Here is a 113,382-nt window from a genome sequence, read left to right on the forward strand (position 1 = left end):
TGGAACTTCGACGATGATGGCGGGTTCGGAGGGAACGAAAGAAACGTTCCGGAGGACGTATGGTCCGAACGCCTCGATCAACGCCACGCAGCTTCCATGGTGTAACGGAGCACGGCCCGTTCCCTTGGCTGTTGGCCGTTTTTGTGCTGGGGATGCTGTTTGCGGTCGGCTACAGCATCGACAACGACAAGAGTTTGTCGGAACGAAACGGCGTCGTGACGCAGACGGATGCCGATAATGACGTGATTCCGAGTTTGCCGCCGACGCAAGATTAGAAGAAGGCGGTCACTTCGGCAGGCTGACGTCGCTGCGTGATACTCGCCGTGCGGGCGCGAAGATAAATGCGGACTGATTTTTCGAGCAGGCGATTGACGTCGGTATATGTGTTTCCGACCGAGAGAATGCAGACAGCCAGTCGCTCTTTTTCTGAAGACGGCAAGCCAGCGAGATTGAGCTCTTTGGCGGCGCGTTCGAGGACGATCGTCATGCGATCGAGTGCGTCTGGCAGGTACGCGCGAGAAGAGTCCATCGGTTCACTCCCGAACTTTCTTCCCCCACACGCAACACCGTAGCACATGCTCACGTCAGATCGAAGACACTGAAGCCATCAGCTCTATACGCATGCTGGAAAGCATATGCCGATTGGTCGGTGTTCATCGCAAGAAAGCGTGCATTTCCGCGTTTGAGCGGAAGCGCGTTTCAGAGATTATCACATTGTCGCGAGCGATATGGGCGCGGCATTCGTTCAATTTGAAGCGAATGCGCGCGCAATGAGCTGATTGCTTTTGTCAGTCAACGCAAAGTGCGTGCGTTGTGTGCGCTCACTACGGCTGACGATATTCAAAAGTCCAAGCTCGGGACTCGATAGTGCCGTGACTTCGCGTAGCGTGAGCGCATGCTCGACGCCGAGCTTCAGTGAAAAGGCGCGACTATCGTTGGCGATGCCGAAATGAATTGCAGCCAGCATCGCCGCGCCGATCGGTGAAAGATCGGGCGCGACGAAGCGGATTGCGGAGACGGCTTCGAGAAAATCGTCTTCGGTGAGTTCGCTTTCAGGCGCGGAACTCATGCGGCCTGAGCTTGCTCGGACAGCCGGAAGGTCACGAGAACCGATTTTGACGTCGGTGTATCGCTGAGTTCACCCGCCGTTGAAATCGGTACGAGCACGTTCAATTCGGGATAGTAACCGGCGACGGAGCCGCGCGGCAGCTGGTAGGGCACGACGCGGAAGCTTTCGGCGATGCGTTCGACGCCGTCGTCGTGCAGGCCGATGATATCGACGCGATCACCGGCATTGGCGCCAATCTCGGCGAGGTCGTCCGGGTTGACGAACACGACGCGGCGCTCACCGTAGATGCCGCGATAGCGGTCGTCGAGGCCGTAGACCGTGGTGTTATACTGGTCGTGAGAGCGGAACGTCTGAAGCACGAACGTCCCGTGCTCGCCGAGCGCGCGCTGATGCTCGGTCTTTACGGGAAGCTCGCAGTCCGAGAACGTCGCCTTGCCCGAGTGCGTATTCCAGATGCGTTCGGCTGGGCCGTTCGGCAGGCGGAAGCCGCGTGGCTTGCGAACGCGCGTGTTGAAGTCGTGGAAGCCAGGAATGGTTCGCGCGATCAGATCGCGGATGCGATCGTAATGGTGGGCGAGGCCTTTCCAGTCGACGATCTCGGAGCCGACGGTCGCTTCGGCGATACCCGCAATGATGGCGATTTCAGACTTCAGCTCTGGCGAAGCCGGTTTGTTGATGCCGCCCGAGCCATGCACCATGCTCATCGAATCTTCGACCGTCACGATCTGCGCGACGCCATCGGAGTTGCGGTCGATCTCGGTGCGGCCGAGGCAAGGGAGCACATAGCTCACTTCGCCCGGCAGCAGATGGCCATGATTGAGCTTGGTTGCGATGTTGACCGTCAGCTTCTGGTTCATCAGCGCTTTGGCGATCAACGGGCTGTCGGGCGTCGCGCGGGCGAAGTTGCCGCCGAGGCCGATAAACGCTTGCGCCGTGCCGTCGAGCATGGCGCCGATGGCGGCCAGAACATTATGGCCGGATTTGCGGGGCATAGGCACGCGGAATTCTTTTTCCATCGCGTCAAGGAAAGCCTTCGACGGCTTTTCGTTGATGCCGACCGTGCGGTCGCCCTGCACATTAGAGTGGCCGCGCACAGGGCATAGACCGGTGCCGGGGCGACCGACGTTGCCGCGGAGGAACAGGAAATTCGCAATCTCGCGGATCGTCTGCACCGAGTGGCGGTGCTGGGTGACACCCATTGCCCATGTGCAGATCGTGCGGTTGGATTCGATATAGATTTTCGCCAGGCCTTCGAGCTGCTCGCGCGACATGCCGGACTGATCTTCGATATGTTCCCACGTCGTCGCGTCGACGGCGGCGCGATAGGCTTCGAAGCTGGTTGTGTGCTGCTTCAGAAATGCGCGATCGAGAAGCGAGGCGTGCCCGGCGGCAATTGCGGCGTCATCGGCTGCCAACACGGCTTTGGCGATACCGCGGATGGCGGCCATGTCGCCGCCGAGACGGACCTGATAATATTCATTGGCGATCGCAGTGCTGCCGCCGGTGATCATTTCGAGCTTGTCTTGTGGGTCGGCGAAGCGCTCAAGTCCTTTTTCGCGGACCGGATTGAAGACCGCGATCTTGGCGCCGCGTAGCGCGGCACGACGGAGATCACCCAGCATGCGCGGGTGATTGGTGCCGGGGTTTTGCCCAATGACGAAGATGGCGTCAGCCTTCTCGAAGTCTTCGAGCAGAACGGAGCCCTTACCGATGCCGACGGCTTGCTCAAGCGCTACGCCACTCGCCTCATGGCACATGTTGGAGCAATCGGGGAAATTGTTCGTGCCGTAGAGGCGGACGAAGAGCTGATAGATATAGGCGGCTTCGTTAGATGCGCGACCGGAGGTGTAGAATTCAGCGCGGTCGGGACTGTCGAGGCTCCGCAGGACCTGACCAATTTCCGAGAAAGCCTCGTCCCAGGTGACTTGAACGTAGCGGTCGGTTGCGCGGTCGTAACGCATCGGGTTGGTCAGGCGGCCGGCGCGTTCGACTTCGTAGTCGGTCCAGGTGCGAAGCTCGGTGACGGTGTGGCTTTTGAAGAAGTCGGGATGGACGCGCTTGTCCGTCGATTCCCAGGCGACGGCCTTGACGCCGTTCTCGCAGAACTCAAACGATGAGCCGTGCTCGGGATCGCCCCATGCGCAACCCGGGCAATCGAAACCGTCGGGCTGGTTGGCCTTTAGCATCGTGACGGCGCCGGACAGCGGCGCGCCGCTTGCGAGAAGTTTTTTCCCGCAGCTTTTCAGTGCGCCCCAGCCGCCAGCGGCTTTCGACTTCTTGCCAATGAATTCGGGTTTGCCCATCGCACCTTTTCCATCAATCGCCGCCCCGGCAATTCTTTTGCATCTGCGAAATGGGCTTTTTCTGCAACGCTTGGTGGCGGAATAACCGTTATGCGTAAACGGTATATCCAAAGCGTTTTCAGCATTTTAGCGATCACAGATTGGGCAGGAGTGTGCCTCAAAAAGGCGCTCTGTCGCAGCAAAATCACGGCGCAAGACGCCTCCCGGCGATCTGCGCCAGGTCAAAAATGGATTGCACCGCACAGCTTTGGGCTGTGCGGCTGCTACAACACCAAATCGCTGGCTGGAGACTTTGCTTAGGGGAAGGCCTGATAGATCCAGGTTTCGCTCAGCGCTTCGCCGTCCTTCGCAAGATAGGCGCGCAAATCGGCGGGCTGGCCGTTCAGGTCGCTGAGGTCGAACATCATGCGCCAGCGGTTGGTGCCGACAACCGGGAAGGCCTCGATGCCGCTCAACGTACCGTGGCTCGTCGTCACTACGGTTTTGGTGCCGCCATAGCGGGTCTCATCGTCAAGCGTCTTGCCTTCGACATCGATCATGAATTTCTTGGCATTTCGCTTGATATGGCGCAGGTCAAGGTCGCGGCCGCCGAGACCGCCGATACCGATCCGCGTTGCGACGATACGCGCGACATCACCGACCGGCGGGGAATCGATGCCCCAGAACAAGCGATAGCGCGAGTTGATGACCGAGCCGGCAACCACGGGCTCCGCCGGCGTCCAGAAGGCGACCATGTTGTCTTCGGTTTCGTTGGTCGTCGGCAGCTGGACAAGGTTGACGGAGCCTTTGCCCCAGCCCGACAGGGGTTCAACCCACATGCTCGGCCGCCGATCGTAGAACAAGCTGTCGTCCTGGTAGTTTTCGAAATTGCGGTCGCGCTGGATCAATCCGAAGCCCTTCGGATTTTCGTCGACGAAGCTGTTCGTCACGATGCGCGGCGGATTGGAGAGTGGGCGCCAAATGCGTTCGCCGCGGCCGGTCCACATCGACAGTCCATCGCAGTCGTGGACTTCAGGCCGCCAGTCGCCGCGTGTAAAACCGGAATTTTCGCCATACCAGAACATGCCGGTGAGCGGTGCGATGCCGAGCATGTCAACAGGGGCGCGGAAATAGAGCTCGCACTCGATGTCCTGCAGCGCGCCGCCTTGGCCGCCTTCGATCCGTCGACTGTCCATGCGATAGGCACCCGTCACGCTCTGGCTTTCGAGCAGCGCATAGATCGTCATGCCGCTGCCGTTCTGTTCGAGCCAGAAGCTCGTGAAGCGGGGGAATTCCTCCGGTTTGCCGGTGTTGATGGCAAGTCCGCGCGCCGAGCCGCCGTATTGATCGTTGGGATCGGAGGAACGGAAGTAGGACGCGCCGAGATAGGCGAGCCAATCGCTGACGCCGCCGCGGCTCATCAGGCGGAACCCCGCGAAACCAGCGTTCTTCAGTTTGCGCAGCGGATGATCGGCCGGCATGTCGAAATAGTCGGGACTATAGACAACTTCCCGCGCCGAGCCGTTTTCGAGCACGTAGATGCGAACGGGCTCGGCGTAGAAGCGGCCCTGCGGAAACAATCGCACGGTCTGGGCGCCCGGGACGCCATGCCAAAGCTCCATGTCAGGTTTGAACACGGCCTGAGCGAACGTATCGAACGTCATGTCGCGCAAGGGATCGGACTTGTCGGGCTGCGGCGGCGGAACGTACGGCGATTTCGAAAGCGTCTTCGCCTGCTGCTTCAGGGCATCGAAGGAAAACGGCTGCGGCGCGCCAAGGTTGGCTGCACCGACAGGCGTGTCGCTTCTGGCCGAGGTCGTCCATCCCGCAACCGTGGTCGTGAGAGCGCCGGCTAAAACGTGTCGACGGTCGAGCGTGAAAGGCATGTTGTTCAGAGACCAGATGAGGGGTGGATGATTGGATGTTGCGAGGGCTTATATCGGCGGCCCGACGGTTATTTCAACTTTGTCGCAGGGCCAAGCCCTTCGTCGGTGGAAGGCAACTTTGGGCGGCAGTTAGGTTTCAATCGTTGCCTTTCAAATGCACGCTATGGTCAGAGACACGGAGTTAGTTTGGCAATATTGCGACTATGCGGATCCAAGCCACGAATTTGGCGGTTCGTCGACTGACAAAATGGCAATTAAGGTACGGGATCGGGGAAGATACTGACGGTGGTGAACGCTGCCCACCTCCTAGCTTTGTGCTCAAGGGCGGCCATGCGCTTACCTGCGCACCGGAGCTGGCTCCGACAGGATGTTTTTGCACCGCCGAACGGCAGCGCGACGGGACCAACTGTTAATTTCCAGCTTGCCGCCATTTCAGGACGGATCGGATCAGTACGCGGCCCAAGTAAACGATTTTTACCAGATGCTGTCATATTGAAGAACTTATTATCCAATCGCTCACTATTCGGACGGTATTTTTGTTTCGCGCTCCAGTTTTAGTTTCTTAAGCTCTTTCGCTGCATTTTCTATTGGACGATATTCGAGCAGTTTTTCTCAATGCGCGTTCGCGCATTCAACGAGTGATAGCCGGCGGGCAATGACCGGGCAGGTAAGAGTTCCGACCAAATGCATGTTGGAGAGCAGCTGCATGCTCTTCAGCAGGAAATTCTTGTCGGAATTGCGCTGGGCGATTCGCTTGAGAATGTCCTGACAACTTTCTGTCTCGGCGTTGAGGCGCTGGCGCCGGGCGTCATCTGCTCGATATCAGGCGTGGACGACGAGCGGCTGACGTTTATCGCCGGCCCTTCCGTTCCCGATTCCTATGCGAGACAGATTGCCGGCATTCATATCGGACCGACGGTCGGGTCTTGCGGAACCGCCATTTATTTGCGCCGCGCCGTTGAAGTTCGCGATATCGAGACGGATCCGCTGTGGACGCCCTATAAGTCGCTTGCTTTGCCTTTCGGACTGCTTGGATGCTGGTCGTGTCCGATCGAGGCGGTCGATGGGCGCGTGCTCGGCGCCTTTGCATTCTATTTTCGCGAGAAGCGCGGCGTCAGCCTTTTCGAGCGTCAGATCGCGGGCGAGTGCGTTAAATTCTGCGCGATGGCCATCGAGAATTCCGAGGCGCGGACGCGGCTCAATAATCTGGCGTTCTTCGATCCACTGACCGGACTTGGAAATCGCGTCACGCTCAAGAACAGGCTTGGCATTATTCTGCAGCGGGCGAGCGAGATGCGGCGCGCCGTTGCCGTGTATCATATCGATATTTCGGAATTCCGCGCAATCAACGATCTTCACGGCCGTGTCGTCGGCGATATGGCGCTCGTTAAGGTCGCCCAGCTTTTGCGTTCGGTAGCTCTCGATTGCGATCTCATCGTTCGGATGGGTGGCGACGAATTCATTGTCGTGAAAACTGAGACGTCCGACGATTTCGATTCCGAGCAATTCGCCGAAGCCATCGTTTCGGGGCTGCGCGGGCGCTACCGGATCGAGCGCGGCGAAGAATTCATGATCGATGTGCGCGTTGGCCTCGCGAATTTTCCGCAGGACGGCGGAGAGCTGGACGAACTGCTCGAACACGCCGAGATGGCACTGTTGCGCGCAAAGCGGAGCGGTGGCCGCTTCGCAATGTTCGAGCCGCAGATGGAGCACGAGCGGCGGCAGCGTCGTTCGCTCGAACGCGATGTCGGCCTCGCCGTCGAGAGACAGGAGCTCTCGCTTGTCTTTCAGCCTCAGGTCGATGCGAAAACCGGATCAGTCACAGCTTTCGAGGTTCTCCTGCGCTGGGTGCATCCGGATGCGGGTCTGATCTCGCCGGATCATTTCATTCCCGTTGCGGAGGCCAACGGAGCTATTCACGGGATGGGCGAGTTCGTCTTGCGGGAAGCCTGCCGGGAAGCTGCGCAATGGCGTGAAAAATTTCGGGTCGCGGTGAACGTATCTGCGGCGCAAATCATGCGCAGCGATTTCGTGCAACTCGTGACCGATGTGCTGTCCGAGACGGGGCTTGAACCCCATCGTCTCGAAATCGAGGTGACGGAAAGCCTCTTCATTCAGGATCTCGCCGCCGCTTCATCGATCTTGCGCCGCTTGAAGCGGTTGGGCGTCAGCGTTGCGATGGACGATTTCGGCACCGGGTATTCGTCGCTCAGCACGCTGAGGGCATTTCCGTTCGACCGCATCAAGGTCGATCGCAGCTTCGTCAGCGACATGGTCAACAACTCAGACGCGGCCGCGATCGTCAATTCGGTCATCGGGCTTGGGCGCGCGATGGGGCTGTGCGTGGTGGCCGAAGGCGTTGAATCGCAGGAACAGCTGGCGATGCTGCGCCTTATCGGTTGTGACGAAATTCAGGGCTACCTCTTCGGCAAGCCGCTCCCGGCTGAAAACTATGCCGATATTACGGGGCCGCAAGTCGTGTTCAACGACATTCACGACAAGCATTCGGCCGTTCTATAGACGTCGCGAATTTTACCCCGCGGATCAAAAAGGATGCGTGAGCATTTGGTGCGCCGAGTTCGGAATGCACTTCGTCCACATACGAATATTCCGTATTGAACATTTTTTATGGCGCACTGTTTGAATTTCCCTAGTATCCTCCCGGTTCGACAAGGAGGGGGCGATGATGGTCGGCGACGTTATGGACGGCGTGACGGCGGATCTTCTGGCCTTTCACGGATCTTCAACCACGACCGCGCACTACATCAAAATTCATGCTCCGCGGAATGCACATTGCGTTCGAGATATCGAGCGGGCGGTTCCAAAGGGCGCTTCAATTTGCGATATCGGCGCCGCGCCATATACGGCTACAGAAACGTTGGCTCGGCTCGGCTATCACGTCACCGCGTACGACACCGCTTTGCCGGCCGAAAGCCTCGCGCGGTGGCTGTCATTTGAAGTGATCAAAGGCGATACCAGTACTGCCCATATTCAACTTCCCTCCGGTACGTTCGATGCCGTCGTGATGAGTGAAGTGTTCGAGCATTTGCATGTGAATCCAATCATCACGATGCGGGAAGTTCAGAGGATTTTGAAGCCCGGCGGTTTGCTTTACCTGACGACACCCAACGGGCTCGGCCTTCGCAAGATTTGCAAAGTCGTTCGAGAGGGGAAGTTCACGGATTTTTACGAGAATTGGTCTCGCCTCGAAGCGAGTGGCGAAATGGGCCACGTGACCGAATACACGCCTTTTGAAATCCGGCACTTTATGGAGCAGTGCGGCTTTCGATCCGTAAATGTTCGGACCGAAAATGTCTATTCGAAGTCAAATAAATTCGAACACTACTTCTGGAAGCTCGTCACCACGCCGTTTCCGCTGAAGCGAGAAACGATCGTGTGTACAGCTTCCAAGCCCTAGCGCGCTGGGATACTTCGGGGCTCGGAGATATTGCGTTCGTTCGTGTGGTTCGAGATCATGTTAGCCAGGGATCGTTTCCCGCTTGGAGGCGTTCCAGAACGGCATCGGTATCCGCACCTAGCTTGGGACTGGCGGTGGTGGCGGCACAGGGGATGCCGTCGATCACGATGGGGCTGCGAACGGTCGGCACGGGCGCCGCGCCGGGCCGGGCAAGGTCCTGGCGTAATCCGCGGGCAACGACTTGGGGATCGGCAAAAACCTGATCGAGCCGGTTGACGGGGCCGGCCGGAACGCCGGCCGTTTCCAGTGCCGCGAGCAGGTCGCTTGCTGTGCGCTTCGCAATTTCAACGGCGAGAAGCGGTATCAGCTCAGCGCGGTTGGCGACGCGGCGGGCATTGGTCTTGAAGCGCTCGTCGGCTGCGAGGCCTTTGAGTCCGAGCAGATCGCAGACGCGCGCGAACTGGCCGTCGTTGCCGGCGGCGATGATGATCGGCCCATCGGCCGTTTCGAACACCTGATAAGGCACGATGTTGGGGTGCGCATTGCCGAGGCGGCGCGGCGGCGTTCCGGACGCTAGATAGTTCATGGCCTGGTTGGCCAGCACCGAGACCTGCGTATCGAGCAGTGCCATGTCGACATGTGCGCCTTCGCCTGTCGCATTGCGGCGGTTAAGGGCCGCCAGGATGCCGATGGTGCCGTAGATGCCGGTGAAGATGTCTGCGAACGCCACGCCGATCTTCTGCGGCTCACCGTCGGGCGCGCCGGTCAGATCCATGATGCCGCCCATGCCCTGGACGATGAAGTCGTAACCCGCGCGCGGCGCATAAGGCCCGGTCTGGCCGAAGCCGGTGATCGAGCAATAGATGACGCCGGGGTTGATGGCTTTGATCGCCGGATAATCGAGACCGTATTTGGCAAGGCCGCCGACCTTGAAGTTCTCGATGATGACGTCGGCCTGTTTGGCGAGCGCGACCGCCGTTTCACGGCCTGCGGGGCTGTCGTAGTCGAGCGCGATCGATCGCTTGCCGCGGTTCGTCGCGTGGAAGTAGGCCGCCGATCCGGCGCCATCGTCATCGGCGATGAAGGGCGGCCCCCAGGCCCTGGTATCGTCGCCGCCGTCTGGCCGTTCGACCTTGATGACGGAGGCGCCGAGGTCGGCGAGCGTCTGACCGGCCCAGGGTCCTGCGAGCACGCGGGCGAGTTCCAGCACGCGTAGGCCCGCAAGCGGTTTCGGACTTTCAGACGTCATCATGCGAAGGCCTGCAGTCCGGTGATGGCGCGGCCGAGGATCAGGGCGTGAATATCGTGCGTGCCTTCATACGTGTTGACTGTTTCGAGGTTCAGCATGTGACGCATGACCTGGAACTCTTCCGAGATGCCGTTGCCGCCGTGCATGTCGCGCGCTATGCGGGCGATGTCGAGGGCTTTGCCGCAGTTGTTGCGCTTGATGAGCGAGATCATTTCAGGCGCGAACTTGCCATTGTCGAGCAAGCGGCCGACGCGCAGCGCCGCCTGCAGGCCGAGCGTGATTTCGGTCTCCATGTCGGCGAGCTTCTTTTGCACGAGTTGCGTCGCGGCGAGCGGGCGATTGAATTGTTTGCGATCGAGTGTGTATTGCCGGGCCGCGTGGAAGCAGAACTCGGCGGCGCCGAGCACGCCCCAGGCGATGCCGTAGCGGGCACGGTTCAAGCAACCAAACGGGCCGGCCAAGCCTTCCGCGTTCGGCAGCAGCGCCTCGTCGGAGACTTCGACACCGTCCATGACGATCTCGCCGGTGATGGATGTGCGCAGGGACAGCTTGCCGGCTATCTTCGGCGCGGACAGGCCTTTCATGCCTTTTTCGAGGACGAAGCCTTTGATCTTGTCGCCGTGCGCCTGAGATTTTGCCCAGACGACGAAGACGTCAGCGATCGGCGCGTTGGTGATCCACATCTTCGCGCCTGAGAGGCGGTAACCGCCATCGATCTTCTCCGCGCGCGTGCGCATGCCGCCGGGATCGGAACCGGCGTCGGGTTCGGTCAGGCCGAAGCAGCCGATCAACTCGCCGCTTGCGAGCTTCGGCAGATATTTTACGCGCTGCGCCTCGCTGCCGTAGGCATAGATCGGGTGCATGACCAGAGACGACTGCACGCTCATCATCGAGCGGTAGCCGGAATCGACGCGCTCGACCTCGCGCGCAATCAGTCCGTAGGAGACGTAGTTCGAATCCGAGCCGCCGTAGTCTGCGGGAAGCGTGGGGCCGAGCAGACCGAGCGCACCCATCTCACGGAAAATGCCGGGATCGGTTTTTTCCTCGGCATAGGCTTCGATGACGTGCGGCTGCAGCTTGTCTTGGGCGAAAGCTCGCGCCGTGTCGCGGATCAGCTTCTCGTCTTCCGACAACTGATCTTCCAAAAGAAGAGGGTCTTCCCAATCGAATTTCAAACCGACCGACACGTGATGCTCCTGATCAGCAGTGCTAATTCGGCGCCACCATAGGTGCCGCGCTGGAGATAGGGAACAGGGACTGTGAATTGGTTCCATTTGGTCTTGATGCGGATCAAGAGGACCGTGGTGTCCATTGCCGTCGACGCTTCGCAATGCCATATGGGCGGTACATCGCGCCATCCTTCAAGGTTCCATTCCATGTCCAAGCGCCCTCTCGTCGGTGTCATTTGCTGCCAGCGCAACCCAGCGGATCCTTTTCAGGGCGTCGCTGAGCGATATCTCAGGGTCGCCCCGTTCATGGAGGCAGATCTCGTTCTCGTGCCGTCGCTGCCGGACATCATGGATGCGGCTTCGATCCTCAGCCGGCTGGACGGCATCATGCTGACGGGAAGCCCGTCGAACGTCGCGCCGAAGCTCTATGGCAGCGCTGATGCGGGTGAAGGGCCGTTCGATCCCGGCCGCGATGCGATGTCGTTTCGGCTGATCGCGGAATCGGCTGAGCAGAACCGGCCGGTGCTCGGCATCTGCCGCGGCTTTCAGGAAGTCGCGGTTGCCTATGGCGCGACGCTCAGGCCGGACCTCGGTGCCGCCGGACGCGAGCAGGTTCACCATGCGGCGCCTGACGTGGCGTTTGCGGATATGTTCGCGTTTGAGCATCCAGTTGATCTGGCGCCCGAGGGCGTGCTGGAACGCGTGATGGGCGCGCCGTCGATCACCGTCAATTCGGTGCACTTTCAGGGCATCCGCGATCTCGGCAGCAAGCTCGCCGTCGAGGCGACAAGTCCTGACGGCGTCGTCGAGAGTATCCGGCCGAAGTCGGGCGAGCGCATCCTGGCGGTGCAATGGCATCCGGAATGGCGTGTCGCGGACAATGCCAACTCGCGCGAGCTTTTCGCGTGGTTCGGATTGCTGCTCAGAGGCGCGACGATGCAGGAAGCCGCCGAGCGCGTCGCCGAGATGGCGCGGCAGGCGGGCTGACGGTCCTCAATGAACTGAGGTGAGGGTCGCCTGCAGAGCGCCCTGGATGCCGGTCATCAGAATTTGCACGCCGATGCAGAGCAGCAGAAACGCTGAGAGCCGCGTCAAGATGCGAGCACGGCCGGGGCCAAGCAGTGAGACAAGGCGGTCGGCGTAGGCGTAGCAGGCGCCCACTGTCAGCGCGACGGCGATAGCTGCCCCGCAGGTGCCCGCGAAAAACGGTAGAAGCTCGGCGGCTTCGCGTGGCCGGTTGGCGCTCAACGCAATCGCAACCGAGATCGTGCCGGGTCCCGTGGTGAACGGCATGGTCAACGGAAAGAACGCAACGTCGCTGCCCCATGCGGCGGCCCTGTTGGTGCCGGACGCATGGTCCTGCTTACGGTCTTCGGTCTCTTGCGGATTGTAGAGCATGCGCCAGCCGGAGACGGCGACGACGGTGCCACCCGCGACACGCAAAGCATCAATGCCAACGCCGAAAAAGCTCATCAGCGTCGCGCCGACGAGCAGCGAGACGAGCATGACGATGGCAGCATAGGTCGCGACACGCCACGCCAATGAGACACGTTCGGGATGCGGGCGACCGAGCGTGATCTGGCTGTAGATCAGCGCGCCGCCGAGCGGATTGACGATCGAGAACAAGGCGGGAAAGGCAACGAGAAAACTCGTGATGATGCCGCTGAGGTAAGCCATGGATTTCGCTTAAGGGACCCCCGGGTAGATCGAAGGACGATCTTCTAGCCCTGAAAGCGTTGGCGCGATAGTGCGGCCGAACGGACTACCACTTGAGTGATTGTTCTGTTCCGCCGAAAACTTCCTTCAGCCGCCGGTCCGTGCCGGGCGACAGCCGTTCCGGCAGATCGTCGAGGGCGCAGAAACGCTGTTCGGCGATTTCGGCGTTGGCTTCGGGCATGACGGCGCGCTGCCAATGACGAATAAGAAAAAGAATGATGTGATCGCCGGGGTAATCATCGAAGTGGGAATAGATGCCGATCAGACGCGGCGGTGCGGTGATGGTAATGCCGGTTTCCTCCAGCACCTCTCGTGCGAGCGCGGTTTCGACGTCTTCGCCATGCTCGATGCCGCCGCCAGGAAAGTGCCATCCGGGACGATAGCCGTGGCGAATGAGAAGCACGCGCGAAGCGTCGTCGACGATCAGGCCTTGAGCGCCGAGCGTGACGATATCGGCGCGTCGCGTAAGAAAAGATTTCAGGCGGCTCAGCATAGGGGAGTGCTCCAGCCGTAGAGCCAATCGAAGCCGGCCATGACACGCTCGGGCGAACGCAATTTCATGACCGCGTTGCGCGCAAGTGCTGTGGGCCCGTGCATATGATAGATGCGGCCGTTGCGGATGGAAGCCTCGACAACTTTGCTGATGCGCGGGTGACGGGCTTGTTCGTAGTTCTGAAGCGCGTGTTCGAGTTCACTATTTGAAGCCGCGATGCACGACGCCAGCGCGATCGCGTCTTCGAGCGCCATGACGGCGCCTTGTGCGAGAAACGGCAGCATCGGATGCGCGGCATCGCCGAGCAGTGCTGCGCGGCCCGACGTCCAATGTGTGAGGGGCGGCAGACGATAGAGCGACCATTGCCGCCAGGTCTGCGTGCTGTTCGCCAGCGACCGAAGCGACGGCGCGAAGGATTTCATTTTGTCTTTGACGGCGTCGGTGGCGGCAGGTGCGTCCCAGTCTTCGCTCAACGCCGGATCGTCGGCGATGACGACGATGGCGATGTCGCGTCCGCCGGTGACGGGGTAGTGCACTGCGTGTGCGCCCGGCGATAGCCATATATGTACGGCGTTGCGCGCAAGTTCGGGCGGCATGTTTTCTGCTGTCGTGATGCTGCGAAAGGCGGTTTTGCCGACGGGAGTCGGAACGGCCGATTCGCCTGCGATGCTGCGGCGGAGCGTGGACCACAGCCCGTCTGCCGCGACGAGAAGCGAAGCGCTCAACACTTCGCCTGATGCATCGACCGCGGCGATACCATTCGGTTCGTCACGGCAAGCGGTAATTTCAGTCGCGCGCGAGAGCGTGATGCGCGGCTCGCTTTCGGCGCGCGTTCGCAGTGCGGAATGCAAATCGCGGCGATGCGCGGTCCAGTATGGTGCACCATGGCGCTTGGCAAGCCACGAACCGAGGGGCAAACGCGTCAGCTCGCGGCCAGACGCGCCATCATGGACGATGAGCGTGTCGGGGCTCGCGACCTTGTTTTCCAGAAATTCCGCGACGCCGAGCTGCTGCAGAATGCGCGTCCCATTGGGGCCGATCTGGATGCCAGCGCCTTCTTCGGGAAATTCAGCGCGGCGCTCACAAACGCGAACGTCGATGCCGCGCTGGGCGAGCGCGAGGGCGGTCGCGAGGCCGCCGATGCCGCCACCTGCGATCAGGGCGCTCAGGCGTTGGGAGCCGGTCACGCGAATTCCGAAACGTGTCTAGAGTTCAAGCTGCATCTGCGACGAGGCTATCTTTGGGATCGCTCTCGGTCGCTTTAAGGCGCGGATCGTAGATGTACAGCGTCGAGCAGTAGGGGCACAGGATCTGATTGTCCTGTCCCATGTCGAGGTAGACGTGCGGATGATCAAAGGGCGGCCGGGCACCCATGCAGTTGAACTCTTTCACGCCGACAAAGATTCGCTCGGCGCCAACGTCGTTGGCGAAGTGCGGGATTACGGCTCCGGCCATGCTTCATCCTTCCGCGATGGGAGATGTTTGGCCGCACCATATCCTCGTGGCGGCGGGGATGGTAGGGGACATAAAAAAACTTTCGGGCAATTGAGTGCGGCAGCATGGACCATTTCGACAGCGACGGGGTCGACATCGCATTTCTCGACACCGGAGGCGGCGGCGACAAACCCCCGGTTCTGCTCATCCATGGCTTTGCGTCGAACGTTGAGACCAACTGGGTCAACACCGGCTGGGTGACATTTCTGACGCGCGCCGGATATCGCGTCATCGCGCTTGATAACCGCGGTCATGGGGGAAGCCAGAAGCTTTACGAGCTTGTCGATTATGGTGCGCCGCTGATGGCAGAAGATGCGCGGCGGTTGCTGGACCATATCGGCGTGAGGACAGCGAACGTCATCGGATATTCGATGGGCGCGCGGATTTCTGCGTTTCTGGCGTTGACGCATGCCGATCGGGTGGCGCGCGTCGTGTTCGGCGGACTTGGCATCAACATGGTGCGTGGAATGGCCGGGACCGGTCCCATCGCGCGGGCGCTCGAAGCGCCAAGCATCGCGGACGTGACCAACCCGACAGCGCGAACCTTCCGCGCTTTTGCCGAGCAGACGAAGAGCGATCTGCGGGCTCTGGCGGCATGCATACGGTCGTCGCGCGCGCCGATCACGGCGGAGATGATCGGGGAAATCTCGGTTCCGGTACTGGTTGCCGTGGGAGATGAGGACGTCATTGGCGGATCGGCGGAGGAGCTTGCCAAGCTCATTCCCGGTGCGAGGGCCTATACAATTCCGGGCAAGGATCACAATCGGGCCGTCGGCGACAGATCGTTCAAGGCCGAGGCGCTGGCATTTTTCGAGGGAAACGGTGGCCCTGGGGACCGATGAACCGGACCGGCACGGGGGATTGATCGCTTAGGCCGATTCGAAGGTCCTCAGGGCACACGCTCCTACCGAAGCGGGTGGCTTCGGCAAGCGCTTATCTGTCCCGATGGTGCGTCTTCGGACCGGTACGCGGTACTAGTCCGATCGAAGACGCGGGGACGGCACTCATTCCGGTCTCGCACGCGATACGAGTTCGAGCCCGGTAGCGCCTCCGGGAGCGCTTGCGAAATAGCCTTGCTCAATGACGCGGCGATTTCAGGCGTGTGTCGGCGTGGCTTTAATTGTGGATAACTTTGGCGCTGCAACTTTGTGCGACTTGACCGCCACATGACGGTGCCGCCTCCGGACCGCCGCAGTCGGTCTTTTCATCGTCAAGCCGGCGGCCAAAATCCGTCTGAAAAGCCAGCGATATAACTGTTTTCCGGGTGGATCTCACACTTCCTTAACCGGCCGTTAACGTTAACGCCGCTTACTCGCCGTCATGGTTCCGCGTCGTATCCGAGTTCTTGTGCCCACGGCCGTCCTGATGCTTTCGGGGCTCGGTCTGCTTTGGGGCTGCGGAACGACGGGACCGAGCTTTCAAGTCCGAGATGATCCGTGGCGCACGCCGGAAGAGCGTGCCTGTCTGGCGTCCGGCGTCGTGCGGCAGACGGCGTTCGTGCGGGCGCGCTCGGCGCTGGGTGGCCCTAGCGTTTGCGGCGCTGTCGAACCATTCGAGATGTCGGCTGCAGACAATGGCCGGGTCGCGTTCAATCCGCCGGCGGCATTGCGCTGTCCGATGATCCCGCAACTCGACCGCTGGGTGAAGGAAGTCGTCGAACCGGCGGCGCGTTATCAATTCCGGCAGGAGCTTGTCAGCATCAAAGTGCTCGCCTCTTATTCCTGCCGGCCGATGAACAATGTCGAAGGGGCGATGATCTCGGAGCACGCCTACGCGAACGCCGTCGATATCGGCGGTTTCACGCTCGCCGACGGCACGACGATCAGCGTCCAGCGCGGCTGGAATGGGTCGCGGGCCGAGCAAGACTTTTTGCGGGTCGTGCATGACGGATCGTGCGCTTATTTCACGACAGTGCTCGGTCCGAACTACAACAGCCTGCACAGCAATCATTTTCATCTCGACCTGGCGCACCACGGCCGCGACGGGTTGATGCATATCTGCAAGTAGGGCCCGCGTGCAGAGCGCGCGCAAATCCGCTAGAAGCGCCCCATGACTTGGGATCACGATCCGCCACCGCGTGGCCACCGGCGCGGCTACCACCACGGCAACTTGCGCGAAGCCTTGATGAAGGCGGCGCTTGATTTGATCGCGGCAAAGGGGCCGTCCGGATTCACGTTTGCCGAAGCGGCGCGGGCGGCTGGTGTAAGCCCCGCGGCACCCTATCGGCATTATCGCGACCGCGACGCGCTGATGGCAGATGTCGCGCGGCATGCGTTCGAGCAGTTCGAAGCCAAGCTCCGGCAAGCCTGGGCGGGCGGTGCGCCTGATCCGTTCAAGGCATTCGAGCGTGTTGGCAAGGCATATCTCGATTTCGCGCGGCAGGAACCGGCGCAATATTCGGCGATGTTCGAATCAGGTCTTTCGTTCGCCGCTTTTCCTGATCTGCATGTCGCAGGTGAGCGGGCGTTTGATGTGCTGAAGGACGGATGTGCGGCGCTGGTCGCGACGATGCCGGAGGCCAAGCGGCCGCCGGTGATGATGATGGCGCTTCACATTTGGGCCGAGGCGCACGGGATTGCCTCGCTCTTTGCCCGTGGCGACGAGGCGCGCCGGCCCATCCCGATGACGCCCGAAGACCTGCTCGACGCTGCCGTCCTGATCTATCTCGACGGACTGGGCGTTAGAAAAGCAAACAGCGGTTGATAGCCCGCTTAAAGCTGCGCGGTTTCCCCCTTGGGATCATTGCCGCTCCCGCGATGATCCGCATACTCGGTAACGGCTGAATCGCCATCGTTTGATCCTCGTTTCTCAGACGTGTCTGATTTTTTGAATGCGATTTTTGAAAACGTCTTCAGGAGTTCGCAATGCCCGGCAAATGCCCGAAATGTCAAAACGTCGTTGGCAACGTTCGCGCCGAGCAGATCGGCATCACCAACATGGCGGGCAACACCTTCAGCGGGGCGAGCTACGTTTGCCCGCATTGCCAGACGATCCTGGGGGTCGTGGTCGATCCCTATGCGTTCAAGAACGAGATCGCCATCGAAGTGATGAAGCGGATGCGCGGCGGGCGGTGAGCCTGTCGCGAACCTTTTTTACTCGATAGCTGCGGCTAGCCCTTGAACTCACCCCTTGCCGTCCCACGTATGTGAATGTAAAATACATTTACATCCTGAATGAGGAGAGGGTGGCAATGACGCAAGTGGTGCAGACGCTCGATGACTTCGGCAGGCCCGCGTGGCTTGCCGCGATGGTTCTGGGGTTCATCGTCTTCTGGCCGGTTGGGGCTGTCATCCTGACCTATATGCTTTGGAGTGGACGCATGAACTGCGGATGGCACGGTGGTCGGGGTCGCGAACGCTGGGAAAATCGGATGGCGGAACGTTTCGAGCGGGCGCGATGCCGAATGGAAGAGAAATTCGGCGCCTTCGGCCATGGACCTAGAGGCGATGGCCATAGAGGCGGCGGTTATTCCAGCGGTAACAAGGCCTTCGATGATTATCGCGAAGCAACGCTGAAACGGCTCGAAGACGAAGAGCGCGAATTCCGGGAATTTCTGGAGCGTTTACGGCAGGCCAAGGACAAGTCCGAGTTCGACCAGTTCATGGCTGAAAGGCGCGATCGTCCGGAACCTGGACAGGAACCCGGTACCAGTCCCACGACTTGATTTCCAAGACATAAGGCAGGGCGGCTGTCGTGGCCGCCCTGCTTCATCTTTTCCGGCTTTTCATTCGGTGTGCCCAACTACGCGGAGCGGACTCGATGTTTTATCTTCACCATCTGATCTTCTTGCCGTTTTTCGTTCTGTTTCACGTTGTCGGCTTTCTCTTCCTGGCGTTTGCAGCGGTGATTTTGATGAAAGTGTTCCGCCAGCGGCGGTGCGGCAGCGCCTCTCGCAAAATGGAGAGGCCGGAGGCAACACGGCCGGCGCGTTTCGGAAATGAGGCGTTCGATGATTATCGGCGCGCGACTTTGCGGAAGCTCGAAGCTGAGGCGGAGGAATTCCGCAAGTATCTCGATGGGTTGCGGCGGGCGGCCGACGCCGCGGCGTTCGAGGCGTTTCTTAAATCGCGGCGTGCAGAAAACGGGCCAGCGGCCTGACGACCGGGGCGTGGCGACGCGCCCCGTCTGCATAGCAGAAATTCCCCATTTTCCGCCCATGTTGCTGATATTTTAGGGGAGTTACCGTACCGGCTCGGCTATGCTGAACGCTATGGCCGTCACGGCGGACGGGCTTGTTCGAGGCGAAAAATCACGGACGATCATGGCCTGGCAATTTTTGAAAAACGCTGTTGTTGCGTATGGTGGCGGCTTGCGCTCGGCGCTCGAGCACCTCAAGGAGGCGTTCGGCTTCGAGGGTACGCAGACGCCTGGACAGTCACGCGTCGCATTCACGATCGCGGTCGTGGCGCTGGCGGCCAAGATGAGCAAGGCGGACGGCGTTTCGCTGCCAATTGAGGCGGAAGCGTTCAAGCGCCAGTTCCAGGTGCCGGAAAGCGAGTGCGCGCACGTACGCAAGCTCTATGAGCTCGCGAGCCGGGACGTGGCCGGATACGAGACGTATGCGTCGCAGATCGCGCACATTCTCGAAGGCCAGCCCGAGATCAAGGTCTCGGTGCTTGAAAGCCTCTTCCATATCGCGAGCGCGGACGGCGTTTTGCACCCCGACGAAGACAAGTACCTTGAGCGGGTCGCTGAGATCTTCGGCTTGAGCAAGGGCGAGTTCCGCTGCGTGCGCCGCGGCTTCGTCTTCGATGCCGATAGCCCGTACGAGGTGCTGCACGTTTCGCCGCTGGCTTCGGATGCCGAGCTCAAGGCGCGGTATCGCGAGCTGGTCAAAGGCCACCACCCCGATGCGCTCGTTTCGAAGGGTGTACCGCCGGAGTTTCTTGCCGGGGCCGAACGGCGGCTGGCAGCGATCACGGCAGCTTACGAAGCCATTCTCGAAGAGCGTGGTCAGCGGGCGGTGCGCGAGCTGGAACCCACTCCGTGACCTTCGAGTCGGATACGCCGCTGACGCATGCGGTTTGTGCGGCCCACAATCGGGAGCCGCGACGCGGCGGCGTAAAGCCGTCGCTGCTCGTTCTGCATTACACCGGCATGGCGTCGGCTGCGAAAGCGATCGACTGGCTATCGCGGCCGGAAAGCGGCGTGTCCTGCCATTACGTCGTGGACGAGCATGGTGTCGTGACACAGCTCGTGCCGGAAGAATTCCGGGCGTGGCACGCGGGCGTCTCCAATTGGAGAGGCGAAACAGACATCAATTCGCACTCGATCGGGATCGAGATCCACAATCCCGGACATCAGAACGGCTATCCCGATTTTCCCGCAGCGCAGATGCGGTCCGTCATTGCACTGTCGAAGGATATTGTTCGCAGAAATCATATCCGGCCTGAAAACATTCTGGCGCATTCGGATGTGGCGCCAGGGCGGAAGATCGATCCGGGCGAGAAGTTCAATTGGCTTTTGATGGCGCGGGAAGGTCTGGGGCTGTGGGTGCGGCCGTTGCCCGTTCGGGCCGACGATCCGGGGCTGGAGCTTGGCGCCGAAGGTCCGCGTGTTCTCAATGCACAGAGAAATCTTGCCGCCTACGGATATGGCATCGACACCAGTGGCGTACTGGACGCCGATACGGAAAAGGTTCTCAAGGCTTTTCAACTGCATTTCAGGCCTCGCCGCGTGGACGGGCGGCTCGATCGTTCGACCGAAGGCACGCTCGAACGCCTTGTTGCGGCATCGTCGAAGCCGGCTGCTGCTTGACGCAACGTCAGCGGTGATGTTGATGCCGAGGGTGTGCTGACGGATTGCAGCGCATCTCGCCGGCCGGGGGCTCGGCGAAACTCGGCACAAACAACCGAAGCAGGGCAGACAGGTGTTTAAGCCGCGGCGGCCGGAAATTCTGGCGCTTATCGTTGCCGTCTACGTCGCGCTGGTTCTGAACCGGCCGTTCTGGAACAAATTTCTGATCCTCGTTGCGCCGCATCGGTTCAGCGATTGGGCGTTCGTTGGCGCAGTTGGTGTCGCGACTATTGTCATCGCGTATCTTGTGCTGCTTGCCGTTTCGCTGAAGCCATTGCTGCGTGTGCTCGTTCTCGTTCTGCTGCCGGTCACTGCGGCGGCCGCGTATTTTATGGGCGAGTATGGCATCCTCATTGATGCGCACATGGTGCGAAATATCTTTGAGACGGACAGGGGAGAGTCGGGCGATCTCGTCACGTGGAAGCTCATCGGGTACGTCGTATTTCTCGGGGTTGTGCCCGGCGTTCTATTCTGGCTCGTGCCGTGGATGGAGCGGTCGTGGCGCGATGAAACGCTGGCGAAACTCAAATACGCGACGGTGGCTTCTGTCATCTGCGTCGCGGTGGTGCTGCCGTTCCTAGGCAACATTCTTTCGCTCGGCCGCGAGCATCGCGAACTGAAGATGACGCTGACGCCGCTGAACTACATCTCAGCGGTTACGACGTATTGGCGGCGGGAAGGGCGTAAGCAGGTCAAGGTGGCCGCACCTTACGGTGATGATGCGTATCAGGCGGCAGCGTCGAATCCGGCGCGCAAGTCGCTGTTCGTAATCGTCGTCGGTGAAACTGCGCGTGCAGATCATTTTGCGCTAAACGGTTACGCGCGACCGACCAATCCGGAACTTTCCAAGGTGCCGGACCTCATCAATTATCCGCATGCTTATTCGTGCGGGACCGATACCGCCCAGTCGGTGCCGTGCATGTTTTCAGGCTACGGCCACGACGGCTTCACCAATGCAAAGGCAGAGACGCGCCAGAACCTTCTGGATGTCTTGAAGCGAGCGGGCGTGAATGTCCTGTGGCGTGAAAATCAAGCCGGCTGTAAGGGCGTCTGCGCACGCATCGAAACCGAAACTCTGACCGGACACAAAGTTCCGACGTTCTTTCCGAGCACCGAAAACTACGACGATATTCTCGTCGATGGTCTCAAGGAACGCATCGAGAAGATGCAGCACAACGAGGTCATCGTGCTGCACATGATGGGCAGTCACGGTCCTGCGTACTGGCGGCGCTATCCGCCGCAATACGAGACATTCACGCCGGCTTGCAAAGACGCGCAGTTCAGCCGGTGCGAGCTGCAGACGATCGTCAATGCTTACGACAATACGCTCGTCTATACCGATCACGTCTTGGCGCGGCTTATCGGGGTGCTTGCAGATGCGCAAAGCCGCGGCGTCGATGCCGGAATGCTTTATGTGTCCGATCACGGAGAGAGCCTCGGCGAGCACGGCATGTACCTTCACGGCATGCCCTATGCGTTGGCGCCGGAAGCGCAAATCCATGTGCCGATGGTGGTGTGGCTTTCCCCGACGCTGCGTGAAGCACGCGGCATCGATCAGTCTTGCATGATGGCGCACGCGAGCGCGCGCGTAAGTCACGACAATCTTTTTCATTCGGCGCTGGGGATCATGAACGTAAAGACGCGCGTTTACGATCCGGCGCTCGATCTATTCGCGGGCTGCCGCAACCGCACACGTAAGGCTTATGGGCAGCTCACGCCATAATGAGATAACGTAGCGCGACAGGTTGCGACGCGACGATTTCACCACCCAGGCGCGACGAAAATGATATCCCCGGGTTATTCGGACTCATGCATGATTGGCGTGTAAAGGCGCTTGGAAGGTTTGAGCATGGTTCGAATTCTGGCCGCGTTGTCTTTTCTGGCTGTGATCTGCGGCCCGATGGTAGCGTGGGCTGAACAGCCGCTCGGCCCGGTTCCGGAACACCCGGACATGAGCGCGCGAGCCGTCACGACGCTGCTCTTCCAGGCGAAGCCGGGGATCCGCCCCGATCTCTCCGGCAAGTTTCTCGTTTATCTCGATCTGTCGGAACTTAATTTCAAAGCGGCCAACCTGGCGCATTCGGATTTTTACGGCACGGACTTCACCGGTGCTAATCTGAAGGGTGCCGATCTCTCGCATACGCGCCTTGACCGCTCCGTGCTGATGCGAGCCGATCTTTCCGGCGCTAACCTCACGGGCGCAACGATTTTGAGGCCGACGATCTACGCGGATCTGTCGTCGAACACACAGGATGCGCCGCGCTTCACCGGCGCCAATCTCACGGACGTTCATGTTCAGGCGGAACTGTCGGGTGCCGACTTCCGCGGTGCGAACCTGTTTCATGCCAACTTCTATCCGCTCGAAGGTCGGCCCGGGGAGGGAACGCTTGCCACGACGTATCGCAACGTTCTCAAGTATTGCGATTTCTCAGGGGCCCGGCTCGAAGACGCCAACATGACGCGAGCCGTGCTGTGGTTTGCCCGGTTCAACGGGGCCAATCTGAAAGGCACGGACTTCACTGACGCGGACCTGTCGCGAGCGGATTTCTCAGGTGCGGACATCACCGGTGCCGACTTTACGCGCGCCGATCTCGACGGCGCCAATTTTGTTGGGGCGATCGGCATTGCTCAGGCCAAAGGTCTCGATCAGGCCGTCAATCTTGATCGCGCCGTCAGATAAGCGATGTTCAGTTGTCGCGACGTCAGGCTGGCGTCGGCTAGACATCGGACCATCTTTAAACAAATCACAAACTGCTATTAACCTTTGTTAAAGGGTTTATTGTCAGGCTGTTAACACCTCATCCCAAACCAGGGTGCTGAAATGTCGAAGCTAAGCGGAGTTGTCCGTTTGCGTCCATGTGCATCGTTTGCGGTTGGATTTTTCGCAGTGGCTTCCGTCTGGGCGACCGGCGCTGAAGCGGTCAGCCTGCACGTCAAGCTGGCCTGCTCGCGCGATTACTATGCCTATTGCAGCCAGTTCGCTTCGGACAGCCCCGAAGTTCGCCAGTGTATGCGCTCGGTCGGCAAGCGGCTATCGGAACGCTGCTTCAACGCCCTGGTCGACGCGGGCGAGGTGAGCCCGACCGAAGTTGCCCGGCGCGCGGCGGCACTGCGCCAGTAGAGGCACTTTCGTTCTCGGCTGGTCCCGAGGATGACAGGGTGTGTCCTGTTCTTCGCTGCCCCAATAGGCATCCAGACGTCTTTTCCGGCAGTTGCCAGATTTGACTAATAGGAACTTGACTTGCGCCTCACGAACTTCGTTTATGATGTGCTCAGTCGGCCGCACATGCGTTGACGACGCCTTTAGCGGCGTGAGCGTCGCGTGTTCCGAACCGGCCAGATGAGAGCAATGAGGGCGGTGACATGGGCGAACCGAGGATCGAGCTAAAGCCTTGGCGGCAGATCGACGTTCCGGAGCCGCAGCCGGACGAGCTTTATCAGCTTTCGCTTTTCGACAAGACCTATAGCTTCCGCGGTCTGAAGGCGCTGCTCGGCGCGGCCGACTTCGACAAGGCGGGCGATCGCAATTGTGGGCTGGCAGCGAAGGACGACGTCGAGCGCGAAGCTGCGCGGACGATCCTTTCAGGTCTCACGCTGCAACATCTCTACGACCGGCCGCTGACCGACGATGAAGGTCAGGTCGATTCAGTCATGCGGATCAACTACGATATCGATCTTGCGACCTTCGCGGAGCTGGCGCCGAAGACGCTCGGCGATGTCAAAAACATGCTGCTGCGCGCGAAGTCGGCGGAAGCCAAGCGCATCGGCGGGGCGCTGACGGGCGTCATGGCGGCGGCCATCGCCAAGCTCATGGACGTGCATGAGCTTGTCTATGCGGCGAAGAAATTGAAGCGGTCCGGCAAGGCGCGGACGCTCGTTGGCGCGCCCGGCACATTGTCGTCGCGTCTGCAACCCAACCACCCGACCGACGATCTCGATGCCATGTCGGCGCTGGTCTATACGGGCCTGTCGATGGGCTCGGGCGATGCGCTGCTCGGGCTCAATCCGGCAATCGACACGGTCGAGAACATCACGAAGGCGCTGAAGCATCTCGACAAGCTGCGCCGCGAAACGGGCGCGCCGACGCAGATCTGCGTGCTCTCCCACGTCAAGACGCAGCTCGCGTGCCTTGAAAGCGGGGCGCCGGTCGAAATCATGTTCCAGTCGCTGGCCGGCACGGATCGCACGCTCATCGAAGAGTTCGACTGCACGGCCGACGTACTCGACCAAGCCTATACGACGATGGCGAAGCATGGGCCGCTTGCGGGCGAAGCCGACCAGTTCATGTATTTCGAGACCGGACAGGGCAGCGAGCTGACCTACGGCAAACACAACGACATCGACATGACGACGACGGAAGCGCTCTGCTATGGGCTGGCGCGCCGCTACGATCCGTTCATGGTCAACAACGTGACGGGCTTCATCGGGCCGGAGACGCACCGCTCGAACTTCGAGATGATCGTGTCGAACCTGCAGGATCATTTCATGGGCAAGCTGCTCGGCCTGCCGATGGGCATGGCGCCCTGCTACACGCTGCATTCCGAGATCACGATGGAAGGTCAGCAGATCGCAGCCGAGTTGCTGACGGCTGCGGGCGCCAACTACTTCATGGACGTCTATCTCTCGATTGATCGCATGCTCGCCTATTTCGATACCTGCGGGCACGACGACCAGACGATGCGCGAAGTGCACGACCTGACGCCTGCGCCCGAGTTTCTCGAGTGGACGATTTCGCGCGGCATCTTCGTACGCAACGAAGACGGCGAGATCGAGCGCGGGCCGAACTGGGGCAATCCGAAAATCTTCTGCTCGGAGGACGAGTTCGAGCGGCTGCGCAAGAACCTGCCGGCGGCTTACGGGTTCGAGAGTGCCGGTCCGCGACCGAGCGAGCAGGTGTCGCGCGCGATCAAGGCCAACCTCGCGGCGGCGCGCGAAGCGATCTATGCCGAGGTCACGCCGGAACGCCTTGCCGGCATTGACTTCCGCCGCGTGAAGACGTCGGCCGAGAGCAAGGAGATCCACCTCTCGCATCCGGATCGCGGCGCAAAGCCTGCGGACGAGATGATCGCGGAACTCGCACCGGAAAGCGTCGACGTACAGATCATCGTGTCGGACGGGTTGAGTGCGGAAGCCGTGCATCACAACATTCCGGACCTGTTGCCCGCTTTGCTTGACGGCTTGAAGGAGCAGAGCATTTCAGCCGGCAAGCCGATCCTCGCGCCGTATGGCCGGGTGAAACTGGCGGAAGCGCTGGGCGACGCGTTACAGCCGAAGCTTGTGATCAATCTCATCGGGGAGCGGCCGGGCGGCGACGCGCTCGCCTCGCGCAGCATGTCGGCTTACATCGCGTATCGTCTCGACGATGATGCGAAGAAAGCGGCGGCGCAGTTCAGCGGCAACCCGGACGTGCGCTACGAATACACGGTGATCTCGAACATCTATGCGGGCGGCTTGCCGCCGAGCGAAGCCGCCGTACAGATCGCCGAGCGCGTCAATCAGATTTTGACGACGAAGGCCGCGGGCAACCGGCTGGAGCGGGCGATTCATGATCGTTCGCACAACATGCGTATGGCTATGGGGGCTTAATTCTTGATTGCGCCTTGCGAGACTCCCTGCGGGGAGCCGGCCGCAAGACGCGGACTTGTCGGCAAGTCGTAGATCACGTGCCTTGTCATCCTCGAACGCGGCGAGCATCGCGAGCGCGTTCGGGGATCCAACGTGAAGCTGCCGATGGCTCAGTCTTGCGTCTCCGACGAGTCTTGCGCTGGATCTCCGGCCGTCTCTCACCTGTTCCGCGCTTGCCTGTCGCCAAACGGAGGCAATCCGACCCCCCTTGACGTTTCGCTCTGCAGATCGCTTATCTCGCCATACCAGCCGGCCGGACGGCCGCTGCCGGATATCGTTGAGGCGAAACGGGCTCTAAAGGCTCGCGAGCAAAGCGTCCGGTGGAGGAAAGTCCGGGCTCCCAGAGAACACGGTGGCGGCTAACGGCCGCCGGGGGCGACCCCAGGGAAAGTGCCACAGAGAACATACCGCCTCCGCGCCTCCGGGCTCGGCGGTAAGGGTGAAAAGGTGCGGTAAGAGCGCACCGCGCTTCTGGCAACAGAAGCGGCAGGGCAAACCCCACCGGGAGCAAGATCAAATAGGGGTGGGCGCGCGGAGCGGGAAACCGCAGACGCAAGGCGCGTTCTCACGCTACCTGCCCGGGTTGATTGCACGAGGCGCTTGGCGACAGGCGTCCCAGATGAATGGTCGTCGCGGAGGCGCAATCCTCCAAACAGAACCCGGCTTACAGGCCGGCTGGTATTTTATTCTTTTGCATGCTTCGCGATTAGAGAGCCGAAAGTGCCTCTTTTGCCGCGAACCAGGCTGCCGCGCCATATCCGACCGTCGTCAAAATACAGCTCAACGTGATCATCGCCGTGAAAGCGATCGGTGGCGATTTCAGGTAGCTCGGCCGGAGCGCCCGAACGAAGAATGCAAACGGGTTGAAAAAAGAGCCGATGCAAATGAAGGCCGTCATCCATGCCGGCGGTATGATTTCAAGCGTGCGAAACAGCATGAAAAAGATGAACTGGAACTGCGCCATCATCAGATAGTCGATATGAGACTTCAGCAGATCATGGCGCCCGGGGATAAGTTTGAGCATCGGGCTGTCGTCGGATGAGAAGACGGCGACGAGTAGCCAAGCCTGAAGAAGGGCCACGACGAGACATAGGCTTGCAGTCAGCAACAGGAATTGTGTTGGCACGGCTTTCTTGGCTCCGATTTTCCACTGTTTTCGCGAATTTACATAGACAATCGTCAGCGCAGTCGCTTGACTAATCGGGACAAAAGTCTTGGCCACGGCGGCCAGCGTCGGGGGTTGGGATGAGGGGATCCTTTTCAACGGATCGCGTGGCTGCAAAAGATGGGTTCGCTTATTGGAGCGATCTCGTTTGCGATGTCTTCGTAAAGCTCGATTGCAATTCGACAGTGCGAGATTGCTTCAAGGCCAAGATGCTTTATGACACTCTCGGTTGGCTTCGCGTCGTAGAAGCGGAAAGCGATGCCATCGAGGCTCAGCGCTCACGACGGCAGATCACCAAGGGCAGTGAAGATGACCTCTTGGTTTCCATCCAAATCAAAGGAAAGACGCAGCTCATACAGGACGGCCACGAGGCTGTGCTAAATGCTGGTGATTTTGCCCTTTACGATAGCTCTCGACCTTACGTCCTGCGCATGTCCGACGATACGCGGCTTATTTGCCTGCAATTTCCGCGCAGCGAGATCGTCGGTCGTCTCGGGCCGGTTTCGCCGTTCGTGGCTAGAGCAGTAGACGGAGAACATGGAGTTGCCAGTCTCTTCCTGGAGCTGGCGCGTATGTTGCCGAAAAGAGTTTCTGAATTGGATAAAGCCACCGCAGAGGGCGTTGCAGAGCATGTCGTCGATCTATTGGCATTATCGCTCGGAAGCGAGCGGGGCGACGCTTTTCAGCTTGCGAACGGCCATGCTGCGATGCGTTCACGCTTGAAGCAGGCGATACGAAGGCACATTCGCGATCCTGATTTCTGTCCCACACTTGCCGCGCGTTCGGCAGGTATCAGCGTTCGACATGCCAACCGCCTTCTAGCGGAGGAAAATACATCGCTGGGGCGGTTTATAATCGGCGAGCGTTTGGCCGGCTGTAGGGAAATGCTGAGCGATGCCTACTATGACAACCTGTCGATTGGTGAGATCGCATATTCCTATGGGTTCAATGATCTCAGCCATTTTAGCCGCGCATTTCGCGCGCGCTATGGTCACTCTCCGAAGGAGTATCGCTCTCGTCGTACACGTCAGCCTTTCGTTGCTACCTAGGGCGAAGCGCGCGATTATGACCGTTGCGGCATTCACGGCGATATCATTTCCCGCAATGGCTTGGACGGAACAGGACATTGTCCACAAGGGCCTTGCCGGTTCTCTGATCCCGGCGACCGGCGGCAAGCCTGGGCCGATGGTGCTGATCTTGCCGGGCTCCGGTCCTGTGGATCGCGACGGCAATGCGCCTGGAATGGATACCGACAGTCTCAAGCTTGTGGCGCGGGGGTTCGCCGATCTCGGCATCAGCTCGCTTCGGATCGACAAGCGCGGTGTGGGTGAAAGTTATGCCGCCGGTCCGCGCGTCGAAGACCTGCGCTTTGGCACATATGTCGATGACGCAATCTCGTGGCTCGACTTTTTGCGCAACCGGCCTGACGTCTCGAAGCTGTTCATTCTCGGGCACAGCGAAGGCGCGCTTGTCGGCACGCTCGCGGCGAAGAAAACGCGTGTCACGGGGCTTATCTTGCTTGAGGGCGCAGGGAGGCCGATTGCTGATGTTTTGGCGCGGCAACTCGCGAGCGCAGGTGTTTCGCCAAAGCTACAGGGCATTTCAAAGCAGATTACGGAGCGATTGGAACACGGTGTCGCCGTTCCGAACGTTCCGGCTGAACTCGTGGCGCTCTATCAGCCGCGGGTTCAAGGGTATCTGATGTCGTGGATGCCGCTTGATCCGGCGGCCGAACTTTCGGCGGTGACGTGCCCGGTCCTTATCGTCCAGGGTAGCACCGATCTGCAGGTGTTTCTCGATGACGCGCACCAGCTTTCAACAGCATTGCCGTCGGCTCGTCTGGTCGTGATTTCGGGCATGAACCACATCTTGAAGGAAGCGCCTGAGGATCGCGCGCAAAATTTCGCGACGTACGGCAATTCGTTTTTGCCGCTCGATCCTCAGCTTCTTCCTGTGCTCGCGGATTTCGTGCGCAAGCACTGAGGGTGCATCACGGACTCGTCACAACGAGCTTGCGATAGAGGTGCCAAGTCGCGTGGCCCAGGATCGGGAGCACGATGGCAAGTCCGAACAGGAACGGCAGTGCACCCAAAACGAGACCGACTGCAACGATCAGGCCCCACAGCGCCACCGGAATGGGGTTTTCCAGCGTGGCGCGAACGGACGTTCGGATGGCCGCGCCGACGCCCACATCGCGATCGACGAGCAGCGGGAACGACACAACGCTGATTGCCAGCACAAACAGGGCAAAGAGAAAGCCGACGAGATTGCCGGCGAACATCAATTGCCGTCCCTTATCGGTCGTCATGACCTGATTGACGAAGTCCGACAGCGACGTCGGCGTGCCGCCTATGATCTGCGTGTACATCATGTTCGCGACGTAGAGCCAGCCGACGAACAGCAGCGCCAGGAAAGCGCCGAGCGTGAAGATCGAGTCGATGCCGGGCCGATGCAGTACGTCGAGCGCGCGGGCGGGAGATACGTCGAGGCCCTGCTCGCGGCGTCGGCTCAATTCATAAAGGCCGATGGCGACGAACGGTCCGAGCAGCGCGAAGCCTGCCGCCATCGGGTAGATCAGATGCAACAGCTCATAACCGAAGATCAGTCGCGCGAGGATGATGCCGACGACCGGATAGATGATGCAGGCGAAGACGACGTGCGTCGGCATCGCGCGGAAATCATCGATGCCCTCGCGCAGCGACTGCCAGACGTCTGCCGTCGTGATTGAGCGGACTGCCGGATCACCGTCGCGCCACAGAACGGACGCGGGCCAACGAAGTTCGATGTCGGAATGAGGATGGGACGGCGTCGGTCGCGTGAGATTCGCCATGGTGCACCTCCTTATGGGTGCCGACGGCTCATCCGCCTCGGCACCGGCTGACGTGTGCCCCGCTTTGCGCTGGTGCAGATCATGCGCCCCCGCGTGCGCCGCGACCAATCAGGTCTCCGTGACCGCGTTTGCGCGTTTCAGAAAATTTCCAGGTTTTCAGAAGCTTGCAGCGGACCGCGAAGGCCGCCCGAGAGGCGCGTCGGCAGCGGGCTGTGGATCAGGGGTAACAATTCCAGTTCTCACCACGAAATATCCTTAATATTCCGTTGACGACCATCAATTCCCATGCGATCCCATATATGCCCGTCCGCACCGGGCAGGACACCGTGGCTGGGCGCCGATTTGGTTAGAGGGCCCAAATCTGAGCGACCGCCACGGCCCCTTTCTTGATTGTTTCGGGCGACAGGCGTTCCGCGACGGCCGCCCGAAATGGAGCATCCCGGCCGCGGCGGCCGAGTTTTTAGGTCCGGTCCTGACGGCCGGCTCCGCGAAGCGGAGTCGTCAGGGCCAAGTAAGTGAGTAGGAGGACGGAAATCGTAGCTGGGGGATGGACCGCTTTGTCTCGACATTCACAAACAAGATCGACTCAAAAGGGCGCGTTTCCGTTCCAGCCTCGTTTCGCGCCGTCCTTGAGCGTGACGGTTACGCCGGCGGCCTCTACTGCTACCCCTCGCTCGATGCTTCTGCTCTCGATGCAGGCGGCGAAAGACTTGCAAAGAAAATCGACGGGCTTCTCGCGGGCTTGCCGGACTATTCGGATGAGCGAGACGAGCTCTCTGTCGCACTCTACGGCGACGTCCAGGTTCTCTCGATCGATGGCGACGGCCGCATCGTCCTTCCTGAAGGCCTTCGCGAGCACGCCAACCTGGCAACCGCCGTCACGTTTGTTGGCCTTGGTGACAAGTTCCAGATGTGGGAGCCCAAAGCCTTCGAAGAACGCCGCAAGGAAGCGCGCAGCAAAGTCCAAGTGACGCGCAAACTTTTTGCAGCGGGTGGCCGTTCGTCGGATGACAACGGCAACGAGGGAGCACGGGAATGACGCGCGGTGGCGGGGCAGAGGGAGCCTCGCTGGGGCCAGCTGACAAGCATCCGCGCCACATTCCCGTGCTGATCTCGGAAGTGCTGGAGACGCTCGCGCCAAAGGCGGGCGAAACCTATATTGACGGCACGTTCGGCGCAGGCGGATATACGCGCGCCATCCTCGAAAAAGCCGACTGCTCCGTTCTCGCGCTCGATCGCGATCCTAACGCCATTCGCGGTGCAGCGCCGCTTATTGCGCAATTCGGCAGACGGCTGAAGATCATCGAGACGCCTTTCAGCCAGATGGAAGACGCTGTCGGCGCCGAGCTGCCGGGACAGCAGGTCGATGGTGTCGTGCTTGATATCGGCGTTTCCTCGATGCAGCTCGACGATGCGGAGCGCGGGTTCTCATTCCAGTCGGATGGCCCGCTCGACATGCGCATGTCGTCGTCGGGTATGAGTGCCGCCGATTTCCTCAACACTGCGGATGAGGAAGACATCGCAAACGTCATCTACGAGTTCGGCGAGGAGCATCGCTCACGCGCCATTGCGCGGGCGATCGTCAAAAGACGCGTGGATGCGCCGTTCTCGCGTACGCTCGAACTCGCCGATGTGGTGTCACGGGTTTTTCATGGCCGGAAAGTCGACGGTCGTCATCCGGCTACACGGACGTTTCAGGCATTGCGGATTTTCGTCAATGACGAGCTCGGCGAGCTGACAACCGGATTGGCGGCAGCAGAGCGCATTTTGAAGCCCGGCGGACGGCTCGTTGTCGTCAGCTTTCACAGCCTGGAAGATCGCATCGTCAAAAAGTTTCTGACCGAGCGCAGCGGCAAGACTGCTGGTGCGTCGCGGCATCAGCCGCCGGAATTGATAAAATCTGCCGATCCAAGTTTCCGACTTGTTAACTCGCGCCCGTTAACACCTTCTAAAGGTGAATTGGAAGTGAACCCCCGTTCCCGGTCCGCACGTTTGCGGGCAGCCATCCGCTTAGACGCAGCGGCATGGCCTTTAGATACGGGCGCGACGGGCCTCTCCCAGCACCGGCGATAATGCGCAGCTTGATTTCAAGCTCAACGGGAACTGTTTCAAAATGCGTCTCTTGAATATTGCAGCTTTCTTTTTTGCAGTGTCGAGTGCGCTGCTTCTTTATGCCTTGAACTACGATACCCGCCGCCTCGAAGCCGAGGTTCAGGAGAAGGAACGTTACGCCGACCAGGCACGCAGCGATATCGCCGTGCTCAAGGCGGAACGTGGCACGCTCTCGCGCCCCGACCGGATTGATGGGCTTGCGCGGCAACTCGGACTAGGTCCGCCGAAGCCCGAACAATTCGAGGGCGAGGGCCAAGTGTCCCAACTCAGCGGACGAGCGAACACTTCCGGCGGACAATAGAGGGACGGTTGGTCGTGGCTGGGGGGCGTTCAGAGATCATGATGCGTGGTTCGCGCCGAGGTTCGGAGCGCGTCGTTTACGGCGTGCTGATCGCGGCCTTTGCGGGTGTCGCGGGCCAGCTTCTGGTGTTGGCGGCGTCACGGCATACCGACATCACGCTCGCTATTTCCGAGCCCGTCGCGGCAACGAGCTTCAGCCGTCCGGATATCGTCGACCGCAATGGCCGTCTGCTTGCGACCGACCTCGAAGCGCCGTCGATCTTTGCTGACCCTGGGCTCGTGATCGATCGCGACGAAGTCGTCGAAAAGCTACGGACCGTGCTGCCTGATCTCGACGGCGACCAGCTCTTTCGCGATCTTGCCGATAAATCGCGGCGATTTCTTTGGGTGCGGCGGGGCGTTTCGCCGGGCATCGCGCAGAAGGTGCACGATCTCGGTCTGCCGGGTATCGCCTTCCGATATGAGCTGAAACGCGCCTATCCCGGCGGCATGATGGCCGGTCATGTGCTCGGCTATACCGACGTCGACAATCGCGGCGTCTCGGGTATCGAACGCTATATTGACCAGAAAGTCGGCGTCGATCCCGTGCATTCGGCGGTGCTGTCGAGCCGCCCGCCCGTGCGCCTGTCGCTCGACATCGGGGTGCAGCATGCCCTCGAAGACGAGCTTGACGACGGCGTGCGCGACTACAAGGCGGAGGGCGCAGCGGGTGTCGTCCTCAATATCAAGACCGGCGAAATACTGGCGAGCGCATCGCTGCCGCGTGTCGATCCGTCTTGGCCGATGGAGGCACTCGATCAGAAGCATATCGACCGCACGGCCGCAGGTACATACGAGCTTGGCTCGGTGTTCAAGACGCTGACGCTGGCGATGGCGTTCGACGAAGGTCTGGCGCGTCCCGATACGCTGCTCGACGTGCGCCAGCCGCTCGAAGCGGGACGCTTCACCGTCAAGGACTTTCATCCGGCAAGCCGCCCGCTGACCGTGACCGAGGTCTACACGCATTCCTCGAACGTCGGCGCCGGCATGCTAGCGCTCGAAGCGGGGCCGGAAAAGCTTGAAGCGTTCTTCAAGAAGCTCGGTATTTTAGATCAGATGGAAACCGAGGAAGGTCCGCTCGCGGCGCCGCAACTGCCGCAGCACTGGAACCGGATATCGACGATCACGACGTCATTCGGGCACGGCATAGCCGTTTCACCACTTCAGTTCGCCGCCGCCGCCGCGACCATTCTGAACGACGGGAAAACCGTGCATCCGACATTCCTGCGCAAATTCGATGCGGGGACGGCAGACGGCAAGGCCGTCGTCAGCCCGGCAACGTCGCGGCTGATGGCGCACCTTATGCGTCTCAACGTCGTCAATCGTGACGGAACGGGCGGAAAGGCCGATGTCCCGGGCTATCGGGTCGGCGGTAAGACGGGTACGGCCGACGTAGCCGCAAAAGGCGGGTACACGTCGAACTCGGTCATTTCGTCGTTTCTCGCGACATTTCCGACAGATGATCCGCAGTTCCTGACGTATGTCGTACTGTTCGAGCCGAAGGGCCTTAAAGAAACACACGGCTATCGTACCGGGGGATGGAACGCGGCGCCGATCACCGGCAAACTCATCGCGCGCATTGCAGCGCAGTTGGGCGTTGCGCCGGAGACCCAGACGGCCAGCCGATGATCGCGACGGCTGCGAGATTTGACGGCTCGCCTGGCGCCTCCTATCACGTTCCAGACAAGGGGCGGTGCAACTGGGGGACGATAAGGCGGGGATGATGCGGCTTAGCGAGGTGCTTCCGGCGGATATCGCGCCGCCGCCAGGTGCGGACGCCATTTCCGTTTCAGGCATCACGGCCGCGAGTGCTGCGGTAGGTCCGGGAGCGATTTTCGCCGGGCTGCCGGGCACGAAAGTTGATGGCTCTAGTTTCGTTCCTGAAGCGATCGAGCGGGGCGCAGTTGCCGTCATCGTTGGCAGGAACAAGGGCGTGCGCGTTCCCGAAGGCGTGGCGCTGATCGAGGTCGATAATCCGCGCGCCGCATTGGCTAAGATCGCGGCGAAGCTCGCGGGCCGCCAACCGAAAACGGCCGTTGCAGTCACGGGAACGAGCGGCAAAACGTCCGTCGCCGATTTCACGCGGCAGATCTTCACGGCGCTGGGTCACAAGGCGGCATCGGTCGGAACTATCGGCATCGTCAAGCCGTCCGGCGCCGTTTACGGTTCGCTGACGACACCCGATCCGGTCACGCTACATGCGGCGCTTGCGGCGCTCGCGGACGAAGGTGTGACGCATCTGGCGTTCGAGGCGTCGTCGCACGGACTTGACCAGCATCGGCTCGACGGCGTGGAGCTTTCGGCGGCGGCCTTCACGAACCTCGGCCGCGATCACATGGATTATCATCCGACAGTCGAAGATTATTTGAGTGCGAAGCTGCGGCTGTTCACGGAGCTTCTGCAACCGGGGCAACCTTCTGTCATCAACGCGGACGGGGCTTATTCGCGTGACGTCGCGGCGGCGGCGAAGACGCGGGGCTTGCGCGTGATGATGGTAGGCACGGGCGGCGATGCGCTTCAGCGCACATCGCTGTCGCGTGATGGATTTCGCCAGATCATCGGCGTGAACGCGGGCGGCAAATCCTACGAGGTTTATTTGCCTTTGGTCGGTGCGTATCAGGTCGAGAATGCGCTGGTGGCTGCCGGTCTTGCGATAGCCGTCGGAGAAGAGACCGAAGCTGTGCTGCAAACGCTTCGCGGTTTGAAGGGCGTGCCTGGGCGGCTCGAAATCATCGGTGAGCGCAACGGCGGTCTCGCCATCGTCGATTATGCGCACAAGCCTGAGGCGCTGGCGGCGGCACTTGATGCTTGCCGTCCGTTTGCGACGGGGCGCCTGATTTCGGTGTTCGGCTGCGGCGGCGACAGGGACAAGGGCAAGCGGCCGATCATGGGCCGCATTTCGGTCGAACGCGCCGACATCACGATTGTGACGGACGATAATCCACGCAGCGAGCAACCGGCTGAAATCCGCAAGGAAATTCTCGCGGGTGCGGTGGGCGCTCGCGAAATCGGCGACCGCGCGGAAGCCATCACGACGGCGGTTTGCATGATGACTCCGGGCGATGTCGTGCTTGTGGCCGGAAAGGGTCACGAAACCGGCCAGATCATCGGCGATCGGATCATTCCATTTTCCGATCACGACGAAGTCCGGAAGGCGCTCGCAAGCCGATGAACGCAATGAACGCTCTGTGGTCTTTCTCCGAACTTTCTTCTGCATTGGGCGTTGCGTCCGACGGTGACGGCGTTGCCATCACAGGCGTGTCGATCGATACGCGGACGTTGCAGGCGGGCGATCTTTTCATCGCGCTCAAGGATCAGCGCGACGGGCACGAGTTCGTTTCGGCGGCGTTCAAGGCCGGGGCTGCTGCGGCGCTGGTCAGCCGCGATTATGTTCGACAAGCAGGCGATGGCGCTTTGTTTCGCGTAACTGATCCGCTTGATGGGTTGGTGGCGTTGGGGCTAGCGGCGCGCAGACGGCTGTCGGAAGATGCGCGCGTCGTCGGCGTGACGGGCAGCGTGGGCAAGACCGGTACCAAGGAGATGCTGCGCGCGTGTCTGTCGCGGCTCGGGGCCACACACGCGTCGGAGAAATCCTACAACAATCATTGGGGTGTGCCGCTGACGTTGGCGCGGATGCCGGCCGATACGCAGTTCGCCGTGTTTGAGATCGGCATGAATCATGCGGGCGAGATCCGGCCGCTGACCAAGATAGTGCGTCCACATGTGGCGATCATCACCACGGTCGAAGCAGTGCACCTAGAGTACTTTCCGTCGGTCGCGGCCATCGCGGATGCCAAGGGCGAGATTTTCGAAGGCTTGCCGCAGGGCGGGGCGGCGATCATCAAATATGACAATCCGTTTGCGGGTCGCCTCAAAGCTATCGCCGAGGCTTACGGCGCGAAGCCGGTGACGTTCGGTTTTGACAGCAATGCCGACGCTTGTGGGTCGGATTTCCGGATGTCCGACGACGGCAGCGATATGACCGTTTCTATTGAGGGCCTGAGCATTCCGGTTCATCTGGCGATGCCGGGACGGCATATCGCGGAGAATGCACTGGCGGTTGCGGCCGCGGTTGCTGCCATCGGCGCGGAAGTCCCCACAGCACTCGCTGCGCTGGCCGATCTTGTGCCGCCGAGCGGCCGGGGCGCGCGCAGCACGCTCTACGTCGGCGATGGAGAAGTGCTGCTCATTGACGAGAGCTACAACGCCAATCCGGCCTCGATGCAGGCGGCTCTGGCGACCCTCGGGGCAGTTCCTCGACAAAGATTTATGCGACGGATTGCGGTGCTCGGCGACATGCTGGAACTCGGCAGCGAGGCTCCGGCGCTACACTCCGGCCTCAAAAGTGCCGTCGATGCGGCGGATGTCGATTTGGTGTTCGCATGCGGGCCGCATATGAAAGGCCTTTATGATGCCCTACCAGCGGCCAAGAAAGGCGGCTACTCTCTGACGTCGGCGCCGCTCGAAATCGCGCTTGCGGATCGTCTGAGGGCGGGCGATGTCGTGATGGTGAAGGCATCGAACGGGACGCGGCTCGGCGCTGTGGTGGCGGCGCTGAAATCACAGTTTGGCAAAGACGGGCCCGCCGCTTAGCCGGCCGGGATCATTGAGGGGGAAGTTCGCGCGGCATGCTCTACGAGCTCGTCAATTTCAGCGACCAGATCAGCGCGCTGAACGTCTTTCGCTACATCACCTTCCGCACCGGCGGCGCGATCTTTACGGCGCTGTTGTTCGTGATGATGTTCGGACCGGCGATCATCGATCTCCTGCGCGTCAAGCAGGGCAAAGGGCAGCCGATCCGCGACGACGGCCCGGCAACGCATCTTTTGAAGCGTGGTACGCCGACGATGGGCGGGCTGATGATCCTCGCCGGCGTCACGGTCTCGACGCTGCTCTGGGCGCAGCTCGACAACGGCTATATCTGGGTCGTGCTCGGCGTTGCGCTTTCGTATGGCGCGATCGGTTTTTATGACGACTTTCTGAAGGTGACGAAGCGGTCGACTGCGGGCTTCTCAGGCCGCATCCGCTTCCTGCTCGAACTTTTCGTGGCCGCGCTGGCGGGCTTTGCGCTGATGAAGCTCAGTCCGGCCGGGCTCGCGACGGATTTGACGTTTCCGTTCTTCAAAGAGCTGGTCATCGATCTCGGGCCGTTTTTCGTGCTGATGGCCGTATTGGTGATCGCGGGCGCGGGCAATGCCGTCAACCTGACGGACGGGCTCGACGGCCTTGCCATCGTTCCGGTCATGATCGCGGCGGCGACGTTCGGCATGATTGCGTATCTCTCGGGTAACGCGAAATTCGCGGGCTACCTGCAAATTCATCACGTGCCGGGCACCGGCGAGCTGTCCGTCATCTGCGGGGCGTTGATCGGCGCTGGCCTTGGCTTCCTGTGGTTCAATGCGCCGCCTGCCATGATCTTCATGGGTGACACCGGCTCGCTGGCGCTGGGCGGCACGCTCGGGGCGATTGCGGTCGCGATCAAGCACGAGATCGTGCTGGCGGTCGTCGGCGGCTTGTTCGTGCTCGAAACGCTGTCCGTCATCATCCAAGTGTTGTCGTTCAAGTGGACGGGGAAGCGCGTCTTCAAGATGGCGCCATTGCATCACCACTACGAGCAAAAGGGCTGGAAGGAATCGACGGTCGTGATCCGGTTTTGGATCATTTCGGTGATTTTGGCGCTGATCGGGCTTTCGTCCCTGAAACTGCGCTAGGACGCCAAACGACGCGACTTGCTGTAGATTGACCTCAATGATTCGCGCGACGTCCTTTAAAGGAAAATCCGTAGCGGTGTTTGGGCTTGGTGCGTCCGGCATTGCGGCTGCCGAGGCTTTGATTGCCGGCGGCGCCATCGTCTCCGCTTGGGATGACGGCATCGCGGCGCGGGATGCAGCCATCGCCAGGGATATTCCGCTTTTTGATCTGTCCGTTGTGGATTGGTCGGGCTTCTCCGCGCTGGTGCTGGCGCCAGGCGTGCCGCTGACCCATCCGGAGCCGCATTGGACGGTGAAGCGCGCGACCGAGCACGGTGTTGCGGTCATCGGCGATATCGAGATTTTCGCGCGCGAGCGGGCGCTGCATGCGCCCGGCTCGCCGTTCATTGGGATCACCGGCACCAATGGCAAATCGACGACGACGGCGCTGATCTCGCACATTCTGCGGCACGCGGGGCTCGACGTGCAGATGGGCGGCAATATCGGCCGGCCGATCCTGACGCTTGAGCCGCCGGAGCCCGGACGGTTTCATGTCGTCGAGCTGTCGTCGTTCCAGATCGACCTGACGCCGACGCTCGGGCCGACCGTCGGCGTGATGCTGAACGTCACGCCTGATCATCTCGACCGCCATGGCTCGATCGAGCATTACGCCGAGATCAAGGAGCGCCTCGTGCTCGGCGCGGACATTGCGGCGGTTGGCATCGATGACGACTTCGGCCTGGCGATGCTGCGCAGGCGGATCAACGTCGGTCCTGTTGTGGCCTTCAGCGCGGAAAAATCCATCGCACCGGGTTACAGCCTGCTCGGCGATACGATCGTATGCAGCAATCGCGAGGGCCTCGCGGTGAAGCTGGGCTCGCTGACGGGCGTTCCGACGCTGCGCGGCAAGCACAACGGGCAGAATGCATTGGCCGCTGTTGCGGCGGTTCGCGAGTGTCTCAGCGCGCTCGGGCGGACGACCGATCTCGATTGGCAGGGTGCGCTGTCGTCGTTCCCCGGTCTGCCGCACCGGATGGAAGAGATCGGCCGCATCGGCAAGGTGCTATTCATCAACGATAGCAAAGCGACGAATGCGGATTCGACGGAGAAAGCGCTGCAGTCGTTTCCGCGCGATGTCTATTGGATCGCAGGCGGTAAGCCGAAGGCCGGCGGCATCGAGAGCCTGGAGCCGCATTTCGGCGGTATCACGAAAGCATATTTGATCGGCGAGGCCACGGATGCCTTCGCAGCGACGCTCGACGGCAAAGTTCCGTTCGAGCGCAGCGGCACGCTGAACGAGGCGCTGTGGGCCGCTTCGGCTGACGCTCAGTTGAGCGATGGACAGGAACCCGTCGTGCTGCTTTCGCCTGCGTGCGCGAGTTACGATCAGTTCCGTAATTTCGAGGTGCGCGGCGATTGTTTCCGAGGGCTGGTCGCAGCTCTTCCCGGTATCGAATTGCGGGCTGGGCCATGAAGCTCTCGCGCGCCGATCGCAGTCTGCTTGCGGAGTGGTCGTTCACGATCGATCGCGGGCTTCTGATCGCGCTGCTGTCGCTCATCGCCATCGGTGTCGTGCTGTCGGTTGCGGCGTCGCCTGCGGTTGCGATCAAGAAAGGTTTGCCGACCTATTATTTCGTCGAGCGGCATGTGTTCTTTGCGGCGCTCGGCACGATCCTGATGATCGTCATTTCGTTTTTTACGCCGGGCGGCGTCAGGCGGCTGGCGGCAGGGCTGTTTCTCGTCGCCATCGGCGGCATGATCGTCGTGATTTTTTCCGGTGCCGAGATCAACGGCGCGCAGCGGTGGCTGAGTTTCGGCGGATACACGATTCAGCCATCCGAATTTGCGAAGCCGGCGTTTATCGTCATCCTGGCGTGGCTATTCGGCGAGGCGGGAAAGCGCAGCGATATGCCGGCGCTCCCGTTCGGGTTGGCGCTCTGGGCGTTCTTCGGGGCGATCCTGGTGGCGCAACCTGACGTCGGCCAGACCGTGCTGATCAGCGCGACGGCGGGCCTCATGTATCTGCTCGCTGGGATGCCGGTGATCGGTGCGGGCATTCTGGTGGTTCTTGGCGGTTGCGGGATGGGGATGGCCTATATCTACTTTCCGCACGTGCAATCGCGCTTCGACAAGTTTTTCGGCGCGGCACCGATGGAGAATTCGCAGGCGGGCCGGGCTATTCAATCGTTTACGGAAGGCGGCTTGTTCGGCCGTGGGCCGGGCGAGGGCGTGATCAAGTCGATCCTGCCCGACGCGCACACCGATTACATTTTCGCGGTGATCGGCGAGGAATACGGTGCGATCGCATGTATCGCGCTGCTCGGCGTTTTCGCTTTCATCGTGGCGCGGGCCATGCGGCGCGCTGCGAACGAACCCAACACCGCCGACCGGCTCGCGATCCAGGGCCTGGCGCTCGTTTTCGGGCTGCAATCGCTTATCAACATGGGCGTCAATATCGGGCTGCTGCCGCCGAAGGGTATGACACTGCCGTTCATTTCCGCGGGCGGATCGTCGATGTTGGCGCTGGCAGTTACCGCGGGCATGCTGCTGGCGTTGACGCGGTGGCGGCCTGATCCACAGCGCCTCAAAAAGCCGCGATGGATTCCGGCTATCGACGAAGTACAACTCGGGGGTCAAACTCCAACACGATGAGCAAGAGGTAATGGCGGGCGCGCAATCCATCATGCTTGCCGCAGGGGGAACGGGCGGGCATTTGTTCCCGGCATTCGCCTTGGCCGAAGAGCTGAAGCGCCGCGGCGTCGTCGTCGATCTGATGACGGACATGCGCGGCGATCGTTATGGCGGTGGTTTTCCGGCGCGCGATATTTATCAAGTGCCGTCGGCGACGCTGGCGTCGCGGTCTCCTGGCGATATCGCGAAGACCGCGCTGATGCTGGCGCGCGGTACGAGGGCGGCGTATTCGATCCTCGGCCGCGTAAAGCCTGCAGCCATCATTGGCTTCGGGGGCTATCCGACATATCCGCCGCTTGTTGCGGCGCGGCTGCGCGGAATTCCGACTGCCATTCATGAGCAGAATGCTGTGCTCGGGCGCGCCAACAAGCTGTTAGCGAAACGCGTCACGGCAATTGCGACGTCATTCGAGCGCACGAAGTTTCTGGAAGGCAAGCTCGCCGAAAAAGCGGTGCTGACCGGAAATCCAGTGCGCCAAGCGGTCATGGATGCCGCGACGCGCCCTTATGAAGCGCCAGCCGGGGAGGGCGTGATCCGCCTTCTGATTTTCGGCGGCAGCCAGGGCGCGCGGTTTTTCTCAGATACTGTCCCGCTCGCGCTTTTTGCACTTCCCGATCACATCCGGGGGCGGTTGCGTGTGGTGCAGCAAGCGCGCGAAGAGGATATCGAGCGCGTCAACGATGCCTATTCGGAGGCGAATATTAGCGCCGAAATTGCGTCGTTTTTCGCCGATCTCCCGGCTCGGATGGCGGCCGCGCATCTCGTCATCGGGCGGGCGGGTGCTTCCACGGTTGCGGAATTGACGGTGATGGGGCGGCCCTCCATCCTGGTGCCGTTGCCGCACGCGCTCGACAACGATCAGCTTAACAATGCGCGCCGCTTGGCGGAATCGGGTGGGGCGTGGTGCATCGAACAGCGCAACCTGTCGCCGGAACGCCTCGCTGATGAACTGGAAAAGCTCCTGATTGCGCCTGACGCCCTTGCGGCGGCAGCGAAGGCCGCTAAAACCGCTGGACGCCCCGATGCCGTCCGGAATTTGGCCGATTTTACGCTGGCTTTAGCAGAAGGGCGTAAAACAGGTACGGGGCGTGACCATTGAGGGATCTGCATTTCGTCGAACCGCGCGAGATAGAGACAGCGAGGAAGCTTCCGGCCATGCAAATGCCGCGCGACATCGGACCTTTCCACATCATCGGCATCGGTGGCATCGGCATGAGCGCGATTGCCGAAATTCTGGTCGCCAAAGGATACACCGTTCAGGGTTCCGATCAGAAAGAAAGCGCCAACGTCAAACGCCTGCGCTCGAAGGGCATTCGCGTTTTCGTCGGCCATGATCCGGTGAACCTCATCGGCGCGCGGTACGTCGTGATTTCAACGGCGGTGAAAGCGCTCAATCCGGAATTGGTCGCGGCGCGTCAGAAGGGCCTGACGATCATCCGCCGCGCTGAAATTCTCGCCGAGCTGATGCGGCTCTATTCGACGATCTCGGTGACGGGCACGCACGGCAAGACGACAACGACGTCGCTGCTCTCGCACATCTTCACGGAAGCGGGCGAAGAGCCAACCGTTATCACGGGCGGTATCATCAACGCCTGGGGCTCGAATGCGCGGCTCGGCCAGGGCAAGTGGATGATCGTCGAAGCGGACGAGAGCGATGGCACGTTCACGCGGTTGCCGACGGAAATCGGCATCGTGACGAACATCGATCCGGAGCATCTCGATTACTTCGGCTCGGTCGAAGCGATGCACCGCGAATACGAAGCCTTTCTGCGCAACATTCCGTTCTTTGGACTGACGGTTGTCTGCATCGATCATCCCGTCGTGCGGGAGATGGTGCAGCGGCTGAACCTGCGCGCCGATGGCCGCCGCCTGCTGACGTACGGACAGAGCGAGGATGCCGATCTTCGGCTGACGGGCGTCCGCATCGTCGGCAACACGACCTATTTCGATGCGAGCCTGGCGGCGCGGGTCAAAGGCGGCGCGCGCGTGTTGCAGGATTGGTCGGTGCCGGTGCCCGGCGCGCACAACGCACTCAATGCGCTGGCCGCAATTGCGGTTTCGACGCACGCCGGATTGTCCGATGCCAAGATCAAGGCGGCGATGGCCGGTTTCTCCGGCGTGAAGCGCCGCTTCCAGTTCACCGGCGAATGGAACGACGTGACGATTTACGACGACTACGGCCACCATCCGGCGGAAATCGCGGCGGTGTTGGCAGCAGCGCGCGGCGGCACGAAAGGTCGCGTGATCGCGGTCGTTGAACCGCATCGCTACACGCGCGTGCGCGACCTGATGGACGAGTTCGCGCAATGCTTCAAGGACGCCGACAGCGTGATCGTGGCGCCGCTCTATACCGCTGGCGAAAACCCGATCGAAGGTGTCGACAGTCGCGCGCTCGCCGAGCGGATCAGAACCATGGGTGGCCGTCCGGCCGAAGCTGTCGACGATCCGGCACTTATCGCGCCCGCGATCAAGCGACTGGCGCGGCCGGGCGATCTCGTCATTTGCCTCGGTGCCGGTAATTCGACCGAGTGGGCAAATGCTTTGCCGGCGTGGCTGGCGGAAGAACCGAAGCGTACCGGGAGCGCGGGGTGATGTTCACGGACATCACGGATGACCTCAAGGCCGCGATGCCGGAGCTCAAGGGCAGGCTGAGCGCGAATGCGTCTTTAGCGGATGTCACGTGGTTTCGGGTCGGCGGTCCGGCGCAGGTGCTGTTCATGCCTGCCGACGAAGCCGACCTTGCGTATTTCCTGAAGCATCGGCCGAGCGATGTACCGGTGCAGGTCATCGGGCTCGGCTCGAACCTGCTCGTCCGCGATGGGGGAGTGCCGGGTATTGTCATCCGGCTCGGGCGCGGGTTTTCCGAAATCGCCGTCGAAGACGGGCATCGGCTGCGCGTCGGCACGGCAGTTCCCGACGTGAAGGTCGCGCGGGCGGCGGCGGATGCGGGCATTCGCGGGCTCGCGTTCTATCGCGGCATTCCGGGGTCCATCGGCGGCGCGCTGCGTATGAATGCGGGGGCGCACGGGCGCGAGACGAAAGATTGTCTGATCAGCGCGCGTGCGGTTGATCCAAGCGGCACCGTTCATGTGTTGTCGCTCGCCGACATGGGCTTCACCTATCGTCATTCCGGTATTCCGAAAGACTGGATTTTCACAGAAGCGACGTATGCGGGTGAGCCCGGCGATCCGGCTGAAATCCTGAAAGAGATGGATGAGGTCGCGGAATATCGCGAGAAGAACCAGCCGATCAAGGAACGCACTGGCGGCTCGACGTTCAAGAACCCGCCCGGTCATAGTGCTTGGAAACTTGTCGATCAGGCGGGATGCCGTGGGCTTCGCGTCGGTGGTGCGAAGGTTTCGGAGATGCACTGCAATTTTCTGATCAACGACAATCAAGCGAGCGGCGAAGACGTCGAGACTCTCGGTGAGACGGTTAGGGCGCGCGTTCGCGAGACGGCCGGCATTACGCTCGACTGGGAGATCATTCGTCTCGGTATTCCCAAACCCGGCCGTCCGGTCGGGGAAGCGCTGGCCGCCGAGCGCGCCGACCAAAACTAATTCACAGCACATGATTTTCAATCTGCAAGCGAGCCAGACATGAACACACTCGGCCCGGTTCCGAAGCGTACGCGCAATCACGTCGCTGTTCTGAAGGGTGGCCTTTCGGCTGAGCGCGAGGTGAGCCTCAATTCCGGTGCGGCGGTTGGGGAGGCGCTGCTGCAGAGCGGCTACGCGGTGACCGAGATCGACGTCGATCGCGATCTTGGAAGCCGGTTGCAGGAACTGAAGCCCGACGTCTGCTTCAATGCGCTGCACGGCAAGTTCGGGGAGGACGGCTGCGTGCAGGGCGTGCTGGAGCTGCTCGGCATTCCTTACACGCACTCCGGCGTTCTGGCGTCGGCGCTCGCCATGCACAAGGAGCGGGCGAAGGACATCATGAAGCTCGCGGGCGTTGCCGTTGCTGATGCCACTCTGGTGACGCGTGGCGAGGCGCTGGAGAAGCATGTCATGGCGCCCCCTTATGTGGTGAAGCCGGTGACGGAGGGGTCGAGCGTCGGCGTCGTAATCGTGCCGCCCGGCGCCGAGCGGCCGCCGAACTCGATCGCTGCGGGTGGTCCGCTCGATCAGATCGTGATGGTCGAGCGTTATGTGGCAGGGCGCGAGTTGACCTGCGCCGTCATTGGCAACTTTGTGACGGATATCATTGAAATTGTGCCGCTTCGTGGCCTCGCGTTCTACGATTATGAGGCCAAATACGCACCCGGCGGCTCGAAGCACGAACTGCCCGCGAAACTTTTACCAGATGTTTACCAGACACTCCGTTCCTTAACGTTAAGGGCGCATCAGGCTTTGGGCTGTCGCGGCGTATCGCGGGCCGACTTTCGCTACGACGACACGGCCGGTGGAACGGGCGAGCTGATCTGCCTCGAAGTCAACACTCAGCCGGGCATGACGGGGACATCCCTGGTGCCCGAGCTGGCGGGTTATGCCGGGTGGTCGTTCAGTGACCTAGTCCGGTGGATGGTCGAGGACGCGAGTTGCAACAGGTAGAGAGCAAGCATCGGTTCTGGTGGCGGGCTGCACATGATGCGCCAACGCCGGAACCGGAGGCTGCTCAATGGGTGCCGCCTTCGCCCGAGGCGACGCCGACGACCCGCGGGCGCAGCTCCGCTGTTACGATCTCCAAGCGCGTGACGACCAAACTTCAAATTCCGCGTGGCGAACGTCGCCTGAGACGTACGCGTCGCGGACGGCGGTGGGTGATGCCTTCGACAGTTGCCGCGCTGGTCGCGGCTGTCGCCGGCGTGGCGGCCTATACGCTGCCGCTCGATAAGCTCATGGCCTTCGATTTCTCCGACAAAACTGACAGTCTGATGATCGCGGCCGGTTTCGGCATCGATCAGGTCAACCTCTCCGGCCAGCATTTCACATCCGATTCCGACGTGTACGACGCCTTGGACCTCACCAACGTAAAAACATTCGCAGCTTTCGATTCTGACGCCGCCATGAAGCGGATCGAGCGCATTCCGTGGGTTGATACCGTGCAGCTCACCCGCATTTATCCGGGAACGCTCGATATCGTCATTCATGAGCGTGCACCGGCATTTGTGTGGACGCGCAGCGAGACAAACTATCTGGTCGATGCGACGGGGCGGGCGCTTGGGCCGATGCCGACCGCCAGCACATGGAAATTGCCGCGCGTGGTCGGTGAGGGCGCCGACAGCGAAGCGATGCTGATGCTCTCAGCCCTTCATCTGGTTCCCAAGATCGAGCGGCAGTACGCCTATGGCGAGCGTGTTGCCGAGCGACGGTGGCGGATCGTCTTGCGGAACGGCACGGCGCTCGACCTCGCCGCCGATCGCGAGATCGAAGGTTTGCAGGAAATCGCCAATACGCCGGCGGTCCAGGCAGCCTTGACGGGCGCGCCGATGATCGTCGACGTGCGCACGCCGGGCCGGATCGCGATGCGGCCGGCAACATCATCTGCGCGGACGGCATCTCTCAGAAGCTCCGGGACGACAGCGGTCGCCTCGGCGCAACAGTAGGGGGCTGGCATGGCGGAGCGGCGCACCTACAAGACTTTCGGGCTTCTCGATATCGGCACCAGCAAGACTGTTGCCGCCGTCGTTGTCGCCGAGTACGTGGCCGGAATGGCGATGCCGTCGTTGCGGCTCGCGGGTCTTGGCATGCAGCGTTCGAAAGGCGTCAAAGCCGGCGTTTTGACGGATCTCGATGAAGCGGAAGGTGTCGTTCGCGGCGTCATCAGCCAAGCGGAGCGCGCGGCCGGAACGTCGGTCGGCGGCTTTACGCTGTCTGTATCGGCGGGGCGGATTTCATCGGTTCATTGCACGGCGCGTGCGGATATCGAAACCGGCAGCGTGCGGGAAGAAGATCTGGCGCGGCTGATGTCAGCGGGCGAGAGCTACGCTGAGCGCAACGGCCGAACGCTGCTCCATCTCAACCACCTGGGCTATGAGGTCGACGGGGCGCACGGTGTCCGCGATCCGCTCGGTCTTTCGGCGCGACGTATCTCGGCCGGGCTGCACGCCGTGACGGCGGATGAAGCGCCGCTGCGTAATCTGATGGTTCTGATCGACCGGTGCTATGCGAGTTGCGATGCGCTCGTCGCGTCGCCTTATGCAAGTGCGCTCGCTGCTACAACGCTAGAAGAGCGGCAATTCGGTGTGACATGCATCGATTTCGGCGCCGGAACGACGTCGATGACGCTCTTCGCAGACGGGCGCTTTACGGGCATCGACGTGATCCCGGTCGGCAGCCAACATATCACCTACGATATTGCGAAGGCGTTGCAGACGCCACTTGCGGAAGCCGAGCGAATCAAAACGCTTTATGGCACACTCCTCAACGCCCAGTCAGACGAGCATGAGTCGTTCTCCTATCCGATCGCCGGAGAGGAGGATGACGGCAGCTACGAAACAACGAAAGCGCGGCTAACGGATATCATCCGGCCGCGCGTGCAGCAGATCCTGGGGCTTGTGCGCGAGCGCTTAGCGCTGAACGCCGCGAGCCGCTACGTGGGAGACAAGATCGTACTGACGGGCGGGGCCAGCCAACTCACCGGATTGCCGGGATTCGTCGCGGATACGTTCGGACGTTCGGTCCGGCTCGGCCGGCCGATGGATCTGCACGGTCTTGCCGCAAGTCTCTCAGGGCCGCAGCTCGCGACGCTTTCCGGTCTTGCGATCGTGGCGGCGCGCGGAGACGGCGAACTCAACATGGCGCGCGGTCGCAAGACCGTGACGCAAGGATATCTCGGTCGCGTCGGAACGTGGCTTAAAGGCGGGTTTTAAAGACGTGTCGAAGACAGAAATGAGATCGTCGAAGCAGGCGGCGTTGGCGGCAGAAACAGTCGTGCCGAACGCCCAACTATCATTCTCGGGGACGCCATGAGCATCAAGCTGCAACTGCCGAAGCTGGTCGACGCCAAGCCTCGGATCACCGTCATCGGCGTCGGCGGCGCGGGCTGCAATGCCGTCAACAACATGATTGCCGCCGGGCTTCAAGGCGTGCAGTTCGTGGTTGCGAACACGGATGCGCAATCGCTCGATGCTTCGAGTGCGGAACATCGTATTCAGCTCGGCATCAATCTGACCGAAGGGCTCGGCGCAGGCGCCAAGCCGGAGATCGGCGAAGCTGCGGCGGAAGAAGCGCTCGAAGAGCTTCGTACGCATATTGCAGGCGCGCACATGGTGTTCATCGCGGCCGGTATGGGCGGCGGCACCGGCACGGGCGCGGCATCCGTCATCGCGCGAATCGCGCGGGAGCTTGGGGCGCTGACGGTCGGCGTCGTCTGCAAGCCGTTCCAATTCGAAGGCGCGCGGCGCATGCGCATTGCGGAGGCGGGTGTCGAAAACCTGCGCCATCTCGTCGATACGCTGATCGTCATTCCGAACCAGAACCTGTTCCGGATTGCCAATGAGCGGACGACGTTTGCGGAAGCCTTCGTTCTAGCCGACCAGGTGCTCTATTCGGGCGTTGCCTGCATCGTCGAGCTTGTTCTCAAGGAAGGCCTTATCAATCTCGATTTCGCAGACGTCCGCACAATTATGAGCGGCATGGGTACGGCAATGATGGGCACGGGCGAAGCGACCGGCGAACAGCGCGCCATTCTCGCAGCGGAAGAAGCCATTGCCAATCCGCTGCTCGATGATGTGACGCTGCGCGGCGCCAAGGGATTGCTGCTGTCGATCTCGGGCGGCCGCGACATGACGCTCTATGAGGTTGATGAGGCAGCGAGCCGCATCCGTCAGGAGGTCGATCACGATGCCAACATCATCGTTGGTGCGACATTCGATGAGCAGCTCGGCGATCGTCTTCGCGTCTCGATTGTTGCATCGGGTATGGATCACCGGATGGCCGAACGCATGATGGCGCAGCAGGCGCAGGGTCACGGTCAGGGCACGTACGCTCCTCAGGCGCAGCAGCAGGCTGCGGAGATGTCGCAGCAGCATCCGGCGCCACAGCAGCAGGTGGAACGCAGCGCCGTGCTCCCCGCACCTCCGGGCGACCTGCAGCGGCGTCTTGCTGAAGCTTTGCAGGCGCCGACGGCTGCAGCGCCGCAGAATTTTTCTGAGCCTATCCACAGAGAACAACCTCGTGGTGGCCGCGACAGCTGGGTTGCCCCAGGAAATGTTATGATCGAGGACGGGCTGGAAAATTTTCCTCCCCTGTCCGGGAGTGCATTGTTACGGACCCCGCCCCTTCCGGCCGACGCTCCGGTGCAAAATTACGATCATCGATTCGAGCCGCAGGCCCCGACGGAGATCCAGCGTGGCGGGCGCCGGGTGCCGGGCATCGAGGAATTTCCTCCGCAGGCTCAGAAGGAATGGAATGCGCGTCAGAATGGCGCTCCGCGGACCCACAGCAGAGATGCAGAAGAGCAAAGAAAACCGGGCCTTTTGGGACGTTTTGCCGGTTTAGGCCGGAGATAATCGGCGGTATACGGAATAGAATTTCTCGCCGCCACATTTCCGGCTTCGAACGTGATAGAAAGGTGGCGAGAGAGTGCGATTTTTCGGGTGAAGAACGCGGTCAAAATGCGGCTGCATCAGGTCTCGGGAAACGTCAAGAATGGTTGCTAAAGCGTAACACAATGTAAGAAAGCGTGATTTGTCGGTGTTTAGCGAAGCAGTTAGCTTTTGTGCATCGACCACTTGTGATGAGCCTTTGATCAGAGCGGACGCGGCCAAAATAAGGCTGGAACGAGCTGATAGAATCAGAAGGACTTCAAGGTAGGTCAGGGGGTGGTTGGCCGCATATGCTGGGGAGCAGCGGTCCGCCAAGAGAATGAGGGACGGCGCTGTATGTCGAATCGATTCATCGGTGCGCGGCAAACCACGCTTGCCCGCGAGATCCAGTTGACAGGCACGGGGGTGCACAGCGGAGCTCCGGTATCACTCACACTGCATCCAGCAGAGGCTGATACTGGGCTCCGCTTTCTCGTTACCAAACGGGGAAGAGTCGTCTCGGAAATCGCGGCACACGTAGCGAACGTCAAAAATCTTACACTTTGTACCGTCATCGGCGACAGCGCTGGCACAACGATCAGCACAGTCGAACATCTCCTCGCCGCGCTTCGCGGTCTCTCGATCGACAACCTCTATATCGAGATCGACAGCAAAGAAGTTCCGATCATGGACGGCAGCTCGGCGGAATTCGTCGACGCCATTGACCGGGTCGGCATTCGCGAGCTTTCAGAGCCGCGCAAATACATCAAAGTTCTTAAACCTGTGCGGGTAGAAGAAAACGGCTGCTGGGGCGAACTTGAGCCGCATGCCGGGTTCCGCATGGACGTTGAAATCGATTTCGCAACGCCGGTGATCGGTCGCCAGCGGCTGCAGTACGAAATGAGCCCCGGCGTTTTCCGCCACGAGATTTCCCGCGCCCGCACGTTCGGCTTCATGAGCGACGTCGAGAAGTTGTGGAAGGCGGGTCTTGCACTCGGTGCCGACCTCACCAACACGGTTGCGATCGGCGACGGCAAGGTCATGAACCGTGACGGCCTTCGCTATCCGCAGGAGTTCGTGCGTCACAAAATGCTCGACGCGGTTGGCGATTTGGCGCTTGCCGGACTGCCGCTCCTTGGCGCGTATCGCTCTTACAAGGGCGGTCACAAGCTTAACTCGATGGTGCTTCAGGCCCTGTTCGCCGATGCGTCGAACTGGGAATACGCACAGGCACCGCGCACCCGTGCAAGCCGCTCGCCGGTTCAGATCGTGTCTGAGACGGTTGTCGCTGCGGAATAAGCTTCGGCTTATTCCCGTCGGCTGGTGCTCCTGGCCCAATCGACGGCCTGGAATGCACCATATTCTGACGATACACTCGCCACACGGGGCTGTTAGCAGACAGCGCGCTGCCGACGATTCATCTTTCGGGGCGCGTCTCGGGGTGCTATCCGCTTGCGATCGTTGAGACGTGTGGTCGACAGCAACGCAGCCGTCGGCCTCTTTTGGAAGCAACGCGGCGTATGATGATATCGGCACGGCATCTTCTGAAAATCGTGAGCACGGTGTCGGTGTTGGTGGCGCTCGCGTTCTCGATGCTTGCCGTCGGCGGTTGCAGCAATGGACCGAAGCTCGATACGGCTGCGCTCAATCCCGATCCGCCAGCGAAGATGTTCGCCGACGCCGACGCGATGATGACGAAAGGCAATTTCGAAGACGCCGCGACGAAGTTCGAAGCCGTCGATCGCGACCACCCCTATTCGCAGGAAGCGCGCAAATCGATCGTGATGGCCGCATATGCGTATTATCGCGCCGGCAAAGCGCCGGAAGCGATCGCCTCGGCCGAGCGTTACGTCGCGATGCATCCGGGCACGAAAGAAGCGCCGATGGCGCACCATATTATCGCGGAAGCCTATTTCGATCAGATGAACAAGGCGGACCGCGATCAGACGGCGGCTCGCAAGGCGCTTGAGCAGCTTAAAATCTTGAAGGCACGTTATCCGGACAGCGAGTACGCTAAGGACGCCGACAACAAAATTCGCATCTGCTTGGACAATCTCGCCGCTCAGGAGATGAATGTCGGGCGGTATTATCTCGATCGGCACAACTACGTCGGCGCCATCAATCGCTTCAAGACGGTCGTCAGCGATTATCAGACGACGGCGCATGTCGAGGAGGCGCTGGCGCGTCTTGTCGAATGCTATATGGCGCTCGGCATCACCAAGGAAGCCCAGAACGCAGCGGCGATCCTCGGGCACAACTATCCCGACAGCAAGTGGTACAAGGATTCCTACGCTCTACTGGAATCGGGCGGTCTGGCGCCACGCGAGGACAGCGATTCCTGGCTGAGCAAGACCTGGAATTCCGTTCCGAAGCTCTCGGTGCCGACGATCAAGATGCCGAGCATCAGCATGGGTAGCGGTTGATCTTGCCCGTCCGGCGGGTGGAACCTGTCGCTGTCACGCCCTTCACATTGTGCTAGATCTGAAAGCTGGGCCCGATTTCATTTCGGGCTTGTGCTTTTTCCGATGCTTTGAAAATTACGATGTCCGACGCCAAATCAAGAAAGAAGCGCAAGACCGTCTCAGCGGCGTCAGCGGGAAGCGAGACGCCTGCCGACGAGATTGCCCGGCTGTCAGCCGAAATCGCGCATCACGATCAGCTCTATTACCGGCAGGACGCACCGGAGATTTCCGACGCCGAATATGATGCGCTGCGTCGCCGGCTTGGTGATCTTGAGAAAGAACATCCCGAGCTTCGGCGTGAAGACAGCCCAACGGTGAAGGTCGGTGCGGCGCCGGTTGCGGCGTTCGGCAAGATTCGCCACGACGTACCGATGCTGTCGCTGGGCAATGCGTTCGACGATCAGGACGTCATCGATTTCGTCGAGCGGGTGCGCCGTTTTCTCATGCTCGGCGAAGACGACACACTCGAAGTGACGGCTGAGCCAAAGATCGACGGGCTTTCGATTTCGATCCGCTATGAGCATGGCGAGTTGGTGCAGGCCGCGACGCGCGGCGATGGGGCGGAAGGCGAGAACGTTACGGCCAACATCAAGACAGTTCGCGAGATTCCGCATAAGCTCAAGGGCAAGGACATTCCCGAGCTGATCGACATTCGCGGCGAGATCTATCTCGGCCACAAAGACTTCGAAGCGTTGAATGCCGCGCAGGCTGAAAGCGGCGATAAGATCTTTGCCAACCCGCGCAACGCCGCTGCCGGTTCGCTTCGGCAGCTCGATGCGTCGATCACGGCGAAGCGCCCGCTACGTTTTTTCGCGTATGCGTGGGGTGCGGTTTCGGAACTTCCGGCGGACACGCAAGCGGGTGTCGTCAAAGCGTTCGCGCATTGGGGATTGCCGGTCAATCCACTGATGCGGATCGCGACGACGACGGATGAACTGCTGGCGTTCTATCGCAATATCGAAGCAAAGCGTGCCTCGCTCGGCTACGATATTGACGGTGTCGTCTACAAGGTGAATAGGCTCGATTACCAGGAACGGTTGGGGTTTGTGTCGCGCTCGCCGCGTTGGGCGATTGCGCACAAGTTCGCCGCGGAGCAGGCGACGACCGTTCTTGAAAAAATTGATATTCAAGTGGGGCGCACGGGCGCGCTGACGCCGGTTGCAAAGTTGAAGCCCGTGACGGTCGGCGGTGTCGTCGTGTCGAACGCGACGCTGCACAACGAAGATGAGATTGCGCGCAAAGATATTCGCGAAGGCGATACAATCATCGTGCAGCGGGCGGGTGATGTCATTCCTCAGGTCGTCGAAGTGGTGCTGGCGAAGCGCCCCTCGCACTTGCATCCATTCAAGTTCCCGACCGTTTGCCCGGTGTGCGGCAGTCATGCGGTGCGAGAGGCAGTCGAGGAAACGGGCAAGGCGGACGTCGTGCGCCGTTGCACGGGCGGTCTCATTTGTCCGGCGCAGGTCAAAGAGCGTCTGAAGCATTTCGTGTCGCGCAATGCCTTCGATATTGAGGGATTGGGCACGGAGAAGATCGAGTTTTTCTTCGATACGGGGCGGATCAAATCGCCTGCGGATATTTTCACGCTGGAAGCCCGCGATAAGGCGTCGGACGAACCGCTGCTGAAAGTCCGCGGTTTCAAGGAAACGTCGGTCCGCAAGCTGTTTGCCGCCATCGACGCGCGCCGCGAGGTTCCGCTCGATCGATTTTTATTCGCACTCGGCATTCGGCACATTGGGGAGACGACCGCGAAAGACCTCGCAAAAGCCTACGGAACGCTGGACGCGCTGCGTTCGGCTGTCGATGCGGCGGTCGAGGGCGGAAAAGGCAGCGACGCCTATCAGGATATCGACAATATCGAAGGCATCGGCGAGACGGTGGTCGATGCACTCGTCGATTTCTTCGGCGAGGATCACAACCAGGAACAGATTGCAGCGCTGCTGAAGGAAGTGACCGTTACACCTTTTGTGCGTACGCAAACGAAAGAGTCGCCTGTCACCGGCAAGACGGTTGTCTTCACGGGAACGCTGACGAAGCTGACGCGCAACGAAGCGAAGGCGCAGGCCGAGCGTCTTGGCGCGAAGGTTTCAGGCTCGGTTTCGAAGAAGACGGATTACGTCGTTGCGGGAACGGAAGCGGGCTCGAAGCTTGATAATGCACGGGCTCTGGGCGTTACCGTGCTCGATGAAGACGAGTGGCTTGCGCTGATTGGGCAGGCGTGAGCCGCTAGGTTTAAACCGGTGCCGTCGCCTGCTTCAGCCAATTGCGCGTCGAAGGATCGAGGCTCTGCGCAAGCGTATCGTAGACACGCTTGTGATAGGCGTTGAGCCAGTCACGCTCGCTCTTTTCCAACATCTCGGGAAGGATAAGCCGCCGGTCGATGGGCGCGAGCGTCAACGTCTCGAACTCCATCGTTTCGCGGTCGCCGCCTTCGACGGTTTCCGGCATCGTCACGAGCACGACGTTTTCGATGCGGATGCCGTATTCGCCGACCTTGTAATAACCGGGCTCGTTCGAGATCAGCATGCCGGGGTGCAACGGCGCCATGCCGGCGCGCGAGATCGACTGCGGACCTTCGTGGACTGACAGATAGCTGCCAATGCCATGGCCTGTGCCGTGATCGAAGTCGGCGCCGATCTGCCAAAGTGCGCGACGTGCGAACGGGTCGAGGTCGATGCCGCGTGTGCCTTTCGGAAAGTGCGCAGTCGCGACGGCAATATGACCTTTCAGAACAGCCGTGAAATGCCGCTGCATGTCCTTGGTCGGTTTGCCGACGGCAATCGTGCGCGTGATGTCTGTGGTGCCGTCAGGATACTGGCCGCCGCTGTCGATCAGAAACAGTTCGCCGGGCTTCACGCGGCGGTTGGTTTCTTCGGAGACGCGGTAATGCACGATGGCGCCGTTTGGGCCGGAGCCGGAGATCGTCGGGAAGCTCACATCGCGCAGCATGTTGGTGTCGCGGCGGAATTCTTCGAGCTTCTGCACGGCGGTGATCTCGTCGAGCGTGCCGTCGGACGCCCAATCATCGAGCCAGGCGAGGAAGCGTACCACGGCGTGACCGTCGCGGACATGGGCGGCGCGGGCACCGACGACCTCCGCATCGGACTTGATGGCTTTGGGAAGGATGCACGGATCCTGACCGCGCGAGATGAGCTTGGCACCGAGCTTTTGCTCGAACCAATAGGCAGCTGTTTCGGGATCGAGGCGAACCCGTTTGCCTTTGGCTTTCAGCTCTTTTACGCGGTCCGGCAGCGTCGCGGGTGCGAGAAGTTTTGCGACGGGCGCGACGTCGGCGCGGGCTTCGCTGTCGAGGCGATCGGGCGCAATGAAGAGTTCGGCTTTGCCACTCGCGGGAACAATGGCGAAGGCGAGAACGACAGGGTTATGTGCAACGTCGCTGCCGCGAATGTTGAACAGCCAGCAGATCGAATCCGGCAGCGTCAGGATGACGGCGCTCTGGCCGTCTTGTTTCAAGCGCGTCTGCAATTCGGAGATTTTGTCGGCCGCCGTTCGGCCTGCAAAGGCAATCGGCTGGGCGATGACAGGATTTTGCGGCGGCTTCGGACGGTCCTTGCCCCACAGAACGTCGATCGGATTTTTTGACAGCGCCTTGAGCTTGATGCCCTTCGGGGCGAGCGCAGCCGTCAGGCGATTGATCTCTCCGGCGGTGTGGTTCCAAGGGTCGAAGCCGACCGTGCCACCCTTGGCGACGTTCGCAATCAACCAGTCCGCAAGCTTCGGACGCAACAATAGCGAAACTTCGAAAACTTTTGTGTCGGTTTCGGCTGCGGCCTGGACCGTATACCGGCCGTCGATCGCCAGCAAGGCGGCTTTCTTGCCGACAACGGCGATGCCGGCGGAGCCCGAAAACCCCGTCAGCCATTTCAGGCGCTCGGCGCAGGCTGGGACATACTCGCCCTGATGCTTGTCGGACCGGGGAACTAGGACGGCGTCGATTTTCGACTTCGCCATGTAGGCGCGGAGCGCTTTTACGCGTTCGGCGACGCGTTCGGGCTCGGACAAGGAATGGAATGTCTGCAGCATGGCTGATTTTCTAAGCACCGGATGGTGAGATTTCAACGTCGCCGGAAGGTCAGGGTCGACCAGCCGGTGATGCGGTCATGGCGCTGAAGCGAGAATCCGTGGGCGAGATAGGTTGCGATGACCTGGGGCGCTTGGGGTACGAGAATGCCGGAGAGCACCAGTGTTCCGCCGGGAACGACAGCGCGGGAAATTGACGACGATAGATAAATTAGCGGCCCCGCCAGAATGTTGGCGACAAGGAAATCGAACGGTGCGCGCTCGCGAACTCTCGGATGTCCGAGACCGTTGCCAACGAACAGGGCGATGCGATTGCCCGCGCCGTTGAGGCGGACGTTTTCGCTCGCGACCGTGACGGACTGCGGGTCCATGTCGGCGGCGACGATGCGCGTGTGCGGCATCGCCTTTGCTGCGGCGATGGCGAGCACGCCCGAGCCGCAGCCGAGGTCGAGCATATTCTTGTAGGCGTGGCCGCGCGTCAGCCGGTCAATGGCGAGCAAGCAGCCCAGCGTCGTTGCGTGATGTGCGGTGCCGAATGCTTCGCCCGCGTCGATCAGGATGGCGTTCGGTCCGTGCGCGACACGGCCTTGATCGTGGCTGCCGTGGATGGTGAAACGGCCTGCCGGCACGGGCGGAAGTGCCGCTTGCGAAATCGCGACCCAGTTCAGCTCCGGCACGGCCTCGATCTCGAAGGGTGGCAGAGGCCAATCGACGAGCGGCTTCAGTTCGGCTGCGAGGTCGCGCGCGTCGGCTTCGGCATCGAAATAGGCTTCGACGCGCCAGCGATCTGGGCCGTCTTCGAAGACGGTCAGCGCGTCGGGGGCGGGCTCAAGCAGATCTTGCATGGCATTGCCGGTTGCGTACGCGAGCGCGCGATCGGCGAAGAGGGCTGTGACTTTTCTGACTGACATCGGATGCTAAGGGTTGGGGACGGATTTGCCCTCGTATTCATAGCCTTCGGAGGTAATCGGATCGGGCAGGTGATCGAGGAACAAATCCCATTTGTCGTCGATGTGCTTCGCCGCCTCGGCCGGCGGCAACGTGACAAAAGTGCCGTCGGGCTTTTCAGTTACGATTCCATCGCGGATTAACCGATCCAAAGCATCGTCGATCTCGAAGTCGATTTTCATACCGAACGTGCGCGTCAAGTAGTTCTCGATGGCGAGGTCGATGGAGGGCAGGTCGGCGCGGGTGGCGGGCTCCTTGGCGAGAACGCTGTAGAGCAGCATTTCCTCTTTCACGTCTTCCTCGGCGCCGCGCGCTGCGATTTTCAGGATGACGCCGCGATTGTCGGCCATCGTGTGAAAATAAAGGTTCTGCGCCATCACGACCATGTAGCGCTGTTTCTGATTGAGAAAGCCCATCGCTTGGCGGACGGCGATGCCGCCCAGACCCGCCAACGCGCCGATGGCTGCAATCGGATTGCTCAACACCAGCGCAAGTTTGCCCGCCGCTCCGACTGCGCCCATGCCAAGCCCGCCGCCGGCCGTCACGCCCAGGCGTAGCTTGTCCATGGCGCGAAAGCGAACTTCAGTGTTCGGAAAGATCATCTCGACGTCGGTGCGCGGAATATTCTTGAAGAGCTTCAGATAAATGTTTCTGTCGTTGATGCTGGGCGGAAGATGCTGGCGACGATGTTCGACCCATTTTTCAGCGGCATCGCGCGACATCTTCTTCTCGCGCATGACCTCTTCGACGCGTGCCTCGGTGGTCTTTAGTTTGAACATCAGGAACAGGCGCTGGAAAATCGGCACGTCGAATTCTTCCTTGCGCAGAAATTTGCGCAGGGAGCGTTTCTCGAACTTCCGGTTCGAAGCGCCGCGATAGTAGATCGCGATCCGCTCGAAGGCCTTCATGTCGACGAAGAGATCGAGGCCGTAGTGGCTTTCGCGTGTCAGGATGACTTCGACGTCATTTGGATCGATGCGCTCATAGTTGGCGCGCACGAGCAGGCTTTCGACACCTTCGAAAACCCGGTGCTGCAAAGCCTCGCGATCGTCGTCAGAGAACTTGCGGGTCATCAGGAGGTCGCTATCGGGCGAGAACGCCTCATACGTCTGTTCGAGTTCCAGCAGCATCGAGAAGTATTGCTGCTGCCGCCAGTAATCGAGATAGCGGAAGAAGCGCCGTGCCTCGGCGGCCCGTCCGGGCGCCCAGAGGTGCGTCTGCGTCAGGCGGTCAAGCAGGGCGAACCGCGTCACCGGAATGAAACGTTCGCGTTTGCGCTTATCGTCGGGCGCGAGAATATCGATGGGCTCGCGCGCGGCGTCCTCGGGCATTGCGGCTGGCTTTGGATCGAGGTCGGCCAGATCCGAGAGCCTGTCGTATAGGCTTTGCTTCCGGCGCATTCGACCCGATGCAAAGTCCGTCGCCGCCATTATGCTCTCCCCCGAACTTGCTTTGCGATCCAGTTTCTTGCCCCCGGGACCTCATATAGAGTCACCGGAGAATTTTCGAGCGTGTCAGCACTTCTTCGCCGAAAAATGACCTGTGCCGTGGCGCAAGGATCAAAGGACTCATTGTCCACTATTTGGTTGATGGTACATCATTAAATGCACGCATGCCTTGTATAATTTGCGTTTATAACTTGCTCTTTCGCCACAGTGTTGCCGCTGTTTCGCTGGGATCATGAACGGCGGCACGACAGGGGATTTTGCGGGGGCGCGAAATGGGGGCTTTGCGTTTTTTAGCCTTGGGCTTTGCTGTGTGCATGGCCCTTGCGAGCACAGTCGCGGCGGCTGATGAGCTCGTTCTACCTTATTCCTGCATAATGGATAGAGGCGTTCCGCGTCTCGCTCCGTCCGAAATGACAACGTACCGGATTGTCGGGCCACGGGAAGATCAGCCTTTTACAGCTTGTGCATCTTCAGCGGCTTGGACCTGCGAAACGATGATGGTCCACAAGTTCACCGTCGAGTGTGGCGGGGAACGCGTTGCTTGGGCCAAGATGGCCGCTTCAGCCAAGGCGCTGGGCGTCGTCCTGCCGGAAAAACTCCCGCCAGGATATGCGCCGGTGAGCCGCCTCAAAGGCCGCTTCGTTCTTCCCGGCTTCGGCAAAACGACAATGCTGCCGAGCGTCGTCTCAGAGAAGCTATCGCGCGATGCGGTGATCGAGGCGCCGGTGCAGAAGGCAGAGCCTGAATCCGCGGCTTGGGTGACCGTCGTCGATCCTGTCGCAGCGCCTCCGGCTGCGACCGGCAACGCCTTTAAAGTAGCGGGCGTGATTTCAACGCTTTTGGTGTCGCTCTTGCTCGCGTGCATCGTTCTGGTGCGGCGGCGGCAGCTGATGGCGTTCGAATTTTCATTCGGTGCCGGAAACGCTGTTCCGGCTGGGGCGCGGTTCTGGGAGTTCGCGGCAGCGCCATTCTCTCTGTTTCAGCGGCGGTTCGAGTCTTGGCGGCCGGGATCGTCAGCAGTCGACGATGACGACGACGGCTCCGAGATGCTGGCGCCGATCCGTACACGATTGCACGAAACCGAGTTTCTCGTTTCGATGCTTCCAGCTGATCTCTTGTTGCGCGACGTCCTGACGTCGGAACTCGATAGCTTGCATGATCGCATCGCGGATCTGGGACGTCGTGAGGCGCAGCTCGGCGTGGAGCGGGTCAATAGCGCAATCCGGACGATTGTGCGGGATCTCGATCGTGTCAGCCGGATTGCGCAGGGGGCAATGCCGGCTTCGGCCGAGATGCGGGCGTCGGCGGCGCCTGAACCCGATGTGCCGTCAACAGTGTTCGAGGCTTACCGCATCCTGGGTCTCAACCCGGATGCACCAGATGCGGCGGTCAAGAAGATCGTCGACGCGCTGCGGATGTCGTGGCATCCGGATCACGCCAAGAACGAAGCCGACCGGCGGTATCGCGAACAGCGGATCAAGCAGGTCAATGCGGCGTGGGACTTGTTGAAGGTGAAGCGGGCGGCTGCGGCTTGATAACGGTGATTGTAGAGAAATAAACGGCACCGCGATTTGCGATGCCGTTCATTCGAGTCCTGGTTTGCTGTTCTTGCCTGTCATCAGGATGAAGAACGATGTGCGACCGGAAGATTACGGACTTCCTCCTCGGTCAGCGGCTGTTGCATATCGGCTAATTCATAATTGCGCCGGTTGGCCCGGCTCAAATCGCGCTGGGCACCAATGCGTCGCGTCAGGGTTTCCCCGTCCTTCCCGCGCACGACGCCGATCTTACCTCTCAGAGGAAAGCGGTAAGTGCTCATGGATAGCTCCTTTCAAGGACTCTACCCTCCCAAACCAAGAATTCCCGCTCGAGTTTCACGCTCCCGCAACTTTTTTTTCATTTTATTTCAGGGACTTAGATCGCAACGCATGCGTCGTCGGCCGGTAATGAACCGGCGGCGCAAAGATTTACAGCAGCTGATGAACCCCCACAGCTCAACGAGCAGTGGAGCGTATGCCTCAGAATTGCGGCAATATGAAGAAACTGGCGGCGAGACTTCGGCACCACCTGAGTATTAACTATAGCGGGTTGGTCATACGACGTCAACGAAACTGGCGACGACCCGTTTGGTCGAGCCGTCATCGAACTCGATCGTCAGTTTGTTACCGTCGACGTGGGTGACGGTCCCGAGCCCGAATTTTTCGTGACGGACCCGCGTGCCAGTCTTGAACGAGGGGGCGGCGGCGGTTGACGCTGCGACGAGTTCGCCTTCAAGCGTCAACGGGCCGCGTGACCGCTTCTTTTGTTTCTGATCGCTCCGGCTCCAGGACTGCTGGGCGCGTTGCCAGCCGGGCGTATTGTAGCTCGATTTGAACGGTTCGGCGCCGCCTGCGCGGTCAAACCGGCTGGTGCCGAACGAGCCGCCGAAGCCGAACGGGTTCTGCCGGCCGCCGTAGGGCATCTCGCTTTCGACAATCTCGACGGTCGCTTCGGGCAGCTCATCAACGAAGCGCGACGGCAGTGCCGACTGATAGAGACCGTGCGTGCGGCGGTTCTGCGCAAAGGAAATCTTGGCGCGGCGCTTGGCGCGCGTCAGCCCGACATAGGCCAGCCTGCGTTCTTCTTCGAGGCCGGCTTTCCCGCTTTCGTCGAGCGAACGCTGATGGGGAAACAGCCCTTCCTCCCACCCCGGCAGGAAAACGATGCCGAACTCCAAGCCTTTGGCGGCATGCAGCGTCATCAAGGAGACGCGGTCGCCATCGTTTCCCTGGTCGGCGTCCATGACGAGCGACACATGTTCGAGGAAGCCCTGGAGCGTGTCGAAGTCGTGCATGAAGCGCACGAGTTCTTTCAAGTTTTCAAGCCGCGTCTGCGATTGCGGGCTCTTGTCCGCCTGCCACATGGCCGTGTAGCCCGATTCATCGAGGATGAGTTCGGCGAGGTCGGTGTGGCGCATGTGCTCCAGATTGGCGCGCCAGCGTTCGAACGATTGCGTAACATCGAATAGAGATTTTCGGGCTTTCGGCGTTAGCTCGTCGGTTTCGATGATCTCGCGCGCGGCTTGATATAGAGGAATGGAGCGGGCGCGAGCCAGCTCGTGAATGCGCTTGATCGTCGTATCGCCGAGGCCGCGTTTCGGCACGTTGACAATGCGCTCGAATTTCAAGTCGTTCGCTGGATTGGCGACAACGTCGAGATAGGCGATGGCGTCCTTGATTTCCTGGCGTTCATAGAAGCGAGGGCCGCCGATGACGCGATAGGGGAGGCCCAGCGTGATGAAGCGATCTTCGATGGCGCGCATCTGAGACGAGGCGCGGACGAGCACGGCCATATCGTTCAATGGTTCGTGGGCGCGCTGCAGGTTCTCGATGTCGTCGCCGATGGCGCGGGCTTCGGCCTCGTCGTCCCAGAAGTTTGCGACTTTGATCTTCGCGCCTGAAGCGCCGTCGGTGAAGAGCGTCTTGCCGAGGCGGTCTTTGTTCTTAGCGATCAGGCCGGAAGCGGCGGCGAGAATGTTGGCGGTCGAGCGGTAATTGCGCTCCAGGCGGATGACTTTCGCGCCTGGGAAATCTTTCTCGAAGCGCAGGATGTTATCCACTTCGGCGCCGCGCCAGCCGTAAATCGACTGATCGTCGTCGCCGACGCAGCAGATGTTCGGCGATCCTTGCGCGAGAAGCCTGAGCCAAAGGTACTGCGCGACGTTGGTGTCCTGATATTCGTCAACCAGGATGTAGCGGAAGCGGCGATGGTAATCGGCGAGCACGTCGGGGTGCTGGCGGAACAGACGGATGCATTCGAGCAATAGATCGCCGAAGTCGCAGGCGTTCAGGTCTTTGAGGCGCGCCTGATAGGCGGCGTAGAGTTGCGCGCCCTTGCCGGCCGCGAAGGAGAAGGCTTCGCCGCCCGGAACTTTGTCGGGCGTCAGGCCGCGGTTCTTCCAGCCGTCGATCAGACTTGCGAGCTGGCGTGCGGGCCAGCGGTCCTTGTCGATACCTGCTGCCTCGATCACCTGTTTCAGCAGGCGAACCTGATCGTCGTCGTCAAGGATCGTGAAACCGGGTTTCAGATCGACGAGTTCGACGTGACGGCGCAGAATCTTGACGCCGATCGAATGGAACGTGCCGAGCCACTGCATGCCTTCCAGCGTGCCGCCGATCAGCGAGCCAATACGCTCGCGCATTTCGCGGGCGGCCTTGTTCGTGAACGTGACGGCGAGGAGCTGCGAGGGATAGGCGCGGCCGGTTGCCAGAATATGGGCGATGCGGGTCGTCAGAACGCGGGTTTTGCCGGTTCCGGCGCCGGCCAGAACCAGGAGCGGGCCTTCGGTCGTTTCGACGGCTTCGCGCTGCTCCGGATTGAGGCCGTCCAGATACGTCGGCTGGCCGCGAGACGCCGCAACGGCGCGCGCCGAAATCGACATACCACTCTTGCCGCTCTCGTGCGGTTTCGCGGCGGGAGCGTCGGGCAAATCGAACGGCGGATCGTCGTCATCGTGCGGCAAATCTGCGCCGCCGGCAGCGTCCGGCTTTTGAATCGAGGTCATAGAACTCAGGTAACCCACCGAAGCTGATCGTACAACTGGCGCGGCGCGGCGCCGCGGTGGATCGAGGTTCCGGCAACAGCAGACCGAAATACGGCCCAAAAAACGTCAAACGCCTGGAAATGAGCCAAATTTCAAGTTCAGAGTATTGTGCTCACGTGCCATACAGGTGGGCGCGGCAAGGGCGTAGCTTCGATCACGTCTGCCGGTGTGCATTGCGTGTCGAGCACGATTGCAAGAGACGCTCATGAACAACGGGCTATTATTCCTCGGCGGACTCCTCGTTGCTATTTTCGCAGCGTTGTTCGCCGTGCCGAATTTCATCGACTGGAACAGCTATCGCGGCGTTTTCGAGGAAGAAGCCTCGAAGGTGCTGAGCCGCGACGTGCGCGTCGGTGGCAACGTCAACTTAAAGATCCTGCCGGTTCCCTACGTCCGATTCGAGAAAGTCCGTATCGCGAGCGTTTCCGGCCAGACCGGACAGCCGTTCATTCGCGCCGACAGCTTCACGATGTGGCTTTCGGTGGCGGCGATGCTTCGCGGCGTATTAGAAGCCAGCCAGATCGAACTCGAAAAGCCCGTTCTCAGCTTGTCCGTCGACGACAAGGGCGTCGGCAACTGGTCGAAGATCGAATTGCGGGCAGGCGATTTGCCGTTCGTTCCGCGCGACGTCGCGCTGCGGTCGGTGCAGATCACGGACGGCGCGGTGTCGATCTACAACGCTGCGTCAGAGCAGATCGCTGCCGTTGACGGTATCGACGGGGTGTTTTCGGCAGATGGGATCAGAGGGCCGTTCCGGTTCAACGGTTCGGCGTCATGGGCCGGAGCGGAGCATGACGTCAAATTTGCAACCGACGTCCCGGCAAGTGACGGCGCGTTCGCACTCAAGCTTTCAGCGCGTACGGACCATGCGCCGAACGTTCTGACGCTCGATGGGCGGGTCTATAACGCCAGTGAAAAGACAACGTTTAAGGGACGATGGACCGGGAAAGTCCAAGTGCCGGGAAGCCCAACGGTCGAACCGAACGGAAAAGCGCCGCCGCCGCTTATCGATCTTCGCTCCGATGTGACGGCGGATGCACTGGCGGCCAAGTTCGAAAACCTGACGTTGACGCTCGATAACGCTGCCGAACCGCAGACCATTACGGGGGCGGCCGTTGCAAGCTGGTCGCCGTCGCCGCGGCTTGACGTGACGCTCAATTCGAAATGGCTCGACATCGACTGGCTGGCGGGCGCGGGCAAGGGCGGCGCCGGGTTTTCGAAGCTGAGGCAACTCGCGCTTGGGGTGATGCAGTCGGTCGCGGGAGACAGCCAGGCATCGACGAAGATCAATCTCGAACAGGTCAAGATCGGCGGCGAGAATGCGGGCGGCCTTTCAATCGATGCCGAACGGCAGGGAAGCGTTACGCATCTCAAGACCTTTAAGGTGAGCCTGCCGGGCGGATCGCGTCTCGATCTCGCTGGCGATTTGAGGAGCAAGGACGGCAAACTGAGCTTCCTGGGCCGGGGGTTCATCGGCGGGGCGAGCTTCGGGCGTTTCAAGGCGTGGGCGGATAAGTCCGGCATTCCGATCGACGTTAACGCCGATGGCGCGTACTCGGCGGCCGGTAAGCTCGAAATTGACGATAAGAGATTTTTTCTGACAGACGCGTCGGGCGACATTTCAGGTAAGCCGCTCGCAGGCGAACTCAAGGTGACGCACGGAGATCGAGAGCGCACGGAGATGACGCTTCAGGCTGCCGATCTCGATACGCAGGTGGTCTTTCCGAAGATCTCCCAGGCGCTGCGTTCCGAGTTTCGCAAATCGCTTGGATTGGCGTCTGGAAAGGATGATCGCAAAGCGGACGAAGACCTGCCGAGCGATGTTCGTCTGCGCGTAATCGCGGGGCGGCTGACGGATGGCCAAGATAGCTACCGGGATGTCGACGTGTCGTTCGCGATCCAGGGACGGAAGGTCAGTCTGCCGGTCGCGAAACTGACGACCGACAGCGGCCTCGAAATCGGCCTTGAGGGTCGGATCGAAACGCAGGACAGCGGTCCGGTCGGGACCTTGGCTTATGATCTTGTCGGGCCGTCGGCCGATGCGATGCGGGATCTTGTTCGCAAGGCTGGTCTGCTCGATGTGGTCGGAGAGGATCGCTTCGGCGGATTGAAAGACGGCAAGATCGCGGGTCTCGTTCGTCTGGGTCTTCGAGGGCCGAAGACAGCCGACTTGACGTTCGATGGTCTGCTCGACGGTTCGAAGTTTGATGGCAGGGCCGAGTTCGATGGTGGCATTGCGAATTGGCGCACCCAGCCGAGCCGGCTGCAGGCGACGCTCGATGCGCCGACACTGTCCGGGCTTCTCGCGACGCTCGGGCGAGACAGTGGTGGTATCGCAGCCCAATCGCAGAAGCCGGCGCTGGCGTCGCTGCTGACCAGTGGGCCGCTAGGCTCCGGTGCCGTCTCGCAAATCGAGATTTCGTCGGAAGATTTCGATATGCGGTTCCGCGGGCGCGCCCAATGGCCGGAGACATCGGACCTTGCCTTGAACGGGCTGCTCAACGTCAAAGCCGCACAAAGCGCGCAAGCTTTCGCCGTTGCCGGACTATCGTTGCCCGGCGGTCTGACGGACGTCCCGTTGCAGGGTACGTTGGATCTTCATCGCGACAAGGGTGCGTGGATCGTCACGGCGCAGAACGTTTCGCTGGGAGATTCCTTGCTATCGGGGCGGGTGACGGCTGCGACAGCGAGCGGAGCGACGACGATCGACGGCAATATATTCGCCAATCGCGTTATGGTTCCGGCCCTATTGTCGGCCGTGACGGACGCGCCCGCGACTGTTTCCGTCTCAGCAGCGCCAAATGCTTCTAACCAGAACGCCGTCAATGGCGCCGCTGTAGCGCAAGTCTGGCCGGAAGGGCTTTTTGATTTTGCAGCGCTCGGCAACACAACGGTAGCGCTGAAGGTCGGTTTTAAATCGCTGGGGTTGAGCGAGGGATTGGCGACGGGCGACGGCACGATGATGGTTGCGCTTGCGCCCGGAAAGCTGTCGATCTCCGATATTAAAGCGGCGGCGGCCGGTGGCCAGTTCGCCGGATATGCCAGCTTGGAGAAAGTTTCGAACGGCGTCGCATTCGCATCGGAGTTGAAGCTTGATGATGTGAAGCTGGCGACGCTCAATTCGGGTGGCAAAGGCTCGGGCGCCTTCGAGCTGCATACGGAAGCGCGGGCGCAAAGCCCGGCGGGGCTGATCGCCGTGATGACGGGAGCGGGCACAGCAACCCTATCCGGGGCCGGATTGACGGGGCCGTCGCCAACCGCCGTTACGAACGTCGTCGACGATGTGATCTCGGGCACCGTTCAGAATGACCCGTCATCTATTGCGAACGCTCTGGTCAGTGAGGTTGGATCGTCAGAGTTGACGCTGGGAGACCGCAAGCTTGCGATTTCCATTTCCGACGGGACGCTGAAGCTCAGCAATATCGATCTGCGCAGCGTGGTCGGCACGGCTGAGGGAGCCGTCTCGGCCGATCTTGCGACCCTTGGCATGAGCGCGTCGTTCCAACTGACATCGGTGGTTCCGCCGGCGCTTGCACCCGCAGCGCAGACGTCAAAACGCAAGGCCGCGGCCACGGCGAAATCTGAACTGCCGGCTGCAATCGTGCTCTACAGCGGGGAACTCGGCCGGCTTGCCTCCCTGTCGGTGAGCGCCGATGTCGGCGATCTGCAGCGTGAACTCACGGTGCGCCAGATGGAGCGCAACGTGGAGCAGCTCGAGCAGGCGCGGCGGGCGGACGAAGAACGCGCGCGGCTGCAGAAAGAAATGGACGTTAAGCGGAAAGAAGCCGCGGATCGCGCTGCGGCTCAGCAAAGGATCCAGCAGCAGCAATTGCCGCCGGTCATTCCGGAGTCGGCGGGGACTGCGGTGCCGTCTCAGGGCAGCAGTGAGAACGATCCGGATGATTTTTTCGGATCGGCGCCGCCTCCCGCCAGGGCGGGGCAACAGCCGTACAACCGATCCACATTGGAGCCGCAGTCACAGAACTTGAACGGCCAGGCCCGCAACGCGGCGAGTGGCGGACAAACTGCCACCGGACAGCCGGCTGCGATTGATCCGGCGACCGGACTGCCCATTCCGAAACCGGTTCCGGCCGTGAAGCCGACGGTCACACGGACGACGTTGCCACCCAAACCCGTCAAGCGGCGCACGTCGGCCGACGAAATGATGAAGTCGTTCGGCGGTTATCCCTGAGCACTGTACCGGGCCGCCAGCCGAACGAAAAACTCGCGCTACCAGCGCGCCGCTTGATCTTAGTTGTCGTCCATCTTGAGGGCGTTGATGAACGCCTCTTGCGGGATTTCGACCTTGCCGAATTCGCGCATCTTCTTCTTGCCGGCCTTCTGCTTGTCGAGCAGCTTGCGCTTACGCGTGATGTCGCCGCCATAGCACTTTGACAGAACGTCTTTCCGGAGCGCTTTGATCGTTTCGCGGGCGATGACCTTGGCGCCGATGGCGGCCTGGATCGGAATCTGGAAGAGGTGCGCCGGGATCAGTTCTTTCAGCTTTTCGCACATCGAGCGGCCACGGCTTTCAGCGCGTGAGCGATGGACGACGATCGAGAGCGCATCGACTGGCTCGCTGTTGACGAGGATCGACAGCTTGACGAGGTCGCCTTCTTCATAGTCCTTGATGTGATAGTCGAACGAGGCATAGCCACGCGAGACGCTCTTCAGGCGATCGTAGAAGTCGAAGACGACTTCGTTCAGCGGCAGCTCGTAGACGACCATAGCGCGGGAACCCGCGTAAGTGAGCTGCTTCTGGCGGCCGCGGCGATCCTGACAGAGCTTCAGCACCGCGCCGAGATACTCATCCGGCACCAAAATCGTGGCTTCGATCCAAGGTTCTTCGATGTGATCGATCTTGACGACATCCGGCATGTCGGCCGGATTGTGCATCTCGATCATCGTGCCGTCGTTCATATGTAAGTGATAGATGACGCTCGGGGCCGTCGTGATCAGATCGAGATTGAACTCGCGCTCGAGACGCTCGGTGATGATCTCAAGATGGAGAAGACCGAGGAAGCCGCAGCGGAAGCCAAACCCGAGGGCGGCGGAGCTTTCCGTTTCGAATGAGAAGCTCGCGTCGTTGAGACGAAGCTTCGCCATCGCGTCACGCAGGTCTTCGAAGTCAGCGGCATCAACCGGAAAGAGGCCGCAGAACACGACGGGTTGCGCCGGTTTGAAGCCCGGAAGTGCTTCCGGCGCCGGGTTCTTTTCATCGACGATCGTATCGCCGACGCGGGTGTCGGCGACCTCTTTGATCGCGGCCGTGAAAAAACCGATCTCGCCGGGGCCGAGCTGATCCAACATTTGCTGCTTGGGACGGAAGATGCCGACCCGCTCAAGCTGATAGGTGGCACCGGTCGAAAGCAGTTTGACGCGCTGGCCCTTTTTCAGGGTGCCATCAATGATGCGGGCGAGCACGACGACGCCAAGGTAGGCGTCGTACCAGCTGTCGACGAGCATGGCCTTCAGCGGCTTCTTAGCGTCGCCTTCCGGAGCGGGCAGGCGCTCGACGATGGCTTCGAGAACAGCTTCGACGTTGAGGCCCGTCTTGGCCGAGACGCCGATCGCGTCGGAGGCGTCGATGCCGATGACGTCTTCGATCTGCTTTTTGACGCGGTCCTCATCGGCCGCAGGCAGATCAATCTTGTTCAGTACGGGGAGGATTTCGAGGTTGTTGTCGAGCGCTTGGTAGACGTTGGCCAGCGTCTGGGCCTCGACGCCCTGGCTCGCGTCGACGACGAGGATCGCGCCTTCGCAGGCCGCCAGCGAGCGCGAGACTTCGTAGGCGAAGTCGACGTGGCCAGGCGTATCCATCAGGTTGAGCTGGTAGATTTCGCCGTTTTTGGCCTTGTAGTCGAGACGAACGGTCTGCGCCTTGATGGTGATGCCACGCTCGCGCTCGATGTCCATCGAGTCGAGGATCTGCTCCTTCATCTCTCGGTTCGAGACGTTGCCGCAGAGCTGGATCAGCCTGTCCGACAACGTCGATTTGCCGTGGTCGATGTGGGCGATGATCGAAAAATTTCGAATGTGTGAAATGGCTGTCATGGGCCGGGCTCATAGCACCCGGAACTGGGCGGCAAAAGGGGCGTTAAGGCTTTAGGGCGACTTCCGCGCCGTTTTGATCGCCGCATGGCCTATAAGAGGTGTGGCAACCGGGGGTGGGGTGTGCGAAAATTGCTCACCGTCCCTCTGTGCCGATCATGAGCCCCTGGAGAAGCGATATGGCGAACTCACCCTTCGAAGCCAACCCGGCTTTCACGAAACTCGGCGAGGATACAAAGAAGGCGGTCATACAGGCTTTCGACGCCATGTCGAATTGGCGGGCCGAACTCGCCGAACTGGGCGAAAAGAACAGCAACGCCGTGTTCGACAAGATGGCCGAAGCGGCAAAGTCCCTCGGCTGGCCCACTGATTTCGTCGAGCTGAGCCGGAAACAGATGCTGAGCGCTTCCAAGCTGCAATTGCAGGCGGTCGATCAGGTCATGGATGTCTGGGAAAAGCAGGTCAAGGCGCTGGGAGCGCCGGGCCAGTTCCCCAACTTCTCGAATGTTTCAGGCTTCGGCGCCGGCATGCCGCAGTTCCCCGGCGCGGGGGCAAGCTTCCCTGGCATGCCCGATTTCGCGGCTGGCGCCACGAACCCCATCCAGTTTTGGATGCAGGCTGCCGAAATGTGGCAGAAGGGCTGGCAGCAGGCCATGTCGAGTTGGATGGAAGCGCAGCAGAACGCCGTGAAAGGCATGAATAAGCCGAATTCGCGCTAAGGCATTTATATCTTCTCCGAGCTTTTCTCTTCTTCGGCAGCGCCGGTCCGTTGGACCGGCGCTTTCGTTTGATCCGGCCCCGACTCCCTTGTGCCATCGTCGCCGCGACATGAGAGATCTTGTACGACCGGCGGGCAAGATGTTAAATTAGAATAATTCTAAATTTTATTCAGGCCGCCATGCGTCGTTTCACCGATCTCGATCAGCGCGAGATTCTTGCCCTCGCGATCTCCCTGGAAGAGGAGCACAGTCGGATCTACTCCGATTATGCTGCCGGTCTCAGCGCCGAGTATCCGGCCAGCGCAAAGATTTTCACGGAGCTTGGCGAAGAGGAAAACGCCCACCGGCGCAGCCTGATCGAAATTTTCAAGCGCAAGTTCGGCAATCACATTCCACTCATCCGCCGCCACGACGTTTCGGGCCTCGTGCGGCATGATCCGATCTGGATGGTGCGGCCACTCGGCATCGGGAAAGTTCGCCGGCAGGCACAGGAGATCGAGGAGGAAACGCGCGAATTCTATGCCTCGGCGTTGAAGCGGGCGACGGACGCCGACATCCGCAAGTTGCTCGGCGATCTCCTGGAGACGGAAAGCCAGCATATAAGCATTGCGCAGCATCTCGCCGATGTTGAGCTGACGAATGAGGCGCGTTTGAGCGAAGACGAGACGGCGCGACGGTCCTTCGTTCTCCAGTACGTGCAACCGGGATTGAACGGCCTGATTGACGGCTCCATCTCGACGCTGGCGCCAATCTTTGCGGCGGCATTTGCGACCCATAACACCTGGCAGACGTTTCTCGTCGGCATCGCGGCGTCGATCGGCGCCGGCATTTCGATGGCATTCGCCGAAGCTTTGTCCGACGACGGCGAGATTTCGGGCCGCGGCAACCCATGGCTCCGCGGTTCGGTAACGGGCGCGATGACTACGGTCGGCGGCCTCGGGCATACGATGCCTTATCTCATTTCCGATTTTCGGACGGCCACCACGATCGCAATCGGTGTGGTGTTCATTGAACTCTGGATTATTGCGGGAATCCGCTCGCGGTACATGGAAACGAAGTTCTGGCGAGCGGCGCTGGAGGTGGTTGTCGGCGGTCTGATCGTCTTTGCTGTTGGCATTCTGATCGGTAGTGCGTAGACGAATGCGCTAAAGGCCTCACTGAGGCCATAGTCTCTTGACGCTCTCCAGACTGTCGGCAATGTGCCGGCCCTACGTCAACGGCCGAAGGCATCCCTCTATGCGCGCAGGTTTTATCGTTTCAGCGATCGCCTCTTTCATGCTTGCTGGGCTTTCCGCCGGCGCCCATGCGGAGAACACGCCGCCGCCACCGGCAAACAAGCGCAATTGCCAGAACACCGTGCCGTTCAACCAGTGGCTCGCCGATTTCAAGCGTGACGCCATCGCTCAGGGCATTCGGCCGGAGACGATCGAAGAAACGATCGGGGGGCTGACGCCAGACCAGGGTACGATCGCTCGCGACCGGAAGCAGGGCTTCTTCTCGCAGACGTTCATCGACTTCTATTTCAAGCTTGCGACCAAGAACCGCGAGCAGACGGGTAAAACGTATCTCAAGCGCTACAAGGCGATCTTCGATCGCGCGGAGCAGCAGTACGGCGTCCCGGGTCCAGTCATCACGGGCTTTTGGGCGCTCGAAAGCGACTTCGGCGGCGGCATGGGCAAGCTGTCCATTCTGCGTTCGCTGATGACGCTCGCCTGGGATTGCCGCCGCGGCGATTTCTTCCGGGGCGAGTTGATTGCCGCGATGAAAATCGTCGAGCGCGGCGACCTCACTCCGGATCAAATGATCGGGTCGTGGGCAGGCGAGCTTGGTCAGACGCAATTTCTGCCGCAGCACTATCTGAACTACGGCGTCGATTTCGATGGCGATGGCCGCGTCGATCTCATTCGCGACAACGCCGACGTGATCGGCTCGACGGCGAACTTCCTTAAGTCGATGGGATGGAAGCGTGGTGAGCCGTGGCTGGAACAGGTTCGCATCACCAAGGATCTGCCTTGGGACAAAGCCGATCTGGCGATCAAGCTGCCGCGCTCGCAATGGGTGGCGTGGGGCGTCGAGGGCGTCGGCAAGCCGCTGCCTGCCGACAATCTCCCGGCGTCGCTCGTGCTGCCGATGGGACGGCATGGACCGGCGTTCCTGGCGTACCCGAATTTCGACGTTTACACGCAGTGGAACCAGTCTCTGACGTATGCCCTGACGGCGGCGCATCTTGCCGCCCGCATGGCCGGTGCGCCGAACCTGACGCGGGCTGACGGCAACGTCGCGTCGCTCAGCTACGAGCAGATCAAAGAGGTTCAGAGCCTGTTGAAGCGCCGTGGCCTGGATGTCGGAGAGGTTGACGGCAAGCTCGGCGCCAACACGCGCGCAGCCGTGAAAACGATGCAGATGAAGTTCGGGCTGCCGGCGGACAGCTATCCGACGGCGGACCTGCTGACAGCGCTGAGAGAGCGGAGTTAAGGCTTTACGTTGGCGCGTGCGACTCCGCCTAGCGGAACCGGCCGCACGCGCGGATTCCAGGCTGACACCCGTGGAGGATTATGCCGGTAGCGCCGCCGGCCGGCTCGCGAAACGCGTGTCGGCGGCGCCAACAATCAGTGCAGCTTGACCTGCGGTTCAGTCCGACGCGTCAGGAGGCGCGACAGGGTGTCGAGGAAGACCTTCACGTATCCGTGCAAGGCGATCTCGTGCATTTTGTATAGCGACCGGTACATGATCTTCGCGAACCAGCCTTCGATGCGCAGCGACTTGCCGTCGATGAAGCCCATCAGGTTGCCGACAGTCGAATACTTGCCGAGCGACACAAGCGAACCGAAATCTCGATACTTGAAAGGTGCGAGCTTCGTCTCGCCATTCATGCGGCGCTGAATTTGCGTGACGAGATGACTCGATTCCTGGTGTGCCGCCTGGGCGCGCGGTGGGATTGGCGCCGTTTCGCCTTCGGGCACCAGATAGGCTGCGTCGCCGATGACGAAAATGTTGTCGTCAACGGTCGTCTGCAACGTCGGCTTCACGACGAGCGTGTTCATGCGGCTGACTTCGAGGCCGTCGAGGTTCGAGAGGACTTCGGGACCTTTGACGCCCGCGGCCCAAACTACCAGCTCGGATGGGATGAAATCGCCATTCGCCAGCGTCACGCCTTCCTTGCTGACGTTCGTCACGGCGCTGCCGGTGCGAACTTCGACGCCGATGCTGTGCAAGATGTTCGTTGTCGCTTTGGAGAGACGCTCAGGCAGCGCGGGCAGAATGCGTGGCGCGGCTTCGATCAACGTGATCTTGAAGTCTTTCTCGGGATCGATTTTGTCGAGACCGAATTCCACGAGGCCGCGCGCTGCGTGATGCAACTCCGCCGACAGTTCCGTGCCCGTCGCGCCGGCGCCGATGATGGCAACGTGCAATTGGCCGTCTCTGATGGGGCCAGGCTGCGCATAGGCGCGCACGCACGCATTCAGGATGCGGCGGTTGAAACGCTCGGCCTGCTCAGGCGTGTCGAGCATGATCGCATTTTCTTTGACGCCCGGCGTACGGAAGTCGTTCGAGATGCTGCCCACAGCGATCACCAGCGTGTCGTAGGGGAACCAGCGATCCGGCGTGATCTCGCGACCGTCCTCGTCGTACGTCGCGCCGAGGTGAACGCGCTTGCCCGCGCGGTCGAGACCGATCATCTCGCCGTAGCGGTAACGAAAACCGTGCCAATGACCTTGCGCTTGATAAGGCAACTCGTGGCGGCCCGTGTCCATGCTGCCAGCCGCGATTTCGTGGAGAAGCGGCTTCCAGATGTGGGTGCGAGCACGGTCGACCAGAGTGACTTCCGCTTTACCGGATTTTCCGAGCTTGTTTCCGAGCTGCGTTGCGAGTTCAAGACCGCCGGCGCCGCCTCCAACGATGACGATGCGGTAGGGGTGCTTTTCGTCGGTCACGCTTTCGGCTTGAGTGGTGGTCGCGGGGGGGAGCGAATTCATCTTGGCCTCATGCGCATGTCATGGCGGCGGTCCTAGGAGCGTAAGTCTCCGCCGGTCGCCTTTTTAACATCGGTAACTATTTTTTTCGTGATCGTTTCAATAGCCTGATCCGTGAGGGTTTCCGTCGCAGGTTGGATTGTTACCTCTATCGCAACCGACTTCTTGCCCTCGGCGGCGAGACTGCCGCCTTCGAATACGTCGAACACATTCACCGCCCTGATCAAGGCTTTATCGGAATTCGCGGCCGCCTTTATGACGTCGCCTGCCGGTACATCCTTGGGCACGATGAAGGCGAGGTCACGCGTGACCGGCAAGAGGTCGGAAGTCGTAAGCGGCGGTTTGGCGCGCGACTTCTTCTTCTCGGGCGGCAGAGCGTCGAGAAAGATCTCGAATGCGGAGACCGGCGCTTCGACATCGAGGGCTTTCAGCGTCGCCGGATGGACCTCGCCGAAATATGCCAGAACGGTTTTGGGACCGAGCTTCAGTGCGCCGGAACGGCCGGGGTGATACCAATGCGGTGCATCACGCGTTATTTGGGCCTGGGCTGGGTCGACGCCAAGTGCTGCAAGTGCGGCGAAGACGTCGGCTTTGACGTCGAACACGCCGACGGGTGCGGCGTTGCCGTCCCAGTTGCGTCCGGAGCCTGAGAGATGCGCCGTTCCGGCGCGGACGCCAGCGGCGCTCAGGTATTGGTCTTCGGGTTTCTCACCGCGATAGGCTTGACCGAGCTCGAACAACGCGACGTCCGCGACGCCGCGATTGCGATTGCGCGTGACGGACGCGAGAAGCCCCGGCAACAGCCCTGGACGCATCGAGGACATTTCAACGGAAATCGGATTGGCGAGGTCAAGTTCGTCCGCGACGCCGCCGAAGTGCGTAGCTTCGGCCTTCGGAATGAAGCTCCAGGTCACGGCCTCGACGAAGCCGCGGGCCGCCAGCAGACGGCGGGCGCGGCGGGCGCGCTTCTGCTTATCCGTCAGGACGGCGCGGGCGATGCCGTCCGCGCGCGGAAGCGGCGTCGCCGGGATGCGGTCGAGGCCGGCGATGCGCACGACTTCTTCGACGAGGTCAGCGGGGCCGTGGACGTCCGGCCGCCACGTCGGAACGGTCACCTTCGCTGCGTTAGGTTTGCCGGTGATGGTGAAGCCGAGTGCATTCAGGATTTTCGTAATTTCGGCTTCCGAAAGCGTCACGCCGGACAGTTTCTCGACACGTGCGTAGTCGAACGCGATGACCCGCTCCTCGATGGGTTCCTTGCCGGCGACTTTCGCTTTCGAGGCTTCGCCGCCGCAGAATTTCAGGATCATGTCGGTCGCGAGATCGAGACCGGGGCGTTCTGATGCCGGATCGACGCCGCGCTCGAAGCGATAGCGTGCGTCCGTCACCAGTCCGGTCTTGCGGCCGGTGGCGGCGGTGCGCAGGGGATCGAAGTATGCGCTTTCGATCAGGACGGCTTTGGTCTCCGGCGTGCAGCCGGTGCTTTCGCCTCCCATCACGCCACCAAGGCCCAGCGGTCCGGTGTCGTCGGCGATGACGCACATCGTGTCATCGACCGTGTATTCCTTGCCGTCGAGCGCCAGAAACTTTTCGCCGTTCTTGCCGAGACGGGCGTGCAGCGCGCCCTTGATCTTGTGGGCGTCATAGACGTGCAGCGGCCGCGCACGATCAAGCGATATGTAGTTGGTGACGTCAACGAGAGCGTTGATCGGGCGCAGGCCAGCCGCTTTCAGGCGGTTCTGCATCCAATCGGGCGACGCGCCGTTGGTGACATTGCGGATTGTTCGCGCGGCGAACACGGGGCAGGCGTCGGCCGTCTCTGGCGTGAACTCAAGCTTGACTGGAATTTTGCAGTCGAAGGTCTCGTTCAGTGGAGCGAGTTGCGGTTCCGGCTTCAGGGTGCCCATGCCGGCCGCGGCCAGATCACGCGCGATGCCGCGTACGCCCGTGCAATCGGGACGGTTCGGCGTCAGCTTTACTTCGATGATTGGATCGTTGAGACCGGCGACGTCGATATAGGCTTGGCCGACCTTATCTGCCCACTCGGCGGGGAGATCGAGGATGCCGTCGCTTTCTGCGGACAACTCAAGTTCGGCGGCCGAGCACATCATGCCGTTCGAGACGACGCCGCGAACCGGCTTCTTTTCGAGCGTGATCTTTGAGCCGGGAATGTAAGTGCCGAGCGGTGCAAAGACCGCGACCATGCCCGCGCGCGCGTTCGGGGCGCCGCAGACGACTTCCATCAGCGGCTGACCCTTGGCGATTTCGACCTGCACGATCTGCAGCTTGTCGGCGTTGGGATGCTTTTTGGCTTCGACGATGCGCGCGACCTTGAAGGCTCCAAGCGTCTTGCCCGGATCTTCGACACCTTCGACCTCGAGGCCAATGGCAGACAGGACAGTGGCAAGCTCATCGACGGACTTGTCCGTGTCGAGATGATCTTTGAGCCAGGAGAGCGTGAATTTCATTATTGCGTCCTTATGTCGACAACCCGCCGCCGAGGGTCGGGACGTCGAGCATCGAGAATCCGTAGTGGCTGAGCCACTTGAGGTCGCCGGAGAAGAAAGAGCGCAAGTCCGGGATGCCGTACTTCAGCATCGTCAGGCGGTCGAGGCCGACACCGAATGCGAAGCCCTGATACTTTTCCGGATCGAGACCGCAGTTGCGCAGCACGTTCGGATGAACCATGCCGCAACCGAGAATTTCCAGCCATTGGCCCGGCTTGCCGATGGCCTCGGCGCCGATGTCGACTTCCATCGACGGCTCCGTGAAGGGGAAGTGCGACGCGCGGAAGCGCATCTTCACTTCATCGACTTCGAAGAAGGCTTTGCAGAACTCCTGCAGAACCCACTTCAGGTGGCCCATGTGGGTCGTCTCGTCGATGACGAGGCCTTCGACCTGATGGAACATCGGCGTGTGGGTCTGGTCGCTGTCCATACGATAGACGCGGCCCGGCGCGATGATGCGGATCGGCGGCTTCTGCGACACCATCGTGCGGATTTGCACCGGACTAGTGTGCGTGCGCAACAATAAGCGCGAACCGTCTGCCTTCGGTGAGAAATAGAACGTGTCGTGATCCTGGCGCGCAGGGTGCTCGGCCGGAATGTTGAGCTTGTCGAAATTCATCTCGTCGGTTTCGACGTCTGGGCCTTCGGCGACCGAGAAACCCATGTCGGCGAAGATTTCGACGACTTCGTCGAGTACTTGCGAAACGGGATGGATGCGGCCGGAGGCAACGGGGCCGAGGCGGACCGGCAGCGTAACATCGGCGCGTTCGGTCTTCAGGCGCTCGTCGAGGGCAGCGGCTTCGAGATCGGATTTGCGGGCATCGAGCGCCTCTGCAACTTTCGTCTTCAGAGCGTTGACCGTCTGACCGAAGCTTTTACGCTCGTCCGGGGGAAGCGATCCGAGCTTGCTCATCAGCTCGGAGACGCGGCCTTTCTTGCCGAGGCTCGAGACGCGGACGGCATCGAGCGTTGCGAGGTCGGCTGCGCCAGAGATTTCGACGAGAAGCTCGCTTTCGAGTTTCGTCAAGTCCGTTTGTGTGTCGGTCATAGGCGGGACGTGCCCTCGCAGATTGTCATCCTCGGGCTCGTCCCGAGGATCCATGCGCAGGCCCCGCTGATGTCGCGGTAGAAAAAGGAGCACGCGGGCGCGCGTGGGTGATTTGCAGCAGAATGGGCCCTCGGGACAAGCCCGAGGGCGACAATAATGGAGGTTCGGCGAACCGAAATTAGGCGGCCTTGGCGACGGGTGACGAGGCAGCAGCGGCCGCCTTGTCGACGAGTGCCTTGAAGCCCGCCGGATCGTTGATGGCGATGTCCGAGAGAACCTTGCGGTCGACTTCGATGCCGAGGTTCGAAAGGCCATTGATAAAGCGGCCGTAGGTCAGGCCATGCTCGCGGACGGCAGCGTTGATGCGCTGGATCCAGAGGGCGCGGAAGTTGCGCTTGCGACGCTTGCGGTCGCGATAAGCGTACTGCTGCGACTTCTCAACCGCCTGCTTGGCGACGCGGATCGTGTTCTTGCGACGGCCGTAAAAGCCCTTCGCGGCCTTGATGACTTTCTTGTGCTTGGCGTGGGCGGTAACGCCACGTTTGACGCGGGCCATGGGATAGCTCCTAGAACTTCAAGATTTATTGGGTGGGCTGAGATTCTCTATTGAGCGCTTGCGACTCCGCTTCGCGGAGCCGGCTGCAAGCGCTGGAGAATTCAGCGGCTGTAGGGCATGTACTTCTTGACGATCTTGGCGTCAGAATCGTTCAGAACGCCCGTACCGCGCGCCTTCTGAATGAACTTCGCCGTGCGCTTGATCATGCCGTGACGCTTACCGGCCTGGGCCGCAACGACCTTGCCCGTGCCCGTCATCTTGAAGCGCTTTTTCGCGCCGCTCTTGGTCTTCAACTTAGGCATTTTGCTTATCCTAATTATCGCTCACGGTCCGCGCCGGACACTTGCGCTGACGCGCTTCGTATCCTGGCCCTCCGCGGGGGCGCCGCTAGCGGCGGGGCGCGGTCGCGCCCACGGACCTTGCGGTCCGAAGTACAGACAGATAGATGTCCGCACTCTCCTGCGAAGGGATGCTTTTTGCGGTTTCCGCCGGTTTTTCAAAAGCATAAGAACCGCCACGGCATGCCTCGCCGGGCGGCTCTGGAGGCGGTTTATAGGGAAGAGTTGGGAAAAGTGCAACTTTTTCGACGCGGGCCGGAAAAAAAGCATCCCGGCTGATGGTTTTCATAGCCCTATCGCGAAAATCCGTATGGATACCACCGAACCAAGTACATGGTTAATGCGTTGGTGGGGCGGGAAATCGCAAGGGGAGACGGGGCGTGCGGCAAATCGTTGATCAGATCGTCAATCTGCTCCAGCAGGGCATCACGGCGATTTTTAAATTCGTGGACCTGGTCTGGCAGTGGTCGTTCGGCCAGATGTTCGCGATCTTTCAGTCCAATTGGCAGGCGCTGCCGATCTGGAAGATCGTCGTGCTGGCGATCGTGGTGATTGCGATCATCTACGTGCTCTACCGCGGTTTCTTCCAGCTCTGGCGGGCCGCCGAACAGATTTTCAAAGCGTTCGTCGAGCTTTTGCTGGTGCTGGTATCGGTGCTGCCGTTCGTGCTGCTGGCTGGCATCATCGCGGCAGCGGGAAGCTATGTCATCCAGCACGTGAATTTCTAAAGCCGCGGCCGGTGCCTTCTTCCGGTGAGCTTGCGCTCTGCCCGTCGGGATTCTTTCCGAATACGATCTGCGTGCGCACGTAATAGAGCGTCACGAAGCAGATTAGCACGGAGATGGTTTTGCCCAAGAAGGGCTTCAGGCCCCATTCGTGAACCGTCAACCAGATGACGACGGCCGTGATGAGAAGCCCGACTGCGTTCGTTGCGAGGAATTCGAGAAAGCGACGATGCTCCGACTTCGGCGACAGGCCATGCCGGAAAACGAAGGTTCTTGTCAGTCCGTAATTCACGATCGTCGCGATCGAATACGATATGACGCTCTGCAAAATGGGCCAGCCGAAGGCGTGGGTCAGCGTCAAGAAAATGATATAATCAATAATGGTCGCGCTTAGATTCACGCCCGTATAGAGAAGCGCTTCGCGGACCTTAGGGTTCATGATCGGGGCTTTCGTCGTTGTCGGCGGAGGATGGATATTTTGCGGCGCGGCTTCAAGCCGACCGCTTGCCTCGGTCAAGCGGAGACGCGTGTTTCAATCGGGCGCGGTGGCATTCAGCGGCAAGTTCAGTTTTCCTCCAATTGCGTCTATTTCCCCCTGCTTGAGTGGTGAAGACGTTTGGATATGGCATTCTGGGCAAGCTTTTGTGTACCCCCGTTCGTTGCGAGTTCGGCCATGAAACTCGATCCGTTCGTTGTTGCCATTCTTCTTGTTGCAGCACTTCCGACGGCCGCCATCAGCCTGCGGTCAACCACTGGTTGGCGCGCGGGTATCGTGTTCGCGGCGTTCTATCCGGCGCTTGTCGTCGTGGTCGGCATCGTCATGATTGCGACCTTCATTTCGCTAGCCGCATTGGGGATTGTCGATCTCGATTGAGATTGATCCAATTTGTCATTACCGCGCTAGCGATCGAGCAACGATGCAATTCGAAGTTCTCGAATAATCCGCCGTGTTCGGATGTTCAGTCGCCATTCAGCCAATAAATTGGACATTCTGTACGCGCCCAAACGTAAGCGCCTATGGCACGATTAGAAACAAAAACGGAGTTGAACATGCGTCTCGCACCATTCTTGGCAGCGTCCGTTGTTGCGATCGGTCTTACCGCAGCGGCTTCCGCACCGCAGGCGGCGACGTTCGCGCCTGCACCACTCAAAGGAATCGAAGCCAATCAATCGCTTGCAGCGCCTGTTGCGTGGCGCCGGTATTGCTGGCGGTGGCGGAATATCTGTTCGCGCCGCTGGGGCTGGGGCGGTCCCCGGTTCCGCCGCTGCATGTGGCGCCACGGCTGCTGAGTATTCGCCGTTCAAACAAAAACGCCGGCGACCGGACTTGGTCGTCGGCGATTTCATTTCAGGGAATTTTTCTCAGATTTGTTTATTCGTCCGTCGCAGACGAGTGGCGAGCAAGCCCATTACCCTCAGGGCGAATTGCGGATCGTCGCGAATGACGGCAAGGAATGTCGGCTTGTCGATGGCGACGACCTCCGTCGGCTCGGCGGCCATCGCGGCCGCACTTCGCGGTCCGTCGTCGATCAAGGCCATCTCGCCGAAAATGCCGCCGGCGCGGACATTTTCGAGGACGATCCCGTAGGTAATGACGTCGACGCGGCCTGAGCGCACCATGTACATGGCATTGCCGGCATCTTCTTCGAGAAAGATTTTTTCACCCGCATCGAAGCGGCGGAACGGCGCGCCGATGCGGTCAAGAAGAGAAAAGTCGAACGGCTGCTCGTCGATCATACGGCGCCTCCGGCGTCCGGCGCGAGATGTCCGATCAAGCTAGAACCGTCCGTGTGTGTCCGCAAGTCGTAGGTCGGCCGACCGAGACGCGAAGGGCGGGGTAAAAGAGAGACCCCGCCGCCTTCCGATTACTTGGGGCTCGGTTACTTGGGAGCCAGGACCATCACCATCTGGCGGCCTTCGAAACGCGGCTCGCTTTCGACCTTCGAGATCGCTTCGGTATCGGCCTTCACGCGCTGCAAGACCGCCATGCCAAGCTGCGAGTGCGCCATCTCGCGACCGCGGAAGCGGAGCGTGATCTTGACCTTGTCGCCGTCTTCGAAGAACCGTTTGATTGCGCGCATTTTGACGTCGTAGTCATGATCGTCGATGCCCGGACGCATCTTGATCTCTTTCAGCTCGACAATCTTCTGGTTCTTGCGGGCTTCGGCGGCTTTCTTCTGTTCCTGGAATTTGAACTTGCCGAAATCGAGAATTTTGCAAACGGGAGGCTCAGCGTCGGGCGAGATCTCAACGAGATCCAGTCCGGCGTCCTCGGCGCGGGCAAGGGCATCGAATTTTGAAATTACGCCGACGTTCTGGCCGTTCTCATCAATGAGACGGACTTCTCGGGCCCGGATTTGGTCGTTGATGCGGGGCCCTGAGTTTTCCCGGCTCTGAGGCTCGGGGCGCATAGGTCTACGGATGGTAAAAGCTCCTCTTGCTGTTTCCGTTATCCACCGTCGTAAATGCAATTGCTCCGGCCTAGGGGGCCAGAGTTTCGCGATTGCGCAGAGTTCGTAACTCGGCGCTAAAAGTCAAGCGGAGATGACCGTCAGGTGGTGAAATCATATTGGGCGGCGACAGAGGTCGGCACTGGGGCGTGTGCCGTCAGAATATGAGGCCCGCCGACTTGTTGTTTCCCCGCATTCGCAGGATCCGCTGCCAGCGGTAATAGGCCGTAATTCCTGCAAAGCCGAGGCCGGTCCAGCCGCCGGTAAAGTGACCACGGGCGATGTAATATTTCAGAAAGTGCGCGGGGAATTCGGTCACCGTCCGGATGCTGAGCTCGATTGGCGATTTCGGTTTTGAATTCAAGGCGTTGTAAGTCGCGCGCTCGTCGCACTTGCGGGCCAGATCTTCCAGCGACCGGATCGAATGGTGATAGAGGGTGCCGCGGAGGTGGCCGACCTTTTCGTTTTTTGGCTCAACGGAATCAAACAACGTCGAGTTTGCAAAGCGCACCCGCCGGCGGTCATAGAGCCGGAGGCAGTAGTGATCATTGGCTATTGGGCGCGGTCTGGTCCAGCCGGGATAGACGATTTTGACGGCCATGCCATAGACGCTTCGGGCTGGCAGTCCTTTTTCGAAGATGGCTTCGATCGACCGACGCAGATCGGGGGTTACGATTTCGTCGGCGTCGAGGTTCAATAGCCAGTCGTTGCGGCACTGCTCCTCGCCGAAGCGCTTTTGCTGGCCGAAGCCGGGCCAAGCATTGAAGATCACCTTGGCGCCGGCAGCTTCGGCAATCGCCTGGGTCCCGTCGGTGCTGCCGGAATCGATGACGATGATCTCGTCGACCCAGTCGCGGACAGAGGCGATGGTGGCTCCGATCCGGTCGGCCTCGTTCAACGCAATGATGAAGCAGGAAACGGGCAAGCGCGACTTCGAGGTTGCGGTTGGTTCTGTGTCGCGTTGCTTCGACGACGTTCGTCTCGCGATGACGCGCTCGTAGACGGCGAGCGTCTTCGACTTGAGCTGGTCGAGGGTGAAGCGGCGCCTGACCTGTGCCGAGCCGCGTGCGCCCATGGCCTTGCGTTCGTCGGGTGACCAGCTCAGCATTTTGGTGATGGCGTTGGCGACGGCTTCGGGATCTGCATAAGGGACGCGCAGTCCGGTAGCTTCATTCGCCGGAACGTCGGGCTCGGTCAGCGCGACCTCGCGTCCGGGGCCGGTATCAGAAACGATCAGCGGCACACCCATTGCCTGGCCTTCGATGGCAACACGCGGCAAACCTTCCTGCTCGGAGATGTTCAAGGCGACGTCGCTGATCGCGTAGGCGGCTGCGACGTCGCGGACATGGCCGGGAAAGCGGAGTTGATGCGCAACTCCGAGGCGTTCGGCCTGCGCTTCGAGTTCGGCCTTGAACGCGGGCTTTTCGATTTCGCCTGCGAGCACGCAAACGAGATCCGGCGCGCCGCGCTGCTTCAGCATACCGAGAGCGGAAACGAGATGGTGCTGGGCCTTGCGCGGCGTAATGCGACCAGCAAGCATCAGCACCGGTTTTGTGCCGTCGGCATCGAGCAGCGTGCGCACCGCCGCCAGTCGTTCTGGCGTAAGTTTCGATGGATCGAAGACCTCTGAATCGAACGCGCGATGGATGACGGCAATGCGATCCTCTGGCGTGTGATAACGCGTGCGAATGAGGTGCGCCATGTAATCCGAGACGGCGATGACCGTGTCGCTGCGCGCCATCACGCTGTTGTAGAAGTTCTTGATGCGACCCTTCTCGGAATACTCGGAATGGTAAGTGGTGACGAAGGGAATGCCGGTGCGTCGTGCGGCAAGGAGCGCGCTCCATGCAGGAGCGCGGCTGCGGGCATGAATGATCGAGACATTTTCGCGACGGATGATGCCGGCAAGTTTAGAAGCATTCTGCGTCAGAACGATCGGGTTCTTCGTTGCGAGCGGCAGAACGATATGTTCTGCGCCAGCGGCGACCACCTGATCGGCAAGCGGACCACCTTCTGAAGCGACCAGCGCCCGATGTCCGTTTTTGACCAATGCAGCGGCGATCTGCAAACATCCTAATTCGGCGCCGCCCGCTCGCATGCGAGGTATTACTTGCAGGACGGTCAACGGCTTGGTCATCTCAGCTCATCAATTGGGATTCGTTGGGATCAACGATGGACAGTTCCTATAAAATTCCGGGCTCTGAACCGCAAATGCTTCCTGTCGGTAGCGGTACGGAGGCGCGGGAAATCGCGTTTATCCACCACGCCAAAGGCGAACCGGGAGTACTCTGGCTCTCCGGTTTTATGTCGGATATGGGCTCTACGAAGGCGACGGCCGTCGCCGCATGGGCAGATGAGCGCGGACTGTCATCGACACGTTTCGATTATTCGGCGCATGGGCGCTCGTCCGGCACCATGGAAGACGGCACCATCGGGCACTGGCTCGACGAGGCCGACGCAATTTTCTCGACCATAACAAGCGGACCGCAGGTTATCATCGGTTCGAGCATGGGTGGATATATTGCGCTTCTGCTTTTGCGGAGGCTCTTGCGCGACCGGCCTCAAGAGGCTGCGCGCATCAAAGCGATGCTGCTGATCGCGCCGGCCTGGGACATGACAGAAGAACTGATGTGGAAGCGCTTTCCGGAAGAGACGCGCCGCGACATTATGGACAAAGGCTCTTTCCGGCAGCCGTCCGCCTATGCGTCGCCTTATCTCATTACACGCAAACTGATCGAGGATGGACGCAAACACCTTCTTGCGCGCGAATCTTTCGATCCCGGCCGCCCGATCGTCATCTTGCAAGGACTTCAAGACCCCGATGTGCCCGCTCCCCATACGAAGGAACTTAAGACGTTTTTGACGGGCGACAAGGTCAAGCTGGTCGAGATCGCGGACGGCGAGCATCGACTGTCGCGGCCGCAGGATCTCGATCTGCTGTTTTCGGAACTCGATAAACTGGTCTAGCTATTTATCGTTAGCCGACGTCACGTCGATGTCGGGAAGGCCTTCGGCAAGGGTGTTTTCGAGCCGTACGGCGCCTGCGGCTTCGGCTTGCGCTTCTGGCACGACCCAGATGCGAAAATTCTGAGTTGCGAGGCCGTTGTTGCAGGCCAAGCTGGTGCCGTCGACGCGGCAGGTTTTGTCGGCGGTGACGGTGTACGCGCCCGATGAAGCACCACCGCCTTCGCCAACCTCGATGACGTCGATGCGATGCATCGGATCGATGATGACGTTGCGAAAAACGCAACCCGATTTGCCGCTGCAGGATTCCGCCGTCATATCGTTTGTACCACTCAGGGCCATGGCTTGATTGCGCGGCAGCGATCGCGCAGGGGCGCGAAAACCGTTCGAGAGCCAGCAGGTACTGTCGATGCAGAGGATCGGGTCGGGTTTGAAGCCGAGACCGGTGCTATCGGGATCAAGAACGAGAAGAACGGTTGCTGCGGAGCGCGTGGGCGGCGTCGGCATCGGTGCGGGTTCAGAGCGTGTGGGCAGCAAATCGGTGACCGGCTTCGGCGGCAGCGCAGCGAGCTTCGCGACAGGTGGCGCAGACACTGTGGATGATGGAACAAACTGCGGTGCCGATTCCGATACGGCTGGTTTTATCGCGATGTGCTCTGCTTCTTGTTGTTTGCGCGCCAATTCTTCGGCCTGAGCGCGTGCCAGCATGTCGGCTTCGTAGTCTGCGCCGGGGCGTGCGAAACTCCGCTGCTGCGGCTCGGCGTCCGTGTCTGAGAATTTCTGCGCGATGGCTTGTGCGGGATCGACTGTTTCAGCGTGGGCCGCAGCGGCGGATACCGTTACGGCAGCCAACGCGGCAAGAAAGACTCGAAGCTTCATGGCAATCTCGCCGAAATGCGCGTCGCGCAATGTGCGACGGCTACGATGAGACCATTATTCTCCATTCTGGCGGAATGGCGGAGATCATGTGACCATTTGCAAGAAACTTCACGGCGCAAGACCGGCGATGGCCTTCAGTCCTTCGATATAGGTCGGATAGGCTAGTCTGACGCCAAGCTCGGTCTTCATGCGTGCGTTCGAGACCTTCTTGTTCTCGATGTAGAAGCTGCGTGCGGCGGCCGACAGCGCTTCGTCCGTCGGATCGGTGGCCGGCGGGCAGGGTACGCCGAGCAACTCGGCGCCGTATTCGATCACGTCTTGCGGCGGCGCGGGCATATCATCGGTGACGTTGAAGATATGCGTTCCCGGCGCGAGATTCATGCTGGCTTCGACAGCGGTCGCGATATCGGCGACGTGGATGCGGTTGGTGAATTGTCCCGGCTTGAAGATGCGCCGTGCAGTTCCAGCCTTCAATTGGTCGATGGCGCTGCGGCCTGGTCCGTAGATGCCGGGCAAGCGATAGATGACGAGCGACTTGCCGCTTTTCCTGGCGAGGTTGATCCAACCGGTTTCGGCCTGCAGGCGGCGTTGGCCGCGCGTTGTTCCGGGGTTGGGCTCGGTCGTTTCATCGACCCAGTTGCCGTGGGCATCGCCGTAGACGCCGACAGTCGAAAAATAGCCGATCCACGTGATGGAGGAGCTGGCTGCGATGGCGTCGCCGAAATAGCGCAGAGCCGGATCGCTTTCGGCGTCGGGCGGAATAGAGAGCAGTACATGTGTCGTCGACTTGAGCGCTTCGGCGATATCGGCAGGCGCCGATGTTCCGTCGAAAAGAAAGGGCGTGAAGCCTTGCGCTTTCAGCCCTCGGAGCTTGTCAGGGTGCGACGTCGTTCCTGCGATCGACCAGCCTTGCGCCAACAGGCGGCGGGAAAGCTCGGCGGCACAGTATCCAAGTCCGAAACAGAAAAGACGGCTCATGCCGCTTGTTCCTCCATTGGAATGATCCATTCGGCAGCGACTTCAGGATCGTGTTCGCTATCTCGATAACGGCGCTGCAGGGCGTGCAGTTCATTAGTATCGGCGAGACGCCGCGCTGCCCAGATCGCCATGGCGCGAACGAGAGGCGACTCGTCGGCAAGCAGCGGTTCGATATGACGGAGCAAAGAGCGGTCGCCGGAGTTTCCAGATGCAATGAGCGTGTTGCGCACGATGCGATCGCGTCCGGTGCGTTTGATCGGCGTGCCGGCGAAGCGCAGGCGAAAGGCCGCGTCGTCAAGCGCGAGGAGTTCGGCGAGCGGCGGATTGTCGGTTTCCGGCCGTGCTGCGTATTTAATTTCGGTCGCAGCGCCGGCAAATTTGTTCCACGGGCAAACCGCGGCGCAGTCGTCGCATCCGAAAACACGATTGCCGATAGCGGTGCGAAACTCGGGGGCGATATGGCCTTTGTGTTCGATGGTGAGGTAGGCAATGCAGCGGCGGGCATCGAGCTGATAGGGCGCTGGGAAAGCGTTCGTCGGGCAGATGTCGAGGCATCGGCTGCATGAGCCGCAATGGTCCGTCGTCTCGGCATCGGGTTCCAACTCAGCCGTCGTCAGCATGACACCGAGAAAGAGCCAGTCGCCATGCTCGCGTGATACGAGGATGGTGTGTTTGCCTTGCCAGCCGAGACCGGCTTTCGCGGCCAGAGGTTTTTCCATCAACGGAGCGGTATCGACAAAGACTTTGACGTCCGCGCCGGATCGTTCGGAAAACGTGCGTGCCAGAGATTTGATGCGCTTCTTTAGGACGTCGTGGTAGTCGCGGCCTTTGGCGTAAATGGAGATGGCGGCGTTCGAACGGTGATCGAGCGCTTCGAGCGGATTGGTTGGAGGGGCATAAGATTGACCGAAGACGACTGCGCTTTTCGCTTCAGGCCAGAGCCGGAGCGGATCGCCGCGCCGATCGGCGTGGGTTTCCATCCAGTCCATGTCGCCGTGGCGTTTTTCGTTCAGGAAGTGGGCGAGCCTGCCGGGCAGATGAGCGTCGGATGTGAGCCGCGCAATGCCGACTGCATCGAGGCCGAGCTTCTGCGCTTCGGCGCGGAGCATTTCAGTGTGATCGGAACTCGCGTTTCTAGCGTCAGGCATACTGCCATTTAAAAATCGAGATCCGAATAGGCAAGGGGCGGCGCGGTCCCAGGGACGCGGTCGCCCAGCAGGGCGCGGAACGACGGCCGCGATTTCATGCGCTGGTACCAATTCTTAACGGCCGGATAGTCGTGCCACGAGATTTCGCCCAGGTAATCGCACGTCGAAATATGGGCGGCGGCGGCGAAGTCTGCAAAGCTCAGCTCGTCGCCCGATAACCACCGGCGCGAGTCGGCGAGGTATCCGGTGTAGGAGAGGTGATATTTGAGGTTGGCGCGGACGGCCCTCAGCACGCCTGGATCGGGTGCAATCGGGCCGCTCGGGCGCATCGAATTGTAAACCTTCTCGATTAGCAGCTCGCGGGTAACCTCGCGGTCGAACTTGCCGTGGTACCAATCGATCAGCCTGCGGACTTCTGCGCGGTCCTCACGGTTGCCCGGAATGAGGGCTGGTGGCGCGGCGGTAGCGCCGTCGGCGCTGAACGGCACGTCTTCGGCAATAAACTCAGAGATCGAATAAGCGCCGCAGAGCGTCAGGCCGTTCTCTAGTTCGAGGACAGGCAATTCTCCCGCAGGGTTTTTGGCGAGAAAGCTTTGCCGCCATTCCCAGGGCTTTTCTTCGAACAGTTCGACGTCGACACGGTATTCGGCCAGCGCCAGGCGGATAGACCGGGATCGCGGACAAAGACGGTATTGCGTAAGGCGCAGTGGCATAGCGTTCCTGATCGTGGTGGTGGCGGCACTATACACGTGGTGTCGTCAATTCGATGGCAACTCGGCCAAACGACCGCTTTGGAGTTGTTGGAAATTCTGCTAACGCTCCCTCGTTTTGTATGAGCCCGAGGGGGAAGCAGCGATGGAAACGTGGCAAGTCATATTGCTCGGCTTGATCGAGGGGTTGACGGAGTATCTGCCGGTTTCTTCGACGGCGCATCTCTTGCTAACGGAGCGTCTTCTTGGTGTGACGTCCACAGGACGCACGTTCGAAGTTTTGATTCAACTTGGCGCAATCCTGGCGCTGCTGACGGTCTACTCCGCAAAGCTCTGGCGCTTGGCTGTGGATTTTCCGAGCGATCCGCGGACGCGGCGCTTTGTATTCGCGATTTTGCTCGCGTTTCTGCCGGCTGTTTTCATCGGTGTCGCAGCACACAACATTATCAAGGATGTTCTCTTTGAATCGCCGTTGATCATCTGCGTTTCGCTCGTCATCGGCGGCATCATTTTGCTCGTCGTCGACAGGATGCGTTATCAGCCGCAATATGTCGATGTGATGGATATCCCGCCGCTTAAAGCGCTGATCATCGGGTTCGTGCAGTGTCTGGCGATGATCCCCGGTGTCTCGCGCTCAGGATCGACGATCGTCGGCGGCATGCTGCTCGGAGCTGATAAGCGGACGGCGGCCGAGTTTTCCTTTTTCCTCGCGATGCCGACGATGACGGGCGCGTTTGCCTATGATCTCTACAAGAATTGGTCGATTTTGACGCCGGACGATGTCAGCCACATCGTGCTCGGCTTCATCGCGGCGTTCATCACTGGCGCGATCGTCGTGCGCTATATGCTCGACTTCATTTCGCGACGCGGCCTGTCGTTCTTCGGCTGGTGGCGCATTCTCGTAGGTGGTCTGGGACTCGGTGCGCTGATGGTGCTGCACTAGTCAGCCATAGTCTCCCACAGTTCAAGTGAGTAGCCGGCTCAGGCGGCGTGCGAGGTGACGGGGTTCATCAGAACGTTGCGCAACGCGTCGACGTCCTCGGCGTTACGCAGGCCCTCAAGGGTTGCCGGATCGCGCACGAGGCGAGAAATGCGGGCAAGGGCCTTCAAGTGGTCAGCGCCCGCGCCCTCGGGGGCGAGCAGGAAAAACAGCAGATCGACGGGCTCACCGTCGTGGCTCTCGAATGGGATAGGGTGTTCGAGCCGCGCGAAAATGCATGTGATCGCCCCTACCGTCGGAAGCTTGACGTGAGGGATCGCAATGCCGCGGCCGAGGCTGGTTGAGCTTAGCCGTTCCCGCTGGAGCAGCGCGGCATAGATGTCCGGCGCACCGGCTCCCGTTGCGGCCGAAGCCTTGGCGGCGAGTGCCTGAAGGGCCTGCTTTTTGTCATCAGCTTCCAGACGCGGAATTATCGCGTCGTCGGCAAGCATATCTTCGATGTTCATCCCAGTCCCATCCACGATGAAATGGCCGCCATTGTGGCTTGCCGCGCCGGATGACGGGCGGTGTCCACAGTCATGCAAAGTTAAGCCTACGCTTATTCCACGTGCTTCGGCGCCGATGCGCCGTTCGGTTTTGCCCCCATGGGAAGATCGGCGTCGATCCACCCGATGTGCCCATCATTGCGCCGGTAGACGACATTGAGCCCTCCGTGGGCGGCGTTCTTGAAAATCATGAACGACGCTTCCGACAAATCGAGCTGCAGGACGGCTTCGCTGACCGTCATATGGCTAATATTGCGCTGTCCTTCGGCGATAATAAGCGGATTCGCCTCGTCCTGCTCGGGCTCGTCGTGATCGTTCAGGCTCACGACGTAGTCGCGGGCCTCGATATCGACTTTGCGCCGGGCAGTAGCGGATGAATGGTTTTTGATGCGGCCCTTGTAGCGGCGCACGCGCGTTTCGAGCCGGTGGGCAGCGGAATCGGCGCTGCTATAGGCATCGGCGCCTTCACCATGGGCTTCGAGCAGGAGGCCGTTCGTCAGGCGCACGGAGCAAGTGGTCTTGAAGACCTCGCGCTCGCGTTCCAGCCGGATGTGTCCATCGACTTCGCGCGCAAGGTATTTCTGCAGCACGGCGCGGATTTTGTCGGCCGCATAGCTTTTGAAGGCGTCGCCAACTTCAACGTTCTTACCGGTGATTTGGATGGTCATATAGATGCCTGTTCTGCACTGCCAAAGTGCGTGCCTCGGGACCGAGCAATGTCTGCTCAGAGGTTGCGAGCCACCTATCGGGACGTCCGTGAGGAAAGTGTGACCGCCACTTCTGACGGGACGTACCTGTTAATAGCGATAGGCTGGGCAAGTTCCCCTGTCAAATCACGCTTGGGCAATTAAGTGAAACGAGAAAATATAGGTTGTTCATTAAGTTAAGGCCATGGAGTTCAAGCCATGCCACCCAAACGTTCCACCAATCTCTTATCGCGACGGCGTTGAACGGATGAGGGAATGCGCATGGCTTCCCGGTATTTGGCGACCGTGCGGCGAGCGATGTCGATGCCCTCGCCTTTCAGGCGGTCTACGAGCTGATCGTCGGATAGGACGTCTTCTGCGCTTTCGGCATCGATAAGCTGCTTGATGCGGTGGCGGACCGCTTCGGACGAATGGGCTTCGCCGTCTGCGGCGGACGCGATCGCCGAGGTAAAGAAATACTTAAGCTCGAAAATGCCCCTCGGCGTCGAAATATACTTGTTTGACGTTACCCGGGAGACCGTCGACTCGTGCATCGAAATGGCGTCGGCGATCACCTTGAGATTGAGTGGGCGCAGGTGCTGCACGCCGTACATGAAAAAGGCGTCCTGCTGGCGGACGATCTGTTCGGCGACCTTCAGAATGGTCCGGGCTCGCTGATCGAGGCTCTTCACCAGCCAGTTGGCCGTTTGCAGGCAGTCGAACAGGTAGGTCTTGTCCTTTTCGGAGGTCGCCGTACGAGCGACCCGCGCGTAATAGGTGCGATTGACCAGAACCCGCGGCAGAGTGTCACTATTCAGCTCGACGTGCCAGCCGCCGTCCGATGCCGCTCGGACGATGACGTCCGGGACGATGGGCTGGACCTGCACCGAGCCGAATTTCAGACCGGGCTTGGGATTGAGCCGCTTGATCTCGCGGATCATGTCGGCCAGCTCGTCCATGTCGATGCCGAGCGCCTTTTTCAGCGCCGGTATGTTGCGGCTGGCAAGTAGGTCGAGGTGGGCCAGCAGGCCCGCCATCAGCGGATCGTAGCGATTTTGGTCCTTGAGCTGGAGCGCCAGGCATTCCGCCAATGAACGGGCGAAAATTCCCGGTGGATCAAATGATTGTAGCTTGGCGAGGACGCTTTCGATGAATTCCAGCGGGGCACCGAGCCGCTCCGAGATCGCGTCCAGATTGGCCGGGATGTAACCCGCTTCATCGACCAGATCGACGAGGTACTGGCCGATCAGCCGTTCACCGGGATCGGACACTGTCAGCGGCAGTTGCGCGGCCAGATGTTCCCGCAGCGAAACCTGGTTCGCGACAAATTCCTCCAGGTCACTTTCGCCGTCGCCGCCATTGTGCATTCGCTGCGAGACGTTGGCCCAGCTCAGCCCGGATGCTGCGCCCGCTGCGGAGCCCGGCTCGCCCGTTCCCGGTTCCTGGAAAACGTTTCCAAAATCGACGTCGAGGCCGCCGGTGTGATCGCGGACCGGCTCTCGCAGGTCGAGCCAGCTTTCGTCTGTGCTGCTGGCACGGTCGTCCTGGCGTTCGTTCAAAGGTTCTTCGACGGGCTTGGAGCCGCCGGTTTCGTCGCGTTCGAGTAGAGGATTGCGCTCAAGCTCGCCATCGACAAACTCTGTCAATTCGAGGTTCGAGAGCTGGAGCAGGCGTATGGCCTGCTGCAGCTGTGGCGTCATGACCAGCTGCTGGCCTTGTCTCAGCTCCAATTTTGCTGAAAGTGCCACGCTATTTAGCTACTCCGTACTTAGAATTCCGGAGCGACCTATACTCAACCGGTATTAACGAACATATCGCCAAGATAAACTCGCCGCACATCTTCATTCGATATGATTTCCGAAGGTTTGCCCTGCGTCAGAACCTGACCGTCGTAGATGATATATGCGCGATCGATAAGACTTAATGTTTCACGAACGTTATGGTCTGTGATCAACACACCAATACCGCGTTCGGTCAAGTGGCGAACCAGCTGCTGAATGTCGCCGACGGCGATTGGGTCGATGCCGGCAAATGGTTCGTCCAGCAACATGAATGACGGGCGCGATGCGAGTGCGCGGGCGATTTCACACCGCCGGCGTTCGCCGCCCGAGAGCGCCATCGCTGCCGATTTTCTGAGCCGTGTGATTGAAAATTCTTCTAGCAAGCTGTCGAGCTGTTCTTTGCGCGCCTTGCGGTCGGGCTCGATCAGTTCGAGCACGGACATGATGTTCTGCTCGACGGTCAGCCCTCGAAAGATCGAAGCTTCCTGCGGCAGGTAGCCGACACCGAGGCGCGCGCGCTGATACATCGGGAGACTCGTCACGTCTTCGCCGTCGAGCGTGATGCGTCCCTCGTCGGCGGCGACGAGACCCGTAATCATATAGAAAACTGTCGTTTTGCCGGCGCCGTTGGGACCTAGCAGGCCGACGGATTCGCCGCGTCCGACCGCGAGGTTGACGCCTTTGACGACCATCCGCTTGCGATAGGATTTCTTAACGTCGTAGGCCGTCAGCCAGCCGTCGGCACCGATGGCGTGGGGATCTTCCGCAGCCGGCGCGGCGTGGGCCACGCCGTTGCTGTAAGCGGCCGATCCATTCGGCGCCTCACGGTTCTTTTTCAGGCGGATGGGTAGAGCCTTAAACACCAAATACCTTGCCGCTGTCCGGCAAGCTCCCTTGACGCCCGAACTCAGGCCAACTCTGCGGCGCGGTCAAGGCGACGTACGGACCTGCCAACCGTCAGCTTGAATTTTCGATTTTCGGAGCTGGCCGGGATAAAAGACCGCACTCGGCCGGTCGGCCTTGAACACCGGACCACCGCCTTGGCCATCGCTGCTGCTGACCATCGCTCCGCTGCTTGTCGCCGTCGGCTCAGTTTTGATCGTGGCTTCGCCGGTTGTCATGTCGATCACGAGCTTGGTCCCGTGAACAATGTTCTTGCCTTGCGTTAGCACGACAGCACCGCCCATCGTCGTCAAATTTTTCTTCACATCCACTTCGGCCCAGTCGCCGGTCGCCGTCTGGCCATCCTTGGCGGTGACGACGACCTTCTTGCGCGCGGTCAGGTGGGTGAGAGAGGCGGCTGTGCTGGATGCCTTGCCGTCGTTGCTGTCGCCCATTCCGGCGCTGCCGGTATAAAATGCCGTAAGCTCCTGCGAGCGCATCGTCATGGTGCCTTGAACGGCTGAGACATTCCCTATGAAAATTGCCTTCTTGGCGTTGTCGTCGACGTCGAGACGGTCGGCCACGACATCATAAGGTGAGTTCGGGTCGGCCTTGAAGGCGGCACCAAACGCGATGCCGTCGCTGTTTTCATTGTCGTTATCAGATTTCGCCGCCGACGCCTTCGCAGGGTCTTTGACGAAATGCGCCGTGATCCGTCCCGGCGAAGAACTTCCCATGAGGTTCGCGGGAGACGAAAGCTGCATCTTTTGCGTGCCGCGATTGTAGATGAGGCGCCGGCCTTTGAGCATGTTCGCGCCCTGGGTCACCACAACGGGGCCGGTCAGCGTCATCGTCTGGGCGGTCTCATCGTAATCGACGCGGTCGCCGACGGCACGCCGGTCGTCGCCTTGGGTGAGGACAACGTTGCCTTCGAGAACGGCGGTATGGGCCAGCGTGTCAAATGTTGCCTGGTCGCTGGTTGCGGTCTGGCCGTTCGGCTGCTTCAGAACGACCGAATCTTTCGCGACGATCAGCTTGACCTGGGTTCCAGACGGGTCCGATGCGTTCGCCGTCTGCGCCTTGGTCTTGTCGTCGCCTTTGCCGGCCGGCGCGACCGAGCCTTGATAGCTGACGACCATTTCGGGCGCTGTCATTGTTGCGCCGGCCTGGTTCGCGACGACGCCGCCGGTGTAGGTCGCGGTTTTCTTGATGTCGTCGATATCGAGGCGGTTCGATGCGACATCGACGGGTTGTCCGGGCTTGCCGAACGGCAGCGCATTCTGGTCCTGCTGATTGTCAGCGGAGGCGGCCGTCTTCTTGGGCTGCATGTGGGTCCGCACGTTGTCGAGGAAGGTATATTCCTTCGTCTTCTGGCGGATCTTCAGCTGATTGGACGTGATTTGACCGGCGCCCATGACGATCGTCGAGGGTTCGTTCGACGTGATGATGTTTTCTTTGGTCTGAATCGTCGCGCGCGTGAGTTTGGCATTGAGGCCGCCGTCGCCGGTCACGTTGATCGCGTCGAACAGTTCGAGGATGTTCGACTTGTTGTCGAAGATGCCGCGTGCAGCGGTGAGGTAGGTCTTCTGTTTTTTGGCGTCGGTCAGCTCGCCCGTTATATGGTCGAGATGAACGGCCGTCATCGTTTTGAGATCCTGCTGCGCCGTTTCGGCTTTCACCCAATAGTGGCCGCCGTCCGAATTGAAGCCCTGATAATGCGGGTTGTGCATCTTCAGGTTGTCGGCAATGATTTTCGGAACCTCGATGGGTGGCAGCGTCGGTCCGACCCCCATGTTTTCAAGGATGTTCAATGCCGCGAGCCCGACCGTTGCGATGGCGGTGAGCGGTAGTCCGATTTTCAGAAATCGCACACGGCGGGAATGGCGGTGTGCAGCCGTGCGGCTTTGGGTGCGATCGCCGGCGATGACGATTCGGCTGCCCGATGCGCGTGACCGTCCGTGCGCGACGCTTGAAGTTTCAGCGGCAGCCATGCTGGCCATGCCATTGCCCCCCTTAGGTCCGGTAATCTCGCCTTAAAATGGGGAGACTTTGGGACCTTGTCGCCTGAGGCGATTTTTCCCGGCTTTAGTGAGCGAATATGTCGTCGTCCTCGAAGCCGGCAAGATCGAGCCGGGCGCGTGTCGGCAGGAAGCCGAAGGCTGATTGCGCAAACTCGGCGCGGCCTTCGCGTGCGAGCATCGTGTCGAGCTTCGACTTGAGCGCATGAAGGTGCAGCACGTCATTGGCGGCGTAGGCCATCTGGCTTTCCGACAGTTCGGGGGCGCCCCAGTCGCTGCTTTGCTGCTGTTTGGAGATTTCAATTCCGAGCAGCTCGCCGACAAGGTCTTTCAGACCGTGGCGGTCGGTGTAAGTGCGCGCCAGTTTGGAGGCGATCTTAGTGCAGTAGAGCGGGGCCGTTTCGACGCCCAGATATTGCTTCATCACCGCGATGTCGAAGCGGGCGAAATGAAAGATTTTCACGATCGCCGGATCCGTCAGCAGCGCCTTCAAACGCGGCGCATCGTAGTTTCTGCCGTCGAACTTGACGAGATGCGCCGCCCCGTCGCCGCTTGATAGCTGCACGAGGCACAGCCTGTCGCGATGCGGATTAAGTCCGAGCGTTTCGGTGTCGATGGCGACGCCGTTGGGAAACGACAATCCGGCAGGAAGATCGCCGTGATGAATTTTGATGTTGGATTTGGTCATGTTGTCTTTCAACGGTCTATCGCGGCTCTGGCGACGAGAGTTTCATCGCGGCGCTCGAAAACCTGGAGAAGCCTGGAAGTAACGCACAGCATTTGGGAGCACTCGGGACGCTAAGAGATTGATGTTGTTGTGCGCCCGAGGACTCAAAGTAGATCGTCTGTAGCATTCGCGTATCGCCGATAGCAAGCACGGTCCCAAGTGTGTTCACGGTAATATCAACCGGGGGCTGTATTGAATGTCGAAAAGGCATTAGGTCGCAAAGCAAACCTCGAGTATGCTCTGACGATCATCGGCTTATCGCCCGGGCGCCGATGGCTGAGAGAGGTACGTGTGCTCCCGCCTGTTTTTAGTGATTGAGCGCACATGAAAGGTACCTTCGGAGGCTTCGATAGCGCGCAAGTCGATATTCTTCAGATGACGTTCGATATCGCTTGCCGAGAGCTCGGTATTACACCCTCGGACGAAGAGGGGCGGGCTCGTGTTGCCAAAGCTGTCATTACCTTGGCAAAGGCTGGCCAGTTCGATCCGGATCGACTGAAAGTTCACGCGATCTCTCGGTTCAGAGAGTACGACGGCGAACGGCTGCAGTAGTCGAAGCGATCAAAAGCGCGCAGATGACCGCTTGGATCAGAACGCCGGGTTTTTCGGCTTCTGGACCGTTGCCACGAGAAGCAGACAGATCGCCGAGCCGACTGCCGCGGCAAGGAAGCCGTCAATATAAGAATAAACAGCGGCCTGCTGAGCGACGGCCGAGCCGAGCAGTTTTGTCGCTCGTCCGGCTGTGACGGCGTGATCAGCGGAGTGCGCGCCCAGAGCGTTCTGGTACGTCGTCAGCCGGTCCACCGTCATGACGGATGAAGCGTCGACATGAAGTCCGATCAGGTTCGAATGAACCTGTTCTCTGACGCGCACGAACGTTTGCATGAAAGACGTGCCGATTTCACCGCCGAACAATCGGCTCATCTGCAAGAGGCTGCCGATCGTCAGCGCGTCCGCGGGCGAGATCGATTTGATGACGAGAACGATTAGGCTCGTCAGCGCGAACGACTGTCCAAGCGCCTGCAGAATTTGCGACGGCAGGAAATCATTGGTCGCCCACTCGCTCGTCAGGTTGGTTCCCATCAGACATGCGATGCCGATCATCAAGTTGCCAAGCGCGAGCACGTAGCGGCCATCGACGCGGTTCAGGATGTAGCCGAGCGGCAGGACGATCGCGAATTGCGGTAACGCGATCCACAGGAGCACCGACCCAACCTGCAATTCGCGGAAGTTTTGCACCGTCTGCAGGTAGCTCGGGATGATGTAGGCGGTCGACAGAATGATGAACCGGAAGCCGGCGAGCAGGAGCAGCAGCGGGATCAGGTTTTCATGGGCGATGACCCGGATGTTGACGAACGGGCTGGGCGATATCAGTTCGCGGGCGATGAATAGCGCCGTCAGCAGTCCGCCGCCGACGAGCAGTCCGACGATCAGGCCACTGTTCAGCCAGTCAAGGCGATTGCCCTGGTCGAGCGCGGCGTAGAGAAGGCCGAAGCCAGCGCCGGCATAAAATATCCCAGGCCAGTCGAGATCGCGCAGTCGGCGGCTTAGGCCGCCTTCGACCGGCATGCCGTACCAAATGCATAAATACATGATGGGCAGCGCGATGCAGTACTGCCAGTCGATCCAATGCCAAGACAGATTGTCGGTGTACCAGCCTTCAAGTGAGGCGGCGACGTTCTGCGACAACTCCGAATTCATGGCATAGATCGAGATGCCATAGATGACGAGGCCCTTCGGAATATTGCGAAGGATGTAGCTGACCGTCAGCGGAATGAACGTTCCCGAGCCGATGCCGCCGAGAAACTGCATGACGAGAAAGGCGGTGAGGTTCGGCGATAGCGGTCCGAGCAGGCTCGTCATGAAGAAGACGATGATGCCCATCAGCAGGATGCGGCGAACACCGAAGATGGCGCCAAGGTAAGGCGAGGCGACGCCGATCAACATTTGTCCGACGCCGAAGCTAGTGGTGATCCAGGCGCCTTCATCGAAGCCGGCGTGCAAGCCACCGCGCAGATCGGCGAGGCCAAACGTCGTCGTGCGGCTGCCGAGCGTGCTCATCGTAGCGCCGAGCAGGACGCCGACCAGCCCGATATAGGGACGCGACGAAATCTTGTGGGTCTGCTGCGTGGTTTGCACCGCGCCGCTCGCGGCTGCGGGGGATGGGGCGGGAGCTGTCGCGGCAGCGGCGCTCATTTGCCGGAGCCCGACGGAATGTTCGGTGTGCCGGCCGTTGGGCTTGCTGCGGACTCCGGCGGTGCGGCGCCGGTATCAATCGTGGCTTCAACTGACATTCCAGGGCGCACCAGCGTGCCAAGAGCCGGATGATGGTCAAGCACGATCTTGACCGGAACGCGCTGCACGACCTTGGTGAAGTTGCCGGTTGCGTTATCGGGCGGAAGGAGCGCGAATGTGCTGCCCGTACCGGGCGACCAGCTGTCAACGTGACCCGTCAATTTCAAATCGGGAAAGGCGTCGACGTGGACGGTCGCAGGCTGACCGAGACGGATATTGGTCATCTGCGTTTCTTTGTAGTTCGCGATGACCCAGATTTCCGGAAGTGTGACGACTGCAATGACTTGGGTGCCGATGTTGACGAACTGGCCAGGTCGTACAAGACGCTGGCCGACCAAACCGTTCACGGGCGAAACGATACGGGTATAGCCGACGTTGTTCTGGGCGAGGGCGGCCTGAGCCTTGGCGGCGCGGACTTGCGCTTCGAGCTGGACCTGCTCGACGTCGAGGCTTGCGAGAATGGCCTTTTGCTGGGTGAGCTGCGCCTTATTGAGTTCAAGCTGAGCAGCTGTCCGCTTGGCATTGTCGTCGGCCTGTTCGACGCCTTGCGGCGTGCCGGCGACGCCGGATTTCAGCAGGTTGCGCTGACGTTCGGATTCCAGATTGTAGCGATCGAGGTCGGCGTTGGTGGCGTCGATGGTCGCTTCGGCCTGGCGGACCAACGCACGCTGCACATCTTTCTGGTTGGCGAGATTGGTGAGGTTTGCCTGGGCGGCGCTGATGTTGGCCTGTGCCTGTACCAGGGCGGCGTTGTAGTCGGCGGGATCAATCTCGACGATGAGCTGTCCTTTTTTCACCAACTGGAAATCGTTGACGGCGACCGATTTGATATAGCCGGACACCTTCGCCGCAAGCGGCGTGACGTCGCCTGAAATGAATGCGTCATCGGTCGTTTCGAAGCGCGCGGCTCCGGTCCAGCGATCCCAATGCCCGGCGACGTACCACGCGATGTAAATCGCGATGGCAACCGCCAGCACGCGCAAGGTCGTAAAGACCCAGGCGGGTGTCGCGCGGCGTGGGGTCGTTGCAGGGTCGGGCTGTTGCGTGCCGGCTGGGCTGTCGGTCATGACTCTCCTCGAAGCAGTGCCGGCAGGACATCATGGCCGTAGAGAATGAGCATTCGCAACGGCGCTATACATGGCTCGTTGCCCCATCTGGACGCCGAAGGGAAGTCCTAAAATTGCCGAAACGCACGATGCAGATGGCAGAGGTTATCAGCGGCTATCGTGGTTTTGCTCAGGCTCGACAGCCGTCGAGGAATAGATGCGCGCAGAACTTCGCGCGGGCCTCGATTTCGTCGGGTTCAGGCACGTGGCCGACACCGAGCATAGCCGAACGCTGAAGATCCATTGTCATCATGCCGCGGATTGCGGAGGCAGATCTGATGGGATCGTCAATTTTGAGTAAACCGCGTTGACGCTGGCGTTCGAGCCATCCGGCGATGGCGTTTGTGGTTTGGGTCACGGCGATCTCGTGAAAGGCAGCCGCGAGTTCGGGAAAGCGGTCGCTTTCGCCGATAACGAGGCGGAGAAGGCCTATGGTCTCCCTGCTCAGCGTCAGCGTGCCGAATGAAATGAGAATACGTTCGAGCGCTTCCGTCAGGTCCAACTTGTCAAGGCTGACAGGATCGACGGCCAGCATGAAGTTGCCAATCCGCTCGGAAATCACCTTCTCGAATAGATCGGCTTTGCAAGGGATCAGACGGTACATCGTCTTGGTCGATATGCCAGCTCTCTGCGCGACGTTACCCATTGTGGTCGCCGCAAAGCCATTGGCTTGAAATTCAGCGGTGGCGGCTTCGACCAGAAGATGAAGCGTCTCCGAGTCCGGCCGGACCTGAGGCCGCCCGCGGCACCGTTTCTGAACCGCACTATTTTGTCCCATGATCATTTTCCAAATTCACTTGACACAGAGATAATGGTTCCTATTTTGGAAAACAGCAAGTTTCTAAAAAAAAATTCTTGGGGCGCTAAGTCCGACATTTGTACAGGAGCCGGCCATGAGTCTTCATCCGAATGCTCTGACGCCAGATAGATCAATTTCTGAAGACGAAACAGTACCTTACGTGGAGCGTCCAATAACGGTCCAGCAGCGTGCGGCACCGGCCGAGATCGCGCCGCATGGTCGCGCTACCGACGAGCCAGATGTCGCTCCCCCGCAGTCGCAGGGGGCAGACTCGGCGGCTGAGCCTGTTCCCCGCAAAGGGCTGAAACGCGTGCTCATTGCTGGTGCTAGCCTCGTTGCCTTCGCTGCTGCCGGTTATCTCGGCTGGGAGTATTGGAACGTCTGGCGCTTCGAAGTCTCGACCGACGACGCCTATGTCCAGGCGGATAATACAACCATAGCGCCGCGCGTCTCAGGCTACCTCACGCAGGTTCTTGTCAATGACAACGAGCGCGTGAAGGTCGGTCAGGTTCTGGCGCGCATCGATTATCGTGATTTCAAGGTCGCGTTGGAGCAGGCGAAGGCCGACGTTCAGGCGGCGAAGGCTGCTGTTGCCAACAAGGTTGCTGCGCTCGATGCCCAGCAGTCGGTCATCAACGCCGCCAAGGCAACGATCGACGTCGACAAAGCCAACGAGACGTTCGCGGAACAGGACAGCGAGCGTTACAGCCATCTTGCATCGACAGGCTATGGTAGCGTCCAGAATGCGCAGCAGGCGGAGGCTCGGATTACGGCTGCCCGTGCTTCTATCGCGCGCGATACGGCGACGCTGACGAATGCGCAGAAGCAGATCGACATTCTCAAGGCGGAAGTTGCGCAAGCGAAAGCTACGCTTTCGCATGATGAGGCCGTGCAGGATCAGGCCGAACTCAATCTCTCATACACGACGGTCGTTTCTCCGATAGACGGCGTCGTCGGCAATCGCACATTGCGTGTCGGTCAGTACGTGCAGGCGGGTACGCAGCTGATGGCTGTCGTGCCGTTGAACGCCGCGTACATCGTCGCGAACTACAAAGAGACGCAGCTCGAAGATGTGCGTCCCGGCCAGCCGGTGAATGTCGAAGTCGACATGTTCCCTGGCGTCGAGATCCCGGCGCACGTTGATAGTCTCGCGCCGGCAAGTGGTCAGCAGTTTGCGTTGCTGCCGCCGGACAATGCGACGGGCAACTTCACGAAGATCGTGCAGCGTATCCCGGTAAAGATTGTGCTCGATCCGGATAGCCCGCTGACAGGCGAGTTGCGTCCGGGAATGTCGGTCTATCCGACCATCGAGACGAAGAAGAAGACAGAGGGGACGGCTGCGTCCGTTGCAGCCAGGTGAGCCCAGCGGCTGCGCGTGATGACGCGCGGCTGCACTGTGGAGTAGACCGTCATGGCAAGCATCGCTGAGACGACAGGGCCGGGCGCAACTCTGCCCCGTCAGACGACTTCGATTTCAGAAGACAAAGCCAGTCTGACGACGTGGATCGCTGTTATCGCGGGCATGATCGGCGCGTTTATGTCGATCTTGAACATCCAGATCACGAACGCGTCGCTGCTCGACATCGAAGGCGGCATCGGGACGGGTGCTGATAACGGGGCGTGGATTTCGACGTCGTATCTCATCGGCGAGATCGTCGTCATTCCGCTGACCGGCTATCTCAGTCGCGTTTTCTCGTTCCGGACATATATCGTCGCGAGTACGTTCTTCTTTGCCGTGTTCTCGATGGCATGCGCGTTCGCTCATAATCTCGGTGAGATGATTGCGATGCGTGGTCTTCAGGGCTTCGCGGGCGGCGTACTGATTCCTATGGCTTTCACGATGGTGGTGACCCGACTGCCGAAGCCGCAGCAGCCGATCGGGCTCGCGCTGTTTGCGATTGCGGTGACGTTTGCGCCGGCCATCGGCCCGACCATCGGCGGGTATCTGACCGAGAACTACGGCTGGCAGAAGATTTTCTTCATCAACACCATTCCGAGCGCAATCATGATCGTTGCGCTGCTGGCGACGCTCGAAAAGGAAAAGATGCAGCTTGGGCTGCTCAAGGAAGGCGATTGGGCGGGCATCGTGACGATGGCGATCGGGCTTTCGTCGCTGCAGACGATGCTGGAGGAAGGCAACAAGGACGATTGGTTCGGGTCGCAGTTCATCGTCAATCTTGCGGTCACAGCCGTTGTGTTCCTGACGGCGTTCGTATGGATCGAGCTGGTGGTGAAGAAACCGCTCGTCGATCTGAAGCTGCTGAAAAACCGGAACTTCGCGATAGGAACGGTCGCAAACATGCTCGTCGGCTTTGCGCTGTTCGGCACGGTTTATGTACTGCCGCAATATCTCGGTCAGGTGCAGGGATATAACTCGGAGCAGATCGGCAACGTTCTGGCCTGGACGGGCCTGCCGCAGCTTCTGATCATCCCATTCGTTCCTCGCCTGATGAAGAGTTTCGACATTCGCTATATCACAATCCTCGGCATCGCCTTGTTTGCTGCGAGCTGCTTCATGAATATCGAGATGTCGCTCAACTATTCCGGTGATCAGTTGTTCGTCCCGAATATCGTGCGTGCGGTCGGGCAAGCCTTGATCCTCACGCCGCTGACGGCCATCGCGACGGCACAGATCGGGCCAAAGGATGCAGCAAACGCGTCAGGGTTGTTCAATATGCTGCGCAACCTCGCCGGCGCGGTCGGTACCGCCTCGCTGGAGACGATCATTACGAAGCGTGAGCAGTTTCACTCGAACATCATCGGACAGTCGGTGAACATCAATCGGGAGAACGTGCGCCAGCGCATCGATGAGATGACCAATTATTTCATGGCGCATGGCGTGTCCGACGTCGCGACGGCGAAGCACCAGGCGATCGTCGCGTTGGGCAATATCGTCAAGCGGCAGTCGCTGATCATGGGATTCAGCGACACGTTCGCGGTCATCGGCGTGATGCTGTCGATCGCGGCGATTGCATTGCTCTTCGCGCGCAAAGCCAAACCCGCCGCAGGTGCGGCGGCACATTGATCAATTCGTCGCCGACAAGGGGCGCGCGACCTCTTCAAGAGGTTTGCGTTCCGCGGCGACGGCTTTGAATGCTGCGACACCGGCGGCAGTCATCATCAGGACGGCGCCGATGAGGTAGCCAATGAGCACGCTATCGCGCGAACCGGTGTCGATCAGATGGCCAAGGAAATACGGCCCGACAATGCCGCCGACGCCCGTTCCGACAGCATAGAAAATGGCAATCGCCAGTGCGCGGACTTCGAGCGGGAACGACTCGCTGACTGTCAGATACGCGGAGCTTGCGGCGGCGGAGCCGAAAAAGAACACGACGACCCAGCAGGCCGTTAGTTGCCACGTCGAAACGAGGTCGGCCGCAAAGAGCCATCCCGTACCGGCAAGCAGAATGCCCGAAAGACTATAGGTCAGCACGAGCATCGGCCGGCGGCCCCAGGTGTCGAACAGGCGGCCTATCAACAAAGGTCCTAGGAAATTTCCAGCAGCAAACGGCAAGATATAGAGACCGATCTTATCGGTCGGGACGCCGTAGAATGACGACAGCACCAGAGCGTAGGTAAAGAAGATCGCGTTGTAGAAATAGGCTTGGGCAGCCATCAGAGCAAAGCCGACGATGGCGCGATCGCGATTGGTCTTGAAGATCGCCGTAGCAATTTCAGCCAGCGGCGTGTGGGTGCGGGTTTTGAATTGCGTTGCCGCGAGGCCGGTGCGATCCCAGGCGTGACCCTCGCGTGCAAAATCCGCTTCGATGCCGTTGACGATTTTTTCGGCTTCGGTGGCGCGGCCATGCGTGATGAGCCAGCGCGGGCTTTCCGGTATCCAGAAGCGCATCGCGAAGATGACAACGCTCATGCCGCCGCCAATGGCGAATGCGAGGCGCCAGCCGAGATCGGCTGGGATCAGGGACGTGTCCAGAAGCACAATCGAACCGAACGCACCGATTGCGGCGCCGAGCCAGAAGCTGCCATTGATCGCGAGGTCAGTCCAGCCGCGGAAGCGGGCGGGAATCAATTCCTGGATCGTAGAGTTGACGGCGGTATATTCGCCGCCGATACCCGCGCCAGTGAAAAAACGGAAAGCTGCGAAGCTCGCCAAATTCCATGAAAATGCTGTTGCGAACGTTGCTAGCATGTATGTCGCAAGAGTGATGAAGAACAATTTCTTGCGGCCCAGCCGGTCCGTCAGCCAGCCGAAAAAGATTGCGCCTAAAACGGCGCCTGCGAGATAAGCGCTGCTGGCGAGGCCGATATCAGTATTGGAGAATTTGAGTGCGGGACTTTCTTTAAGTGCGCCGGCGATAGCGCCGACAATCGTTACCTCAAGGCCGTCGAGGATCCATGTGATGCCGAGCGCCGCGATGACGAGGATATGAAAGCGTCCGAACGGCAGGCGATCGAGGCGTTGCGGGATACTCGTCTCGATAATGTCGCCCGTTTGCGTTTCCGCTTCCGAGGCCGTCTTCTGCATCACATCCCCCGTTAAGCTCACTACGCCTGCAATGAGAACGCAGGAGCTAGGGGTACGTTTCAGTCCAAAACGTAAATGTCAGACAAAAGCTTCGGTTTGTGCGTGCGGCTCATACAATTCTTCGAGCTTGGAAATCTCTTTGTCCGAGAGCTTCAGAGATACGGCTTTTATTGCGTCATCAAGCTGGTAGGGCTTGGTCGCACCGATGACGGGCGAGGTCACGACCGGTTTATGCAGCATCCAGGCAAGCGCTACTTGAGCTGGCGGAACGCCGCGGGCTTTTGCAACTTCGACCACACGATCGACGACTGGCTTGTCGAGTTTCTTTGATTTCTCGTAGAGCCGCTGTGCAAAGGGATCGTTCTGTGCGCGCGTCGTTTCCGGCTCGTCCTGCCAGGGACGCGCAAGACGTCCGCGTGCAAGCGGAGACCATGGGGTCACGGCGATGCCTTCCGATTGGCAGAGCCGAAGCATTTCCCGTTCGTCTTCGCGATAGAGAAGATTGTAGTAGTTCTGCATCGAAACGAACGGCGCCCACCCGTGTGCACGCTGCAAGCCGAGCGCCTTCATGAATTGCCAAGTGAACATTGACGACGCGCCGAGATAGAGCGCTTTGCCGGAGCGCACGACTTCATCGAGCGCTTCAAGCGTTTCCTCAAGTGGTGTGCCGTAGTCGTAGCGATGGATGATATAGAGATCGACATAGTCCGTGCCAAGCCGCGTCAGGCTGTCGTCGATTTCGGCGAAGATCGCTTTACGTGAGAGACCGCGGCCGTTCGGGCCTTCGCGCATCGGCGAGCACACTTTCGTCGCGATGACGACTTCATCACGCCTGGCGAAATCGCGGATGGCGCGGCCCAACACGCGTTCGCTTTCGCCGTGCGTATAAACGTTGGCGGTGTCGAAGAAATTGATGCCGTTTTCGAGCGCTGTTTTGATGTAGGGCCGGCTCTCCTCTTCCGAGAGCGTCCACGCCCATTTCATGACGCCATCGTTAGATTGGCCATAGCTCATGCAGCCAAGGCAGATGCGCGACACATCGAGACCGGTATGGCCAAGTTTGACGTAATCCATCGGGATTCCTCCGTCGGTAGAAGCTGTTTTGGGGCCGACTGATGTGCAGCCGTCTATCGCTTTGAAGCGCTATTTCAAAGTGCCAATATCGAGCGTCTGCTCCAACCGTCGCGCAACGAAGCGCGAGATCGAAGGGCCGACCGCGATGACGATCACGAGGCGCAGCGTTTGCAACGCCATGATGAATGACATGTCGACTTTCGATGAGGCAGCGATCACGGCAATAGAGTTCAAGCCGCCGGGGCTCGTTGCGAGATAGGCCGTCAGCGGGTCGACGCCGAGGAGTTCGGTCAGGATCGCGGCAAGCCCCCCGCAGAATATGATGAGAACGAGTACAGCCAAAACAATGTGAGGCAGCTTTTTCAAGGCGTGAACAAGGATGTCGCGAGAAAACGTTTGGCCGATCATCCAGCCGATAAAGGCGTAGGACATTGCGAGCAACCAATAGGGCAACTCGATTTCCATGATGCCCGACGACTGCAACGCAGCACCGAGTGCCATGGGGAGCAGCATGGCGCCCGCCGGAAATCGTAAAAGGTAACCAGCTAAGCCGCCGACGGCTGCGAGAGCGATTGTTTCTGCGAAGGCGATCCAATCGATAGGCGGAAACCACGCGCTTGAATGGGTTTCCGGCGTTACATGGATCCAAATATGCGCGACGATCGATGCTGCCGCGACGACCATGACCACGCGCAAATACTGCATGAAAGCAACGAGACGGACATCGGCTCCATAGGCGCCGGCCATCAAGATTGCGGCGGTGGCGGCTCCCGGAGAAAAGCCCCAGACGGCCGTCGTGCCGGGCATGATCTGCGATTTGCCGAGCAGCCAGCCGATCAAGCTGGTGGCCAGGATCACTGTCAGGACCACGGACAGTAACAGCGGCCATTGCTTCACAAACCGTGCGATAATTTCGGGAGAGATCGTGCTCGCAAGCATGCAGCCGACGATGGCTTGAGCGATGAGCCTAACGTAGGGCGGCAACCGGATCGAGCCGCCGTTGGTTTCGACGACGATCGCTGCGATCATTGGGCCGAGAAGGATCGCAGCGGGGAGTCCGGTCAGACCGATCAGCGCCGTTACCACAAACGATAGAGCGACGAGGATCAGCCACTGAACCGGCTTCGTAAGGTTGGCCAGGAGCGCGTCTGGGGCGCGTGTCGGATTGGGCGACACCGTTATTGGCCACCTAATTCAATATCGGCTGCTTCGGTGACGCGACTGATCCGAGGGAAAATCATTTCGACGGCAAAGTTGTGCATTTCCGCTGAGAAGCTTGCGGTAATATCCTCGGCGAGAACGATGGCATAGTTGCGTTCCCAGGCTTGGCGCGCAGTGGATTCAACGCCGATGTTCGTTGCTATGCCGCCGAGGACGATCGTGTTGATGCCGCGGCGACGGAGCTGGACGTCGAGATCCGTGCCGTAGAACGCGCCCCAGTTGTGTTTGGTGACGCGAATATCAGTCGGCATTGCTAAGCCATGGACGAGTTCTGAGAAGTCATCGGGAAATCCGCCCGGAGGGATCGCTACGGGGCTGTCGACAGGGACGCGGACGGCGTCGGCGAAATCTTTGGCGAAGGCGACATTGACGAGGACGACGGGGGCGCCTGCGGAACGAAATCGCATTGCTAATTCCGACGCACGCTTGACGACACCGGCTCCCGTGTATGGCGCAACGTTGCGCGCTACAATTCCGATCTGGAGATCGATGAGGACGAGGGCCGTCGTTTTGGGGTCAAGCTGAAGCATCGGCATCTGCCTTTCGCTCTTGGCCATTGGTGTCCGTTGGCCTGATTACGGTTTCGTGATATTTGAGGCATCGCTCAAATTATTCTGGATAGTTGAGGATGGCCTCAAGTAAGTCAACAGGGACGCAAGAGCGCACCGCCTTGAGCCCGCAGCGGCGGCCAGGGCAGGAGCGGGTGGCGGCGCTGCTTGAGGCGGCGGCAGTTGTCATCGCGGAAAAAGGCTATGACGCCACGACGATGGCGGAGGTCGCGGCGCGGGCGGGCGCGCAGATCGGGTCGCTTTATCGGTTTTTTCCCAACAAGGACGTTCTTGCGAGCGCGTTGATCGAACGGTTTCATGACAGGGCCGGTTCGTTCTTCGATGCGATCGATCAACGGGCAGGGGAGCTTTCCGTTGCCGAGTTGACCGACGCGTTGCTCGACCTGCTTGGAGATCTGCGATCGGAGACGCAAACCATCGTCGCGCTTCTGGAGGGCAGAGCAGAATTGTCAGACCGCCGGCTTGAGTTTCGCCGGGAGCTTCGCAAACGCATTGCGCGGACGCTCATCAATCGCTGTCCAAAGCTTCGCAAGGGTCAGGCTGAGGACGCGGCAGCAGTTCTGTTACAGAACATGAAGTCCATAGGTGCGCTGACGAAGGAGATTGGCAACGGCGTTCGGCCGAGCGCGCTTGTTGAGCTTCGTGTCATGACCCGGCACTATCTCGAGAAGATATTTGCGGACGCCGGTTGCCGGGAATAGCAAGCTTGCCGCCCGCTTCGAGCCAGAGTGCTAAGGCCGTCGCGGCGATGACGCCGAGGATGGCGCCGGTGCTGTTGGCCAACAAAGTGCCGGCTGCCCAAGATATGGCGATCAGCAACAGAGAGGGAAAGATAACGCTCGCCTTGGCTTTGGAAAGCGATGCGATGATGACCAAAGCGCCGAGGATGGCGCCGATAGCACCGAAATAATAATCGCAAATAGCGCCAATAAAAACGATGAAGACCAGTGTCACGCCTGTCGTCCCTTGGGAACGCGAATCGGTGAGCACACGTCGCTAATCTACATCAGAGGCGTTCAAATTTCCTGATCAGTATTTAGACAAAATGCGGGGCGAGCTGCCTAATGTGAATGCAGATCGTCAGTTGACGCCGGATTCCGCGAGCAGACGATAGCGGGTCCAGCGCAGATGCCGAATCCGTGCCTGGTCGACACGGTCGCGCAGATGCCTGATCCGGGTCATTTCAGGTAGCTCAATGACCTTGCCGCGGCATGTGCGGGTATACGCGACGAGTTCATGCTCCGCTGCGTTCAAGCGAGCTGTGGCTTCGCGCTGGAAGAGCGAGACAAGCTTTGCATCCATAGGCAAGACCCTCCCTTCTTCGCAGGCTACGTGATTTGGATTGCCTCAGAAAGGGCGACCAAATTGATCTCCACAGCGGTTGGTTCGCGGACGGGAATGCGTAAAAGGCACTTCCCTTTGTCGTGATGGTCGACGACTGATCGCGATGTCGGGCGGGCATTTGAAAGTCCGCGGCAATGTGATCGCCGTCTTGTTCGTAGCGTTCCGAATATCCATGTTGCTGTGGGCGCGATATTGGAGGCCGTCCCAATGCCAGATGAAGATGCAGCGTCCGTCATCTTTTTTGTCGGCAGCCTTTATGCGTTTGGGATCGTGCTCCTCTATGTCTTGGCGCGTGCGTGGGAGCAGGCGCTTTCGACCCGTCCGGATCCGAAACGGGCGCCTGCCCATCGCCGCGATATCAATCGACCCAGAGGCTTTTGACGCCGTTCAGCGTTCTCGTGGTGATTGACGCGCCGGCGAAGCGGGAATTCGCTTATTCACGGCGCCTATAGGTCCGTGCCTTTGCTCTTGGTTAATTCTTTCGGAATGGAAGTTTCGCAATTGCGTATGCTTGATTGCAGCCTACGCAGATCAGCTCATACTTTCGTGCAATACGGCACGCGGAAAGACCGAATTACTGGCTCAATTTAAACATCGTTCTTCGACAAAACGGCAGTTGTTAACACCTTACTCTCGATTATCTGATATATTCCGTACACCTCATGTCCTCCCCCCGGAATGAGGCTTGAAGCGTGGGCATCCGGCCATCCCCCTCATTCCCCCCCGCCGGGTGCCCACCACCTTTGCCTGTATGGCGCGGGGAAATCACATATCTGCACGCAGCGTGCGCATAATAAGTTGGTTCGATGTTTCATTGTGCTTGGCGAGCGAAGGAGAGCGTCTCGGCGCCTGTCTCGCCCAGCCTGCTACGCGCGGTTTTGGCGCCGCGGTATTCGGCGACGGATCGGCTACAGGATCATCGGTGCTCACATCGATTGAGTTGATCTGCTCGGACTCATCCATTGCCTTAGCCAGTGCGCCGACCGTCATCGCGGGGGCGGTTGGGATCAGCAGCGTTCTGCTGGCTTTGGGCTCTGGCGCCTGCTTTTGCTCGGCAAGATAAGTTTCAACGCGCGAGGGGCGCGGATCGCGCGACGGAAGCAGGGCCAATTTGGTCATCGCTTCGCGGGCCAATGCTTCGCCGACGGTTACTGCTATCCAAGAGCTTCCGACGATCAGAGCTATATAAAATAGCGAGGTGTAGACGCGATTAGACATGGCACCAGTCTGAAACTCGACTTCGGGTGCCCCCACACCAACCTAACAGACTACGCCCGGATTTCCCGGCCGTTCCCCTGGGCTGATAAAAATCATCTTAGCGGAATTTGCTCAGTTATCTTTGAATGTGACTAATGCCTGTCGCACCGCCGCGCGAATGGCATCGAGACCATCGGTGAGTGCGGCCGGTCCGGGCTGCAAAATTAGCGACGATTTGATTTCAAAAACCAGATTGTTGACGACGGCAGGAATAGTTTCCCAGCCCGGACGGCGGCGGATCGTCTCCGGGCGTACCTTCTTACCGCACCATGATGCGAGAATGACCTCGGGCGCTTGGGCGATCACCGTTTCGGCGGATACGATGCGGTCCTTGGCGGCCGCTTTGCGGCGCAGGTCGGAAAAGATGTCGTCGCCACCTGCGATTTCGATAAGTTCGGATACCCAGCCCAGACCGGCGATCAGCGGGTCGTCCCATTCCTCGAAATAGACGCGTGGACGATGCTTCTGTCCCGCTGTTTCGGCGCGGACGGCTTCTATCCGTAGTGCGAGCGAGGTAGCGAGGGCTTCGGCTTTGTCTCCGCAACCGATGAGTGCGCCAAGCGTCTGGATCATCGCAAAGATCCCCGCGAGGTCGCGCTGATTGAAAATGTGCACCTCTTGCCCGGCTCGCGCGAGATCGGCCGCGATCTGGGCCTGAAGGTCGGAGAACGCGAGGATGAGATCGGGTTCGAGCGCGAGTATCTTTGGGATATCGGCAGAGGTAAATGCCGAAACTCTGGGTTTTTCGCGGCGGACCTCCGGCGGGCGAACGGCATATCCGGATACGCCGACGATGCGGTCTTGCTCGCCGAGCAGATAGAGCGTTTCGACAGTCTCTTCGGTCAGGCATACAAGCCGGCGAGGAGGAAAGGAGCGCATGGGGTTGCCCCGAACGAATGCCATTGCTGGATGTGCGGTCGGTTCCGTTTGGCCAGTCAGAGCGCGATGCTAACAGTCGTTTGCACACTGAGAAACCGGCGCCTCCGCCTGGGCTAGACAACTGGAGAGTTGGGCTTAGGCGGCGAGGAAGCGAATATTACGGGATGTTTATCAGAACAATCTGGAACAAATCTTCGGGTCGATTGTTAAAGCTGCCGCAAAATCTGCGTGAGGCTCCATTAAAACGTACGTGCGCGCATCGAGCATGACCACCTCGTCCATTTGCGTGGGTTGAGGCATCATCGAGACGTGTGGCATCAACTGTTCATCGGGAATACATCCTGGTTCGTCAAAGGTTCTGGCCGTGTTTGCGGACAGCGGAAGGAAATGAAATATGGAAACGACCCTGAAGTCACTGCTCGTCGCCTTGTCGTTCTTGGCCCTTGCTCCGGCTGCTTATGCCGCTGAGAGCGCCGAGAACGGCGTCGAGCTGGCATTCATGCCGAGCGCGATGGACGTGACGCTGCTCAACGAGGGCGGAAAGTACGTGGCGATTGATCTCAAGAAGATCGCCAAGGGCGAGAAGTGCCACATGGAGAAGGATTCGGTGATTATGAAAATCGGTCCGGGCGCCACGCCTGGGTCGACGCTCGTTCGCTATGCAGCGCCGAACCTGTCGCACGGCGGTTGCCCGTTCATGACAGAATTCGAGCTTTCGAACGCCGACTATTCCGCAGCCCGGGCCGAATATAACGCCAAAGCCGAAGAGGCGTCGAAGAAGATCGACGATCTCAAGAAGCAGCTCGGCGATAAGTGGAATGAGCTGACGAAATCGGCCGAGCCTCAGAAGGAGGCCGAACCGCCGAAGAACTAAGGTGACAGGAGGGGCATGTGCAGTCGCTGCCTCACCAATCGATTCTGGCGAAATTACTGGCCGGTCCCGTGGGGCCGGGCCGGCTTACCTGGATCGGTCTTCGACCTTCCCGCAAAGCGCCGATGCTCACGCCAGCATCGGCGCTTTTCGTTGCGGGCCAAGGAATCGAGGGTGATCGCTACAAGACGCAGCGGAACGGTCCGCGACAAGTGACGCTCATTGCGGCTGAGGATCTCGCCGCGATAGCGTCGTTTATGGGTAGGGACGTTTCGCCGGAGCTGTTGCGGCGAAACCTCGTCACGAGCAGGCTCAATCTGAATGCCCTAAAGGAGCGGCGCATTCTGATCGGTGAGGTTGTCTTGGAGGCCAGCGGCGAGTGCGCGCCGTGCAGCCAGATGGAAGCGAACTTGGGGCCGGGAGGTTATAACGCCGTTCGTGGCCGCGGCGGACTGACGGCACGCATTATTACTGGTGGGGAAGTAAGACTGGGGGATGCGATCGAACGTGTTGAGAATTGGCCGCCGCCTGCCGCGACCTAACAGTTCCCAGCCGCTCAATGATCGGTTCAGTCGATTCCGATCGGCTTCTGTGGGCCTTGCGGGCGGGTCGATTTGATTAGGTAGCTTACGAGGGCGATGCCGACGATCGGCAGGAATGCGGTGGCCGCGATCTGCGGCAAAACGTTGAGTACCGCATAAAACGAGTAGGGCATAGTCGCGTCTCCGGAGCAGATGACAGGCGAACTCGGACGCCGTCATCTTGTTCCGCTTCTACTAAAAAATTGTGACTCCAACATGGGCAAACGTTCCGATCGGGGGAATATCCCTTGGGCGGATGAGCCGGAAGGAGGTTCGTTTGAGTTCTCCGCGGCGAAGAGATGGTTACGGGCGGAACCCGAACGATTGTATTGTCCCAGGTCAACGCATCCTGACCTAGAGCAGGCCAGCTAGTTGGCGAAGTCTTCGCTGTGGCTCATTCCAGCATGGACTAAATCGCAGCACCAACATTTATCAAAGGTTGTCCTCTTGCATCCCTCGAAACTGCTCCGCTCCGATATCGGTCCGGCCGCCGGTGTCGTCGTTCCGGCCATTCTCCTGGGGGGCGCATGAGTGAGTCTCAAACCGAGCAGTCCCCGGCGGCCGGCGAGCAGAAATCGTTGAGCCATTGGTTGCGGACAAACCAGCTTGGTCCGGGAGCCAAAAAACTGGCAGCTAGGATCGGCCGTGATACGCTGATCGTCATTGTTTTGATCGCGGCGGTCGGTGGTTATCTCGCCTGGACGGAATTTTTCAGCTCGGCTTTGCCCCCCGGCATCGCCAGCGGAAACGGCCGCATCGAGGCCGTCGAAATCGATATCGCGAGCAAAATAGCAGGGCGAATCAAAGAGATATACGTCGACGAGGGCGACTTTGTGACGGCTGGGCAGGTCGTTGCGCGGATGGACACCGCTCAACTCGAAGCGCAACGGCGACAGGCCCAAGCGCAGTTCCACCGTGCGCAGATCGGGGTCGATACGGCGAAGAGTCTCGTCACCCAACGCAATGCGGAGAAAACGGCGGAGGTTGCAGTCGTCGCGCAGCGGGAGGCCGAACTCGATGCCGCCGAGAGTAAGTTCAAGCGCTCAGCAGAACTCGTCAAGACGAACGTCGTGTCACAGCAGACGCTCGACGACGATCGCGCCTCGAAGGAAGGCGCGGTTGCAGCAGTCGGGGCGGCAAAGGCTCAGCTTGCGGCCTCCGAGGCGGCAATCAGCTCGGCCGAGGCGCAGGTCGTTGACGCGCGTGCGGCCGTCGACGCCGCCAAGGCCGCTATCGACAGCATCACCGCAGACATCGACGACAGCACGTTGCGGGCGCCGAGAGACGGGCGGGTGCAGT

At 60.3% G+C, this 113,382-nt stretch carries 106 protein-coding genes and 1 other RNA gene (1 of these 107 running past the window's edge); 56 read left to right on the forward strand and 51 right to left on the reverse strand.

What is annotated here, in order from left to right:
• The first annotated feature begins 59 nt into the window (after positions 1 to 59).
• Complete coding sequence (locus HYPMC_RS24030) at positions 60 to 275, forward strand: hypothetical protein (RefSeq protein WP_013945940.1); 216 nt, start codon at positions 60 to 62, stop codon at positions 273 to 275.
• Here the strand turns inward: HYPMC_RS24030 and HYPMC_RS01295 are convergent.
• The 4 genes from HYPMC_RS01295 to HYPMC_RS01310 all read right to left on the reverse strand — a co-directional run bounded on the left by HYPMC_RS01295 (position 272) and on the right by HYPMC_RS01310 (position 5,237).
• Entirely contained in the window at positions 272 to 529 is a 258-nt protein-coding gene (locus HYPMC_RS01295) for a hypothetical protein (protein ID WP_013945941.1), read from the reverse strand. The genes HYPMC_RS24030 and HYPMC_RS01295 overlap by 4 nt on opposite strands.
• A 216-nt stretch (positions 530 to 745) precedes the next feature.
• The gene (locus HYPMC_RS01300) at positions 746 to 1,069 is read right to left on the reverse strand and encodes a hypothetical protein (RefSeq protein WP_013945942.1); all 324 of its coding nucleotides are present in this window, start codon (positions 1,067 to 1,069) and stop codon (positions 746 to 748) included.
• Complete coding sequence (locus HYPMC_RS01305; protein ID WP_013945943.1) at positions 1,066 to 3,372, reverse strand: FdhF/YdeP family oxidoreductase; 2,307 nt, start codon at positions 3,370 to 3,372, stop codon at positions 1,066 to 1,068. The genes HYPMC_RS01300 and HYPMC_RS01305 overlap by 4 nt, the downstream gene beginning before the upstream one ends.
• A 296-nt stretch (positions 3,373 to 3,668) precedes the next feature.
• Positions 3,669 to 5,237, reverse strand: coding sequence for a glucan biosynthesis protein (locus HYPMC_RS01310; RefSeq protein WP_013945944.1), 1,569 nt, complete (start codon positions 5,235 to 5,237; stop codon positions 3,669 to 3,671).
• A gap of 684 nt (positions 5,238 to 5,921) precedes the next feature.
• On the opposite strand from HYPMC_RS01310, the gene HYPMC_RS01315 reads away from it, so the two are divergent.
• Together HYPMC_RS01315 and HYPMC_RS01320 are read left to right on the forward strand one after the other, a co-directional pair.
• On the forward strand, positions 5,922 to 7,757 hold the full coding sequence (locus tag HYPMC_RS01315; RefSeq protein WP_013945946.1) for a GGDEF domain-containing protein: 1,836 nt from the start codon (positions 5,922 to 5,924) through the stop codon (positions 7,755 to 7,757).
• Between the two features lie 163 nt (positions 7,758 to 7,920).
• The gene (locus HYPMC_RS01320) at positions 7,921 to 8,655 is read left to right on the forward strand and encodes a bifunctional 2-polyprenyl-6-hydroxyphenol methylase/3-demethylubiquinol 3-O-methyltransferase UbiG (protein WP_013945947.1); all 735 of its coding nucleotides are present in this window, start codon (positions 7,921 to 7,923) and stop codon (positions 8,653 to 8,655) included.
• 55 nt (positions 8,656 to 8,710) lie between these two features.
• Here HYPMC_RS01320 and HYPMC_RS01325 read toward each other — a convergent pair whose 3' ends face one another.
• The 3 genes from HYPMC_RS01325 to HYPMC_RS01335 are packed head-to-tail and all read right to left on the reverse strand — an operon-like array spanning position 8,711 to position 11,216.
• Positions 8,711 to 9,907 carry a CaiB/BaiF CoA-transferase family protein gene (locus HYPMC_RS01325; RefSeq protein ID WP_013945948.1) on the reverse strand — a complete coding sequence of 399 codons (1,197 nt, stop codon included), beginning with the start codon at positions 9,905 to 9,907 and terminating at the stop codon, positions 8,711 to 8,713.
• Entirely contained in the window at positions 9,904 to 11,091 is a 1,188-nt protein-coding gene (locus tag HYPMC_RS01330; RefSeq protein ID WP_013945949.1) for an acyl-CoA dehydrogenase, read from the reverse strand. Before HYPMC_RS01330 ends, HYPMC_RS01325 begins: the two co-directional genes overlap by 4 nt.
• Positions 11,076 to 11,216, reverse strand: coding sequence for a hypothetical protein (locus HYPMC_RS01335; protein ID WP_157135381.1), 141 nt, complete (start codon positions 11,214 to 11,216; stop codon positions 11,076 to 11,078). The genes HYPMC_RS01330 and HYPMC_RS01335 overlap by 16 nt, the downstream gene beginning before the upstream one ends.
• 64 nt (positions 11,217 to 11,280) lie before the next feature.
• On the opposite strand from HYPMC_RS01335, the gene HYPMC_RS01340 reads away from it, so the two are divergent.
• Positions 11,281 to 12,060 (forward strand): gamma-glutamyl-gamma-aminobutyrate hydrolase family protein, encoded by a 780-nt coding sequence (locus HYPMC_RS01340; protein WP_013945950.1) that lies wholly within the window; start codon positions 11,281 to 11,283, stop codon positions 12,058 to 12,060.
• Positions 12,061 to 12,066: 6 nt separating this feature from the next.
• On the opposite strand, the gene HYPMC_RS01345 is transcribed toward HYPMC_RS01340, so the two are convergent.
• From HYPMC_RS01345 to HYPMC_RS01360, 4 genes are all read right to left on the reverse strand, one after another.
• Positions 12,067 to 12,750: a MarC family protein gene (locus tag HYPMC_RS01345; protein WP_013945951.1), complete on the reverse strand. Its 684-nt coding sequence runs from the start codon at positions 12,748 to 12,750 to the stop codon at positions 12,067 to 12,069.
• Between the two features lie 85 nt (positions 12,751 to 12,835).
• Positions 12,836 to 13,282 carry an NUDIX domain-containing protein gene (locus tag HYPMC_RS01350; protein ID WP_013945952.1) on the reverse strand — a complete coding sequence of 149 codons (447 nt, stop codon included), beginning with the start codon at positions 13,280 to 13,282 and terminating at the stop codon, positions 12,836 to 12,838.
• Positions 13,276 to 14,469, reverse strand: coding sequence for an FAD-dependent monooxygenase (locus HYPMC_RS01355; RefSeq protein WP_013945953.1), 1,194 nt, complete (start codon positions 14,467 to 14,469; stop codon positions 13,276 to 13,278). The genes HYPMC_RS01350 and HYPMC_RS01355 overlap by 7 nt, the downstream gene beginning before the upstream one ends.
• 25 nt (positions 14,470 to 14,494) lie before the next feature.
• Positions 14,495 to 14,737 carry a zinc-finger domain-containing protein gene (locus HYPMC_RS01360; RefSeq protein ID WP_013945954.1) on the reverse strand — a complete coding sequence of 81 codons (243 nt, stop codon included), beginning with the start codon at positions 14,735 to 14,737 and terminating at the stop codon, positions 14,495 to 14,497.
• A gap of 104 nt (positions 14,738 to 14,841) precedes the next feature.
• Between HYPMC_RS01360 and HYPMC_RS01365 the strand changes: the two genes are divergently transcribed.
• From HYPMC_RS01365 to rnpB, 13 genes are all read left to right on the forward strand, one after another.
• A complete protein-coding gene (locus tag HYPMC_RS01365) occupies positions 14,842 to 15,618 on the forward strand; it encodes an alpha/beta fold hydrolase (RefSeq protein WP_013945955.1) in 777 nt (258 codons plus the stop codon).
• Between the two features lie 505 nt (positions 15,619 to 16,123).
• Positions 16,124 to 16,783, forward strand: a complete 660-nt coding sequence (locus HYPMC_RS01370) for an extensin family protein (RefSeq protein WP_244420959.1) — start codon at positions 16,124 to 16,126, stop codon at positions 16,781 to 16,783.
• A 42-nt stretch (positions 16,784 to 16,825) separates the two neighbouring features.
• Complete coding sequence (locus HYPMC_RS01375) at positions 16,826 to 17,479, forward strand: TetR/AcrR family transcriptional regulator (RefSeq protein WP_013945957.1); 654 nt, start codon at positions 16,826 to 16,828, stop codon at positions 17,477 to 17,479.
• A gap of 161 nt (positions 17,480 to 17,640) precedes the next feature.
• Complete coding sequence (locus HYPMC_RS01380; RefSeq protein ID WP_013945958.1) at positions 17,641 to 17,850, forward strand: hypothetical protein; 210 nt, start codon at positions 17,641 to 17,643, stop codon at positions 17,848 to 17,850.
• Positions 17,851 to 17,966: 116 nt separating this feature from the next.
• Positions 17,967 to 18,440, forward strand: a complete 474-nt coding sequence (locus HYPMC_RS01385) for a DUF2852 domain-containing protein (RefSeq protein WP_013945959.1) — start codon at positions 17,967 to 17,969, stop codon at positions 18,438 to 18,440.
• A gap of 95 nt (positions 18,441 to 18,535) precedes the next feature.
• Positions 18,536 to 18,874, forward strand: a complete 339-nt coding sequence (locus tag HYPMC_RS01390; RefSeq protein ID WP_013945960.1) for a DUF2852 domain-containing protein — start codon at positions 18,536 to 18,538, stop codon at positions 18,872 to 18,874.
• 163 nt (positions 18,875 to 19,037) lie between these two features.
• Positions 19,038 to 19,766, forward strand: coding sequence for a DnaJ family molecular chaperone (locus HYPMC_RS01395; RefSeq protein ID WP_024275264.1), 729 nt, complete (start codon positions 19,038 to 19,040; stop codon positions 19,764 to 19,766).
• Complete coding sequence (locus HYPMC_RS01400) at positions 19,763 to 20,533, forward strand: N-acetylmuramoyl-L-alanine amidase (protein WP_013945962.1); 771 nt, start codon at positions 19,763 to 19,765, stop codon at positions 20,531 to 20,533. Before HYPMC_RS01395 ends, HYPMC_RS01400 begins: the two co-directional genes overlap by 4 nt.
• A 112-nt stretch (positions 20,534 to 20,645) precedes the next feature.
• The gene (locus tag HYPMC_RS01405) at positions 20,646 to 22,295 is read left to right on the forward strand and encodes a phosphoethanolamine transferase (RefSeq protein WP_013945963.1); all 1,650 of its coding nucleotides are present in this window, start codon (positions 20,646 to 20,648) and stop codon (positions 22,293 to 22,295) included.
• A 126-nt stretch (positions 22,296 to 22,421) separates the two neighbouring features.
• A complete protein-coding gene (locus HYPMC_RS01410) occupies positions 22,422 to 23,252 on the forward strand; it encodes a pentapeptide repeat-containing protein (RefSeq protein WP_013945964.1) in 831 nt (276 codons plus the stop codon).
• Between the two features lie 141 nt (positions 23,253 to 23,393).
• On the forward strand, positions 23,394 to 23,693 hold the full coding sequence (locus HYPMC_RS01415; protein ID WP_013945965.1) for a hypothetical protein: 300 nt from the start codon (positions 23,394 to 23,396) through the stop codon (positions 23,691 to 23,693).
• Positions 23,694 to 23,935: 242 nt separating this feature from the next.
• On the forward strand, positions 23,936 to 26,158 hold the full coding sequence (gene eutB, locus HYPMC_RS23055) for an ethanolamine ammonia-lyase (protein ID WP_013945966.1): 2,223 nt from the start codon (positions 23,936 to 23,938) through the stop codon (positions 26,156 to 26,158).
• A 284-nt stretch (positions 26,159 to 26,442) separates the two neighbouring features.
• An RNA gene (gene rnpB / locus HYPMC_RS23515) (RNase P RNA component class A) lies at positions 26,443 to 26,880 on the forward strand.
• Positions 26,881 to 26,903: 23 nt separating this feature from the next.
• Here rnpB and HYPMC_RS01425 read toward each other — a convergent pair.
• Positions 26,904 to 27,323: a hypothetical protein gene (locus tag HYPMC_RS01425; protein WP_155831146.1), complete on the reverse strand. Its 420-nt coding sequence runs from the start codon at positions 27,321 to 27,323 to the stop codon at positions 26,904 to 26,906.
• Between the two features lie 119 nt (positions 27,324 to 27,442).
• On the opposite strand from HYPMC_RS01425, the gene HYPMC_RS01430 reads away from it, so the two are divergent.
• Together HYPMC_RS01430 and HYPMC_RS01435 are read left to right on the forward strand one after the other, a co-directional pair.
• Positions 27,443 to 28,411: a helix-turn-helix domain-containing protein gene (locus tag HYPMC_RS01430; RefSeq protein WP_013945968.1), complete on the forward strand. Its 969-nt coding sequence runs from the start codon at positions 27,443 to 27,445 to the stop codon at positions 28,409 to 28,411.
• A gap of 16 nt (positions 28,412 to 28,427) precedes the next feature.
• Entirely contained in the window at positions 28,428 to 29,345 is a 918-nt protein-coding gene (locus HYPMC_RS01435) for an alpha/beta hydrolase (protein WP_013945969.1), read from the forward strand.
• Between the two features lie 7 nt (positions 29,346 to 29,352).
• Here the strand turns inward: HYPMC_RS01435 and HYPMC_RS01440 are convergent, their stop codons facing one another.
• Complete coding sequence (locus HYPMC_RS01440) at positions 29,353 to 30,192, reverse strand: DUF2189 domain-containing protein (RefSeq protein WP_013945970.1); 840 nt, start codon at positions 30,190 to 30,192, stop codon at positions 29,353 to 29,355.
• A 547-nt stretch (positions 30,193 to 30,739) separates the two neighbouring features.
• On the opposite strand from HYPMC_RS01440, the gene mraZ reads away from it, so the two are divergent.
• From mraZ to ligA, 19 genes are all read left to right on the forward strand, one after another.
• Positions 30,740 to 31,231, forward strand: a complete 492-nt coding sequence (gene mraZ / locus HYPMC_RS01445) for a division/cell wall cluster transcriptional repressor MraZ (RefSeq protein ID WP_013945971.1) — start codon at positions 30,740 to 30,742, stop codon at positions 31,229 to 31,231.
• Positions 31,228 to 32,265, forward strand: a complete 1,038-nt coding sequence (rsmH, locus tag HYPMC_RS01450) for a 16S rRNA (cytosine(1402)-N(4))-methyltransferase RsmH (RefSeq protein WP_013945972.1) — start codon at positions 31,228 to 31,230, stop codon at positions 32,263 to 32,265. Before mraZ ends, rsmH begins: the two co-directional genes overlap by 4 nt.
• A gap of 40 nt (positions 32,266 to 32,305) precedes the next feature.
• Positions 32,306 to 32,605, forward strand: coding sequence for a cell division protein FtsL (gene ftsL / locus HYPMC_RS01455; protein ID WP_013945973.1), 300 nt, complete (start codon positions 32,306 to 32,308; stop codon positions 32,603 to 32,605).
• Positions 32,606 to 32,643: 38 nt separating this feature from the next.
• Complete coding sequence (locus HYPMC_RS01460; RefSeq protein WP_083832104.1) at positions 32,644 to 34,272, forward strand: penicillin-binding protein 2; 1,629 nt, start codon at positions 32,644 to 32,646, stop codon at positions 34,270 to 34,272.
• 94 nt (positions 34,273 to 34,366) lie between these two features.
• Entirely contained in the window at positions 34,367 to 35,815 is a 1,449-nt protein-coding gene (locus HYPMC_RS01465) for a UDP-N-acetylmuramoyl-L-alanyl-D-glutamate--2,6-diaminopimelate ligase (protein WP_013945975.1), read from the forward strand.
• Positions 35,812 to 37,236 (forward strand): UDP-N-acetylmuramoylalanyl-D-glutamyl-2,6-diaminopimelate--D-alanyl-D-alanine ligase, encoded by a 1,425-nt coding sequence (locus HYPMC_RS01470; RefSeq protein ID WP_013945976.1) that lies wholly within the window; start codon positions 35,812 to 35,814, stop codon positions 37,234 to 37,236. The genes HYPMC_RS01465 and HYPMC_RS01470 overlap by 4 nt, the downstream gene beginning before the upstream one ends.
• Before the next feature lie 35 nt (positions 37,237 to 37,271).
• A complete protein-coding gene (gene mraY / locus HYPMC_RS01475) occupies positions 37,272 to 38,354 on the forward strand; it encodes a phospho-N-acetylmuramoyl-pentapeptide-transferase (RefSeq protein WP_013945977.1) in 1,083 nt (360 codons plus the stop codon).
• 37 nt (positions 38,355 to 38,391) lie between these two features.
• Positions 38,392 to 39,807, forward strand: coding sequence for a UDP-N-acetylmuramoyl-L-alanine--D-glutamate ligase (gene murD, locus HYPMC_RS01480; RefSeq protein ID WP_013945978.1), 1,416 nt, complete (start codon positions 38,392 to 38,394; stop codon positions 39,805 to 39,807).
• Positions 39,804 to 40,985: an FtsW/RodA/SpoVE family cell cycle protein gene (locus tag HYPMC_RS01485; protein ID WP_013945979.1), complete on the forward strand. Its 1,182-nt coding sequence runs from the start codon at positions 39,804 to 39,806 to the stop codon at positions 40,983 to 40,985. Before murD ends, HYPMC_RS01485 begins: the two co-directional genes overlap by 4 nt.
• 10 nt (positions 40,986 to 40,995) lie before the next feature.
• Positions 40,996 to 42,123 (forward strand): undecaprenyldiphospho-muramoylpentapeptide beta-N-acetylglucosaminyltransferase, encoded by a 1,128-nt coding sequence (gene murG, locus HYPMC_RS01490; protein ID WP_013945980.1) that lies wholly within the window; start codon positions 40,996 to 40,998, stop codon positions 42,121 to 42,123.
• Positions 42,124 to 42,179: 56 nt separating this feature from the next.
• Positions 42,180 to 43,616, forward strand: coding sequence for a UDP-N-acetylmuramate--L-alanine ligase (gene murC / locus HYPMC_RS01495; RefSeq protein ID WP_024275269.1), 1,437 nt, complete (start codon positions 42,180 to 42,182; stop codon positions 43,614 to 43,616).
• Complete coding sequence (gene murB / locus HYPMC_RS01500) at positions 43,616 to 44,584, forward strand: UDP-N-acetylmuramate dehydrogenase (RefSeq protein ID WP_013945982.1); 969 nt, start codon at positions 43,616 to 43,618, stop codon at positions 44,582 to 44,584. The genes murC and murB overlap by 1 nt, the downstream gene beginning before the upstream one ends.
• A gap of 39 nt (positions 44,585 to 44,623) precedes the next feature.
• Positions 44,624 to 45,577 carry a D-alanine--D-alanine ligase gene (locus HYPMC_RS01505; RefSeq protein WP_013945983.1) on the forward strand — a complete coding sequence of 318 codons (954 nt, stop codon included), beginning with the start codon at positions 44,624 to 44,626 and terminating at the stop codon, positions 45,575 to 45,577.
• Positions 45,565 to 46,572 (forward strand): cell division protein FtsQ/DivIB, encoded by a 1,008-nt coding sequence (locus tag HYPMC_RS01510; RefSeq protein ID WP_013945984.1) that lies wholly within the window; start codon positions 45,565 to 45,567, stop codon positions 46,570 to 46,572. The genes HYPMC_RS01505 and HYPMC_RS01510 overlap by 13 nt, the downstream gene beginning before the upstream one ends.
• A 9-nt stretch (positions 46,573 to 46,581) precedes the next feature.
• Positions 46,582 to 47,838, forward strand: coding sequence for a cell division protein FtsA (gene ftsA / locus HYPMC_RS01515; RefSeq protein WP_013945985.1), 1,257 nt, complete (start codon positions 46,582 to 46,584; stop codon positions 47,836 to 47,838).
• Positions 47,839 to 47,934: 96 nt separating this feature from the next.
• Positions 47,935 to 49,479, forward strand: a complete 1,545-nt coding sequence (gene ftsZ / locus HYPMC_RS01520) for a cell division protein FtsZ (RefSeq protein WP_013945986.1) — start codon at positions 47,935 to 47,937, stop codon at positions 49,477 to 49,479.
• 372 nt (positions 49,480 to 49,851) lie between these two features.
• Positions 49,852 to 50,793 (forward strand): UDP-3-O-acyl-N-acetylglucosamine deacetylase, encoded by a 942-nt coding sequence (gene lpxC, locus HYPMC_RS01525; RefSeq protein WP_013945988.1) that lies wholly within the window; start codon positions 49,852 to 49,854, stop codon positions 50,791 to 50,793.
• 221 nt (positions 50,794 to 51,014) lie between these two features.
• A complete protein-coding gene (locus HYPMC_RS01530; protein ID WP_013945989.1) occupies positions 51,015 to 51,917 on the forward strand; it encodes an outer membrane protein assembly factor BamD in 903 nt (300 codons plus the stop codon).
• A gap of 119 nt (positions 51,918 to 52,036) precedes the next feature.
• Positions 52,037 to 54,178 (forward strand): NAD-dependent DNA ligase LigA, encoded by a 2,142-nt coding sequence (ligA, locus tag HYPMC_RS01535; protein WP_013945990.1) that lies wholly within the window; start codon positions 52,037 to 52,039, stop codon positions 54,176 to 54,178.
• A 10-nt stretch (positions 54,179 to 54,188) separates the two neighbouring features.
• Here the strand turns inward: ligA and HYPMC_RS01540 are convergent, their stop codons facing one another.
• From HYPMC_RS01540 to HYPMC_RS01550, 3 genes are read right to left on the reverse strand one after another with little or no spacing between them, the layout of a single operon-like run.
• Positions 54,189 to 56,000, reverse strand: coding sequence for an aminopeptidase P family protein (locus HYPMC_RS01540; protein WP_013945991.1), 1,812 nt, complete (start codon positions 55,998 to 56,000; stop codon positions 54,189 to 54,191).
• Between the two features lie 32 nt (positions 56,001 to 56,032).
• On the reverse strand, positions 56,033 to 56,908 hold the full coding sequence (locus tag HYPMC_RS01545) for a 50S ribosomal protein L11 methyltransferase (RefSeq protein ID WP_013945992.1): 876 nt from the start codon (positions 56,906 to 56,908) through the stop codon (positions 56,033 to 56,035).
• Between the two features lie 6 nt (positions 56,909 to 56,914).
• Entirely contained in the window at positions 56,915 to 58,375 is a 1,461-nt protein-coding gene (locus HYPMC_RS01550) for a TMEM143 family protein (protein ID WP_013945993.1), read from the reverse strand.
• A 512-nt stretch (positions 58,376 to 58,887) separates the two neighbouring features.
• On the opposite strand from HYPMC_RS01550, the gene HYPMC_RS01555 reads away from it, so the two are divergent.
• The gene (locus HYPMC_RS01555; RefSeq protein ID WP_244420960.1) at positions 58,888 to 59,928 is read left to right on the forward strand and encodes a DnaJ domain-containing protein; all 1,041 of its coding nucleotides are present in this window, start codon (positions 58,888 to 58,890) and stop codon (positions 59,926 to 59,928) included.
• Positions 59,929 to 60,011: 83 nt separating this feature from the next.
• Here the strand turns inward: HYPMC_RS01555 and HYPMC_RS01560 are convergent, their stop codons facing one another.
• Positions 60,012 to 60,212, reverse strand: a complete 201-nt coding sequence (locus tag HYPMC_RS01560; RefSeq protein WP_013945995.1) for a hypothetical protein — start codon at positions 60,210 to 60,212, stop codon at positions 60,012 to 60,014.
• Between the two features lie 273 nt (positions 60,213 to 60,485).
• On the reverse strand, positions 60,486 to 62,936 hold the full coding sequence (locus tag HYPMC_RS01565; RefSeq protein ID WP_013945996.1) for an ATP-dependent helicase: 2,451 nt from the start codon (positions 62,934 to 62,936) through the stop codon (positions 60,486 to 60,488).
• 244 nt (positions 62,937 to 63,180) lie between these two features.
• Between HYPMC_RS01565 and HYPMC_RS01570 the strand changes: the two genes are divergently transcribed.
• Positions 63,181 to 67,167 carry an AsmA family protein gene (locus tag HYPMC_RS01570; RefSeq protein WP_013945997.1) on the forward strand — a complete coding sequence of 1,329 codons (3,987 nt, stop codon included), beginning with the start codon at positions 63,181 to 63,183 and terminating at the stop codon, positions 67,165 to 67,167.
• A gap of 59 nt (positions 67,168 to 67,226) precedes the next feature.
• Here HYPMC_RS01570 and lepA read toward each other — a convergent pair whose 3' ends face one another.
• On the reverse strand, positions 67,227 to 69,029 hold the full coding sequence (gene lepA, locus HYPMC_RS01575) for a translation elongation factor 4 (protein WP_013945998.1): 1,803 nt from the start codon (positions 69,027 to 69,029) through the stop codon (positions 67,227 to 67,229).
• 176 nt (positions 69,030 to 69,205) lie between these two features.
• On the opposite strand from lepA, the gene HYPMC_RS01580 reads away from it, so the two are divergent.
• The 3 genes from HYPMC_RS01580 to HYPMC_RS01590 all read left to right on the forward strand — a co-directional run bounded on the left by HYPMC_RS01580 (position 69,206) and on the right by HYPMC_RS01590 (position 72,220).
• On the forward strand, positions 69,206 to 69,745 hold the full coding sequence (locus HYPMC_RS01580) for a hypothetical protein (RefSeq protein ID WP_013945999.1): 540 nt from the start codon (positions 69,206 to 69,208) through the stop codon (positions 69,743 to 69,745).
• Positions 69,746 to 69,924: 179 nt separating this feature from the next.
• Positions 69,925 to 70,881, forward strand: a complete 957-nt coding sequence (mbfA, locus tag HYPMC_RS01585; RefSeq protein WP_013946000.1) for an iron exporter MbfA — start codon at positions 69,925 to 69,927, stop codon at positions 70,879 to 70,881.
• Between the two features lie 100 nt (positions 70,882 to 70,981).
• The gene (locus HYPMC_RS01590) at positions 70,982 to 72,220 is read left to right on the forward strand and encodes a lytic murein transglycosylase (RefSeq protein ID WP_041299595.1); all 1,239 of its coding nucleotides are present in this window, start codon (positions 70,982 to 70,984) and stop codon (positions 72,218 to 72,220) included.
• Between the two features lie 134 nt (positions 72,221 to 72,354).
• Here HYPMC_RS01590 and HYPMC_RS01595 read toward each other — a convergent pair whose 3' ends face one another.
• From HYPMC_RS01595 to HYPMC_RS01620, 6 genes are all read right to left on the reverse strand, one after another.
• Complete coding sequence (locus HYPMC_RS01595; RefSeq protein WP_013946002.1) at positions 72,355 to 73,722, reverse strand: NAD(P)/FAD-dependent oxidoreductase; 1,368 nt, start codon at positions 73,720 to 73,722, stop codon at positions 72,355 to 72,357.
• A 32-nt stretch (positions 73,723 to 73,754) separates the two neighbouring features.
• On the reverse strand, positions 73,755 to 76,187 hold the full coding sequence (gene pheT, locus HYPMC_RS01600; RefSeq protein ID WP_013946003.1) for a phenylalanine--tRNA ligase subunit beta: 2,433 nt from the start codon (positions 76,185 to 76,187) through the stop codon (positions 73,755 to 73,757).
• Positions 76,188 to 76,197: 10 nt separating this feature from the next.
• Entirely contained in the window at positions 76,198 to 77,274 is a 1,077-nt protein-coding gene (pheS, locus tag HYPMC_RS01605; RefSeq protein ID WP_024275273.1) for a phenylalanine--tRNA ligase subunit alpha, read from the reverse strand.
• A 178-nt stretch (positions 77,275 to 77,452) separates the two neighbouring features.
• Positions 77,453 to 77,830 carry a 50S ribosomal protein L20 gene (rplT, locus tag HYPMC_RS01610; protein ID WP_013946005.1) on the reverse strand — a complete coding sequence of 126 codons (378 nt, stop codon included), beginning with the start codon at positions 77,828 to 77,830 and terminating at the stop codon, positions 77,453 to 77,455.
• 101 nt (positions 77,831 to 77,931) lie between these two features.
• Positions 77,932 to 78,132 carry a 50S ribosomal protein L35 gene (gene rpmI / locus HYPMC_RS01615; RefSeq protein ID WP_013946006.1) on the reverse strand — a complete coding sequence of 67 codons (201 nt, stop codon included), beginning with the start codon at positions 78,130 to 78,132 and terminating at the stop codon, positions 77,932 to 77,934.
• Positions 78,133 to 78,217: 85 nt separating this feature from the next.
• Complete coding sequence (locus HYPMC_RS01620; protein ID WP_013946007.1) at positions 78,218 to 78,457, reverse strand: hypothetical protein; 240 nt, start codon at positions 78,455 to 78,457, stop codon at positions 78,218 to 78,220.
• Between the two features lie 91 nt (positions 78,458 to 78,548).
• Between HYPMC_RS01620 and HYPMC_RS01625 the strand changes: the two genes are divergently transcribed.
• Complete coding sequence (locus HYPMC_RS01625; RefSeq protein WP_013946008.1) at positions 78,549 to 78,896, forward strand: hypothetical protein; 348 nt, start codon at positions 78,549 to 78,551, stop codon at positions 78,894 to 78,896.
• Here HYPMC_RS01625 and HYPMC_RS01630 read toward each other — a convergent pair.
• Entirely contained in the window at positions 78,874 to 79,332 is a 459-nt protein-coding gene (locus tag HYPMC_RS01630; RefSeq protein WP_013946009.1) for a GtrA family protein, read from the reverse strand. The genes HYPMC_RS01625 and HYPMC_RS01630 overlap by 23 nt on opposite strands.
• A gap of 234 nt (positions 79,333 to 79,566) precedes the next feature.
• Here HYPMC_RS01630 and HYPMC_RS01635 point away from each other — a divergent pair, with 234 nt between their 5' ends.
• Positions 79,567 to 79,767 carry a hypothetical protein gene (locus tag HYPMC_RS01635; protein WP_013946010.1) on the forward strand — a complete coding sequence of 67 codons (201 nt, stop codon included), beginning with the start codon at positions 79,567 to 79,569 and terminating at the stop codon, positions 79,765 to 79,767.
• A gap of 176 nt (positions 79,768 to 79,943) precedes the next feature.
• Positions 79,944 to 80,183 carry a hypothetical protein gene (locus HYPMC_RS01640; protein ID WP_013946011.1) on the forward strand — a complete coding sequence of 80 codons (240 nt, stop codon included), beginning with the start codon at positions 79,944 to 79,946 and terminating at the stop codon, positions 80,181 to 80,183.
• A gap of 72 nt (positions 80,184 to 80,255) precedes the next feature.
• On the opposite strand, the gene HYPMC_RS01645 is transcribed toward HYPMC_RS01640, so the two are convergent.
• The 3 genes from HYPMC_RS01645 to HYPMC_RS23060 all read right to left on the reverse strand — a co-directional run bounded on the left by HYPMC_RS01645 (position 80,256) and on the right by HYPMC_RS23060 (position 83,480).
• On the reverse strand, positions 80,256 to 80,630 hold the full coding sequence (locus HYPMC_RS01645; protein ID WP_013946012.1) for a cyclic nucleotide-binding domain-containing protein: 375 nt from the start codon (positions 80,628 to 80,630) through the stop codon (positions 80,256 to 80,258).
• A gap of 143 nt (positions 80,631 to 80,773) precedes the next feature.
• Positions 80,774 to 81,304, reverse strand: coding sequence for a translation initiation factor IF-3 (gene infC / locus HYPMC_RS01650; RefSeq protein WP_013946013.1), 531 nt, complete (start codon positions 81,302 to 81,304; stop codon positions 80,774 to 80,776).
• Between the two features lie 196 nt (positions 81,305 to 81,500).
• A complete protein-coding gene (locus HYPMC_RS23060) occupies positions 81,501 to 83,480 on the reverse strand; it encodes a glycosyltransferase (protein WP_013946014.1) in 1,980 nt (659 codons plus the stop codon).
• Between the two features lie 35 nt (positions 83,481 to 83,515).
• On the opposite strand from HYPMC_RS23060, the gene HYPMC_RS01660 reads away from it, so the two are divergent.
• Entirely contained in the window at positions 83,516 to 84,310 is a 795-nt protein-coding gene (locus HYPMC_RS01660) for a carboxylesterase (RefSeq protein WP_013946015.1), read from the forward strand.
• Here HYPMC_RS01660 and HYPMC_RS01665 read toward each other — a convergent pair whose 3' ends face one another.
• The 4 genes from HYPMC_RS01665 to HYPMC_RS01680 all read right to left on the reverse strand — a co-directional run bounded on the left by HYPMC_RS01665 (position 84,311) and on the right by HYPMC_RS01680 (position 88,025).
• Positions 84,311 to 85,186 (reverse strand): hypothetical protein, encoded by an 876-nt coding sequence (locus tag HYPMC_RS01665; protein ID WP_013946016.1) that lies wholly within the window; start codon positions 85,184 to 85,186, stop codon positions 84,311 to 84,313.
• Positions 85,187 to 85,294: 108 nt separating this feature from the next.
• Complete coding sequence (locus tag HYPMC_RS01670) at positions 85,295 to 86,164, reverse strand: SDR family oxidoreductase (protein WP_013946017.1); 870 nt, start codon at positions 86,162 to 86,164, stop codon at positions 85,295 to 85,297.
• On the reverse strand, positions 86,161 to 87,312 hold the full coding sequence (gene queG, locus HYPMC_RS01675) for a tRNA epoxyqueuosine(34) reductase QueG (RefSeq protein ID WP_024275278.1): 1,152 nt from the start codon (positions 87,310 to 87,312) through the stop codon (positions 86,161 to 86,163). Before queG ends, HYPMC_RS01670 begins: the two co-directional genes overlap by 4 nt.
• Before the next feature lie 8 nt (positions 87,313 to 87,320).
• Positions 87,321 to 88,025, reverse strand: a complete 705-nt coding sequence (locus HYPMC_RS01680; RefSeq protein ID WP_024275279.1) for a glutathione S-transferase family protein — start codon at positions 88,023 to 88,025, stop codon at positions 87,321 to 87,323.
• A gap of 142 nt (positions 88,026 to 88,167) precedes the next feature.
• Here HYPMC_RS01680 and HYPMC_RS01685 point away from each other — a divergent pair, with 142 nt between their 5' ends.
• The gene (locus HYPMC_RS01685; protein WP_013946020.1) at positions 88,168 to 88,965 is read left to right on the forward strand and encodes an undecaprenyl-diphosphate phosphatase; all 798 of its coding nucleotides are present in this window, start codon (positions 88,168 to 88,170) and stop codon (positions 88,963 to 88,965) included.
• Positions 88,966 to 89,003: 38 nt separating this feature from the next.
• Here the strand turns inward: HYPMC_RS01685 and HYPMC_RS01690 are convergent, their stop codons facing one another.
• From HYPMC_RS01690 to HYPMC_RS01715, 6 genes are all read right to left on the reverse strand, one after another.
• Positions 89,004 to 89,468, reverse strand: a complete 465-nt coding sequence (locus HYPMC_RS01690) for a PTS sugar transporter subunit IIA (RefSeq protein ID WP_013946021.1) — start codon at positions 89,466 to 89,468, stop codon at positions 89,004 to 89,006.
• A gap of 92 nt (positions 89,469 to 89,560) precedes the next feature.
• Positions 89,561 to 90,175, reverse strand: a complete 615-nt coding sequence (hpf, locus tag HYPMC_RS01695) for a ribosome hibernation-promoting factor, HPF/YfiA family (RefSeq protein WP_013946022.1) — start codon at positions 90,173 to 90,175, stop codon at positions 89,561 to 89,563.
• A 230-nt stretch (positions 90,176 to 90,405) separates the two neighbouring features.
• On the reverse strand, positions 90,406 to 91,941 hold the full coding sequence (gene rpoN, locus HYPMC_RS01700) for an RNA polymerase factor sigma-54 (RefSeq protein WP_013946023.1): 1,536 nt from the start codon (positions 91,939 to 91,941) through the stop codon (positions 90,406 to 90,408).
• A gap of 44 nt (positions 91,942 to 91,985) precedes the next feature.
• Positions 91,986 to 92,813, reverse strand: coding sequence for an LPS export ABC transporter ATP-binding protein (lptB, locus tag HYPMC_RS01705; RefSeq protein WP_371199588.1), 828 nt, complete (start codon positions 92,811 to 92,813; stop codon positions 91,986 to 91,988).
• A 90-nt stretch (positions 92,814 to 92,903) separates the two neighbouring features.
• Complete coding sequence (gene lptC / locus HYPMC_RS01710; RefSeq protein ID WP_013946025.1) at positions 92,904 to 94,856, reverse strand: LPS export ABC transporter periplasmic protein LptC; 1,953 nt, start codon at positions 94,854 to 94,856, stop codon at positions 92,904 to 92,906.
• A gap of 85 nt (positions 94,857 to 94,941) precedes the next feature.
• Positions 94,942 to 95,562 carry a ribonuclease D gene (locus HYPMC_RS01715; protein WP_013946026.1) on the reverse strand — a complete coding sequence of 207 codons (621 nt, stop codon included), beginning with the start codon at positions 95,560 to 95,562 and terminating at the stop codon, positions 94,942 to 94,944.
• A 363-nt stretch (positions 95,563 to 95,925) separates the two neighbouring features.
• Between HYPMC_RS01715 and HYPMC_RS01720 the strand changes: the two genes are divergently transcribed.
• Positions 95,926 to 96,153 carry a hypothetical protein gene (locus tag HYPMC_RS01720; RefSeq protein WP_013946028.1) on the forward strand — a complete coding sequence of 76 codons (228 nt, stop codon included), beginning with the start codon at positions 95,926 to 95,928 and terminating at the stop codon, positions 96,151 to 96,153.
• 36 nt (positions 96,154 to 96,189) lie between these two features.
• Here HYPMC_RS01720 and HYPMC_RS01725 read toward each other — a convergent pair whose 3' ends face one another.
• The 3 genes from HYPMC_RS01725 to HYPMC_RS01735 all read right to left on the reverse strand — a co-directional run bounded on the left by HYPMC_RS01725 (position 96,190) and on the right by HYPMC_RS01735 (position 99,780).
• Complete coding sequence (locus tag HYPMC_RS01725; RefSeq protein WP_013946029.1) at positions 96,190 to 97,797, reverse strand: MFS transporter; 1,608 nt, start codon at positions 97,795 to 97,797, stop codon at positions 96,190 to 96,192.
• Entirely contained in the window at positions 97,794 to 98,963 is a 1,170-nt protein-coding gene (locus HYPMC_RS01730; protein ID WP_013946030.1) for an HlyD family secretion protein, read from the reverse strand. Before HYPMC_RS01730 ends, HYPMC_RS01725 begins: the two co-directional genes overlap by 4 nt.
• 169 nt (positions 98,964 to 99,132) lie before the next feature.
• Positions 99,133 to 99,780: a TetR/AcrR family transcriptional regulator gene (locus HYPMC_RS01735; RefSeq protein WP_013946031.1), complete on the reverse strand. Its 648-nt coding sequence runs from the start codon at positions 99,778 to 99,780 to the stop codon at positions 99,133 to 99,135.
• Between the two features lie 115 nt (positions 99,781 to 99,895).
• Here HYPMC_RS01735 and HYPMC_RS01740 point away from each other — a divergent pair, with 115 nt between their 5' ends.
• Positions 99,896 to 101,161 carry an HlyD family secretion protein gene (locus HYPMC_RS01740; RefSeq protein WP_013946033.1) on the forward strand — a complete coding sequence of 422 codons (1,266 nt, stop codon included), beginning with the start codon at positions 99,896 to 99,898 and terminating at the stop codon, positions 101,159 to 101,161.
• 51 nt (positions 101,162 to 101,212) lie between these two features.
• Positions 101,213 to 102,826 (forward strand): DHA2 family efflux MFS transporter permease subunit, encoded by a 1,614-nt coding sequence (locus HYPMC_RS01745; RefSeq protein WP_013946035.1) that lies wholly within the window; start codon positions 101,213 to 101,215, stop codon positions 102,824 to 102,826.
• Here the strand turns inward: HYPMC_RS01745 and HYPMC_RS01750 are convergent, their stop codons facing one another.
• The 4 genes from HYPMC_RS01750 to HYPMC_RS01765 form a co-directional block, all read right to left on the reverse strand.
• Positions 102,827 to 104,308 (reverse strand): MFS transporter, encoded by a 1,482-nt coding sequence (locus tag HYPMC_RS01750; RefSeq protein ID WP_371199571.1) that lies wholly within the window; start codon positions 104,306 to 104,308, stop codon positions 102,827 to 102,829.
• Between the two features lie 57 nt (positions 104,309 to 104,365).
• Positions 104,366 to 105,361 carry an aldo/keto reductase gene (locus tag HYPMC_RS01755; protein WP_013946037.1) on the reverse strand — a complete coding sequence of 332 codons (996 nt, stop codon included), beginning with the start codon at positions 105,359 to 105,361 and terminating at the stop codon, positions 104,366 to 104,368.
• Between the two features lie 69 nt (positions 105,362 to 105,430).
• Positions 105,431 to 106,537: an AbrB family transcriptional regulator gene (locus HYPMC_RS01760; protein WP_013946038.1), complete on the reverse strand. Its 1,107-nt coding sequence runs from the start codon at positions 106,535 to 106,537 to the stop codon at positions 105,431 to 105,433.
• 2 nt (positions 106,538 to 106,539) lie between these two features.
• The gene (locus HYPMC_RS01765; RefSeq protein WP_041300605.1) at positions 106,540 to 107,112 is read right to left on the reverse strand and encodes a hydrolase; all 573 of its coding nucleotides are present in this window, start codon (positions 107,110 to 107,112) and stop codon (positions 106,540 to 106,542) included.
• Between the two features lie 98 nt (positions 107,113 to 107,210).
• Here HYPMC_RS01765 and HYPMC_RS01770 point away from each other — a divergent pair, with 98 nt between their 5' ends.
• Positions 107,211 to 107,852 (forward strand): TetR/AcrR family transcriptional regulator, encoded by a 642-nt coding sequence (locus HYPMC_RS01770; RefSeq protein WP_013946040.1) that lies wholly within the window; start codon positions 107,211 to 107,213, stop codon positions 107,850 to 107,852.
• On the opposite strand, the gene HYPMC_RS24035 is transcribed toward HYPMC_RS01770, so the two are convergent.
• Complete coding sequence (locus HYPMC_RS24035) at positions 107,797 to 108,105, reverse strand: hypothetical protein (RefSeq protein ID WP_013946041.1); 309 nt, start codon at positions 108,103 to 108,105, stop codon at positions 107,797 to 107,799. The genes HYPMC_RS01770 and HYPMC_RS24035 overlap by 56 nt on opposite strands.
• Positions 108,106 to 108,231: 126 nt before the next feature.
• Positions 108,232 to 108,453, reverse strand: coding sequence for a hypothetical protein (locus HYPMC_RS01780; RefSeq protein WP_013946042.1), 222 nt, complete (start codon positions 108,451 to 108,453; stop codon positions 108,232 to 108,234).
• 249 nt (positions 108,454 to 108,702) lie between these two features.
• Here HYPMC_RS01780 and HYPMC_RS24040 point away from each other — a divergent pair, with 249 nt between their 5' ends.
• Positions 108,703 to 108,876: a hypothetical protein gene (locus HYPMC_RS24040; protein WP_013946043.1), complete on the forward strand. Its 174-nt coding sequence runs from the start codon at positions 108,703 to 108,705 to the stop codon at positions 108,874 to 108,876.
• A gap of 384 nt (positions 108,877 to 109,260) precedes the next feature.
• Here the strand turns inward: HYPMC_RS24040 and HYPMC_RS01785 are convergent, their stop codons facing one another.
• Both HYPMC_RS01785 and HYPMC_RS01790 read right to left on the reverse strand, forming a co-directional pair.
• Positions 109,261 to 109,749: a hypothetical protein gene (locus tag HYPMC_RS01785; RefSeq protein WP_013946044.1), complete on the reverse strand. Its 489-nt coding sequence runs from the start codon at positions 109,747 to 109,749 to the stop codon at positions 109,261 to 109,263.
• A gap of 75 nt (positions 109,750 to 109,824) precedes the next feature.
• On the reverse strand, positions 109,825 to 110,631 hold the full coding sequence (locus HYPMC_RS01790; protein ID WP_024275286.1) for a cobalamin-binding protein: 807 nt from the start codon (positions 110,629 to 110,631) through the stop codon (positions 109,825 to 109,827).
• Between the two features lie 394 nt (positions 110,632 to 111,025).
• On the opposite strand from HYPMC_RS01790, the gene HYPMC_RS01795 reads away from it, so the two are divergent.
• Together HYPMC_RS01795 and HYPMC_RS01800 are read left to right on the forward strand one after the other, a co-directional pair.
• On the forward strand, positions 111,026 to 111,505 hold the full coding sequence (locus tag HYPMC_RS01795) for a hypothetical protein (RefSeq protein ID WP_013946047.1): 480 nt from the start codon (positions 111,026 to 111,028) through the stop codon (positions 111,503 to 111,505).
• Between the two features lie 17 nt (positions 111,506 to 111,522).
• Positions 111,523 to 112,044 (forward strand): MOSC domain-containing protein, encoded by a 522-nt coding sequence (locus tag HYPMC_RS01800; RefSeq protein ID WP_013946048.1) that lies wholly within the window; start codon positions 111,523 to 111,525, stop codon positions 112,042 to 112,044.
• A 26-nt stretch (positions 112,045 to 112,070) separates the two neighbouring features.
• On the opposite strand, the gene HYPMC_RS24045 is transcribed toward HYPMC_RS01800, so the two are convergent.
• The gene (locus HYPMC_RS24045) at positions 112,071 to 112,217 is read right to left on the reverse strand and encodes a hypothetical protein (RefSeq protein WP_013946049.1); all 147 of its coding nucleotides are present in this window, start codon (positions 112,215 to 112,217) and stop codon (positions 112,071 to 112,073) included.
• Between the two features lie 393 nt (positions 112,218 to 112,610).
• Here HYPMC_RS24045 and HYPMC_RS01805 point away from each other — a divergent pair, with 393 nt between their 5' ends.
• Positions 112,611 to 113,382 carry the 5' portion of an HlyD family secretion protein gene (locus HYPMC_RS01805; protein ID WP_013946051.1) on the forward strand. Its footprint extends 395 nt past the window's final position, so the window shows 772 of its 1,167 coding nt (coding positions 1–772); the start codon lies at positions 112,611 to 112,613; its stop codon lies beyond the right edge, outside the window.

The sequence above is a fragment of the Hyphomicrobium sp. MC1 genome (assembly GCF_000253295.1).
Classification (GTDB): Bacteria; Pseudomonadota; Alphaproteobacteria; order Rhizobiales; family Hyphomicrobiaceae; genus Hyphomicrobium_B.

Coding starts and splice junctions, on each gene's coding strand:
- murC (WP_024275269.1), top strand. CDS start 42,180: ATGCAAATGCCGCGCGACATCGGACCTTTCCACATCATCGGCATCGGT.
- HYPMC_RS01745 (WP_013946035.1), top strand. CDS start 101,213: ATGGCAAGCATCGCTGAGACGACAGGGCCGGGCGCAACTCTGCCCCGT.
- pheS (WP_024275273.1), bottom strand. CDS start 77,274: ATGACCGACACACAAACGGACTTGACGAAACTCGAAAGCGAGCTTCTC.
- rsmH (WP_013945972.1), top strand. CDS start 31,228: ATGACGCGCGGTGGCGGGGCAGAGGGAGCCTCGCTGGGGCCAGCTGAC.
- HYPMC_RS01635 (WP_013946010.1), top strand. CDS start 79,567: ATGAAACTCGATCCGTTCGTTGTTGCCATTCTTCTTGTTGCAGCACTT.
- HYPMC_RS01735 (WP_013946031.1), bottom strand. CDS start 99,780: ATGGGACAAAATAGTGCGGTTCAGAAACGGTGCCGCGGGCGGCCTCAG.
- HYPMC_RS01755 (WP_013946037.1), bottom strand. CDS start 105,361: ATGGATTACGTCAAACTTGGCCATACCGGTCTCGATGTGTCGCGCATC.
- infC (WP_013946013.1), bottom strand. CDS start 81,304: ATGCGCCCCGAGCCTCAGAGCCGGGAAAACTCAGGGCCCCGCATCAAC.
- eutB (WP_013945966.1), top strand. CDS start 23,936: ATGGGCGAACCGAGGATCGAGCTAAAGCCTTGGCGGCAGATCGACGTT.
- HYPMC_RS01320 (WP_013945947.1), top strand. CDS start 7,921: ATGATGGTCGGCGACGTTATGGACGGCGTGACGGCGGATCTTCTGGCC.
- HYPMC_RS01345 (WP_013945951.1), bottom strand. CDS start 12,750: ATGGCTTACCTCAGCGGCATCATCACGAGTTTTCTCGTTGCCTTTCCC.
- HYPMC_RS01730 (WP_013946030.1), bottom strand. CDS start 98,963: ATGACCGACAGCCCAGCCGGCACGCAACAGCCCGACCCTGCAACGACC.
- HYPMC_RS01310 (WP_013945944.1), bottom strand. CDS start 5,237: ATGCCTTTCACGCTCGACCGTCGACACGTTTTAGCCGGCGCTCTCACG.
- HYPMC_RS01295 (WP_013945941.1), bottom strand. CDS start 529: ATGGACTCTTCTCGCGCGTACCTGCCAGACGCACTCGATCGCATGACG.
- HYPMC_RS24045 (WP_013946049.1), bottom strand. CDS start 112,217: ATGCCCTACTCGTTTTATGCGGTACTCAACGTTTTGCCGCAGATCGCG.
- HYPMC_RS01795 (WP_013946047.1), top strand. CDS start 111,026: ATGGAAACGACCCTGAAGTCACTGCTCGTCGCCTTGTCGTTCTTGGCC.
- queG (WP_024275278.1), bottom strand. CDS start 87,312: ATGCCTGACGCTAGAAACGCGAGTTCCGATCACACTGAAATGCTCCGC.
- HYPMC_RS01460 (WP_083832104.1), top strand. CDS start 32,644: ATGATGCGTGGTTCGCGCCGAGGTTCGGAGCGCGTCGTTTACGGCGTG.
- HYPMC_RS01670 (WP_013946017.1), bottom strand. CDS start 86,164: ATGAGCCGTCTTTTCTGTTTCGGACTTGGATACTGTGCCGCCGAGCTT.
- HYPMC_RS01630 (WP_013946009.1), bottom strand. CDS start 79,332: ATGAACCCTAAGGTCCGCGAAGCGCTTCTCTATACGGGCGTGAATCTA.
- HYPMC_RS01685 (WP_013946020.1), top strand. CDS start 88,168: ATGGAAACGTGGCAAGTCATATTGCTCGGCTTGATCGAGGGGTTGACG.
- HYPMC_RS01410 (WP_013945964.1), top strand. CDS start 22,422: ATGGTTCGAATTCTGGCCGCGTTGTCTTTTCTGGCTGTGATCTGCGGC.
- ftsL (WP_013945973.1), top strand. CDS start 32,306: ATGCGTCTCTTGAATATTGCAGCTTTCTTTTTTGCAGTGTCGAGTGCG.
- ligA (WP_013945990.1), top strand. CDS start 52,037: ATGTCCGACGCCAAATCAAGAAAGAAGCGCAAGACCGTCTCAGCGGCG.
- lepA (WP_013945998.1), bottom strand. CDS start 69,029: ATGACAGCCATTTCACACATTCGAAATTTTTCGATCATCGCCCACATC.
- HYPMC_RS01485 (WP_013945979.1), top strand. CDS start 39,804: ATGAAGCTCTCGCGCGCCGATCGCAGTCTGCTTGCGGAGTGGTCGTTC.
- HYPMC_RS01645 (WP_013946012.1), bottom strand. CDS start 80,630: ATGATCGACGAGCAGCCGTTCGACTTTTCTCTTCTTGACCGCATCGGC.
- HYPMC_RS24040 (WP_013946043.1), top strand. CDS start 108,703: ATGCCAGATGAAGATGCAGCGTCCGTCATCTTTTTTGTCGGCAGCCTT.
- HYPMC_RS01470 (WP_013945976.1), top strand. CDS start 35,812: ATGAACGCAATGAACGCTCTGTGGTCTTTCTCCGAACTTTCTTCTGCA.
- ftsA (WP_013945985.1), top strand. CDS start 46,582: ATGGCGGAGCGGCGCACCTACAAGACTTTCGGGCTTCTCGATATCGGC.
- lptC (WP_013946025.1), bottom strand. CDS start 94,856: ATGGCCAGCATGGCTGCCGCTGAAACTTCAAGCGTCGCGCACGGACGG.
- murD (WP_013945978.1), top strand. CDS start 38,392: ATGATTCGCGCGACGTCCTTTAAAGGAAAATCCGTAGCGGTGTTTGGG.
- HYPMC_RS01620 (WP_013946007.1), bottom strand. CDS start 78,457: ATGAAAACCATCAGCCGGGATGCTTTTTTTCCGGCCCGCGTCGAAAAA.
- HYPMC_RS01315 (WP_013945946.1), top strand. CDS start 5,922: ATGCATGTTGGAGAGCAGCTGCATGCTCTTCAGCAGGAAATTCTTGTC.
- HYPMC_RS01430 (WP_013945968.1), top strand. CDS start 27,443: ATGAGGGGATCCTTTTCAACGGATCGCGTGGCTGCAAAAGATGGGTTC.
- HYPMC_RS01385 (WP_013945959.1), top strand. CDS start 17,967: ATGACGCAAGTGGTGCAGACGCTCGATGACTTCGGCAGGCCCGCGTGG.
- HYPMC_RS01505 (WP_013945983.1), top strand. CDS start 44,624: ATGAACACACTCGGCCCGGTTCCGAAGCGTACGCGCAATCACGTCGCT.
- HYPMC_RS01365 (WP_013945955.1), top strand. CDS start 14,842: ATGGACCATTTCGACAGCGACGGGGTCGACATCGCATTTCTCGACACC.
- hpf (WP_013946022.1), bottom strand. CDS start 90,175: ATGACCATCCAAATCACCGGTAAGAACGTTGAAGTTGGCGACGCCTTC.
- HYPMC_RS01780 (WP_013946042.1), bottom strand. CDS start 108,453: ATGGATGCAAAGCTTGTCTCGCTCTTCCAGCGCGAAGCCACAGCTCGC.
- HYPMC_RS01665 (WP_013946016.1), bottom strand. CDS start 85,186: ATGAAGCTTCGAGTCTTTCTTGCCGCGTTGGCTGCCGTAACGGTATCC.
- HYPMC_RS01560 (WP_013945995.1), bottom strand. CDS start 60,212: ATGAGCACTTACCGCTTTCCTCTGAGAGGTAAGATCGGCGTCGTGCGC.
- mraZ (WP_013945971.1), top strand. CDS start 30,740: ATGGACCGCTTTGTCTCGACATTCACAAACAAGATCGACTCAAAAGGG.
- HYPMC_RS01790 (WP_024275286.1), bottom strand. CDS start 110,631: ATGCGCTCCTTTCCTCCTCGCCGGCTTGTATGCCTGACCGAAGAGACT.
- HYPMC_RS01340 (WP_013945950.1), top strand. CDS start 11,281: ATGTCCAAGCGCCCTCTCGTCGGTGTCATTTGCTGCCAGCGCAACCCA.
- HYPMC_RS01375 (WP_013945957.1), top strand. CDS start 16,826: ATGACTTGGGATCACGATCCGCCACCGCGTGGCCACCGGCGCGGCTAC.
- HYPMC_RS01440 (WP_013945970.1), bottom strand. CDS start 30,192: ATGGCGAATCTCACGCGACCGACGCCGTCCCATCCTCATTCCGACATC.
- HYPMC_RS01395 (WP_024275264.1), top strand. CDS start 19,038: ATGGCCTGGCAATTTTTGAAAAACGCTGTTGTTGCGTATGGTGGCGGC.
- rplT (WP_013946005.1), bottom strand. CDS start 77,830: ATGGCCCGCGTCAAACGTGGCGTTACCGCCCACGCCAAGCACAAGAAA.
- HYPMC_RS01305 (WP_013945943.1), bottom strand. CDS start 3,372: ATGGGCAAACCCGAATTCATTGGCAAGAAGTCGAAAGCCGCTGGCGGC.
- HYPMC_RS01360 (WP_013945954.1), bottom strand. CDS start 14,737: ATGGCCGGAGCCGTAATCCCGCACTTCGCCAACGACGTTGGCGCCGAG.
- mraY (WP_013945977.1), top strand. CDS start 37,272: ATGCTCTACGAGCTCGTCAATTTCAGCGACCAGATCAGCGCGCTGAAC.
- HYPMC_RS01715 (WP_013946026.1), bottom strand. CDS start 95,562: ATGACCAAATCCAACATCAAAATTCATCACGGCGATCTTCCTGCCGGA.
- HYPMC_RS01590 (WP_041299595.1), top strand. CDS start 70,982: ATGCGCGCAGGTTTTATCGTTTCAGCGATCGCCTCTTTCATGCTTGCT.
- HYPMC_RS01765 (WP_041300605.1), bottom strand. CDS start 107,112: ATGCTTCAGCTTGACCCCAAAACGACGGCCCTCGTCCTCATCGATCTC.
- HYPMC_RS01640 (WP_013946011.1), top strand. CDS start 79,944: ATGCGTCTCGCACCATTCTTGGCAGCGTCCGTTGTTGCGATCGGTCTT.
- HYPMC_RS01335 (WP_157135381.1), bottom strand. CDS start 11,216: ATGGACACCACGGTCCTCTTGATCCGCATCAAGACCAAATGGAACCAA.
- HYPMC_RS01390 (WP_013945960.1), top strand. CDS start 18,536: ATGTTTTATCTTCACCATCTGATCTTCTTGCCGTTTTTCGTTCTGTTT.
- ftsZ (WP_013945986.1), top strand. CDS start 47,935: ATGAGCATCAAGCTGCAACTGCCGAAGCTGGTCGACGCCAAGCCTCGG.
- HYPMC_RS01415 (WP_013945965.1), top strand. CDS start 23,394: ATGTCGAAGCTAAGCGGAGTTGTCCGTTTGCGTCCATGTGCATCGTTT.
- HYPMC_RS01720 (WP_013946028.1), top strand. CDS start 95,926: ATGAAAGGTACCTTCGGAGGCTTCGATAGCGCGCAAGTCGATATTCTT.
- HYPMC_RS01530 (WP_013945989.1), top strand. CDS start 51,015: ATGATGATATCGGCACGGCATCTTCTGAAAATCGTGAGCACGGTGTCG.
- HYPMC_RS24030 (WP_013945940.1), top strand. CDS start 60: ATGGTCCGAACGCCTCGATCAACGCCACGCAGCTTCCATGGTGTAACG.
- HYPMC_RS01545 (WP_013945992.1), bottom strand. CDS start 56,908: ATGTCAGTCAGAAAAGTCACAGCCCTCTTCGCCGATCGCGCGCTCGCG.
- HYPMC_RS01565 (WP_013945996.1), bottom strand. CDS start 62,936: ATGACCTCGATTCAAAAGCCGGACGCTGCCGGCGGCGCAGATTTGCCG.
- HYPMC_RS23060 (WP_013946014.1), bottom strand. CDS start 83,480: ATGACCAAGCCGTTGACCGTCCTGCAAGTAATACCTCGCATGCGAGCG.
- HYPMC_RS01580 (WP_013945999.1), top strand. CDS start 69,206: ATGGCGAACTCACCCTTCGAAGCCAACCCGGCTTTCACGAAACTCGGC.
- mbfA (WP_013946000.1), top strand. CDS start 69,925: ATGCGTCGTTTCACCGATCTCGATCAGCGCGAGATTCTTGCCCTCGCG.
- HYPMC_RS01435 (WP_013945969.1), top strand. CDS start 28,428: ATGACCGTTGCGGCATTCACGGCGATATCATTTCCCGCAATGGCTTGG.
- HYPMC_RS01740 (WP_013946033.1), top strand. CDS start 99,896: ATGAGTCTTCATCCGAATGCTCTGACGCCAGATAGATCAATTTCTGAA.
- HYPMC_RS01690 (WP_013946021.1), bottom strand. CDS start 89,468: ATGAACATCGAAGATATGCTTGCCGACGACGCGATAATTCCGCGTCTG.
- HYPMC_RS01550 (WP_013945993.1), bottom strand. CDS start 58,375: ATGGCGGCGACGGACTTTGCATCGGGTCGAATGCGCCGGAAGCAAAGC.
- lpxC (WP_013945988.1), top strand. CDS start 49,852: ATGTCGAATCGATTCATCGGTGCGCGGCAAACCACGCTTGCCCGCGAG.
- HYPMC_RS01725 (WP_013946029.1), bottom strand. CDS start 97,797: ATGAGCGCCGCTGCCGCGACAGCTCCCGCCCCATCCCCCGCAGCCGCG.
- pheT (WP_013946003.1), bottom strand. CDS start 76,187: ATGAAATTCACGCTCTCCTGGCTCAAAGATCATCTCGACACGGACAAG.
- HYPMC_RS01555 (WP_244420960.1), top strand. CDS start 58,888: ATGATGGTCCACAAGTTCACCGTCGAGTGTGGCGGGGAACGCGTTGCT.
- HYPMC_RS01300 (WP_013945942.1), bottom strand. CDS start 1,069: ATGAGTTCCGCGCCTGAAAGCGAACTCACCGAAGACGATTTTCTCGAA.
- HYPMC_RS01540 (WP_013945991.1), bottom strand. CDS start 56,000: ATGCTGCAGACATTCCATTCCTTGTCCGAGCCCGAACGCGTCGCCGAA.
- HYPMC_RS01325 (WP_013945948.1), bottom strand. CDS start 9,907: ATGATGACGTCTGAAAGTCCGAAACCGCTTGCGGGCCTACGCGTGCTG.
- HYPMC_RS01465 (WP_013945975.1), top strand. CDS start 34,367: ATGCGGCTTAGCGAGGTGCTTCCGGCGGATATCGCGCCGCCGCCAGGT.
- HYPMC_RS01770 (WP_013946040.1), top strand. CDS start 107,211: ATGGCCTCAAGTAAGTCAACAGGGACGCAAGAGCGCACCGCCTTGAGC.
- HYPMC_RS01350 (WP_013945952.1), bottom strand. CDS start 13,282: ATGCTGAGCCGCCTGAAATCTTTTCTTACGCGACGCGCCGATATCGTC.
- HYPMC_RS01595 (WP_013946002.1), bottom strand. CDS start 73,722: ATGAATTCGCTCCCCCCCGCGACCACCACTCAAGCCGAAAGCGTGACC.
- HYPMC_RS01380 (WP_013945958.1), top strand. CDS start 17,641: ATGCCCGGCAAATGCCCGAAATGTCAAAACGTCGTTGGCAACGTTCGC.
- HYPMC_RS01680 (WP_024275279.1), bottom strand. CDS start 88,025: ATGCCACTGCGCCTTACGCAATACCGTCTTTGTCCGCGATCCCGGTCT.
- murB (WP_013945982.1), top strand. CDS start 43,616: ATGTTCACGGACATCACGGATGACCTCAAGGCCGCGATGCCGGAGCTC.
- murG (WP_013945980.1), top strand. CDS start 40,996: ATGGCGGGCGCGCAATCCATCATGCTTGCCGCAGGGGGAACGGGCGGG.
- rpmI (WP_013946006.1), bottom strand. CDS start 78,132: ATGCCTAAGTTGAAGACCAAGAGCGGCGCGAAAAAGCGCTTCAAGATG.
- HYPMC_RS01570 (WP_013945997.1), top strand. CDS start 63,181: ATGAACAACGGGCTATTATTCCTCGGCGGACTCCTCGTTGCTATTTTC.
- HYPMC_RS01660 (WP_013946015.1), top strand. CDS start 83,516: ATGGACAGTTCCTATAAAATTCCGGGCTCTGAACCGCAAATGCTTCCT.